At 41.6% G+C, this 113,479-nt stretch carries 133 protein-coding genes, 1 tRNA gene and 1 riboswitch (2 of these 135 only partly in view); of the genes, 24 read left to right on the top strand and 110 right to left on the bottom strand.

The features are described 5' to 3' along the window. The 12 genes from spoIIIAG to MHI08_RS11210 all read right to left on the bottom strand — a co-directional run. Positions 1-500, bottom strand: the 5' portion of a protein-coding gene (spoIIIAG, locus tag MHI08_RS11155) for a stage III sporulation protein AG (protein ID WP_024428005.1). It extends 172 nt beyond the left edge of the window; only the first 500 of its 672 coding nucleotides appear in the window; the start codon lies at positions 498-500; the stop codon falls past the left edge of the window. Further along, a complete protein-coding gene (gene spoIIIAF, locus MHI08_RS11160; protein WP_024422949.1) occupies positions 493-1,125 on the bottom strand; it encodes a stage III sporulation protein AF in 633 nt (210 codons plus the stop codon). Before spoIIIAF ends, spoIIIAG begins: the two co-directional genes overlap by 8 nt. A 14-nt stretch (positions 1,126-1,139) precedes the next feature. After that, entirely contained in the window at positions 1,140-2,333 is a 1,194-nt protein-coding gene (gene spoIIIAE / locus MHI08_RS11165) for a stage III sporulation protein AE (protein WP_024422950.1), read from the bottom strand. A gap of 19 nt (positions 2,334-2,352) precedes the next feature. Beyond that, on the bottom strand, positions 2,353-2,766 hold the full coding sequence (gene spoIIIAD, locus MHI08_RS11170) for a stage III sporulation protein AD (protein WP_087978339.1): 414 nt from the start codon (positions 2,764-2,766) through the stop codon (positions 2,353-2,355). After that, a complete protein-coding gene (spoIIIAC, locus tag MHI08_RS11175; RefSeq protein WP_003153142.1) occupies positions 2,763-2,969 on the bottom strand; it encodes a stage III sporulation protein AC in 207 nt (68 codons plus the stop codon). Before spoIIIAC ends, spoIIIAD begins: the two co-directional genes overlap by 4 nt. Before the next feature lie 19 nt (positions 2,970-2,988). Next, on the bottom strand, positions 2,989-3,504 hold the full coding sequence (gene spoIIIAB, locus MHI08_RS11180; protein ID WP_342499625.1) for a stage III sporulation protein SpoIIIAB: 516 nt from the start codon (positions 3,502-3,504) through the stop codon (positions 2,989-2,991). Beyond that, complete coding sequence (spoIIIAA, locus tag MHI08_RS11185; RefSeq protein ID WP_342499626.1) at positions 3,498-4,421, bottom strand: stage III sporulation protein AA; 924 nt, start codon at positions 4,419-4,421, stop codon at positions 3,498-3,500. The genes spoIIIAB and spoIIIAA overlap by 7 nt, the downstream gene beginning before the upstream one ends. Before the next feature lie 66 nt (positions 4,422-4,487). Beyond that, positions 4,488-4,769, bottom strand: coding sequence for a YqhV family protein (locus MHI08_RS11190; RefSeq protein ID WP_024422953.1), 282 nt, complete (start codon positions 4,767-4,769; stop codon positions 4,488-4,490). A gap of 168 nt (positions 4,770-4,937) precedes the next feature. Next, positions 4,938-5,495, bottom strand: a complete 558-nt coding sequence (efp, locus tag MHI08_RS11195; protein ID WP_024422954.1) for an elongation factor P — start codon at positions 5,493-5,495, stop codon at positions 4,938-4,940. Positions 5,496-5,520: 25 nt separating this feature from the next. After that, complete coding sequence (locus MHI08_RS11200) at positions 5,521-6,582, bottom strand: Xaa-Pro peptidase family protein (protein WP_024428001.1); 1,062 nt, start codon at positions 6,580-6,582, stop codon at positions 5,521-5,523. Continuing rightward, complete coding sequence (gene aroQ / locus MHI08_RS11205; protein WP_024422956.1) at positions 6,579-7,022, bottom strand: type II 3-dehydroquinate dehydratase; 444 nt, start codon at positions 7,020-7,022, stop codon at positions 6,579-6,581. Before aroQ ends, MHI08_RS11200 begins: the two co-directional genes overlap by 4 nt. Before the next feature lie 108 nt (positions 7,023-7,130). Continuing rightward, positions 7,131-7,658 (bottom strand): YqhR family membrane protein, encoded by a 528-nt coding sequence (locus MHI08_RS11210; protein WP_034621617.1) that lies wholly within the window; start codon positions 7,656-7,658, stop codon positions 7,131-7,133. 223 nt (positions 7,659-7,881) lie between these two features. On the opposite strand from MHI08_RS11210, the gene MHI08_RS11215 reads away from it, so the two are divergent. Further along, positions 7,882-8,838 (top strand): DUF1385 domain-containing protein, encoded by a 957-nt coding sequence (locus MHI08_RS11215; protein ID WP_087978336.1) that lies wholly within the window; start codon positions 7,882-7,884, stop codon positions 8,836-8,838. Between the two features lie 38 nt (positions 8,839-8,876). Further along, entirely contained in the window at positions 8,877-9,272 is a 396-nt protein-coding gene (locus MHI08_RS11220) for an SA1362 family protein (protein WP_327823091.1), read from the top strand. Here MHI08_RS11220 and MHI08_RS11225 read toward each other — a convergent pair. From MHI08_RS11225 to MHI08_RS11235, 3 genes are all read right to left on the bottom strand, one after another. Continuing rightward, on the bottom strand, positions 9,269-10,144 hold the full coding sequence (locus MHI08_RS11225) for a patatin-like phospholipase family protein (RefSeq protein ID WP_024422960.1): 876 nt from the start codon (positions 10,142-10,144) through the stop codon (positions 9,269-9,271). The two genes, MHI08_RS11220 and MHI08_RS11225, sit on opposite strands and share 4 nt — an antisense overlap. A 104-nt stretch (positions 10,145-10,248) precedes the next feature. After that, entirely contained in the window at positions 10,249-10,683 is a 435-nt protein-coding gene (gene mntR / locus MHI08_RS11230) for a transcriptional regulator MntR (RefSeq protein WP_024422961.1), read from the bottom strand. A gap of 85 nt (positions 10,684-10,768) precedes the next feature. Further along, positions 10,769-11,605: a biotin/lipoate A/B protein ligase family protein gene (locus MHI08_RS11235; RefSeq protein ID WP_025092982.1), complete on the bottom strand. Its 837-nt coding sequence runs from the start codon at positions 11,603-11,605 to the stop codon at positions 10,769-10,771. A gap of 219 nt (positions 11,606-11,824) precedes the next feature. Here MHI08_RS11235 and MHI08_RS11240 point away from each other — a divergent pair, with 219 nt between their 5' ends. Next, the gene (locus MHI08_RS11240) at positions 11,825-12,205 is read left to right on the top strand and encodes a rhodanese-like domain-containing protein (protein ID WP_024422963.1); all 381 of its coding nucleotides are present in this window, start codon (positions 11,825-11,827) and stop codon (positions 12,203-12,205) included. A gap of 44 nt (positions 12,206-12,249) precedes the next feature. Here MHI08_RS11240 and gcvPB read toward each other — a convergent pair whose 3' ends face one another. From gcvPB to gcvT, 3 genes are read right to left on the bottom strand one after another with little or no spacing between them, the layout of a single operon-like run. Continuing rightward, positions 12,250-13,710: an aminomethyl-transferring glycine dehydrogenase subunit GcvPB gene (gene gcvPB, locus MHI08_RS11245; RefSeq protein ID WP_034621614.1), complete on the bottom strand. Its 1,461-nt coding sequence runs from the start codon at positions 13,708-13,710 to the stop codon at positions 12,250-12,252. Further along, the gene (gene gcvPA, locus MHI08_RS11250; protein WP_034621613.1) at positions 13,703-15,049 is read right to left on the bottom strand and encodes an aminomethyl-transferring glycine dehydrogenase subunit GcvPA; all 1,347 of its coding nucleotides are present in this window, start codon (positions 15,047-15,049) and stop codon (positions 13,703-13,705) included. The genes gcvPB and gcvPA overlap by 8 nt, the downstream gene beginning before the upstream one ends. A gap of 16 nt (positions 15,050-15,065) precedes the next feature. Further along, positions 15,066-16,163, bottom strand: a complete 1,098-nt coding sequence (gene gcvT, locus MHI08_RS11255; protein ID WP_268437367.1) for a glycine cleavage system aminomethyltransferase GcvT — start codon at positions 16,161-16,163, stop codon at positions 15,066-15,068. A 201-nt stretch (positions 16,164-16,364) separates the two neighbouring features. Further along, positions 16,365-16,471: riboswitch (glycine riboswitch) on the bottom strand. 253 nt (positions 16,472-16,724) lie between these two features. Between gcvT and MHI08_RS11260 the strand changes: the two genes are divergently transcribed. From MHI08_RS11260 to sinR, 4 genes are all read left to right on the top strand, one after another. Further along, complete coding sequence (locus MHI08_RS11260) at positions 16,725-18,395, top strand: SNF2-related protein (protein ID WP_024427994.1); 1,671 nt, start codon at positions 16,725-16,727, stop codon at positions 18,393-18,395. A gap of 14 nt (positions 18,396-18,409) precedes the next feature. Next, positions 18,410-19,207 (top strand): YqhG family protein, encoded by a 798-nt coding sequence (locus tag MHI08_RS11265; protein WP_024427993.1) that lies wholly within the window; start codon positions 18,410-18,412, stop codon positions 19,205-19,207. A gap of 181 nt (positions 19,208-19,388) precedes the next feature. Next, the gene (locus MHI08_RS11270) at positions 19,389-19,553 is read left to right on the top strand and encodes an anti-repressor SinI family protein (protein WP_317221938.1); all 165 of its coding nucleotides are present in this window, start codon (positions 19,389-19,391) and stop codon (positions 19,551-19,553) included. Positions 19,554-19,586: 33 nt separating this feature from the next. After that, positions 19,587-19,922 (top strand): transcriptional regulator SinR, encoded by a 336-nt coding sequence (gene sinR, locus MHI08_RS11275; protein ID WP_024422969.1) that lies wholly within the window; start codon positions 19,587-19,589, stop codon positions 19,920-19,922. 67 nt (positions 19,923-19,989) lie between these two features. Here the strand turns inward: sinR and MHI08_RS11280 are convergent, their stop codons facing one another. From MHI08_RS11280 to tapA, 3 genes are read right to left on the bottom strand one after another with little or no spacing between them, the layout of a single operon-like run. Further along, a complete protein-coding gene (locus tag MHI08_RS11280; RefSeq protein WP_098677431.1) occupies positions 19,990-20,790 on the bottom strand; it encodes a TasA family protein in 801 nt (266 codons plus the stop codon). A gap of 54 nt (positions 20,791-20,844) precedes the next feature. After that, complete coding sequence (locus MHI08_RS11285; RefSeq protein WP_024422971.1) at positions 20,845-21,417, bottom strand: signal peptidase I; 573 nt, start codon at positions 21,415-21,417, stop codon at positions 20,845-20,847. Between the two features lie 52 nt (positions 21,418-21,469). Further along, positions 21,470-21,997, bottom strand: coding sequence for an amyloid fiber anchoring/assembly protein TapA (tapA, locus tag MHI08_RS11290; RefSeq protein ID WP_234107214.1), 528 nt, complete (start codon positions 21,995-21,997; stop codon positions 21,470-21,472). 299 nt (positions 21,998-22,296) lie between these two features. Here tapA and MHI08_RS11295 point away from each other — a divergent pair, with 299 nt between their 5' ends. Next, a complete protein-coding gene (locus MHI08_RS11295; protein WP_268415647.1) occupies positions 22,297-22,575 on the top strand; it encodes a DUF3889 domain-containing protein in 279 nt (92 codons plus the stop codon). 34 nt (positions 22,576-22,609) lie between these two features. On the opposite strand, the gene MHI08_RS11300 is transcribed toward MHI08_RS11295, so the two are convergent. The 9 genes from MHI08_RS11300 to MHI08_RS11340 form a co-directional block, all read right to left on the bottom strand. Next, complete coding sequence (locus tag MHI08_RS11300) at positions 22,610-22,804, bottom strand: YqzE family protein (protein WP_056767455.1); 195 nt, start codon at positions 22,802-22,804, stop codon at positions 22,610-22,612. A 59-nt stretch (positions 22,805-22,863) separates the two neighbouring features. Continuing rightward, the gene (gene comGG / locus MHI08_RS11305) at positions 22,864-23,247 is read right to left on the bottom strand and encodes a competence type IV pilus minor pilin ComGG (RefSeq protein WP_103131951.1); all 384 of its coding nucleotides are present in this window, start codon (positions 23,245-23,247) and stop codon (positions 22,864-22,866) included. Next, a complete protein-coding gene (gene comGF / locus MHI08_RS11310) occupies positions 23,244-23,771 on the bottom strand; it encodes a competence type IV pilus minor pilin ComGF (RefSeq protein ID WP_311164128.1) in 528 nt (175 codons plus the stop codon). Before comGF ends, comGG begins: the two co-directional genes overlap by 4 nt. After that, positions 23,683-23,997: a competence type IV pilus minor pilin ComGE gene (gene comGE / locus MHI08_RS11315; RefSeq protein WP_087978326.1), complete on the bottom strand. Its 315-nt coding sequence runs from the start codon at positions 23,995-23,997 to the stop codon at positions 23,683-23,685. Before comGE ends, comGF begins: the two co-directional genes overlap by 89 nt. Then, the gene (gene comGD / locus MHI08_RS11320; protein ID WP_342499627.1) at positions 23,981-24,427 is read right to left on the bottom strand and encodes a competence type IV pilus minor pilin ComGD; all 447 of its coding nucleotides are present in this window, start codon (positions 24,425-24,427) and stop codon (positions 23,981-23,983) included. The genes comGE and comGD overlap by 17 nt, the downstream gene beginning before the upstream one ends. Next, positions 24,420-24,713: a competence type IV pilus major pilin ComGC gene (gene comGC, locus MHI08_RS11325; protein ID WP_024422977.1), complete on the bottom strand. Its 294-nt coding sequence runs from the start codon at positions 24,711-24,713 to the stop codon at positions 24,420-24,422. Before comGC ends, comGD begins: the two co-directional genes overlap by 8 nt. A gap of 16 nt (positions 24,714-24,729) precedes the next feature. After that, positions 24,730-25,770, bottom strand: a complete 1,041-nt coding sequence (gene comGB, locus MHI08_RS11330; RefSeq protein ID WP_024422978.1) for a competence type IV pilus assembly protein ComGB — start codon at positions 25,768-25,770, stop codon at positions 24,730-24,732. Further along, the gene (gene comGA, locus MHI08_RS11335; protein ID WP_041117979.1) at positions 25,751-26,821 is read right to left on the bottom strand and encodes a competence type IV pilus ATPase ComGA; all 1,071 of its coding nucleotides are present in this window, start codon (positions 26,819-26,821) and stop codon (positions 25,751-25,753) included. Before comGA ends, comGB begins: the two co-directional genes overlap by 20 nt. A 177-nt stretch (positions 26,822-26,998) precedes the next feature. Beyond that, positions 26,999-27,874 carry an STAS domain-containing protein gene (locus MHI08_RS11340; protein WP_024422979.1) on the bottom strand — a complete coding sequence of 292 codons (876 nt, stop codon included), beginning with the start codon at positions 27,872-27,874 and terminating at the stop codon, positions 26,999-27,001. A 97-nt stretch (positions 27,875-27,971) separates the two neighbouring features. Between MHI08_RS11340 and MHI08_RS11345 the strand changes: the two genes are divergently transcribed. Continuing rightward, positions 27,972-28,042: transfer RNA gene (locus MHI08_RS11345), tRNA-Gln, on the top strand. Between the two features lie 55 nt (positions 28,043-28,097). On the opposite strand, the gene MHI08_RS11350 is transcribed toward MHI08_RS11345, so the two are convergent. After that, the gene (locus MHI08_RS11350) at positions 28,098-28,478 is read right to left on the bottom strand and encodes a Spx/MgsR family RNA polymerase-binding regulatory protein (protein WP_007501232.1); all 381 of its coding nucleotides are present in this window, start codon (positions 28,476-28,478) and stop codon (positions 28,098-28,100) included. Positions 28,479-28,690: 212 nt separating this feature from the next. On the opposite strand from MHI08_RS11350, the gene MHI08_RS11355 reads away from it, so the two are divergent. Further along, a complete protein-coding gene (locus MHI08_RS11355) occupies positions 28,691-28,933 on the top strand; it encodes a DUF2626 domain-containing protein (RefSeq protein WP_003217440.1) in 243 nt (80 codons plus the stop codon). A 47-nt stretch (positions 28,934-28,980) separates the two neighbouring features. On the opposite strand, the gene MHI08_RS11360 is transcribed toward MHI08_RS11355, so the two are convergent. After that, positions 28,981-29,619, bottom strand: a complete 639-nt coding sequence (locus tag MHI08_RS11360; protein WP_056767335.1) for an MBL fold metallo-hydrolase — start codon at positions 29,617-29,619, stop codon at positions 28,981-28,983. Positions 29,620-29,776: 157 nt separating this feature from the next. Between MHI08_RS11360 and MHI08_RS11365 the strand changes: the two genes are divergently transcribed. Continuing rightward, positions 29,777-29,950, top strand: coding sequence for a DUF2759 domain-containing protein (locus MHI08_RS11365; protein ID WP_003217333.1), 174 nt, complete (start codon positions 29,777-29,779; stop codon positions 29,948-29,950). A gap of 25 nt (positions 29,951-29,975) precedes the next feature. Here the strand turns inward: MHI08_RS11365 and MHI08_RS11370 are convergent, their stop codons facing one another. The 11 genes from MHI08_RS11370 to rpmG form a co-directional block, all read right to left on the bottom strand. Beyond that, a complete protein-coding gene (locus MHI08_RS11370; RefSeq protein WP_024427984.1) occupies positions 29,976-30,290 on the bottom strand; it encodes an MTH1187 family thiamine-binding protein in 315 nt (104 codons plus the stop codon). Between the two features lie 76 nt (positions 30,291-30,366). Next, positions 30,367-31,620 (bottom strand): MFS transporter, encoded by a 1,254-nt coding sequence (locus MHI08_RS11375; protein ID WP_056767338.1) that lies wholly within the window; start codon positions 31,618-31,620, stop codon positions 30,367-30,369. 155 nt (positions 31,621-31,775) lie between these two features. After that, positions 31,776-32,900 carry a M14 family metallocarboxypeptidase gene (locus MHI08_RS11380; RefSeq protein WP_056767341.1) on the bottom strand — a complete coding sequence of 375 codons (1,125 nt, stop codon included), beginning with the start codon at positions 32,898-32,900 and terminating at the stop codon, positions 31,776-31,778. Between the two features lie 85 nt (positions 32,901-32,985). Beyond that, positions 32,986-34,905, bottom strand: a complete 1,920-nt coding sequence (locus tag MHI08_RS11385) for an LTA synthase family protein (protein ID WP_056767345.1) — start codon at positions 34,903-34,905, stop codon at positions 32,986-32,988. 213 nt (positions 34,906-35,118) lie between these two features. Then, complete coding sequence (locus MHI08_RS11390) at positions 35,119-36,072, bottom strand: ROK family glucokinase (protein ID WP_025092968.1); 954 nt, start codon at positions 36,070-36,072, stop codon at positions 35,119-35,121. A 13-nt stretch (positions 36,073-36,085) separates the two neighbouring features. Continuing rightward, entirely contained in the window at positions 36,086-36,289 is a 204-nt protein-coding gene (locus MHI08_RS11395; protein WP_008342322.1) for a YqgQ family protein, read from the bottom strand. A 70-nt stretch (positions 36,290-36,359) separates the two neighbouring features. Next, the gene (locus tag MHI08_RS11400) at positions 36,360-37,898 is read right to left on the bottom strand and encodes a rhomboid family intramembrane serine protease (RefSeq protein ID WP_056767348.1); all 1,539 of its coding nucleotides are present in this window, start codon (positions 37,896-37,898) and stop codon (positions 36,360-36,362) included. Between the two features lie 86 nt (positions 37,899-37,984). Further along, positions 37,985-38,158 carry a hypothetical protein gene (locus tag MHI08_RS11405; protein ID WP_162176177.1) on the bottom strand — a complete coding sequence of 58 codons (174 nt, stop codon included), beginning with the start codon at positions 38,156-38,158 and terminating at the stop codon, positions 37,985-37,987. A gap of 71 nt (positions 38,159-38,229) precedes the next feature. After that, entirely contained in the window at positions 38,230-38,790 is a 561-nt protein-coding gene (locus MHI08_RS11410; protein WP_235566778.1) for a hypothetical protein, read from the bottom strand. Between the two features lie 56 nt (positions 38,791-38,846). Then, entirely contained in the window at positions 38,847-39,407 is a 561-nt protein-coding gene (locus MHI08_RS11415; protein ID WP_056767350.1) for a 5-formyltetrahydrofolate cyclo-ligase, read from the bottom strand. A gap of 48 nt (positions 39,408-39,455) precedes the next feature. Then, positions 39,456-39,605, bottom strand: a complete 150-nt coding sequence (gene rpmG / locus MHI08_RS11420; protein ID WP_008360061.1) for a 50S ribosomal protein L33 — start codon at positions 39,603-39,605, stop codon at positions 39,456-39,458. Between the two features lie 413 nt (positions 39,606-40,018). On the opposite strand from rpmG, the gene MHI08_RS11425 reads away from it, so the two are divergent. Both MHI08_RS11425 and MHI08_RS11430 read left to right on the top strand, forming a co-directional pair. Further along, positions 40,019-40,366 carry a hypothetical protein gene (locus MHI08_RS11425; protein WP_024422989.1) on the top strand — a complete coding sequence of 116 codons (348 nt, stop codon included), beginning with the start codon at positions 40,019-40,021 and terminating at the stop codon, positions 40,364-40,366. Further along, on the top strand, positions 40,363-40,863 hold the full coding sequence (locus tag MHI08_RS11430; RefSeq protein WP_024422990.1) for an endolytic transglycosylase MltG: 501 nt from the start codon (positions 40,363-40,365) through the stop codon (positions 40,861-40,863). Before MHI08_RS11425 ends, MHI08_RS11430 begins: the two co-directional genes overlap by 4 nt. Before the next feature lie 41 nt (positions 40,864-40,904). Here the strand turns inward: MHI08_RS11430 and pstB (MHI08_RS11435) are convergent, their stop codons facing one another. The 9 genes from pstB (MHI08_RS11435) to MHI08_RS11475 form a co-directional block, all read right to left on the bottom strand. After that, positions 40,905-41,687, bottom strand: coding sequence for a phosphate ABC transporter ATP-binding protein PstB (gene pstB / locus MHI08_RS11435; RefSeq protein ID WP_098677419.1), 783 nt, complete (start codon positions 41,685-41,687; stop codon positions 40,905-40,907). A gap of 15 nt (positions 41,688-41,702) precedes the next feature. Next, positions 41,703-42,506: a phosphate ABC transporter ATP-binding protein PstB gene (gene pstB, locus MHI08_RS11440; protein WP_342499628.1), complete on the bottom strand. Its 804-nt coding sequence runs from the start codon at positions 42,504-42,506 to the stop codon at positions 41,703-41,705. Positions 42,507-42,538: 32 nt separating this feature from the next. Further along, positions 42,539-43,423, bottom strand: coding sequence for a phosphate ABC transporter permease PstA (gene pstA / locus MHI08_RS11445; protein WP_342499629.1), 885 nt, complete (start codon positions 43,421-43,423; stop codon positions 42,539-42,541). Next, positions 43,423-44,349, bottom strand: a complete 927-nt coding sequence (pstC, locus tag MHI08_RS11450) for a phosphate ABC transporter permease subunit PstC (protein ID WP_024422994.1) — start codon at positions 44,347-44,349, stop codon at positions 43,423-43,425. The genes pstA and pstC overlap by 1 nt, the downstream gene beginning before the upstream one ends. Before the next feature lie 79 nt (positions 44,350-44,428). Next, positions 44,429-45,346, bottom strand: a complete 918-nt coding sequence (locus MHI08_RS11455; RefSeq protein ID WP_024422995.1) for a phosphate ABC transporter substrate-binding protein — start codon at positions 45,344-45,346, stop codon at positions 44,429-44,431. A 215-nt stretch (positions 45,347-45,561) separates the two neighbouring features. Continuing rightward, a complete protein-coding gene (locus MHI08_RS11460) occupies positions 45,562-47,697 on the bottom strand; it encodes a penicillin-binding protein 2 (RefSeq protein ID WP_024427976.1) in 2,136 nt (711 codons plus the stop codon). Between the two features lie 122 nt (positions 47,698-47,819). Next, positions 47,820-49,106 (bottom strand): MFS transporter, encoded by a 1,287-nt coding sequence (locus MHI08_RS11465; protein WP_024422996.1) that lies wholly within the window; start codon positions 49,104-49,106, stop codon positions 47,820-47,822. A gap of 121 nt (positions 49,107-49,227) precedes the next feature. Continuing rightward, positions 49,228-49,836, bottom strand: a complete 609-nt coding sequence (gene sodA / locus MHI08_RS11470; RefSeq protein WP_342499630.1) for a superoxide dismutase SodA — start codon at positions 49,834-49,836, stop codon at positions 49,228-49,230. Positions 49,837-50,017: 181 nt separating this feature from the next. Next, positions 50,018-50,503, bottom strand: a complete 486-nt coding sequence (locus tag MHI08_RS11475; RefSeq protein WP_024427974.1) for a DUF456 domain-containing protein — start codon at positions 50,501-50,503, stop codon at positions 50,018-50,020. A 145-nt stretch (positions 50,504-50,648) separates the two neighbouring features. Here MHI08_RS11475 and MHI08_RS11480 point away from each other — a divergent pair, with 145 nt between their 5' ends. Then, positions 50,649-51,407 carry a DUF1189 domain-containing protein gene (locus MHI08_RS11480; protein WP_025092961.1) on the top strand — a complete coding sequence of 253 codons (759 nt, stop codon included), beginning with the start codon at positions 50,649-50,651 and terminating at the stop codon, positions 51,405-51,407. A 70-nt stretch (positions 51,408-51,477) separates the two neighbouring features. Here MHI08_RS11480 and MHI08_RS11485 read toward each other — a convergent pair whose 3' ends face one another. Then, positions 51,478-52,023 (bottom strand): GNAT family protein, encoded by a 546-nt coding sequence (locus tag MHI08_RS11485; RefSeq protein WP_034621583.1) that lies wholly within the window; start codon positions 52,021-52,023, stop codon positions 51,478-51,480. 198 nt (positions 52,024-52,221) lie between these two features. Between MHI08_RS11485 and MHI08_RS11490 the strand changes: the two genes are divergently transcribed. Further along, positions 52,222-52,524, top strand: a complete 303-nt coding sequence (locus MHI08_RS11490) for a hypothetical protein (RefSeq protein ID WP_039180007.1) — start codon at positions 52,222-52,224, stop codon at positions 52,522-52,524. A gap of 105 nt (positions 52,525-52,629) precedes the next feature. Further along, entirely contained in the window at positions 52,630-53,745 is a 1,116-nt protein-coding gene (gene ispG, locus MHI08_RS11495; RefSeq protein ID WP_024423001.1) for a flavodoxin-dependent (E)-4-hydroxy-3-methylbut-2-enyl-diphosphate synthase, read from the top strand. A 43-nt stretch (positions 53,746-53,788) separates the two neighbouring features. Here the strand turns inward: ispG and MHI08_RS11500 are convergent, their stop codons facing one another. Next, a complete protein-coding gene (locus tag MHI08_RS11500; RefSeq protein WP_024423002.1) occupies positions 53,789-54,151 on the bottom strand; it encodes a DUF308 domain-containing protein in 363 nt (120 codons plus the stop codon). A 139-nt stretch (positions 54,152-54,290) separates the two neighbouring features. Here MHI08_RS11500 and MHI08_RS11505 point away from each other — a divergent pair, with 139 nt between their 5' ends. After that, positions 54,291-54,869, top strand: coding sequence for a hypothetical protein (locus MHI08_RS11505; RefSeq protein WP_163114812.1), 579 nt, complete (start codon positions 54,291-54,293; stop codon positions 54,867-54,869). 66 nt (positions 54,870-54,935) lie between these two features. Here MHI08_RS11505 and MHI08_RS11510 read toward each other — a convergent pair whose 3' ends face one another. The 5 genes from MHI08_RS11510 to MHI08_RS11530 form a co-directional block, all read right to left on the bottom strand. Then, positions 54,936-55,853 carry an ROK family protein gene (locus MHI08_RS11510; protein ID WP_342499631.1) on the bottom strand — a complete coding sequence of 306 codons (918 nt, stop codon included), beginning with the start codon at positions 55,851-55,853 and terminating at the stop codon, positions 54,936-54,938. Between the two features lie 119 nt (positions 55,854-55,972). Then, positions 55,973-56,401 carry a Fur family transcriptional regulator gene (locus MHI08_RS11515; RefSeq protein ID WP_003217433.1) on the bottom strand — a complete coding sequence of 143 codons (429 nt, stop codon included), beginning with the start codon at positions 56,399-56,401 and terminating at the stop codon, positions 55,973-55,975. Next, positions 56,379-57,239 carry a metal ABC transporter permease gene (locus MHI08_RS11520; RefSeq protein ID WP_024423005.1) on the bottom strand — a complete coding sequence of 287 codons (861 nt, stop codon included), beginning with the start codon at positions 57,237-57,239 and terminating at the stop codon, positions 56,379-56,381. The genes MHI08_RS11515 and MHI08_RS11520 overlap by 23 nt, the downstream gene beginning before the upstream one ends. Further along, on the bottom strand, positions 57,239-58,015 hold the full coding sequence (locus MHI08_RS11525) for a metal ABC transporter ATP-binding protein (RefSeq protein WP_024423006.1): 777 nt from the start codon (positions 58,013-58,015) through the stop codon (positions 57,239-57,241). Before MHI08_RS11525 ends, MHI08_RS11520 begins: the two co-directional genes overlap by 1 nt. 135 nt (positions 58,016-58,150) lie before the next feature. Next, positions 58,151-59,032, bottom strand: a complete 882-nt coding sequence (locus MHI08_RS11530) for a YitT family protein (protein WP_024427967.1) — start codon at positions 59,030-59,032, stop codon at positions 58,151-58,153. A gap of 140 nt (positions 59,033-59,172) precedes the next feature. Between MHI08_RS11530 and MHI08_RS11535 the strand changes: the two genes are divergently transcribed. After that, the gene (locus MHI08_RS11535; protein WP_024423008.1) at positions 59,173-59,427 is read left to right on the top strand and encodes a DUF2624 domain-containing protein; all 255 of its coding nucleotides are present in this window, start codon (positions 59,173-59,175) and stop codon (positions 59,425-59,427) included. Between the two features lie 48 nt (positions 59,428-59,475). On the opposite strand, the gene MHI08_RS11540 is transcribed toward MHI08_RS11535, so the two are convergent. Together MHI08_RS11540 and MHI08_RS11545 are read right to left on the bottom strand one after the other, a co-directional pair. Next, positions 59,476-60,369 (bottom strand): deoxyribonuclease IV, encoded by an 894-nt coding sequence (locus MHI08_RS11540; RefSeq protein ID WP_342499632.1) that lies wholly within the window; start codon positions 60,367-60,369, stop codon positions 59,476-59,478. 9 nt (positions 60,370-60,378) lie between these two features. Continuing rightward, positions 60,379-61,698, bottom strand: coding sequence for a DEAD/DEAH box helicase (locus tag MHI08_RS11545; RefSeq protein ID WP_024423009.1), 1,320 nt, complete (start codon positions 61,696-61,698; stop codon positions 60,379-60,381). Between the two features lie 155 nt (positions 61,699-61,853). Between MHI08_RS11545 and vrrA the strand changes: the two genes are divergently transcribed. Beyond that, on the top strand, positions 61,854-62,558 hold the full coding sequence (vrrA, locus tag MHI08_RS11550; protein WP_024427964.1) for a VrrA/YqfQ family protein: 705 nt from the start codon (positions 61,854-61,856) through the stop codon (positions 62,556-62,558). A 157-nt stretch (positions 62,559-62,715) separates the two neighbouring features. Beyond that, positions 62,716-63,660: a 4-hydroxy-3-methylbut-2-enyl diphosphate reductase gene (locus MHI08_RS11555; protein WP_024423011.1), complete on the top strand. Its 945-nt coding sequence runs from the start codon at positions 62,716-62,718 to the stop codon at positions 63,658-63,660. A gap of 37 nt (positions 63,661-63,697) precedes the next feature. On the opposite strand, the gene MHI08_RS11560 is transcribed toward MHI08_RS11555, so the two are convergent. The 25 genes from MHI08_RS11560 to rpsU all read right to left on the bottom strand — a co-directional run bounded on the left by MHI08_RS11560 (position 63,698) and on the right by rpsU (position 87,050). Continuing rightward, a complete protein-coding gene (locus tag MHI08_RS11560; RefSeq protein WP_125586593.1) occupies positions 63,698-64,819 on the bottom strand; it encodes a Nif3-like dinuclear metal center hexameric protein in 1,122 nt (373 codons plus the stop codon). Further along, positions 64,812-65,528 (bottom strand): tRNA (adenine(22)-N(1))-methyltransferase TrmK, encoded by a 717-nt coding sequence (locus MHI08_RS11565; RefSeq protein WP_024427962.1) that lies wholly within the window; start codon positions 65,526-65,528, stop codon positions 64,812-64,814. Before MHI08_RS11565 ends, MHI08_RS11560 begins: the two co-directional genes overlap by 8 nt. Positions 65,529-65,648: 120 nt before the next feature. Next, positions 65,649-66,008 carry a cytochrome c550 gene (gene cccA / locus MHI08_RS11570; RefSeq protein ID WP_024423014.1) on the bottom strand — a complete coding sequence of 120 codons (360 nt, stop codon included), beginning with the start codon at positions 66,006-66,008 and terminating at the stop codon, positions 65,649-65,651. 301 nt (positions 66,009-66,309) lie between these two features. Next, a complete protein-coding gene (rpoD, locus tag MHI08_RS11575; RefSeq protein ID WP_008342392.1) occupies positions 66,310-67,431 on the bottom strand; it encodes an RNA polymerase sigma factor RpoD in 1,122 nt (373 codons plus the stop codon). Between the two features lie 206 nt (positions 67,432-67,637). Next, positions 67,638-69,467, bottom strand: coding sequence for a DNA primase (dnaG, locus tag MHI08_RS11580; RefSeq protein ID WP_024423015.1), 1,830 nt, complete (start codon positions 69,465-69,467; stop codon positions 67,638-67,640). 33 nt (positions 69,468-69,500) lie between these two features. Then, positions 69,501-70,001: a YaiI/YqxD family protein gene (locus MHI08_RS11585; protein WP_024423016.1), complete on the bottom strand. Its 501-nt coding sequence runs from the start codon at positions 69,999-70,001 to the stop codon at positions 69,501-69,503. Positions 70,002-70,262: 261 nt separating this feature from the next. Continuing rightward, a complete protein-coding gene (locus tag MHI08_RS11590; protein WP_008342399.1) occupies positions 70,263-71,084 on the bottom strand; it encodes a pyruvate, water dikinase regulatory protein in 822 nt (273 codons plus the stop codon). Positions 71,085-71,109: 25 nt separating this feature from the next. After that, positions 71,110-71,748 carry a helix-turn-helix transcriptional regulator gene (locus tag MHI08_RS11595; RefSeq protein WP_024423017.1) on the bottom strand — a complete coding sequence of 213 codons (639 nt, stop codon included), beginning with the start codon at positions 71,746-71,748 and terminating at the stop codon, positions 71,110-71,112. 167 nt (positions 71,749-71,915) lie between these two features. Continuing rightward, positions 71,916-73,961, bottom strand: coding sequence for a glycine--tRNA ligase subunit beta (glyS, locus tag MHI08_RS11600; protein WP_342499633.1), 2,046 nt, complete (start codon positions 73,959-73,961; stop codon positions 71,916-71,918). Further along, a complete protein-coding gene (glyQ, locus tag MHI08_RS11605) occupies positions 73,954-74,841 on the bottom strand; it encodes a glycine--tRNA ligase subunit alpha (protein ID WP_012010611.1) in 888 nt (295 codons plus the stop codon). The genes glyS and glyQ overlap by 8 nt, the downstream gene beginning before the upstream one ends. A gap of 329 nt (positions 74,842-75,170) precedes the next feature. Further along, a complete protein-coding gene (recO, locus tag MHI08_RS11610) occupies positions 75,171-75,941 on the bottom strand; it encodes a DNA repair protein RecO (RefSeq protein ID WP_342499634.1) in 771 nt (256 codons plus the stop codon). A gap of 35 nt (positions 75,942-75,976) precedes the next feature. Then, positions 75,977-76,120 carry a YqzL family protein gene (locus tag MHI08_RS11615; RefSeq protein ID WP_003217288.1) on the bottom strand — a complete coding sequence of 48 codons (144 nt, stop codon included), beginning with the start codon at positions 76,118-76,120 and terminating at the stop codon, positions 75,977-75,979. Positions 76,121-76,268: 148 nt separating this feature from the next. Continuing rightward, positions 76,269-77,174: a GTPase Era gene (gene era, locus MHI08_RS11620; protein WP_007501305.1), complete on the bottom strand. Its 906-nt coding sequence runs from the start codon at positions 77,172-77,174 to the stop codon at positions 76,269-76,271. Then, on the bottom strand, positions 77,167-77,565 hold the full coding sequence (locus tag MHI08_RS11625) for a cytidine deaminase (protein WP_008356263.1): 399 nt from the start codon (positions 77,563-77,565) through the stop codon (positions 77,167-77,169). Before MHI08_RS11625 ends, era begins: the two co-directional genes overlap by 8 nt. A 113-nt stretch (positions 77,566-77,678) precedes the next feature. Further along, positions 77,679-78,065, bottom strand: a complete 387-nt coding sequence (locus MHI08_RS11630) for a diacylglycerol kinase family protein (RefSeq protein ID WP_024423020.1) — start codon at positions 78,063-78,065, stop codon at positions 77,679-77,681. Further along, positions 78,043-78,522 (bottom strand): rRNA maturation RNase YbeY, encoded by a 480-nt coding sequence (ybeY, locus tag MHI08_RS11635; RefSeq protein ID WP_024423021.1) that lies wholly within the window; start codon positions 78,520-78,522, stop codon positions 78,043-78,045. Before ybeY ends, MHI08_RS11630 begins: the two co-directional genes overlap by 23 nt. After that, positions 78,523-80,637, bottom strand: coding sequence for an HD family phosphohydrolase (locus MHI08_RS11640; RefSeq protein ID WP_164512169.1), 2,115 nt, complete (start codon positions 80,635-80,637; stop codon positions 78,523-78,525). Positions 80,638-80,748: 111 nt separating this feature from the next. Then, positions 80,749-81,708, bottom strand: a complete 960-nt coding sequence (locus MHI08_RS11645; RefSeq protein WP_024423023.1) for a PhoH family protein — start codon at positions 81,706-81,708, stop codon at positions 80,749-80,751. Between the two features lie 3 nt (positions 81,709-81,711). Continuing rightward, positions 81,712-82,902, bottom strand: a complete 1,191-nt coding sequence (gene yqfD / locus MHI08_RS11650) for a sporulation protein YqfD (RefSeq protein ID WP_024427959.1) — start codon at positions 82,900-82,902, stop codon at positions 81,712-81,714. Positions 82,903-82,920: 18 nt separating this feature from the next. After that, positions 82,921-83,202: a sporulation protein YqfC gene (gene yqfC / locus MHI08_RS11655; RefSeq protein ID WP_012010618.1), complete on the bottom strand. Its 282-nt coding sequence runs from the start codon at positions 83,200-83,202 to the stop codon at positions 82,921-82,923. Between the two features lie 206 nt (positions 83,203-83,408). Beyond that, positions 83,409-83,906, bottom strand: a complete 498-nt coding sequence (locus tag MHI08_RS11660; RefSeq protein WP_024427958.1) for a hypothetical protein — start codon at positions 83,904-83,906, stop codon at positions 83,409-83,411. 31 nt (positions 83,907-83,937) lie between these two features. Then, the gene (floA, locus tag MHI08_RS11665; protein WP_024423026.1) at positions 83,938-84,930 is read right to left on the bottom strand and encodes a flotillin-like protein FloA; all 993 of its coding nucleotides are present in this window, start codon (positions 84,928-84,930) and stop codon (positions 83,938-83,940) included. Positions 84,931-84,957: 27 nt separating this feature from the next. Further along, positions 84,958-86,271, bottom strand: coding sequence for a nodulation protein NfeD (locus MHI08_RS11670; protein ID WP_039180060.1), 1,314 nt, complete (start codon positions 86,269-86,271; stop codon positions 84,958-84,960). A gap of 141 nt (positions 86,272-86,412) precedes the next feature. After that, the gene (locus MHI08_RS11675) at positions 86,413-86,862 is read right to left on the bottom strand and encodes a GatB/YqeY domain-containing protein (protein ID WP_024423028.1); all 450 of its coding nucleotides are present in this window, start codon (positions 86,860-86,862) and stop codon (positions 86,413-86,415) included. Between the two features lie 14 nt (positions 86,863-86,876). After that, positions 86,877-87,050, bottom strand: a complete 174-nt coding sequence (rpsU, locus tag MHI08_RS11680) for a 30S ribosomal protein S21 (RefSeq protein WP_003152957.1) — start codon at positions 87,048-87,050, stop codon at positions 86,877-86,879. A gap of 182 nt (positions 87,051-87,232) precedes the next feature. On the opposite strand from rpsU, the gene MHI08_RS11685 reads away from it, so the two are divergent. Then, complete coding sequence (locus tag MHI08_RS11685; RefSeq protein WP_342499635.1) at positions 87,233-88,162, top strand: Na/Pi symporter; 930 nt, start codon at positions 87,233-87,235, stop codon at positions 88,160-88,162. A gap of 41 nt (positions 88,163-88,203) precedes the next feature. Here the strand turns inward: MHI08_RS11685 and mtaB are convergent, their stop codons facing one another. The 12 genes from mtaB to gpr all read right to left on the bottom strand — a co-directional run bounded on the left by mtaB (position 88,204) and on the right by gpr (position 102,180). Continuing rightward, positions 88,204-89,562 carry a tRNA (N(6)-L-threonylcarbamoyladenosine(37)-C(2))-methylthiotransferase MtaB gene (gene mtaB / locus MHI08_RS11690; RefSeq protein WP_024423030.1) on the bottom strand — a complete coding sequence of 453 codons (1,359 nt, stop codon included), beginning with the start codon at positions 89,560-89,562 and terminating at the stop codon, positions 88,204-88,206. Beyond that, positions 89,562-90,332: a 16S rRNA (uracil(1498)-N(3))-methyltransferase gene (locus MHI08_RS11695; protein WP_024427953.1), complete on the bottom strand. Its 771-nt coding sequence runs from the start codon at positions 90,330-90,332 to the stop codon at positions 89,562-89,564. The genes mtaB and MHI08_RS11695 overlap by 1 nt, the downstream gene beginning before the upstream one ends. 23 nt (positions 90,333-90,355) lie before the next feature. Then, positions 90,356-91,291 (bottom strand): 50S ribosomal protein L11 methyltransferase, encoded by a 936-nt coding sequence (gene prmA / locus MHI08_RS11700; RefSeq protein WP_024423032.1) that lies wholly within the window; start codon positions 91,289-91,291, stop codon positions 90,356-90,358. Between the two features lie 22 nt (positions 91,292-91,313). After that, complete coding sequence (gene dnaJ / locus MHI08_RS11705) at positions 91,314-92,447, bottom strand: molecular chaperone DnaJ (protein WP_024423033.1); 1,134 nt, start codon at positions 92,445-92,447, stop codon at positions 91,314-91,316. A gap of 165 nt (positions 92,448-92,612) precedes the next feature. Beyond that, positions 92,613-94,451, bottom strand: a complete 1,839-nt coding sequence (gene dnaK / locus MHI08_RS11710; protein WP_024423034.1) for a molecular chaperone DnaK — start codon at positions 94,449-94,451, stop codon at positions 92,613-92,615. Between the two features lie 24 nt (positions 94,452-94,475). After that, complete coding sequence (grpE, locus tag MHI08_RS11715) at positions 94,476-95,033, bottom strand: nucleotide exchange factor GrpE (protein ID WP_024423035.1); 558 nt, start codon at positions 95,031-95,033, stop codon at positions 94,476-94,478. Between the two features lie 63 nt (positions 95,034-95,096). Then, the gene (gene hrcA / locus MHI08_RS11720) at positions 95,097-96,128 is read right to left on the bottom strand and encodes a heat-inducible transcriptional repressor HrcA (protein WP_120208227.1); all 1,032 of its coding nucleotides are present in this window, start codon (positions 96,126-96,128) and stop codon (positions 95,097-95,099) included. Positions 96,129-96,209: 81 nt separating this feature from the next. Continuing rightward, positions 96,210-97,349, bottom strand: a complete 1,140-nt coding sequence (hemW, locus tag MHI08_RS11725) for a radical SAM family heme chaperone HemW (protein WP_024423037.1) — start codon at positions 97,347-97,349, stop codon at positions 96,210-96,212. A gap of 114 nt (positions 97,350-97,463) precedes the next feature. Then, the gene (gene lepA / locus MHI08_RS11730; RefSeq protein WP_286098642.1) at positions 97,464-99,302 is read right to left on the bottom strand and encodes a translation elongation factor 4; all 1,839 of its coding nucleotides are present in this window, start codon (positions 99,300-99,302) and stop codon (positions 97,464-97,466) included. A 141-nt stretch (positions 99,303-99,443) separates the two neighbouring features. Continuing rightward, the gene (locus MHI08_RS11735; RefSeq protein ID WP_034622832.1) at positions 99,444-99,776 is read right to left on the bottom strand and encodes a YqxA family protein; all 333 of its coding nucleotides are present in this window, start codon (positions 99,774-99,776) and stop codon (positions 99,444-99,446) included. Between the two features lie 13 nt (positions 99,777-99,789). Beyond that, positions 99,790-100,998, bottom strand: a complete 1,209-nt coding sequence (locus tag MHI08_RS11740) for a stage II sporulation protein P (RefSeq protein ID WP_025092944.1) — start codon at positions 100,996-100,998, stop codon at positions 99,790-99,792. 66 nt (positions 100,999-101,064) lie between these two features. After that, a complete protein-coding gene (gene gpr, locus MHI08_RS11745) occupies positions 101,065-102,180 on the bottom strand; it encodes a GPR endopeptidase (protein ID WP_342499636.1) in 1,116 nt (371 codons plus the stop codon). A 198-nt stretch (positions 102,181-102,378) separates the two neighbouring features. Between gpr and rpsT the strand changes: the two genes are divergently transcribed. Then, entirely contained in the window at positions 102,379-102,645 is a 267-nt protein-coding gene (gene rpsT / locus MHI08_RS11750; RefSeq protein ID WP_024423042.1) for a 30S ribosomal protein S20, read from the top strand. A 134-nt stretch (positions 102,646-102,779) separates the two neighbouring features. On the opposite strand, the gene holA is transcribed toward rpsT, so the two are convergent. Then, on the bottom strand, positions 102,780-103,799 hold the full coding sequence (gene holA, locus MHI08_RS11755; RefSeq protein ID WP_135032055.1) for a DNA polymerase III subunit delta: 1,020 nt from the start codon (positions 103,797-103,799) through the stop codon (positions 102,780-102,782). Between the two features lie 236 nt (positions 103,800-104,035). Between holA and MHI08_RS11760 the strand changes: the two genes are divergently transcribed. Beyond that, complete coding sequence (locus MHI08_RS11760) at positions 104,036-104,170, top strand: YqzM family protein (protein ID WP_012010638.1); 135 nt, start codon at positions 104,036-104,038, stop codon at positions 104,168-104,170. Positions 104,171-104,209: 39 nt separating this feature from the next. On the opposite strand, the gene MHI08_RS11765 is transcribed toward MHI08_RS11760, so the two are convergent. The 3 genes from MHI08_RS11765 to MHI08_RS11775 all read right to left on the bottom strand — a co-directional run bounded on the left by MHI08_RS11765 (position 104,210) and on the right by MHI08_RS11775 (position 107,779). After that, positions 104,210-106,537, bottom strand: coding sequence for a DNA internalization-related competence protein ComEC/Rec2 (locus MHI08_RS11765; RefSeq protein WP_342500196.1), 2,328 nt, complete (start codon positions 106,535-106,537; stop codon positions 104,210-104,212). After that, positions 106,530-107,099 (bottom strand): ComE operon protein 2, encoded by a 570-nt coding sequence (locus MHI08_RS11770; protein ID WP_024423045.1) that lies wholly within the window; start codon positions 107,097-107,099, stop codon positions 106,530-106,532. The genes MHI08_RS11765 and MHI08_RS11770 overlap by 8 nt, the downstream gene beginning before the upstream one ends. A 65-nt stretch (positions 107,100-107,164) precedes the next feature. Next, the gene (locus MHI08_RS11775; protein WP_286098645.1) at positions 107,165-107,779 is read right to left on the bottom strand and encodes a helix-hairpin-helix domain-containing protein; all 615 of its coding nucleotides are present in this window, start codon (positions 107,777-107,779) and stop codon (positions 107,165-107,167) included. Positions 107,780-107,869: 90 nt separating this feature from the next. On the opposite strand from MHI08_RS11775, the gene comER reads away from it, so the two are divergent. Beyond that, positions 107,870-108,718, top strand: a complete 849-nt coding sequence (comER, locus tag MHI08_RS11780) for a late competence protein ComER (protein ID WP_024423047.1) — start codon at positions 107,870-107,872, stop codon at positions 108,716-108,718. A 48-nt stretch (positions 108,719-108,766) separates the two neighbouring features. On the opposite strand, the gene MHI08_RS11785 is transcribed toward comER, so the two are convergent. The 8 genes in view from MHI08_RS11785 to MHI08_RS11820 are tightly spaced (at most 21 nt apart) and all read right to left on the bottom strand, a layout consistent with a single transcriptional unit that may run on beyond the window. Further along, positions 108,767-109,510, bottom strand: coding sequence for a class I SAM-dependent methyltransferase (locus MHI08_RS11785; RefSeq protein ID WP_342491979.1), 744 nt, complete (start codon positions 109,508-109,510; stop codon positions 108,767-108,769). Further along, positions 109,507-109,863 carry a ribosome silencing factor gene (rsfS, locus tag MHI08_RS11790; RefSeq protein WP_003217467.1) on the bottom strand — a complete coding sequence of 119 codons (357 nt, stop codon included), beginning with the start codon at positions 109,861-109,863 and terminating at the stop codon, positions 109,507-109,509. The genes MHI08_RS11785 and rsfS overlap by 4 nt, the downstream gene beginning before the upstream one ends. Positions 109,864-109,876: 13 nt before the next feature. After that, entirely contained in the window at positions 109,877-110,440 is a 564-nt protein-coding gene (gene yqeK / locus MHI08_RS11795; protein ID WP_024427944.1) for a bis(5'-nucleosyl)-tetraphosphatase (symmetrical) YqeK, read from the bottom strand. Further along, positions 110,430-110,999: a nicotinate-nucleotide adenylyltransferase gene (locus MHI08_RS11800; protein WP_342499637.1), complete on the bottom strand. Its 570-nt coding sequence runs from the start codon at positions 110,997-110,999 to the stop codon at positions 110,430-110,432. Before MHI08_RS11800 ends, yqeK begins: the two co-directional genes overlap by 11 nt. Positions 111,000-111,012: 13 nt before the next feature. Further along, a complete protein-coding gene (gene yhbY / locus MHI08_RS11805; protein ID WP_008342507.1) occupies positions 111,013-111,303 on the bottom strand; it encodes a ribosome assembly RNA-binding protein YhbY in 291 nt (96 codons plus the stop codon). Beyond that, the gene (aroE, locus tag MHI08_RS11810) at positions 111,297-112,139 is read right to left on the bottom strand and encodes a shikimate dehydrogenase (protein ID WP_025092937.1); all 843 of its coding nucleotides are present in this window, start codon (positions 112,137-112,139) and stop codon (positions 111,297-111,299) included. Before aroE ends, yhbY begins: the two co-directional genes overlap by 7 nt. 21 nt (positions 112,140-112,160) lie before the next feature. Then, positions 112,161-113,261: a ribosome biogenesis GTPase YqeH gene (gene yqeH / locus MHI08_RS11815; RefSeq protein ID WP_025092936.1), complete on the bottom strand. Its 1,101-nt coding sequence runs from the start codon at positions 113,259-113,261 to the stop codon at positions 112,161-112,163. A 2-nt stretch (positions 113,262-113,263) separates the two neighbouring features. Beyond that, positions 113,264-113,479 carry the final stretch of a YqeG family HAD IIIA-type phosphatase gene (locus MHI08_RS11820; protein ID WP_008356191.1) on the bottom strand. It continues 306 nt past the right edge of the window, so 216 of the gene's 522 nt are visible here — the last part of the coding sequence; its start codon lies beyond the right edge, outside the window; it ends in the stop codon at positions 113,264-113,266.

Raw genomic sequence — 113,479 nt, forward strand, 5'->3', positions numbered from 1 at the left:
GGTGTTTCTTCATTGCCATTTTTGATGATGACGACTTCTTCTTCTTTTGTTTGATCGGTGACACTTCGCACGCCGCCTTCTTTATCTGTTTCCTCGGTCGTTGTACTTTTATTGGATTTGTTTTTTTCAAACACTTTTAAAGACGTTGCATCTACATTGACTACAATGGATACATCCTCAACGCCGATGATGGTCTCTAAAATTTCTTTCAGCTGATTTTCGTATTCTTGCTCCACATCCTCAATTGAATTTTTTGGTTTACCTGAGGATGCCGGTTTGAATACCTCCTGCTCTTCTGAGGATGTTTTTTTAGAAGCAGGAACAGCAGCTTGTTGTTTGCTTGATGGCGGTGACAAGATCTGACTGACTAACATGAAAGATACGCCGATAATGAATACAAGCAGCAAGTAATGGTGCTTCGTTAATTTGGGTTTCCCTTCACCTTTTTCAGGCGGCTGGAAGAATGATTTCAGCTTTTGTTTCCAGTCCTTGTTATTCATGATCTGCTGCGTCACCTCCCTCAATGTTCAGCGCGATGTGCTCAGGACTCGTATTCCAAACATCAGCAAGTGTCTCTTTCACCCTCGTGATCTCTTTGCTAGAAGATCCAGCGCTTTCCTCCTTTTGCTTGGAGAGATCAATGTCCACCTTTGCCACCGTTTCTACAGCATCACCTGTGAGCGGGGAAAGAACTGCTTTGATGCGAAATTGATCCGCCTCCATATTCTGATCCAGATGCTCCTCATCAGCCAGCACTTCTACGTGTTTCATTACATAGCTCTCCTTCTCCAGTGGCTCCTTTGCGCTTTTTTCTAGTTGGACAGCCATTTGCTTTAAAATATATGCACGCTGAGAGGCTTGTATTTCTTTTTTTTCTAAATTCATCTGATTTTTTATTTCTTCTGACTGCGCTTCTTCCTTCCCTTTCATCAATTCTGAAAAAATTTGATCAGGATCTGCTCGAAATAAAGCAAAAATCGGATTGAGCATCACCACGATGAGCAGCAGGCTGACGACCATTTTTGCATACTTTTGCATGCTCGAATTGGGAAGCAGAAGATCAATAACAATCGCAAATAAGATAAAAAGAATAATACTTGTGATCCATTCCGTGAGAAAACTCAAAAGGTGTCCCCTCCTTACTTCATCATCATGGTCAGGTTACCCGCAGTGATGATGACGGTAATGCTTAAAAAGAACATGAGCGACACTACAGCAAGTGCGGCAAATATATACAGCACACTTTTTGAAATGACATCAAGACAGCTGATGATGGGTCCGCCCCCTAACGGCTGAAGGATGGCAGCAGCAAGCTTATAGATAAGGGCTAACGAAAGCACTTTAATCGCCGGGAAAGCGGCAATTGAAATCAAAATGGCGACCCCAACTAGTCCGACTGTATTTTTGAGTAAAACAGAGGCGCTGATCACGGTATCGGTCGCATCTGTAAACATTCTGCCTAGGACAGGGATGAAGTTTCCGGTAATGAATTTGGCTGTACGCAGAGCGATTCCATCCGTAACGGCCGCAGATGCACCCTGAACGGAAATGACGCCGAGAAAAACGGTTAAAAAAACGGCAAGCCCTCCAATTGCCACATTTCTTAACAGCTGGGCAAGCTGGGTGACCTTGTATTGTTCGGTCAGCGTACTGATAATGCTCAATATTGCAGATAAAAAGATGAGCGGGAGAACGACATACTGAATGAAAACACCGCTCGTGTTCATTAAAAATATAATAACGGGATGAAAGAATCCGGCTGAGACAAGCCCGCCTGATGAAGCAATAAGCGCTAGTAAAAGAGGAATAAGAGCAAGAATAAAACTGGTCATCGTTTGAATGGCTTCTGTAGCATAGGAAATCGCCACATGAAAGCTGTTAAGTGCAATAATAATCAGCACCATATAAACAAGAGCATATGCGACTTTGCTGACGGTGCTTTGTTCAAAGGCATTTTGTAAAAGCTGCAAAAGCGAACAAAAGATGGTGAGTAAAATCAGAGTACCTAGAAGCTTTCCGTTTGCAATGACCTCGTGAAACAGATAATGTACAAAGGCTTTCAGCCATGTTTGGGGAGACAGCTCTTTATCGCCGTCAATCATTTCCTTCACTGTGCCCTTTTGGCTTTCTGGCAAAAAGCCGCCATACTCGTCCAAAATGGTTTCCCAAAAGTCACTGATGGAATGAAGCTCAAGTGCATCAGCCTGTCCATTCGCCACTTCCTGTGCTGCTGGCTGTTCATTAGATAAAGGTTCTTTTTCTTCTGCCCCTGCATGCGGAGCAATCAGCCAAAAGAAAAGCATCAATCCCATTACAGCGGTCACCCGTTTCATTGTCATCACCTCTTTTCATTTACGTCATGGACGGGATCATTCCTAAGATCGTCTCAATGATGACTGTTAAAATCGGGACTGCCATCACCAAGATGAGAATCTTGCCGCCTAGCTCTATTTTGGATGCAATGGCGCCTTGTCCAGCATCCTTCGTCAGCTGAGCGCCAAATTCCGCAATATAGGCAATGCCAATAATCTTCAATATGGTTTCAACATACTTCATATTGACGCCGGCACTTGCTGCAATTTTTTCAATCATCGAGATAATGGCATAGATTTGATCAATTAAATAAAGAAAAATGACACATCCGGTAAAAACAACAAGCATAAAGGCGAAGGTTGGCTTTTGTTCTTTGACGATTAATGCTAAAAAAGTAGCGATTAAACCAAGTCCAACAATTTGTATGATTTCGATTTGTAAGCCCTCCCCTATCCTTGAAATAGAAATACGGCTTTAATCTTTTTAAACAAATCGTCTACAATGGTTGCCACCATAAACAAAATGTAGATAAACCCAAGCAGCGTCACCCACTGAGCGTACTCTTTCTTCCCCATTTGGTCTAAAATCGTATGGAGAAAGGCCACGACGATGCCTACTCCGGCAATTTGAAAAATGACGTTTACATCAACGCCCATGCTCTCGACTCCCTTCCTCTCACATCAATAAAAGAATCAGTAGTAATCCGCTTAAAAATCCGAGGCTTCTGACCATTTTTTCATTTTTCGCTTGGGCGATTTCAGCTTCTTTCTCCTCTGATTCCAAATGGCCTAAAGCAAGCTTGATATACTTTTGCTGAGAAGTGACATCATGCTGGCCAAGTGTTTCTCCAAAGTGCTTCAACGCCTCATATTCGCCTTTTTTCAATACGGTTTTTTTCCAAACATCTTCAAGACTTTCGTTCCATGCATGGCGTGCAGAAAAGGTCCCCACTTTCAGCTTTTCTGCAAATTGTTCAAACAGCTGATTCACAGGTGGACCTACCTGTGCTGCAATTTGCTCTGCCGCCCGTGCTAAAGGGGTTTGACCATACATAATTTCAGCTTCAAGAGACTGGAGAGCAAACCGAAGCTGCCGAATTTGTTTAGGTCTGTCGCTATATCGTTTGGCAAAATCGAATCCTCCCCAAGTCGTGGCCGCGACAATGAAAATAGCGCCAATGAGCTTTAACATACGTCCACTCCCCGCCTCCATTTCATCTCTTGGCCGTCCCCGCCGTACATCCGCCCGATCGTGCCAGGCCCATTGTTTCGATTTAATTCAACATATCGTTCAAACACACGAAGCTCCCATAACGGTTTAAAAGAAGGCCGTTTATATACATCTTCAAGTGAATATCCATGAGCTGAGACGATGATGTTGACTCCGGCATGAATCGCTTCTAAAAGTGCCTCGACATCCTCACTTTTTCCGATTTCATCGACAATCATGACCTCTGGGCTCATAGACCGAATCATCATCATCAATCCTTCAGCCTTTGGACATGCATCGAGTACATCAATCCGGTGGCCAAAATGGTGCTGCGGCACTCCTCTGATACATCCGGCGATTTCAGAACGCTCATCAATAATGCCTGTTTTTCTAGGAGGAATGGTTTTTGTGCCTGTACTAGCAAGACGTGCTATATCCCGGAGCAATGTGGTTTTCCCCGTTTGCGGGGGACCGATGATGAGTGTATTGTGCCAATGCTCTTCATATAAATAAGGAAGAAAAGGAAGCGCAATCCCGATTTTTTCTTTGGCAATGCGGATATTAAATGAAGAGATATCTCTTAACCCTTTGACAAATCCGTTTTCAACGATCACCTTTCCAGCAAGTCCTACCCGGTGTCCGCCAGTTATCGTGATATAGCCCTGTTTTAGCTCTTCCTCAAGTGTGTACATGCTGTAATTGCTCAGCCTGCCTAATAGCTGAGACGCATCTTCCCAGGTGGTGCGATAAGAAAGGAAACGTGGTTTTCCTCCCTGCATTAATTCAATAGGACGATCCGTGCGAATGCGGATTTCTTCTATTTGCGCCCATTCTGCCTCTTTCAGCAGCCTGAGTTCTTGTCCAATCGAGTGCGGGAGAATATCCAACAAACTCCGCAACGAATTCCCCTCCTTTTTTTCTTCTCTAAAATGTATGATGTGAGCCGTTAATTATGCCAAGCCGTTTCACTTATAGATCCCAACAAGAATAAACACGACACCAATGAAAATGAACACGAGCTTTGCATAGGATAGCTGCCCGGCAATTTGATAGATTCCAATCGTCATCGTGATAATAAAAATGAGCGGCCCGATGATTGCCAATATACTATTGATGACTACCGCTTTCCGTACATCATTGGTGATTAAAATAAGGATGGCTGCCGTCAGTTCAATGGCGGCGGATAAGAATCTCATGCCTGCCATTGCAGCGACTGACGGGTGTAGACCTGGGAGAAATTGTTTCATATAGAACCTCCAGCTTTTTTTACACTATATGCTTGACCAGCTGGAAGTAGTCTTGTTTTTCAAGAAGAAAGAGAGATGAATGAGAGAATAGAGAAGGCCTGCCTTGAGGAGTCATTTTTCCAATAAAAAAAGACTGTAAACACGAGGTTTACAGTCTTTTTTCGTTCATTACGCTCTTGAAACGTATGAGCCGTCAGATGTATTAATCACTAGTTTATCTCCTTGGTTCACAAAGAAAGGAACGTTGACGATTAAACCAGTTTCAGTTTTTGCAGGTTTTGAGCCGCCTGATGTTGTGTCACCTTTAATACCAGGCTCTGTTTCTACTACTTCTAGTTCTACTGTGTTTGGAAGTTCTACTCCAAGAGTTTCAGCACCGTACATCACGATTTGAACAGACATATTTTCAAGCAAATATTTCAGCTCATCTTTAATTTGTGCTTCACTTAGTTCAAGCTGCTCATAAGAACTTGTATCCATGAAGACATGCTGATCGCCATTTGCATACAAGTATTGCATTGTTTTTGTTTCGATTTGTGCTTTCGCTACTTTTTCGCCTGCGCGGAATGTTTTTTCTTGAATGGCACCTGTACGCAGGTTACGGAGTTTCGAACGAACAAACGCTGCGCCTTTCCCTGGTTTTACGTGCTGAAAATCCACTACTCGCCAAATACCGCCGTCCACTTCAATTGTCAGGCCAGTACGAAAATCGTTTACTGAAATCATTTTGTCATCCTCCTACATTTCACCATCATAATATGATAAGTTCTTTCGGTGAGTGGGTCAATCGTTTATTGCCGTCAGCTGTCAGGACAATATCATCCTCAATTCTCACGCCGCCGACATCTGGCAAGTAAATCCCCGGCTCAACTGTGACGACCATTCCCTCTTCTAAGACGACCTCTGATCGTGAGGAAAGGCCTGGCGCTTCATGTACTTCCATACCTAGCCCGTGCCCGGTTGAATGCCCGAAGTATTGACCATAGCCATACTTTTCAATGATGTCTCGTGTGATGCGATCAGCTTCTTTTCCTGTTAAGCCTGGCTTGATTCTATCCACACCAGCGTTTTCTGCTTCTAATACGATATGATAAATTTCCTTTAGCTTGTCGCTTGGTGTTCCGACAGCAATCGTTCTTGTCATATCAGAACAATAGCCTTTATAGTAAGCACCAAAATCGAGTGTCACTAAATCACCAGATTCAATCACCTTTTCACTCGCTCTTCCGTGAGGCAGGCTTGAACGAACACCTGAGGCAACTATCATATCGAATGAAGATCCTTCAGCACCTTCTTTTCTCATGAAAAATTCAAGCTCGTTCATGACAGCAATTTCCGTCAGGCCCGGCTTGATGTAAGTGAGAATATGATCAAAGGCGTGATCTGCAATCTTCGCAGCTTCCTCTAATATCTTAATCTCTTCACTAGACTTAATCAAGCGCAACTTTTCAACTGATTCAGAGACTGGAACAAGCTCTATACCGCCTGCTTTGGCTGCGTACTGCTGATATGTGGCAAATGTCATATGGTTTTGTTCGAACCCAAGGCGTTTCACTCCAAATTCCTTTGCCGTTTGAGCAGCCGTTTCCACAATGTTTCCTTTATGTTCAATGATGTCATAGCCTTTGACTTGATCCTTCGCTTGCTCTGTATAGCGGAAGTCCGTGATAAAAGCTGCCCGGTCCTTTGAAACGACAGCAAGACCGGCTGATCCGGTAAAGCTGGTCATATACTGTAAATTAAAACTGCTCGTAATGACAAGGCCATCGATCTCTAATTCACTTAATAGTGCTCTTAGTTTTTCAAGTTTCATGATACTGCTCCCCCTTCACTGACTAAATAACGAATCGCCAATTTATACCCTTCTAAGCCAAGCCCAACGATTTGTCCTTGGCATACAGGAGCAAGTACAGAATGATGGCGGAATTCCTCTCTCTTATGAACATTTGTGATATGTACTTCAATGACTGATAAAGAAATACTTGCAATGGCATCTCTCAGCGCATAGCTGTAGTGGGTAAATGCACCCGGGTTAAATACGACACCATCGTATTGATCTTCTGCTTCATGGAGCGCATCAATCAAATCCCCTTCGTGATTTGATTGAAAGAACGTTAATTGGATGTTTGCTCGTTCTGCGAACTGGAACAAATCCGTCTCTAAATCTGTCAGCGTCTTACTTCCATAAACAGCAGGCTCTCTTTTGCCAAGCCTATTTAAATTGGGTCCATTCAGTACAAGAAAATGAGGCATATGACCACTCCTTCACCCTAATTCAATCTATATCGAGATCTGTTTCTTTTTCCTTAGAAACCTTTCGTTTCCAAAAATATTTTATCATATGAATAGGCGATTTACACTTTATTCTGTCTTTTTCCCGAGTGCCCTCGCAAGCTTTTGACTCGTCAATTCATTATATTCAAACGAAATGCTGTACCCGACAAACATGCCATATAAAATATATAGGCAAAATGTCGTGACAACGGTGCTTTGCTGCAACTCTTGTACTTGCTTTACATCTGGGAAAATGGGATTAAATACGTAAAAAACGAGCAGCCATAAAAGCCCGCCATATACTAAACCCATCCAAAAGCCTTTGATCCTTTTTAAAAGCCCAAAATAAATAAAGGCGGCTCCAATCGATAAAACTCCTAACAGCACAATACTGATAAAAGTACCAAGTCCTCCCTTTTTCCATTCTCCAAGCACAAATGGCTGAAGCAGCATATTGGGACTCACCTCTGAAAAATGAAACACATGGGTCAGAAACCCGATAAAGCCCCAAAAAACACCGCCGACAAAGCCTGTAGCAGCCGCTCTTGCCACAAGTGATGTCGTTTGCACGGACTGATTTTTTTCTTCTTGGTTTTTCTTTTCATCACGTTTCATTTGTGAACACCTCCAGCAAGTAGTATGTCCAAAATGTCATGAAAAAAAAGGATTTCCATGCGTGAGTGTAAAATTTTTAAAACAGGGTATACTGGCTAAAAAGAGGTAGATAGAATTCTAGTAGATAATCGACCTGTGCGCTAGTGATTTCCCCTCATTTCCTGTACAATAAAGGTATAAGGAAATGCATGTAAATTACAGGAAACAGGCAGGTTGATGAAATATGTCCAATCAAACAAAACCTCCAGCTTATGGAGGGCAGGCAGTTGTCGAAGGTGTCATGTTCGGAGGTAAGAAGAACTATGTGACAGCGATTCGGCGAAAGGACCAGTCCATTGAGTTTTTGAAGCTTCCCCGGACCTCCAATAAACGAACCGCCTTTCTCAAGAAAATCCCCTTTGTCAGGGGTGTTGCTGCACTTGTTGAAGCAAGCGCAAACGGCAGTAAGCACTTAAACTTCTCCAGTGAGCGATATGACTTAGATCCTTCTGAAGATCATACTCTTGAAAAAGAACAAAAAAGCTCGAAATTATCCATGATCTTCGGCATTGCTGTGATCGGAGTTCTCTCTCTACTCTTTAGTAAATTTGTCTTTACCCTGGTACCTGTCTTTTTAGCAGAGCTTGTGCGTCCCATCTTTTCAGGGAATTTCGCACAAATCGCAGTGGAAACATTCTTCAAATTGGTCCTTTTATTAGGCTATATTTACTTTATTTCCATGACCCCTTTAATTAAAAGAGTATTTCAATATCATGGGGCAGAACATAAAGTCATAAACTGCTATGAACAGAACCTTGACATCACAGTGGAAAATGTCCAAAAGCAATCTCGTCTGCATTATCGATGCGGCAGCAGCTTTATTTTATTCACTGTCATTGTCGGGATGTTCGTCTATTTACTCGTACCGACAGATCCTTTATGGGTGAGAGTTCTGAACCGCTTGGCACTTATTCCGGTTGTTCTGGGCATTTCATTTGAAGTGCTTCAATTCACGAACAAACTCCGAGAAGTGCCTGTGCTTAAAGTGCTTGGCTATCCTGGCCTTTGGCTGCAATTGCTCACAACAAAAGAACCTTCTGACGATCAAGTCGAGGTAGCCATTGCAAGTTTTAATGAACTTCTTCGTTTAGAGGAAGTATCTCTGAAACAAGCGTCAGATTCTGCTCATCAAGTGATCTAACTTATAAATCCGGTAAATTCCTTCGGAGGTGGACAGTTATGAATCGCCGAGTACATCCTGCTTTTACCATTATTTTCGCTTTAGGTGTTTTGGGATTTGTGTACTTACTCACAACGAACCCAGGCAGACTTTTTACCATGCTGCTGTCTGTTGTGATCATTGGAGCGGTTTTGTTTTTCCTATTTAGATGGCTGATGAATCGAAGAACTGGAACAGAGGGCAATCTTTATCGTAAAGCAGTCAAACAATCAAAACGTCGCTACCAGCAGCCTAAACCAAAAACGAAAAGCCAGATGAAAAATCGGGTCACTCATTTGCGAAGCGTGCCGACTGACCACAAGGCTAAGCCCGTCCTTCTCAAAAAGAAAAGCCAAACACATTTGACTGTGATTGAAGGCAAGAAAAACAAAAAGAAGAATCGCGCCTTATTTTAAAATGTCCAGCTTTTTAAAAATTGCTCGGCCTTCTGTCTGCCTAGATCGACGAGCGCCTTTTTCTTTTCTGTCATGAGTTGAAAATCAGTGGCAATGACGTGTTCTACAGGAATAAAAATAATATGACGTTCGTGTTTTGTGGCGATATGTCTTTCGTCATGAGCACCACGCATCGTTTCAAAAAGAGCGCCAAACAGTTCAAACGCATTGCGGATGGAGTGTTGAGGGCGTTCTTTTTCGTTTGGCGTTAATGTGACACCGACGAACGGTCTTTTTTTCTCTTCAGCAAACAGCCAAATTGGAAAATTGCTCAGCACTCCTCCATCTACAATGGTACAAATGCCTTTTGATGACTTCAGTTTGACAGGTTCGAAAAAATACGGCAGGCTGCAGCTCATTCGAATGGCCCTCGCAACGGAAAACCGCTCTGGATTTAAGCCATATGAAGGAAGGTCGTCTGGCAGAACAAGGATTTTTCCATTCGTTAAATCGGACGCAACGATTTTCAGTGAATCTTTTTTGAGGTCTCCAAACACGGTGACCCCCTTTCGTTTTAGCACATCAGTCAGCCATTTTTCCAGCCGGTCTCCTTTATAAAGACCGAGACGCCAGTAAATGGATACCCACCTGAGCATTTTAAAGGGGATGAATTGACATCTCCTATCAAGCAATTGATGCTCATCCATTTCATCTAAAAGCGTGCGAATTTCCTGGCTTGTAAAACCTGCTGCGATGAGTGAAGCAATGATTGCTCCAGCACTTGTACCAGCAAGACGGACAAATTGAAATCCTCTCGCTTCAAGCGCTTCATAGGCACCTGCAAGCGCTGCCCCCTTAATGCCTCCACCTGAGAACACACCATCTATCTTCATCAAGGAGCCCCCTTTGATTTCACGCTAATAATAGTGTAGGAGCTTTTGCTTTCAATTAGAACTTTAATCAAAAAGGACACCCATGCTGAGGGTGTCCTTTTTGATTAAGATTCTTGATTTGTTTGTTCGTTTTTCTTTTGAATCGCTTTCAGCTGAACAGATCGCTCATCGTTTTCTTCAAAAAATTGAACGAGATCGCCGATGCGGTCAATACTGTTCCAGCTGAGATGATGTTCAATGCCTTCTACATCATCATAAATTTTCTCTTCATCTACACCAATGATTCTTAAAAATTGCTCTAGCAGTTCATGTCTGTATACGAGACGTTTTCCAATTTTTTTGCCTTTCGGGGTTAAAATTAGACCACGATACTTCTCATAAATGAGGTATTCATCTTTATCTAGCTTCTGAACCATTTTTGTTACAGAGGAGGGATGGACAGCGAGTGCTTCTGCAATATCAGAGACTCTGGCATATCCTTTATCTTCTATCAGCATATAAATTTGTTCAATGTAATCTTCCATACTAGGTGTAGTCATAAAACCCCTCCATAATGCACCTTTACTTAATAATCAACCCAATTCTACACCATCGTTCATTAAAAAACAAGGAGTGTCCTTCGGCTTAACGCTTGTAATTCCAATCATCTGAGGCATATTTCGTTTTTGCGAGATGATGGACAAACGCTAATTCTTCATCTGTCAGCTCATAAGGTTCAAGCTCAATATTTAATCCTTTTTCAAACCCTCTTTTAAACGCAGCACGCGCATCGTCTATTGTACATGTTCGGTTTGAGATTTCATTGATGGCAACCGCTTTGTTTTTAAAGCTTCGCTGCATCCGCTCTCTCACCCGGTCGTTTGGATAAAGGAACAAATCGAACAATTTGTCCTCATCAAGGTCAATTAAAATAGATCCATGCTGGAGAATGACACCTTTTTGTCTCGTCTGAGCACTGCCCGCTACCTTTCTGCCTTCTACAACAAGCTCGTACCAAGAAGGGGCATCAAAGCATACAGATGATCTTGGGTTCTTTAAGCTTTCCTTTTCTTTATCTGTTCGAGGAATGGCAAAATACGCATCGAGTCCCAGCTCTTTAAAGCCCTCTAAAATGCCTTCTGAAATAACGCGGTACGCCTCTGTCACCGTCGCTGGCATTTCTGGATGTTCCTCTGACACAATCACGCTGTAGGTCAGCTCCTGGTCATGAAGTACTCCCCGTCCTCCGGTTGGTCTGCGGACAAATCCAAGACCATATCGCTTGACGGCTTCTAGGTTGATTTCTTTTTCAACGTTCTGAAAATACCCAACAGATAATGTCGCCGGATTCCATCCATAAAAGCGGATAACAGGCGGAATGAGCTTCTCGCTATGCCAATAAAGCAAGGCTTCGTCCATTGCCATGTTAAAGGCAGGGTCTTGGTTTCCTGAATCAATGAAACACCATTTCTCTTTTTGCATATAAAATCCCTTCTCTTTTACGTAGTCAATGTTAGATGATGGTGGTGACCACCGGTTTTCTCTCTTCATCAGTCTATCAAATAGGGACGGAATTGAAAATAATTCTTACCATTTATGATGACAAGTTTCTTATGCTTTACTATAATAGTATTTGTCTAAAACGTACCATCAGACAGGCTACTGTGCTGATGCTCAAGAAGGAGTCGAGTTGTATTGTCAATATTCAACTATATCGTCCTCTCACTTTGTGGACTTTTCGTTCTTTATTCCATCGGCAGCTACATTTATCAGCAGCGCATTATGAAAACGCTGACGGAAGAAGAATTTATTAAAGGTTACCGCAAAGCCCAGCTCATTGATGTGAGAGAGCCAAATGAGTTTGAAGGCGGACATATTTTAGGGGCAAGAAATATCCCCCTTTCCCAACTAAAGCAGCGCAAAAATGAAATACGTCCTGACAAGCCTGTTTATCTCTATTGTCAAAATAATTTTAGAAGCGGAAAAGCAGCCCAAACTTTACGTAAAAACGGCTGCCGTGAGATTTATAATTTAAAAGGCGGCTTTAAAAAATGGGGCGGCCGCATTAAAACGAAGAACTAACTAAAAAGACTCTGGGAGCATGATTCCCCCTGAGTCTTTTTTCTTTATTTTCTTTCAAAAACGAGAACTGGATTCCGTGCGGCCTTTGTTTCATCCATACGTTTCACGACCGTTGTATGCGGCGCTTCCTGCACCACTTCAGGATTCTCTTCTGCTTCTTTCGCTATCTGAATCATTGCTTCGATGAATGCATCAAGTGTTTCTTTTGATTCTGTTTCAGTCGGTTCAATCATGATACATTCCTCTACATTGAGCGGGAAGTAGATCGTTGGCGGATGGTAGCCGAAATCAAGTAATCGTTTGGCAATATCCAGTGTCCGCACACCTAATTTTTTCTGACGTTTACCTGAAAGGACAAATTCATGCTTACAGTGACGATCAAACGGCAAATCATAATGAGCACTTAAGCGGCGCATCATATAGTTCGCATTTAACACGGCATTATCGGTTACAGCCTTTAAGCCGTCTGGCCCCATAGAGCGGATGTACGCATAAGCTCTGACGTTAATGCCAAAGTTGCCATAGAATGGCTTCACGCGCCCAATTGATTCTGGACGGTCATGATCAAAGTAAAAACGGCCTTCCTTCTTCACAAGCACCGGCTTTGGCAAATAAGGAATTAATTCCTTTTTAACGCCAACAGGACCTGAGCCAGGACCTCCGCCTCCGTGCGGGCCTGTAAAGGTTTTGTGAAGATTTAAGTGGACAACGTCAAATCCCATATCTCCTGGTCTTGCTCTGCTTAAAACAGCGTTCAAGTTGGCTCCATCATAATAAAGCTTACCGCCAGCTTCATGAACGATTTCAGCCATTTCTAAAATATTTTCTTCAAAGAGGCCTAGTGTATTCGGGTTTGTAAGCATTAAAGCAGCTGTTTCTTCATTAACAACGCGGCGTAAATCTTCTAAATCAACAAGCCCATTTTCGTCAGATGCGACGGTAATGGTTTCAAATCCAGCGACTGTCGCGGATGCCGGGTTCGTTCCATGAGCAGAATCAGGCACAATGACTTTTGTACGCTGATGATCTCCCCTTGCTTCATGATACGCACGGATCATCATGAGTCCCGTCCACTCGCCGTGTGCTCCTGCCGCAGGCTGTAATGTCACAGCGTCCATTCCCGTAATTTCTTCAAGATGTTCACCTAGATCGTATAGTAATTCTAATGCACCTTGCACAGTGTCTGCCTCTTGTAGCGGATGAACCTGCGAGAACCCTGCAAGGCGTGCAACCTTTTCATTAATCTTTGGATTATATTTCATCGTGCATGAGCCAAGAGGATAAAATCCGGAATCAACCCCATGATTGCGTCTTGATAATGCTGTATAATGACGCATAATATCAAGCTCAGATACTTCAGGAAGCTCAGCATCCTCATCACGGATGTACGTCTCATCAAATAAAGACGGGATCTCCTGTTCAGGTACATCTAAATCAGGCAGGCTGTACCCTATTCTTCCTTCTTTAGATAATTCAAAAATAAGCGGCTGATCTTGTTTATTCATGGCGATCCCCCAATTCCTTGATAAACGTATCAATTTCTTCTTTTGTTCTTAGCTCTGTCACGGCTACAAGCATGTGCTGCTGAAGCTCTGGGTAGTCTAGCCCCAAGTCGTAGCCGCCGATGATTCCTTTTTCAAGCAATCGTTTATTGGCTTCTTTCACAGGCTCCTGTAACTTGATCACAAATTCATTAAAATGAGCCCCTTCTACATCCGCCTGCAGTCCATATTTTTCTGCCTGCGTTTTGGCATAATGGGCTTTTTGCACGTTTTGATAGGCGATATCTTTTATGCCTGTTTTCCCTAGTGCCGTCATGGCAACAGAAGCAGCTAATGCATTTAATGCTTGGTTTGAGCAAATATTTGACGTCGCTTTATCTCTTCGAATATGCTGCTCACGCGCTTGAAGGGTCAGAACAAATCCACGAACACCATTTTCATCTTCTGTCTGCCCGACTAAACGACCTGGCACTTTTCTCATCAACTTTTTCGTCACAGCAAAATATCCGCAGTGAGGTCCGCCAAATGCAGCCGGGATGCCAAACGGCTGCGCATCACCAACGACAATATCTGCCCCGAGTTTTCCAGGCGGCGTCAATAGTCCGAGTGCGAGGGGATTGCTAGAGACAATGAATAGGCTTTTTCCTTTATGTGCAATAGGTTCAATGTCTTTTAACGGCTCGACTACACCAAAAAAGTTTGGATATTGCACGAGAACTGCTGCTGTATCATCGCAGACCGCTTTTTCCAATGCAGCTAGATCTGTCTGCCCTTTTTTCGCAGGCACTTCAATAACTTCAATGTTTTGTCCTTTGGCGTATGTTTTCAGCACCGCTCTTGATTCAGGGTGAACCGTTTCAGAAACAACCACTTTTTTCTTCTTTGTGTGTCCCGCAGCGAGCATTGCCGCTTCAGCCAGTGCCGTCCCGCCATCATACATCGAGGAGTTGGCAAGGTCCATACCAGTCAGCTCAGCAATCATTGTTTGAAATTCAAAGATCGCTTGCAATTCACCTTGCGAAATTTCCGGCTGATAAGGTGTATACGCTGTATAAAATTCAGAGCGTGAGATCACATGATCGACAATGACAGGCTGGTAATGATCATATACACCTGCACCAAGAAACGATGCATAGGAAACTGTATCCTTATTCTTTGCAGCTAGTCGGGATAATTCCCTGACAAGCGCTGTTTCAGATGCGGCTTCTTTGATGTTGTATGCTCCTTTGAATCGAACTTTCTCTGGGATATCTGAAAAAAGCTCATCAATCGACTGAACGCCGATGACATCCAGCATTTCTTTTTGATCTTGCTCTGTTTGCGGCAAATACCTGTGCTTCATCCTCTATTCCCCCTCGTTATTTGGCTCTTTTATAAAATGGTGTTGCGACGATTTTGGCTTTTAGACGTTTTTTGCGAACTTGTACTTCCACCTCTGCCCCAAGCTCCGCCACTGAGGTTTCGATCAAAGCAAGCCCGACATTTTTCTTTAATGTTGGGGATTGGGTGCCCGTTGTGACAATCCCAACCTGCTTTTCTCCTGAAAAGACTGGATAATCTGTACGCGGAATCCCTTTATCAATCATTTCAATGCCGACAAGCTTTCGCTTCAGTCCCTCTTCTTTTTGTTTTTTAAGTGCTGCTTTTCCGATAAAATCAGCTTCTTTATCCGTTTTGACAGCAAAACCAATTCCGCCTTCTAATGGAGAGATATCCTTTGTCAGCTCCTGGCCATAAAGCGGAAGTCTTGCTTCAAATCTTAAGGTGTCACGTGCACCGAGTCCGCATGGAATGAGTCCTTTCGGCTGCCCCGCTTCTAATAAAGCTGACCAAAGGTGGACCGCATCTTCTGACTGGCAGTAGATTTCAAAGCCATCTTCCCCTGTGTAGCCTGTTCTGGAAACGAGCACTTCTTTATTTGCGACCTCAGCTTTTGATAAAAATGTAAATGGCTTAAGCGATGTCACCTCTTCACCCGCCACCTCTTTGATGATGTCAGCTGCAAGAGGTCCTTGAAGCGCTAGCAAGGCGGTTTGATCAGACATATTTTTGATCAATACATCATCCTTCTCTTGGTGCTTCAAAAGCCAATCCACGTCTTTATCGATATTTGATGCATTGATGACAAGCAAATAGTGATTCTTTTCTTTTTGGTAGACGAGCAGGTCATCTACCGTTCCGCCATCTTCATAACACATGGCTGTATATAGTGCCTTACCGTCTGTCAGCTTAGACACATCATTGGTTAATAACCTTTGTAAAAATGGAAGGGCACCTTGACCTTTGACGTCCACCTCACCCATGTGAGACACATCAAAAAGCCCTGCTTTTGTTCGAACAGCTTCATGTTCTTCTTTAATGGAAGAAAATTGGACAGGTAATTCCCAGCCCCCGAAGTCAATGGTTTTTGCGCCAAACGTTTCATACGCATGAAAAAGCGGTGTTCGTTTCAACATCAATCGTTTCCCCCTTTTTTCTCACAGTGCAAATGCAAGCTGAATTTTCAGAAAAAAATCACAGCAAAAAAGGACAGAGCGCTCCCTTTTATCAAAAAGAAGTCTCTGTCCTTGCACCTGAAAGTTTACAGCACAATATCATTGTGCGTTTTCCCCTTTGGTGGTTTGCTAAAACCCTTAAGCAAACACTCTCCAGAGTTGCGTCCGGTAAGAGTACTTTTGCCTGAGAGATTCACTGAATCATTCAGCTTGCTCCTTCGGCGCCTGCCGGTGCAAAATAACCGCCAAGTCTCTCCCCATACCATCATCCGCTCATATTTTTCACATTTATTGGACATACTATCAAAATGGGTGACTTATTTTCTAGATCACTTATCAACATCCTACCATTAGAAATGGATGAAGAGCAACAGAAAAATCATTAACATTTTTAAAATAACCCTTCGATATCGTTCGCTTTTATTCATATATCTAGTCTTTTAGAGACCTCCAAAAAAATGAAGCGTTTAAAAACAGAACAATTTTATCAGATCCTACTAGAAAGAAAGGCAGGCGACCACATTGAATATTCAAACGATTTTTGATCAGGAATGGGCAAATGAATTTCAGCAGCGGCTTTCAGCAGACGGCCCTTGGGCAAACTGGGATATGTATCGTTTAGCGACGCAGGTTCAAAAAGTCACAGCCATTGATTCATTTGAGGGACTGCAAGCTCCCGCGCACCTGCCTGCATTCACACCTTTAAAGCACCAGCTCGAAGTAGCCAGAAGAGTCGTAGAAGAAATGAATGGGAAAGCCATTCTAGCAGATGAAGTGGGACTTGGAAAAACCGTAGAAGCAGGACTCATTATCAAAGAATACATGATTCGTGGACTTGCCAAAAAGATTCTCATTCTCGTCCCCGCCTCCCTTGTGTCTCAGTGGGTACAGGAGCTGCGGACGAAATTTTATATTGATGCTGTTGAACAAAAAAAGAGCTATGTATGGGAGCAGTGTGACGTTGTCGTTTCCTCTATTGACACAGCCAAAAGACAGCCGCATCGAGACACGATTTTATCGATTGCCTACGATATGGTCATTATCGATGAAGCACACAAACTGAAAAACAATAAAACGAAAAACTATGAATTTGTGAGAAACCTGAATAAGAAGTTCTGCCTGCTGCTGACAGCCACTCCTATTCAAAACCGGATTGGAGAAATATTTAATCTTGTTTCCCTTCTGAAGCCAGGCCACCTAGGAAATGAACATCAATTTAAAGATATCTTTGCCAAAAAAGACTTGCAGCTTGAAGACCATGACCGATTAAAACAGCTCGTCAATAAAGTGATGATTCGAAACCGAAGACAAGACACAGGCATCGAGTGGACAAAACGGCATGTCAAAACGATTTCCATTGATTTCTCTCCGACAGAACAAGCATTGTATGATGAAATCTGCAAGCTGAAAGAGAATCCTTCTTATACAAAGCATATGTTTTCCATTATGACCTTGGAACGAGAATGCTGTTCAAGCCGTGAAGCAGTTTATATGACGATTAAAAAAATGCAGGAAGAAGAAAAGCATATTCTCGGATCTTCTGCTATAACGCAAATCATGGAGAAAATCAATCAAGTGGAGCAAAACTCAAAGGCGCTTGAAGTGGTCAAACTCATTCAGCAGTTAAATGAGAAGGTCATTATTTTCACCGAATACCGCGCGACACAAATTTATTTACAATGGTTTCTACAGCAAAATGGCATCAGCTCCGTGCCATTTCGGGGCGGCTTTAAGCGGGGCAAAAAAGATTGGATGAAAGATTTATTCAGAGAACGGGCGCAAGTGTTAATTGCGACAGAAGCTGGCGGCGAAGGGATCAACCTTCAGTTTTGTAACCAAATCATTAACTACGACCTCCCGTGGAACCCGATGCGTTTAGAACAGAGAATTGGACGTATCCACCGCCTTGGCCAAGAGCGAGATGTCCACATTTACAATATGGCAACGAGCGGAACAGTTGAAGAGCATATTTTAAAGCTTTTATATGAAAAAATTCAGCTGTTTGAAAACGTCATAGGCGATTTAGATGATATTTTAACAAGAATTGATATTAAAGATGTCGAAACAGAATTGCATCAAATCCTCTTCCAGCATGAACCAGGCGGAGACATGAAAAAGAAATTAACCCAGTTTGCTTCTTATTTAACTGAAGCACAAACACCACTTTTAGAAAAAAGACAGCAAGGCTCATAAAGGAGAGTTGATCAATGGAGCAGCATGACATTCACACCTTTCTTCTCCGTTTTTTCAAGGCGAATCAATGCAGCATATTAGAAGAAAGTGCAGGACATATGACCGTACAGCTGACAATTGAAATGGATAAATTGATTATGAACCGTCCTTTTTATTGGCACTGGCTTGAAAAAACTGGCGGTGTACCTGAACCGCGGCAATTGACTTTGATCACAGATCAAAAAAAAGCGGGTGATACGATCAGTGGTGAATTTATCCATTTCGGCTCCCCCCGGTTATTTCAAATATTTGAGGCGGTCAAAGAGCAGGGCCGTTTTATCCGGCTTTATGAACGAGTCAGCCCGCTCACGAACAACCAGATCGCCCTGGAGCCATGGCTTGGTCTCAATGTAAAAATTTCTTACCTTGCAGACCGGAAGAAGGATAAGCTTTTATCATTAGGCCTTCATCTCATTCGCGGAGAAGTCATTGAACAATTTCAAGAGAAGCTGGAAGCTCGTGAGCTGTCGTCTCAAATTCCCGATTATTGCTTTACGATGAGCACAATGATTAAGCCAGAGAGCGGAATCAAACGGCTCTACAGCCTTATGGAGCATTATGCCCATGAGGAGCCGGACGACTGGGCAGTGCGCGCCGTTCAAAAATGGAAGGAAGACTTCGAACTTTTAAACCAATTTTATGAAGGGACTTCAGACACATCTGTAGAATATGAAATAGAAAGACAAGCACTCAAAACTTTATACGAACCAAAAATCAGTCTTACGATTGAAAATGGCGGACTTTTTTACTTACAGCAAAAAAGAGGAGGTTGACTCATGGTCCCCTCCCTTTTATGTGACATACGATTTTCGATCAGTCTAAAGCTAAGTTTGTCTGTTTGTATTGGGCGGAAACATGACGCAAGCAAACTATGAGGTCTTACCACCTATGTCTTTCCATTTCATGCGTTAAGTGCCTGAAATACATGATTCAGTATTTTAGGAGGGTATTTGTATGGAAAAGAAAACGAACAAATTAGACAGTGAATGGGTTCAATTATTACGCGAAGCTCGCAAGGCAGGACTAACAGCTGAAGAAGTCCGTCATTTCCTCAAATCAAATGAAAAGTCCTCTGAGTCTCCCCCTCTGGTAAGAAGTCATTCTATCAAACCTTTCTGAATGTGCTATAATATCGAAAGGAAGGTGATGACATTGATTGGCCAGCGTATTAAACAATACCGCAATGAAAAAGGCTACTCACTATCAGAACTGGCCGAAAAGGCTGGGGTAGCGAAGTCTTATTTAAGCTCAATAGAAAGAAACTTGCAAACAAACCCCTCCATTCAATTTCTTGAAAAAGTCTCCGCTGTTCTGGACGTCTCGGTTCATACACTTTTAAACGAAAAAGATGAAACCGAATACGATGGTCAATTAGATAGTGAATGGGAAAAACTAGTTCGAGATGCAATGACATCAGGGGTTTCGAAAAAGCAATTTCGTGAATTTTTAGATTATCAAATCTGGAGAAAAAAGCAAGAAGAGGAGTAAAGCGCACGTTTTAGCGCATACTCCTCCAATTGCTATGCAGACCTTGATATCAGCCTAAAGACTGGCTTTATTTTTTATCTTCGCTGTGTGCTTTTTCGTTTTCTTTCACGTAGCCTTTTTCATCCGTATGCTTTTTTGGATTGATCGTTAAACCATTCCACTGAGTCGCTTCGAAGGAAAGATCAATTTGAATCGCATCGCCTTGGTATTTATTTTGGATATAGTGACCAGCTTTATCCTTCGTCTGGTCATTGATAAATTCAATGATCATTTCCATTTTATCGTAATCAAACGGATTCTTTGGAATGCCGTCATACTCTGGAGCCACTGTTCCATCAACAGTTGCTACATTAATTTTCCCACTTTCATGTAAAAACTTCTCATCGACGGCATGACGAAGCTTTTCAAATGCGGTCTGATCCTGTTTTGACGTTAATTGATGCAAGTCAAGCAGGTTTGCATGGTCTAAAATAATATTTTTCGGATAACCATTTCCACCTTCGGCTCCAACCGTAAGAACACTCACCTGAAACTGGCTGAGAAATTCTTCAGCTGTATTTTTACTGCCATTCTTCGCGGAAGATCCATCTGTAAACTGGCTGTAATCAAGACTCATCAGCACTTGGTTTATCGCTAGTGATCCCTTATTATCAAAATGAAATTCTTTCTTGATCCGATCACCAGGTTTTAAGTTCGAAAGGTTGATGGCGCCGGAGTTCTCTTTAGCAGATAAATCCAGCTCTCCTGTCGAGTAGACCGCGTTTGCCTTTTCAATATCATTAAACGCCGCCCATGTTCCCCCGCCAATTAATGCAAGACCTAAAGCCCCTGATAATACACCTAAACGAATTGATTTCTTCATTGCCATGAATAAACCCCCTAATATATTGTTTTATTGAAACCTGATTAGGTTACAAACGATTTAAGCTTGTTCCTCTGAGATATGTACATCAGCCGTGTGTCTACGATGTTTTGCTGCGCCCACAAAATGAATGGTTGAATAAACGAGCAGCATGACACCTGGTATAATAAGGAGCAAAGCAGTTCCAGCTGATGTCCCTGCATACGAAAGAAGCTTTCCTGCATAAGGAATGTTCACTCCCATATACTGCGCAGTTACCTGATCCGCTTTTACCAGCGTACCGTCCTGATACATATTATTGTCACCCTTCGTCTCAAACGCTTTATTTGCACCCTTTCCCTTCACCCCAACAATTCGGTGGGTCACAAAGGACTGATCCTGCTTTGTTTGAAACGTAATAATATCTCCTTTTTTGAGCGTCTCAGGTGAGGCGACCTGTTTTACAACAATCAGTGACCCAGCTGAAAATTCTGGTTCCATCGAACCTGATAATACTTGCTTCAATTGATAACCGAAAATCTGAGGTTCTCCTCCTGTTGTTCTTGATGACAACACGACAATAATAGAGGCTATCATCACCGTGAACACCATCACATAAAGAATACTCCCAGACATTTTCATCCATTTTTTCATAACCCCTTCTCCCCTTCGCCTATCATTTTTTCACTTTAAAAGACAGCTCCATTTAGGACGCCTTTTCTTGACACTTTGAGAGCACCATCGGTTTAGACCAAAAGTACGCCTGATCAGATGCGCCAAACCCTTTAGGATAATAGATTTTAAATGCATAGCTTCCATTTGTTTTTGCTTTATCTGTCGTGACAGTCGCTGTTTCTTGCGACAACAGGGACTTTATGGAGCCCTTTTCAAGAATATGACCATCTTGTAATGGCTTCTGACCATTTCCTATTTTATGTAATTCCCACTTCCATTCAGAGTACGCAATAGGCTGTCCACTATTTTTTAGTGTCATGCTCAGCTTTTGAGGTGCGCAGACTGTTCCTTCGATCATCGTTTGATCGATAAGCTCCAATTGACTTTCATCCCATTTTTTAGGCTGACAATGCTGATCTGTCTGTTCAAAATTTTCACATGTTTTCATGACAAAGTTTTTGTGCTCAACATCGTTAAAAGAAGCATTCGTTGGTGTCATGATGGAAGACGTCAAAATCAAACAAATGGCACAAAAGAGTACAAAGAGCGACTGTTTCATTCATTCCTTCAACTCCTTGAACAACTGTTCTTTAAAAAGAACGATTATATACAATATAAGGAAATACCTATAAAACCCAAAACGTCAAATTAGTCCATTTTGTTCTTAAAGAAGAACCATTACGAGAAAATTCTCCCATTTTCTCATTTTTTCACCATATTCAATATTTTTTTGTGTGACATTTGTACTTCTTAAAACTTACATAAAAATGTAGGATTTGGTCAGGATATGAAGAGGTGAGGTGATGTTAAGTGAAATATGGAAAAATCATAATCATGCTCAGTTTACTGCTGAGTTCTATGATTCTAGAGGTCAAACCCGTTGATGCGAGAGGTTTGACTGCCTCCGCAGATCAATGGGAAACGCGGGCAGTCAAAGAAGCAAAAAAAAGATACCCGCTAACGCAAGTATTATTTAAACAAAAAGTATGGGACCGCCACCGGGATAAGGAATCTGTGAAACAGTATCATATTACGTTAAAAGACCACACAAAGGAATTTGGGGTATTCGTCACCATTTCCTATAACCCTTACTCAAACAAGGTGAATAAAGTGATTGTTGTGGAGGAATACAGCTAAAGTGGCATAAAAAAACCGCCTGCTGGGCGGCTTTTTACTTTCGTCGATGGCGCTGGCGTTCTTTAAGCATCATGGATAAGCCAAACGGCAGAACCCCAAATAAACGCTGTGAAAACGGCGGTTTCGTTTCTATTTTTTCTTGTTTGTGTTCCTTCCGTTCGTCACGTGGTGTATTCATATATTTAATGATTTCCTGCGTCATATATTTTACATAGTCATTTGTTTTCAAGCACATTCACCTCTTCTTCCTTCAAGTCTTTCCAGGAAGAGGATGATTTTATACACTGGCTAATCAGGATTTGCCCATCTCATGATTTCACCGGTCTTCCAATCCAGCATCAGTTCACGCTCATCGGATAAACCATCTTTTGTTTTCACCTTCACCAAAACAAGGACAAGTTTTTTCTTAAGATCGCATTTCATCCGCTTCAGTGTCACACGGCCTTCTTCAGTATCAATATGGGTTTTCTGTTTCGCACAAATACGTTCTACTGTGCTGGCAGCTTCACTCACACCCACCCTAAAAAGCTGCTGTTTTTTATAAAAGGAAATCGTCAGCTCTGCACTTTTCAGTTCTTTTTGAAACCCCATCGTTATCGCCCCTAGGATCAAGAGAAAAAATAAAATCGCCGCAAGTACATGCGGATAGATAAACCCTTCCTCTCTTTTCACGATTTACGAACCACTCCTTTATATGTGAAAAAAACGGCTTCATACACTTTACCAGATCCATCTGTGACTTTTAGAATCGCTCTATGCTGACTCGTTCTCACGTGAAATTGTTTCACCTTATGCAATAAAGGAAGATGCCCAGCTTGATCCGTTCGTTTTCGAAGCATCTCTTGATATGGCTCAATTGTTACCACTCGCCCTTGATCAGAAATATACTCTAACGCTTTTCCATCTTTCACTGATTTCACAGCATCGGCACGACTTAATTCCTCATCTAATTGCAGAACAGTCTGTTTCCACTCCATTTGGGAAAATCCGTTGATGTCTTCAAATGGACGAGCTTTCTCCGCTGCTGAAAAGATCAGTCCACAGCCAAAAGAAAGAAATAGAAAGAGCTGCAACTGCCACAAAGCTTGTAAAAGGGTAAAAGCTTTGTCATCGCTCCACATGCTGAAAGCATATGGTCTCTTTTTTTTGTACTTTGTATGAAACACATCCCTTCTGTTTACGCCAATTGAAAACATATGTGATCTCGCCTCTCTTCTTTTTGATGGAAGATGTTGTCCCATTTATGAACGCTTCATTCATCTGTTCATGTAAAACCTGATAAGCTTCAAGCTTGGCTCTCACTTCCTTTTTCCCCATCATGAGTTTTTCATAGGCTGGCATGAGCACTAGGGCAGCAAATAGAAAGAGATGACAGGCAAACAGTGTTTCAAACGTACTAAATCCTCTATTGTTTTTGAACATGGATTCGCCCGCTTCCTAAATAAATCGTCAGTTTATACGTTTGACTGCCAAATTCGACAATGAAAGATCCACCGCTACTTGGATGTCCGTTTGCATTAAAATAGATACCTTGCGAGAATGTAGAAGTTTTGATGCTGCCCTTTTTATGTTGATATGAAGCAATGACTTCGTTACTCTTTTGGTCTATTACCTGATAAGATACATGCGGCGGATGGATCCCAACATGTACACGTGTTTTTTTGATAAATGCAGTATATGATGCCAATTGAAGATCTTGTTTCATGATGTTTACTTGTCTTTTGGCTTCAGCGCTCTCTATTATATTTGGGATTTTCCCTCCCATGATCGACAATACAATCGATAAAACAAGTAAAATCAACAGCTGTTCAATCAGGGTAAAACCCTTCTCATGTAAAAATAATTTATTCATGCTTCACGTTGCCGTTTTGAATGACAATCGCTTTTCCATTAGGACAAGTTAACCCCTTTTTGACATAACCTTCTTTTTCTAATTCAGCTAAAGATGGCGTCTTCCCATCATGCTCCAATTCATATGCCATCACTTGTGTGCTGACCATTGATTTAAGCCCTTCACAGCCCTTTGCCTGAATAGCTTGGTGATGACGTGTGATATTCGGTATGGTAATGAGTAAAAGAATGGATATTACGAGCATGACTATTAACATTTCTAACAGGGTAAATCCTTTATCATTCATGTCTCTGTCCTCCTTCTTACACTTGCTCCATTAGTTGATACATTGGTAAAAGAATAGATAAATACACGATGAGTATAAGAAGTGCTGTTACCCCATAAATAACTGGCTGCAGCCAAGAAATCCATTTTTCAATTTTTAGCTCTGCATTCTCTAATAGAAATTGGCTGTACGTGTACATTTCTCTCGCAAGCATTCCGCTGGCTTCACCATGCTTGATAATGGCTGCAAAATGTTTTTCGAAAAAAGGAGACACGCTTACTTGATGGGCCATGCTTTCTCCTTTTCTTAACTCTTCCATCATTTGTTCACCTATTTCTTGAAGAAAAGGCAGGTAGCTTTGCTGTTTAAAAGCTTGCAAACCTTCGTACATCGATAATCCAGCTTGAAGCAGTCCGCTGAGCTGAAGAGAAAAAAGGTACGTATGCATCAGCTGCATCCCTTTATATAAAAAAGGCAGCTTACTCATCACCCTCAATTTCTCAAGGGTCGACTTTTTCCTAAAAAAAACAGCATAATATCCAATAAGACAGATACACAGACAACTAGTGATGAGAAGAAAAGCATGAAGGAATTGAAATAGTCCAAACATCCCTTGAATCAGCCAAGACATGCGGGTATCCATTGATGAGTACAAAACAGAAAATTGAGGAATGATCATTTGCTGAACGAGTACCAACACGACCAAAACCGTGAAGATGAGGAAAAGCGGGTAACGTAACATACGTTTAAACGTGTCTAACTGTTTGATTTTTTTCTCTAAAAAACGGGCGCTTTGTTCTAAAGCACGGGCTAGACTGCCATGCTTCTCAGAAAAACATAGTATAGCGATGACTTCCCGCTGAAAATGGAGTCTCTCCAGCACTACATAAAAAGGCTCGCCTTCGTGAAGCCACTGAATACCTAGTTTTAATTGCTGCCGCTGTTGTTTTGATAACTGGATATTCACCATCACTAATGCCTCAATCAATGTATATCCAGCCTGAATCAATTGAGCTAGTTTTGATAGGCATTCAGCTTGGTTCTTTTTAGACCATACTTTAGAGACTCGCTTCTTCATAAACCCAGCGATGGTAAGTGTTTTTTGATAAATAGCCGAGTGCCACTCCTTTACGAATTAATCTTTGCAGTGTTTCATATGACGAGTGAGCATATTCTCCTTTAGCCTCCTTGATACACTCACCAAGCTCTTTTCCGAACAGCAGTTCAAATACATTTGTTCGTCTGATCGGTCGATTTAATTTACAGTAAAGCTGACATCTTTCTCCGCAAAAAGGACAGGTGAGCTCGATTAATCGCTGCGCAGCAATCGCAACCATCGTTTGCTCAAGTTCATTCATCGTGACACCAAATTCAAGCATACGATAAAGGGCTCCTTTTGCATTTTTTGCATGGAGCGTACTCAATACTAAATGGCCTGTCAGCGCTGCTCTAATCGCCGTTCTGGCCGTTTCAGCATCTCTTATTTCTCCTAGCACAATCACATCTGGATCATGTCTTAAAATAGCGCGTAATCCTGCGGCATATGTGATGCCGGCTTTTTCATTTACTTGAACCTGCAGCACTTCTTCATTCCTTGTTTCGACAGGATCTTCAAGTGTAATAATATTTCGGTTGAAATTCTTTTTTGCAAACTGGATCAGTGAATAGAGGGTTGTTGTTTTCCCCGAATTGGTTGGCCCAGTAAATAAAATGAGTCCATGCGAGTGGTTTAAAAAGGATAATAATCTGGCTGAGGCTTTCGGAAATAATGATAGATGTTTAATTTTCGGAACATGATCCTGCGGTAAAATTCTAATCACTAAACTCTCATCATTCACTGTCGGCAAGGTAGACATCCGAATAAACACTTGACCGTTTCTTAGCATCACAGCTAGTGAGCCATTTTGCGGCCTCCTTTTTTCCCCGATATCCATAGAAGATAAAAACTTAAAATGTGCAATAAGCCGCTCTCCGCTTTTTTTATCAATCGTTCGCTGCTGGATTAAATCTGAATCAACACGAAATGACACCGAAGCTTCCTTTTCTTTTGGCACAATATGCACATCAGAAGCCCTCATGCGGCATGCTTCTTCTAGCAGCTCTTGTCTTAAATATTCAATCCCATACAAGTGGATCACTCCTTTCTCTGATCACATTGTAGAATGGCGGAACGTGAATGACAAAAGAGCAATTTATGATTTTCATGACTAATAAATGATGAAAACCCTCAACTCACGATGCATTACATCATTTTTTAGAAAAGAGCATATAAAAAAACCTGACTTTTACAAGTACAGGTTTTTTGGTCATGATGTGGCTTCTTGCGGCTGCTCTTCAAAGATACGAAATCCTCTTTTTTCTAACGCTTTTGCAAGGCTGTGTTCAGTATTTACTTTTGAGAAATCAATGCCGAGTTTCACTACAGTTTGAGCGATCTCTGGGCGGATGCCTGAAATAATCGTCTCAATTCCTAGCAGCTTCGCACTATCGACCACTTTAAACAGCTGATAGGCCACCATCGTATCAACAACGGGAACACCAGAAATATCAATAAATAAATGCGTTAGACGCAGTCTAGAAGCCTGTTCTAGTACGGATTCCAGAATGATTTTGGCCCGGTACGTATCGATCTCACCAATCAGTGGCAAAATCCCGATTTCTTTTGATACTGGAATAACTGGGGCACTTAGTTCTTGAATCATCTCTCTTTGTGCATTCAGCTGACTAAGTGTCACGCGGTCATATTCTTCTGATAAACGCTCAATCATGTCATCAAATGTGGCGTGAAAGTGCTGATTCCACTGACATACATCTTGCAGCGTCACTTCAAGCTCTGTTTCTTGGGTGAATGTCTCAATTCTCGAACAGAAAATGTGGCGGAAAATCTTAAACTGTCCAATGATTTCATATAACGGCACCTCGTGCACTGCTCGATCACGTGCAATATCAACAGACCACTTTTTCAAATGGTTTTCTACTTTGTCAGACAGTGTCACAAGCGTGGCTGCAATGGTTTGAATAAACGCTGTGTTCTGTTCCTTCAGCTTCTTTTCCGTTTCCTCTGAAGCATGTTTAGAATATAATGAGCCTTCTTCTGTTCTTGTTTTTAGCCATTCTTCGGTCATGACAGGGGCTTCTTTTAGGATAAATTCGTATAATTGCTTTGATTTTTCATTTTTCATTTATTTCTTTCGCTCCTTTTTCACTAAAACTCGTGACATACAACTTTTATGTATAAATGACCGCAGATGGTGAACAATAACATTACACGTTTGATATTGGGCTATAGCCAAGTGGTAAGGCAATGGACTTTGACTCCGTGATCGTTGGTTCGAACCCAGCTAGCCCAGTTCAGCACAAAAACGAAGACGGCTGAAGCTTGTTTCAGCTGATCTTCGTTTTTTATTAGGAAACCGATTGATGAATCGCTTTCTTCTTTGATATTTTCATGAGTTCTCCTGGATTATAGCCGACCACTAATTTATTCCCATCAATGATGATTGGTCTCCGGAGCAGCTTTGGTTTTTCAATGAGAAGCTGTAAGACCTCGTTTACCTTTAAGTCATTAATATTTAAATTTAAGCTTTTAAAAGCCTGACTTCGTGTGGCTAAAATTTCATCCATTCCTTCTGTTGTTAAAGAAAGAATCTTTTTTAATTCATCTAGTGTTGGCGTTTCTCTGAAAAGGTGACGCTCTTTAAAATCAATTTGATTCGCCTTTAACCAATGTTTTGTTTTGCGGCAAGACGTGCAGCTCGGGTATGAATAAAAAGTAATGTCACTCATTAGTCTTCCTCCTTAGGTCGTTAACCTTTTCTCTTATGGAGTAAGTACCCTCATGCTTTTCAGCATAAACACTTTTTCATCATTTTTTCAAAAAAATTTTTTCTACATTCAAAATAAATTGTTCACATGATGTCAAAAATGTAAATGTTTACATAACAAGTGATGATCAGCTATAATATGAATCAAAGGGGTTTTTAAGGGGAGGGAAAGAAATGAATCGCATGTTCCGCGTGCTTGGCTTTTGGACGGGTATTTTTGCTGTCATGTTCTATTTAGGACATATGAAAGATGCATCGCTGCTGTTCTTCGGTCAAACCGTTCTTTTTGTATTTTTATCCTACTTGAATTTATCCGAAAGAATGTATATTTACATTTTCGGAGCGTACTTGACGATTTTCTTTGCCGGATTTACATATTATTCGATTTTCATCATGGTTCCCGGTACCGGACATTAATTGAAAAAAGCATCTCTTTTAAAGAGATGCTTTTTTCATGCCTGCAATTAAAGAGAAAAACCATTAATAAACGGATTTTGCTCCTGCTCCGTCAGCACAGTCGTTTCCCCGCCATGTCCGCTTAAAACAAGAGTTGATTCTGGCAATGACAATAATTTTTGATGGATTGATTGTAGCAGCACTTCCTGACTGCCGCCTACTAAATCTGTTCTCCCGATGCCGCCTTCAAATAGCGTGTCACCAGAAATAACAAAGCCCTCTTCCGACGAATAGTAAGACACACTGCCTGGTGAATGGCCAGGTGTATGGAACATTTCTAATGTAAACGACCCAATTTGAAGCGTTCCTTCTGACGTAATCAATTTTTCAGCTTCTTTGACCGTAATTCCATTCCCAATCAATCGAGCTGAACCGTTTAATTCAGCGTTCGTGAGCCATTCTTTTTCATTTTCGTGTACATACAGCGGCACTCCCCACTCTTCGCGCACCTCATCTGCCGCGCCAATATGATCAAAATGAGCATGTGTCAATAAGACAGCAAGTGGTGTAAGCTGTTTTTCTTTTACATAGGAAATCAGCTTTTGCGCTTCACCGCCTGGATCAAAAATTAAGCATTCTCCCTGCTCATTTTTCCAAATATATGCGTTCGCTTGTACATAGCCTAGTGGCATTCTTCTCCAATTCATTTTCATCACCTACTTTATTCATTCTTTTTTATTATGAAGGCTATTCAATAAAAATTCAAACAATCGTCAACTGGAATCTACTCGACAAGCTTTATGAAAACGGTTAAAATGAAAAGAAAGGAAATCAAGGGGATTGATGACAAAGGGGGACTTTCACATGATGCTCGTCATTATTTTTGGTCTAGTCACGATTTTAGCTGCGCTCGGCATCTATCGCTCACTAAAAAAAGTGAACGTACTTGCCATCGCTTTTGCAGGCGCTACATTTTTGGTTTTTGGATGGTTCACTGTCATGACCATCATCTATAGCGGTTATCCAACTGCACATTAAAAAGCCTGCATTTAGCAGGCTTTTTTTATTGATTTAAATGCTTATTCACGCTTTCTAATTTGCTTGTAAGTGTTGTGGTTTGATCCCGTCTGTCATCGATGCGAATATTGGTCGCTACTCGGTGCAATCCCTTTTCAAAAGGGGCTTCATGAATACGCTGAATGACCTCAAATAAAACGGATAATTCGCCTTCAATTAACGTATTCATCGGTGTTAATTGATATTTGATTTTTCCTTCTTGTTGAAAGCCTTCTAAAATTCTTTGTACATCTGCTACGTAAGCACTGACACTTGGTGTTTCAGTGCCTATCGGAATGATGGTGACGTCTGCTATAGCCATAATTTTTCCCCTTTCCATTAAATTCTCATGTTTTCTCGTCCTCATTGTAACCTATCCTCATTCAATCATGCCATGCTTACGTTGCGTTTACGGCAGGTTTGTCTCGTTCTATTGTCAACTCCGCTCTCTCTACCTTCCCGATCTTTGTAAACAGAAGCAGGCATATACCTGAAACAGCTTCAATGATGCCGCCAGCCGCAATGACATACCCAGATCCAAACAGGGTTGCCATATAACCGCCAATGAGGGCGCCTAACGGAATCATCAAGTAGGAAATCATGTTAATGATCGCATACACTTGCGGCTGATCCTCTGCCTTCACTGACAATTGAATCATCGTATGTTCGGGTACGTTAACTGCACTAATGGCTGCTCCTAAAGCAAAAGCTGATATAAACACAAGTGGTAACAATGCGTTCATACCTGTGATAAAGAAGGCGATTCCATCAACAATCCCAGCACCTATAAACAGCAATCCATACCGATTCACTTTTATCTTTGTCAAAACAAACCCCATCAAAAATGCGCCTAGTGCGGTTGTGACTTTGATGAATGAATAGACGACCGGTCCACTATGTAAGTCTTCCGTTAAATAAATAACAGACAATGCTTCCCATGGTGCCGCAGCAAAGTTTGAGCAGACACAAAAAATCGCTAATGGAAACAAAATATGATGGCTTCTAACAAGTGAAAAACCTCGAATTAATCTTTTGCCGTAAGATAACCCTTTTTTGGCTTTATCGATGATGACTTCTGTTTGATATGAAATCATGAACACCAATAAAGCGGACAAAAGGTAAAGAGGAATGATCACAAGCATTGTATAACCTACGCCTACAAATGCAATCATGACACCACAAATCGTGACCGTCACAAGTCTTACTACATGACTTGCTGATTGGATCGTTGCATTCGCTTTTTGTATGAGGTCCTCATGAACAAGCTTTGGGATAATCGATACAGATGCCGGTTCATAAGAGCCTCCTGTCGCCGAATGCAGCAGCATACAGCCAATGATGAGGACTAATGGTGTGAAACCATAAAAGTAACTAACCACGATCACAAGGATAATCGCTCCTCGTGTTAAATCAGCAAAACACATCCAAAATTTCAATTGATGCGGCTTCATCATAGGCGTAATAAATGGTCCAACAATCGCTTGAGGAACAAAGCTGACTGCAATAAAAAAAGCTGTCCCTATGGCCCCTTTCCCTCCTAGTACTAAAAGCCACAAGATGGTGTTGAAAGATAAACTATCAGCCGTAATTTTGCACATTTTAGAAACAAATAAATAAGTAAAATTTCTTTTCCACAGGCTTTGAGCACTCAATAGTCGACATCTCCCTAAATCATATCCCTTTTTTTTACATCCATATCTTTCACAATAGCTTACTAGGAAGCCTTCGTCAATTGCTTCAACATTGTTTTTATTGACCATAAGCAATTGATTTTCTCAAAATATGAAAAAGCACCAGACAGGTGCTTTTAACACTTACACGCTTCCCACAAAAGCCGCTTTGTTTTTTCATAGATCGAATCAAATTGATCCATGGAAAGAGGATTTTTCCCTAGACCAAGCTCGACTGTATAGCCCTCACTATGAAATTGATAAATAAACCAATCGCGATAGCCTGCATAGCTGTCGAGATATTGGATCGGTTTGTAACCGCTCACTAGTTCGAATCGTTTGACCGTTTCTTTTGAGAGGGCTGGCTCATGGCCAAGAAACCCCCAATAGATCTCTTCTCCTTGTGTATGAAGGGCGATCAGCCGGTCAAATCGTTTTCGCAACGCAAGATTGGCCATCGCTTTCGCTTCTGGTTCTGTTAATGGCTCGCGCCCAGGATAATCCCGGTAGGACGGTGCCTTCGACTGATGACGATAGTACTCGATCTCCCAATAAGCAGGGAATTGATTGTTTAAATCCACCCCTCGAATATTTGCTTTCCATTCCCGGTAATCGGAATATCCCTTGTTTAGCAGTGTGAATTCTTCACGATGAAGACCTAGTGACTCCGGTCCATTACGAACCAAATCCACTCCATCTGGATTGACCATTGGCACGATGGATAAAGCGGTGGTCTGCAGGATATGAACCGCTTCATAATGTCTTGCCTGTACCGGATCTGACGCTGCTAAGCAAAGCGATTTCAACCATTTTAATAAAACAGACGTCGTGATCCATTCATTTGCATGAAATGAGGCATTGAGATGAATAGAATGTAAATGCTGAACAGGCTCTGTTCGGATCTCATAAATAGGTGTATCAAGCACTGAATGGCCAATGACGCTGATATGAAGAAAAGGAAATACGGCTTTCAAGCGGCTCAGCTCTTCTTCTAATCGAGCGCTATCATATTCAAATGTTCCATTAATCCAATCATCGGATTGCTGCAGTCTGTAAGGTGCAATAAATCTCTGCACATCACCTATCGAATCAAATACATGGACTCCTTCTGGAAGTCTATATCCCGGTAAAAGAAGGTTATCAGTGCTTGATTGATTAGATAAATGAAAAGCAGCTTTGCCAATACCAAGCTGCTTTGCCACAGCATCCCTCCCTGCTTCATCCAGCTGCCATTCAATTTTTCCAAACGACGTTGTCTTCATTTACATCCCTCCTCTCATACTATATGAGCCGTCAGACAAAAAAAGAAAACCTCTGCTTCTAAAATAGCAGAGGTTTTTTCATCTATTAGGACGCCTTTTTCAGCTCCGTTTCACCTTCTTTTTTGGATGGTGAATGGTCCGGGCTGTTTCGATCATAAAATCTAAGGAGATCTCCGTAGATGATTTGATCAGAGAATTGAAGCTCCTGCTTCGCTTTCTCTTCATAAGACTGACACACATTTTTATCATCTGCTGGCTCGCCTGTCTCTTTATTGTAGCAAACACCATCTGTAAAAATGCTGTCCTTCGTAATAAAGCTTCCATCACGGAGTACTGTAAAGTCATTCGTATCTTTTGATAAAAGGTCATGACCAAATTGAATTTGTTTACTTGTATCAATCCCTAGAAGATTGAGTACAGTTGGACGGATATCGACCTGACCGCCTACCGTATCAATTTCTTTTGGATGTTGATCCGTTACCCCTGGAATGTGTACAACAAACGGGACTTTTTGAAGCTGCACTTCTTCAAATGGCGTAATCTCTTTATTTAAGAATTGTCCCATGGCTTCGTTATGGTTTTCAGAAATTCCGTAGTGATCCCCATACAAAACAAAAATGGAGTTATCGTATAACCCAGCTTCCTTCATCTTTTTAAAGAAAAGCTTAAGGGCTTCATCTTGATAACGCACTGTAGGGAAGTACTTGTTCAGTGTTTTGCTCTTTGAATCATATTCATCAATGAGCTTATCTTCCTCATCTAAATCAAAAGGGAAATGGTTCGTTAATGTAATCAATCTCGTATAGAAAGGCTGCGGGATCGATTTCATTAATTCAGCGGACTGCTCAAAGAACGGACCATCTTTCAGTCCCCAGCCAACTGAGTTTTCTTCATTCACATCAAATGATTTAATATCAAAGAACTTATCGTAGCCAAAGCTATCGTAGATAAGGTCACGGTTCCAGAAGCTTTTGTTATTCGCATGAATAACAGAAGAGTGGTAGCCCTCATCCTTTAACAGCTCAGGTGTCGCTGTAAACTCATTACTTGGATTTGTGAAGAACACAGCCCCTCTTCCAAGTGGATAAAGAGAATTATCTACAATAAACTCTGAATCAGATGTTTTCCCTTGACCTGTTTGGTGATAAAAATTAGTAAAGTTATAGCTCTTCTTGATCAATTTGTTTAAAAACGGAGTAATTTCTTTCCCGTTTAATTTTTCATTGATCACGAAACTCTGTGTCGATTCAAGTGATATAAGAATGACATTTCGTCCTTTTGCCTGACCAAATGTCTTTTCATTACGGTCCGTTTGATTTGCGCTTACATAGTTTTCAATTTCAGTTAAGCTATTGCTGTCAGCAAGAGCTCGTTGGGCGGACTGCTTCGATTGCAATACCCCATCATAAATATGGAAGTTATATAAGCTGATATTTTTCACCAGCATCTCACGGTCAAATGAGCGAGTAAGCAGTTCTGGTCTTTCTGTTTCAGCTAAACCAAGGTTAAAGAAAAATGTAGCTACCACAAATAAGTAATATGCTGCTCGTTCTTTTCGTGAAACGGTGACATCTGTTCTAAAGGAAGGCTGTTTTTTATAGAGCCAAATTAAAATGATGATATCAACAAACATCAGTAAATCGACTGGTTCAATTAAAGAGGTAATACTGGACCCGAGGTCACCCATATTGTTTGTTTGAAATAGGACGGGGATGGTTAGAAAATCACTATAGAATCGATAAAACACAATGTTGGCTAACAAAACGAATGTTAGGATAAAGCTTGTCACGATGATATATCGATTGCGATTTTTTTCTTTGAAAAATAAACCGATACCGAAGATAAACAAGAGAAAGCTAAGCGGATTAATAAACAGGATAAACTCCTGCATGAAATTTTCAATTTTAATATTGAAGCTAGATTTATAGATAACATAGGTTTTGACCCACATCAGCAATGTCGCAATCAGTAAAAATGAAATCGCCTTTAATCTATTCTTTCGCATTGTAACCTCCTTATGCTAAGCGCGCACCCAGGCTCTAGATATACCCTAATTATTGGTGCTTCTAGAAAAATAACTAAAGTATATCTTATCCTGTATATGATGGAAAATCAATGTCTTTTTCCTCATGACAAACTTATGAATATGCTAAACATCCAATTTCATGCCTATCTATCGCTTTTTTTAATAAAAATGACATCATTATGACTTTTTTGTTCAAGACAGCCATTTGGTTTTTGCCATCCATGCACCGCCGATAACACCCGCATCGTTTCCGAGTGATGCAATTACCACTTCAACATCGTCAGCGCAAGGCGGGAAAGCATGTTGTTTCACAATGCGCTCTACTTTACTGCGAAGAAGCTCACCTGCTTTTGAAACACCGCCGCCAATTACAATTTTTGTTGGGTTTAAAGCACTAGCAAGATTCGCTAGGACAAGTCCAAGATGTGTCGTCACTTCTTCTACGACACGCATTGCAAGATCATCTCCGTTTTCTGCCGCTTCAAATACATTCTTTGCCGATAGCGAAGCGAGCTTGCCAAGTGAAGATGTATGCTGCTCGGTTTCTAATTTATCCTTTGCAATCCGGACGATGCCAGTTGCAGATGCGATCGTTTCAATACAGCCTGTTCTTCCGCAGTTACACGGTGCTCCTTGAAATGGAACGGCACAAATATGGCCAATTTCTCCGCCAGCACCTGTCTCCCCTTGAACAACTTCACCGTTGACGATGATGCCGCCGCCAACCCCTGTTCCAAGTGTGACCATCAGGATATTTTTTGCGCCATCGCCTGCACCCTTCCACATTTCACCGAGTGCAGCAATATTCGCATCATTTTCAATGACAGATGGAAGTCCCGTCTCTGCCTCTAGGTGATCTTTCAAGGGGTAGTTTGTCCAGCCCAGATTCGTTGTTTTATAGACGATGCCAGATACTTTATCTACTGGTCCAGGTGCACCCATTCCGATCCCAATAAGTGCTGATTTCGGCATACTGATCTCAACCAGTTTATGGTCAATTGATTTGGCAATATCGACTGTAATCGTCTGCCCGGATTTATCCGTAGGAATCTCCCACTTATGCTGAATTTCACCATATAGATTAATGAACGCAAGCTTAATTGTCGTACCGCCAAGATCAATACCTACAAACCAATCCCCTGTCATATGCCCTCCACCTTCACATTGTTTTTCGATTTAATTTGGCTAGCTCCATTTGAAGAATCGTCATTGCGTTTGACCATTCGGTCCGGTCAATGATGCCCGATGTATACATTTCCTTCAATTCGTCTGCCATAAATTCTAATTCTACTTCACGATCTCCGAAATACACATAATTTCCAAATCTCATGAGCAGCTGCTGTACATCATATAACGTTTTCATTGTTTCCACCATTTCTTTTCATCAACAGATAGGATAAGCGTATTCATAAATGCGCTTTCAGTCAAGTCATTCAACGTGTTTGACTATTTTCGATATATTGTTTCAGCTTTAAAAATTGATCATTTTGAGGATCTTGTTTTAACGCTTTCGCTAATAGATCCTCTGCTTTCGCTGTCTCTCCTTTTTCTACGTATAAAAGCGATAAATGATACAGTTTATTTGGATCATCTGGATCTTTTTCAAGCGACTTTTGTAAAAATTGAATAGCCTTATCAAGTTGGCCCTGCTGCGCTTCCGATAGTGCATAGATATGAAGTGCCTCAGCTGATGCATCTTTATCGTGCACATATTCCTCTAGTCGTTCACTTGCTTCGCTATACTTTTTCTCATCAAATAAACTTGCTGCCTCACTTGTTGCCGCTGCTTGCTTTTGATCGTCAGAATGAAACCCTGTATACAATCCAAAACCGCCAATAAAGAGCAAAGCAGCACTCGCAAGTAGCATTTTAACAGGCTGGATCTGTTTAGGCAGACGGACAGCTAATGCGGTGAAAAAACCGCCAACCAGGCCGCCAAGATGCCCTGCATTATCAATACCTGATACAGTGAAGCCTATTCCTAGGTTGATGAGGATAATGACAATAATATTTGTCCCCATCGTCCGAAAGAAAAGCTTTCGGTTTGAGATGGCTAAATATAACAGTGCGCCTAAGCAGCCAAAGATCGCGCCAGATGCGCCTGCTGCAATTGCCGTATTAAACACAAAGCTCGCTATAGAGCCAAAAATGCCGGAAATCAAATAGATGAGCAAAAATCTTCCCGACCCATAAATTCTCTCAACAGCCGCTCCAACGGACCAAAGAGCAAAAGTATTAAAGAGTAAGTGCGTCAAGCCAATATGTAAAAACATTGGTGTCATCAGGCGCCACCATTCACCCTCTAAAATCAGCACATTATTTTTAGCACCAAATGCTGTTAAAGTTGCGGTATTGGTACTTCCGCCTGACAGCTCAAGTAAAAGAAACATCACCACTTGGACAGCAATCAGCAAGTAGGTAAAAATGGGTCTCCCATTTTGAAACACGGCCCGTTCTCGTTCTCGCTGCTTTTCCTGATCATCAAATGCCTGAAGCACGTTCCTTTTCAGCTGCATTGCATCCTCAGCTGTATCTTCCTTCGCTTCTTCTACATCTACTGCAAGCGATGTATTCAGCCATTTTTGCAGTTCGTTTACATCGTTTTGAAGCGTGTCTGCATTGAGTAATACAGGAGTAACTGTCACCTTATTCTCTTTTTGCGGCTGACCGTTTAGGTCTTCCCAATCATCTACTGGAACATCAGTTGTAAATTGCAGCTGCAGGAGATGAAGAGATCGTTTACGCATAGCTTCTCTCAGCTGATTGATCCGATATGTTTGCTCCTCGATATCTCGAACGATCTCCTGCCTGAAATTCACATCTTTTCTATATAGACGGATAAGATCATAACCTGAGTTTCGTGGTGCTTCAAAAAATATTTCATCTTCTGGGTACGGACTTTGAATCATCTCGTATCCTTTTTGTCTAAGTTCATCAACAACTCGCCAAAATAAACTATCTATGACATTCATACATTCGCGCTCCATTTTTTACATTATTATAGCAAGAATCGTTCTTATCCGCATTTCTAAACAAAAAAATCCCGGCTTTTGCGGGATTAGAATGCTTGGCGAATAAATTTCGTCCGAAAATATGGGATTTTCATCAGCCATTTAATCAAAAAGTGCCGGACTTGATTTTGCCCTAAAACCAAATTCATGAGCCGATAACGATTTTGCACGAGAACGAATGCAAACAGTGTGAACACAATGCTCCAAATCATTTTATTCATCATATTCCCTCCTATGTTCGTATCGTGGCTTAAATAGGATTTGTTTATGCATGAACCATCGTTTTTATCGCTTAAAAGGTTCCTTTCATAAGCAGGCCTTCACAATCTAATCCCTTGTTCTTTTGATTGAATATAATAGACCTCTCCGCACTCTGATTGATCATAAGAAACGTCAAATTGAGAAGGTCGATTAAATCCTTGAAAGTATGAGGCAGCTTACAATTCCGCTCTAACTCCTCCACCTTGTGCGGGAAGTAACTGCCGTATGGATTTGGTGTATGAACATATCCAGCGTCTAAACCAGGGTCATGTTCGTGAATACAAATCCAAGTTTGGTATGGCTTTTCAAGGCTTTCAAGCTGTTTTAGCCGCCTATGATATAAAGCGATATGAGCTTTGATATGCTCTCTTCTTATTTTTAAGCTATTTTCCCCGACTCCAAAAAAAATCAAGGTGCGTATGCCAAAAATAAAACCATGAATCACGATCAAGTCACAAGTATTCACTTCCTCCCACATATTACGGAAGTATCTTTTCTTTCCACGAAATTTTTTCAAAACATATCCCTCGTCAGCTAAAATGCCTTTTAATGAAGAATGTTGATCGCTATCGTGCATGTGACTTTTGATCATAAGCAAGCACCTTCGCTCAACACAAAAAGCCCGTTCATATATATAAGCAGCGGACTTTATTTTAGATATATGGTACCTTTCTCACTGACCATGATTGAGACCGGGATGTCGTGCGTTTCAGCCGGAATATGCTTGGTTTGCTGTACTGTTAAACAAAGGGCAAGTGTTTCGCCGTGATAGTCAGCTAAGTAGCGGTCATAATAGCCGCCCCCATATCCGATACGGTAGCCTTGTCGATCGAAGCACACACCAGGCACAATGATCAAATCGATAGATTCTTTAGATGCAGCGGCCGATGTCAGAGGATCTGGCTCCAATAGCCCAAAGTAGCGGGAGATCATTTTCGTTTCTGGTGTATATTCATAAAACGTCATCTCTTTTGTTTCTGGAAAACAGGTGGGTACACATACTGTTTTCCCCTCCCGCCATGCTTTTTCAATGAGAGGCATTGTCGGTACCTCTTTTCCTCTAGACATGGTAAGTGCAACCGTATTCGCTTGTTTCCATGCTGGCAGTTGAAACAAGCGCTCATGAAGTAAAGCGGTGCTTCGCTTGAATTCTTCGGCACTCATCTGGTCCAGCTTGGCTAATGTTTGAAGGCGAAGTTCCTTTTTCACAAAGATCATCTCCCATCATAAAAAAACAGCAGGAAAATTCCCTGCTGCTTACTTTGTTTCACGATGTAAAGTTTGTTTTTTATCACGTGAGCAATACTTTTTGAATTCAACGCGATCTGGATTGTTTCGCTTATTCTTTTTAGTAATATAGTTACGCTCACCGCATTCAGTGCAAGCTAGAGTAATATTTACGCGCATGTTTTTCCCTCCAAACTAAAATCAATTCACATTCAGACCTAACTATAATACCACTTCTAGCTTAGGAATGCTAGAATGTTTTTTCACCAATTTGATTTTCAGTGCAATCCATCCGCGTTCTGATCCATATCGCACGGTCATTTCATGAAAAATAGCCTGCTCCCCTATAAAACCTCAATCTTTGTCGTACTGTATACATGAGAAGCCCTCTTTTATTTTGACAGCGAGCAAGATTTTCATACTCGTTTTTCATATAAAAAGAAAAAAGATGAAAAAAAGGTGATTTTTTCAGCAATTCCTTTTGAAACTAGCTTTTTTATGGTATAAAAAAGAAGGGTCGAAAACTGTCTGAAACAATCATGAAAGCCTTTTATGGCTTTCAGCATTAAAATATGAATAAAAGGTGATGAAACATGGAAATTGCAATTATCGGATTGCTTGTTGTCAGTATCGTACTGATCGCATTCTCATATTTTCAAAGAGAGCCGATTAAAGAAGTCGAGCAGGAACTTGAAACACTTCAACTATCTGCAATGCAAGAAATCTATAAACTGAAAAAGAAAATGAAGGTTCTTGAAGAAGAATTGCTTGAAACAAACATTGTCGTCCGCAAACATTCAGAAATTGATCCATCTATCGCAAGACAAATCATTTCAAAGCATCAAAATGGCATGTCTCCTGAGGCCATTGCGCGCGCTGAGCATGTATCTGTAGATGAGGTCAACATGATCATTAAAGACAATGAGAAGGTGCTTGTATGACGAAAAAAAGCATCCAAACGTTTGCGGCAGGTATGATTCTTGCAACTGGTGTTCTGGCGATCGTTTTTTTCCTCACTGGAAAAGATGAAGCGGCGGCTGATACAACCACAAAAGAAACGCTCGCAGCGAAAGTAACAGACACCGATGTGAAAAACTATTTAGACTCTAAAAAAGAAGTCTCTGTCAGCCGTGAAACATATCAGCAGCTTCTTGATTATAAAGAAAAAGCACTGAAAGCAAATGAAGACGGCGATTCTAAAAATGATAAAGAAACATCGGACAAGCCTAAAGGCAAATCGGTCAAATTTGTTATTAAAAACGGGATGAGCACAAGTGATGTTTCAGACATGCTTGAAAAGGACGGAATCATCAACTCGTCTAAAGATTTCAATGATTACGTGATTGACGCCGGCTACCATAAAGAAATTCGTGCAGGCAAGTTCAATTTAAAAACAGGGATGACGTTCAAACAAATCGTCAAAGCCTTAACAAAATAACAACAATACCCCCTGGCGGCGCTGACCTCCAGGGGGTTTTATTATCCAAATCGACCAGATATATAATCATTTGTTCTTTGATCATTTGGCTCTGAGAACATCACATTCGTATCATTGACCTCAACAAGCTCTCCCATTAAAAAGAAGGCTGTTCTATCTGATACCCTCGCCGCTTGCTGCATGTTATGCGTCACAATGGCAATCGTGTATTTCTCTTTTAATTTCATAATCAATTCTTCAATCTTTAATGTTGAGACAGGATCAAGCGCTGATGTTGGTTCATCCATTAGTAAAATGTTTGGGCTAGTAGCAATAGCTCTTGCGATACAAAGACGCTGCTGCTGACCGCCGGAAAGACCTAAAGCTGGTGCATTTAATCGATCTTTCACTTCATCCCAAAGGGCAACATCACGAAGCGCTTTTTCAGCGATTTCTTTCAATTGCTGCTTGCTCTTCACGCCATGAATTCTTGGTCCGTAGACGACATTATCAAAGATAGACTGAGGGAATGGGTTTCCTTTTTGAAAGACCATCCCGACGTTTTTACGCAGTTCCACTAGATCAACGCGGCCTTTTAAAATATTGTCGCCGTTATACATCATATCCCCGGTGATTTTCACACCTGGCACTGTTTTGACCATAAGATTTAAGGTCTTGATAAACGTTGACTTTCCGCAGCCTGACGGACCGATAATTGCTGTGACTTCATGCTCTTTAATGTCTAAATCAATATGCTTCAGTGCGTGATGCTGTCCGTACCAAAGGTTCATATCATTCACACGAAACACTTCTTTTTTTGCTGTTTCAGTTGCTACTGCATTCATCAAAATCCACCCGCCTTATCCAAATCGACCATTGATATAGTCTTCTGTTTTTTGCTGCGCAGGACGTGTAAAGATACGTTCAGTGGCATCATATTCTACTAGATCACCGTTCAGGAAAAAGGCCGTATGATCAGATACACGTAACGCTTGCTGCATGTTGTGTGTCACAATGACGATCGAATAATCATTTTTCAAATCTGATAATAGCTCTTCAATTTTTGCATTTGAGATTGGGTCTAGAGCAGAAGCGGGTTCATCTAACAAAAGAACGCTGGGCTTCATCGCAAGTGTACGCGCAATACAAAGGCGCTGCTGCTGACCGCCGGATAGTGACAAAGCCGAGCGGTGCAGACGATCTTTGACTTCATCCCACAGCGCTGCTTTTGTTAAGCTTTCCTCTACTGCATCATCAAGCACTGATTTTCTTTTTTCACCCGCATACTTTAACGCATGGGTAATGTTATTGTAGATCGATTTAGGAAATGGGTTTGGTTTTTGGAAAACCATGCCGATTTCTCTTCTTAAATTCACCACATTAATGCGGTCATCCAAAATATTGAGTCCTTCGTACATGATCGCCCCTTCACTTCTCGCACCTTGGATCAAGTCGTTCATGCGGTTAATGCTGCGTAAAAAGGTTGATTTCCCGCAGCCAGATGGGCCGATTAATGCGGTAATTGCGTTCTTCTCAATTTCAAATGAAATGTGATTGACCGCTCTTTTTTCACCATAATAAATGCTTAAATCCTGCACCTGTAAAATCTGTTCCGCTTGAAGTGGAGCCTTTTTTGCTGCAATCTCTTTTTTTTCTGCTAGCATTTGAACCATATCCCCTTCACACCTCTCTCACATTATTTTGACGTAAGCTTTTTATGAATAAATGAACCAAGCCATCTAGCTGCTAAGTTAAATACTAAAACTGAAAGCACAAGTACGGCTGATGCACCATTTGCAATGGACTCTGCATCTGGAATGATTCCTTGTGTATTGACGTTCCATATATGAACGGCTAATGTTTCTGCCGGTCTAAAAATATTCAGCGGTGACGTATCAGAAAATGGACTCCAGTTTGTAAAATCAAGACGCGGTGTGGTGAGACCTGCTGTGAAAAGAAGCGCTGCTGCCTCCCCAAAGACTCTTCCTGATGCTAAAATCGCACCGGTAATAATAGAAGGAATCGCACCAGGAATCAGGACTGTCTTCACTGTATGCCATTTCGTCACACCAAGCGCAAGTGATGCTTCCTTTTGATCCTTCGGTACAGAGCGAAGCGCGTCTTCTGTCACCCTGACCATCACTGGCAAGTTAAACACCGTGAGCGCAAGAGCTCCTCCGATGATCGTATAGCCCCAGCCTGTTAAATTGACAAACATGAGTAAACCAAACATACCAATGACAATAGAAGGAAGTGAAGACAACACTTCGATACATGTGCGAATAAAATCAGTGACTTTGTTTTGAGGCGCATATTCAGCCATGTACACTCCACCGCCGACACCAAGTGGTACTGTGATCAGCATTGTTATAAACAAAATGTAAAACGAGTTAAACAGCTGATCCCTAATACCGCCGCCAGAGCCAATTGCACTTGAGCGGGTTGTCAAAAAGTCAAAATTTAATTCTTTTGCACCGTTGAAGATGATATAAGAAAACAAACCAACTAGGATCGCCGTAATAATGGCGGCACATAATCCAAAAACAAACGTGGCAAAACGATCGGTCATTTTGCTATTCATTAAATCTTCCTCCTAGACGACAAGTATCTGATAATGAGTATGAACATAAACGATACAACTAGAAGGACAAGACCCATTGACCAAAGTGTATTGTTTTCAACACTTCCATACGTTGTGTGACCCATGTTTAACGTAATAATGGTTGTTAATGTACCAGCTGTATCCATAATGCTCTCTGGTAAATTACGCGTGTTTCCAATGACCATCTGAACGGCAAGGGCTTCACCAAATGCTCTTGCCATTCCAAGAACGACTGCTGTCATTAATGTTGGAAGAGCTGCCGGTACAAGCACACGTCTAATCGTTTGCCATCTTGTAGCGCCAAGTGCATAGGATCCCTCACGTAAGCTTTTTGGAAGGGAAGCCATTGCATCAGTTGCAATAGATGTAACGGTTGGCAGAATCATAATAGACAGGACAATCGTTCCTGCTAACACGCTATGCCCTGAGCCGCTTGACTTGAAATGTCCGATAAACGGCACCAATACTGTAAGACCTATGAATCCGTAAACAACGGATGGAATCCCTACAAGCAATTCAATGACTGGCTGGAGAATTTTCCGGCCCCATGCAGGTGCAATTTCTGTCATAAAGATCGCTCCTGCGATGCCTAGCGGCGCTGCAATAAGTGCCGATAGAAGCGTGACGGCGATCGATCCAAAGATAAAAGGAAATGCGCCGTACTCCGGGTTTTCTGCTGTTGGATTCCAATTGATACTGGTTAAGAACTCAATTGGGCTTACACCATTTACGATGAAAGATTGTAAACCCTTAATGCCAAGGAATATTGTGATGGCGATGGATACTGCAATCATTAAGAATGCGCAGAATTTCACCAAAATACTTCCTCTTACTTCATCCATTTGCCTATTTTTCTTCGAGCTGATCAGCCGATCGCTCGCTTCTGTATGTTCTATCTGCTTCATCTTTTTCTACACTCCTATGAATGTCATAAAAGGAAAAGTGAAATGCTCCACTTTTCCTTCATCAGCAATTCAAGACCTCTTACTTATCCGATTGTTTGCCTGTTGCGTCTCTTTCTACTTTCATATTAGAGACTGAGATGTAGCCTTGGTCTTTGACGATTTCTTTTTGTACTTCGTCACTCATAAGGTAATCTAAGAATTGTTTTGCTAGACCTTCCGGCTCACCTTTTGTATAAGAGTGCTCGTATGCCCAAATTGTATATTTACCGCTTTCTACATTGCTTTCTTCTGGTTTCACACCATCAATGCTAAGCGGTGTAATTTTGTCATCTGTTAAATAAGAGAATGCTAGGTATCCAATCGCACCTGGTGTTTCTGCAATCAGCTTTTTCACTGTGTTTGAAGAATCTTCTGTGATTCCTTCTGCAGGTGTTGCACCATCAAGTGCATATTTCACAAATGTTGCACGTGTTCCTGAAGAATCAGGTCTGTTAACAAGCGTGATTTTTTGGTCTTTCCCGCCAAGCTCTTTCCAGTTTTTGATTTTACCAGTGAAGATTTTTTTCAATTCGTCCTTTGTGATGTCTTTGACACCCACTTCAGGGTTTACAGCTGCGGCCATTCCAACAACTGCTACTTTGTGGTCTTTTAAAGCTTTTGCGTCGACTCCGTCTTTCTCTTCAGCGAATACATCTGAGTTACCAATCTGTACAGATCCTTCTGAAACTTGAGAAAGTCCTGTTCCTGAACCGCCGGCTTGTACTTGAATATCGGCTTTTGGATGTTTATCCATGAATTTTTCTGCTGCCGCAAGAACTAAAGGCTGCATCGCAGATGATCCTGAGATGGTAATGGAACCTGATGCCTCATCTTTGTTTGAAGCATTTCCTTTACTGTCTTTTGAATCTCCGCTTGAGCTGCTGTTTCCGCATGCTGTGACGAATGCTAACAATGCGATAGTAAGGAAAGTAAGCAGCCATAATTTGTTCTTTTTCATTTCAAGAATACCCCCTGAATAATTTGTCCTACGAGTAATACATTAAAGGTTCTTTATTAATTTCGTTTAAATGGAATGTTAAGGTTTTGTAAATGTCGAAGTTTTGTAGAGAAATTGCGGCGTTTTTTATGAATTTTGTCAATTTATATCGGAATTTTTGAAGAAAACGTAAAAAAAACGCCCACAAAAAGTGAGCGTTTTTACCTATGAAAGGTCTAGTTATTTGTTTCTGCTTCATTTTCAATTTTGTTTTTGTTTTTCGCCTGTGTATCATTGCTTTCCTGTTTTGATTTCAGTTCAAAGTACTTATCTAATACTTGTTCACCAATATCATTTGTAATTGGATAGCGCTGGTTGTAGTCTTGATACACCCATGGCACAACAACGGAAATAGCCACTTCTGGATTATCAGCAGGCGCATACGCAACAAGAGTTGTGTTATACGTCGGTGTACCGCGCTTGCTTTTAATTGGACCGTCATAGAATGATTGAGCGGTTCCTGTTTTGCCAGCTGGATTATACTTTTTGTTGCCAAAGTTTGAATAGGCTGTCCCTCTTGGGTTCTGCATCACAAGCTTGAAGCCTTGCTGGACACGCTTGATTTCATCACTTGTCATGTCTAGCTTATTCAATACATCCGGTTTGACGGATTCCGTCACAGCTCCAATACCGCGCTGCGGGTCTGGTTCTCTCACTTCTTTGACAAGCTGCGGACGTAAACGATACCCGCCGTTTGCAATGGTTGAAACGTATTGCGCCATTTGCAGCGGTGTAAACGTATCATACTGTCCAATCGCATAGTCAAGTAAGAGCCCCGATTGTGTAGACGTTCCTCTGTAGCCCGTTGCTTCGTTTGGCAGGTCAATACCTGTTTTGACACCAAGACCAAATTTACTGAAATTGTAGCGGAACGTATCAAATGCTTTCGGATCAATTGGGAGCGCCTGATTCTTACGATATTCGCTTTTCCCAATGGCGATTGCGGTTTTGAACATATATACGTTTGATGAACGCTCTAGTGCTGTTAAATCATTAATGAGTCCCATATTTTGATAGGATTTCTTTGGCGGCGACTGGGCGATATAGAGAGGTTCATCGTATTGGGTACTTCCAATATGAATAGCGCCTGTTTTATATCCAGTCAATACCGTTGCCCCTTTTACGGCTGATCCCATCGCATATGAGGATGTCATCGTTCCTAATGCGTAGTCATCGAATTTGTATTTTCCGTTTTTGTTTGAAATCTGCTTACCCGCAACAGAGAGAACCTCTCCATTTCTCGGGTCCATCATGACAACAAATGCGCGGTCAAGAAGCTCAGTTCCCCCTCTTTGTTTCGCACTTCTCAAGTTCTTTTCAATAATTTTTTCAACCGCTTTTTGCAGCTGAATATCAATTGTCAGCACAAGGTCTTTCCCGCTCTTACCTTCTGTTAACACTTTAGAGCTTGTGACATTGCCCTGTTTATCAGTTGTACTCTGTTCTTTTTCCTTTTGGCCCTGCAGGACATCTTCATATTGATATTCGAGATAGCTTTTTCCTACACGGTCATTTCGGCTGTAGCCGAGTGATAGATAATGCTCAAGAAGTGACTGCGGAAGACCTTCATCACTCGAAGACACACTGCCGAGCATACTGCGGAGCAGTCCTTTATACGGATAGCTGCGTGACCAGTCTGTCGTCACATCAACACCTGGAAGCTCGTCCAAATGCTCAGAGACGTAAGCAATTTCGCTTGGCTTTACATCTTCATTTTTAATAAATTGAGGCGTAAGTGCATAGCCTCCATCCATCTGCCTTTTAATGGCAAGCACTTGTAAATCTTTTTTCGTCAGTTGATTTAATTCCTTGTCTGTGATGCGTTTTAGCTGAAGCTCATATAGTTTATCATCAGAGACCTTATCGTCACCCTTTAATTCTGATTCCTTTTGAACAAGCTTTTTCGCTTCATTTGGATGCGTTAAGATCCAGAAATCTTTTTTGTCACGATCTGTGATTTTTTTCGTACTCACATGAATCATGTCCGCTAATTTTGATGCCACTTTGAGCCGCTCTTCTTGTGAAGTCGTCGAGGTTCTCGTATATGTAATGGCATTCAGCGCTTTATTGCTGACAATCGTATTGTAGTTTCGATCATAAATTTTTCCGCGCGGAGCAGATGAGCTGACATTCACATCCTCTTGTTTTTCTGCCTGCTTTTTATAATCTTCTCCATTGACAATTTGCACAAATCCGAGTCTAACGACAACACCGGTAAAAATAATAAAGGCAGCTAAAAATAATAAATTCAGCCGGATCGGAAGTGTTTTGCGCCCTTCCTTCGCGTCTTTTTTGTTTTTCTTGTTTCTCATCACATCACCTTTTCTATCAAGAAAGAAATGGCACCCCTTTTTGTGTATAAAAGGTGCCATCATCATTTTAGCGGTTTTTCTATCATTTATCTAGAAATTTGATGTTCCATAGGTAAGAAATTTTACCTTTCTCCCTTAATAAGGTTCGTTTGAGAAACTGGCTTTTGACCGTCAGCCTCTTTCATATCAGCTGTTTTTTCTTTCAAATGAATATCTTTTACAAAGTAATAAATGAGGGTGTGCCCCGCTCCGAGCACAACAAGTGATGCAGGGATTCCGAGCTCATCACCTAGTAAGGTGACAGACAGCAGGAACAAAACAATCGAACAAATACGGCCGGCATTTAAAAATAGCTCTCTGACCACAATATATTCAATTCGGGCCTTTCTGGCGTACCTTGCATGGCCAATGACATCATATGTTAAAGATACATAAGGAACAAGCAGGAGCGGATATCCTATTGCAATGGCTACCGCATACATCAGAAGTGATACATAGGACAAGTGGAAAACGATTAAAAACAAGGCGCCGTATAAAATCAGCCCGCCAAGCATGATGGCCTTCTTCCGCCACTTTTTCTTAATCAAACGGGTAGCGAAGAAATAAGCAAAAAAGGCAACACCTGAATTCACTAAACCAAACGTCCCGAGAGCAAGCTCACTGTTTGTTGCAATAAACACAAAGACACTGATTAAGAAGACAAAGACCCCTTCACGAAGCCCTTGAAAAAAGTGAGCTGTTGTAATCCTACGCCAATTCTCGTCTGCATGACGTTCTTTCCAAATTTGTTTGATCATAAATTTGCCTTTAGACTGTCTTCTTTTGAGGAAAAAGCTCATCACAACCGCTAGTGAAAACAAAAAAAGCGATAATGTGAAAATGACTGTGTAGCCTGTATCATCCGTTAACTGAGAAATGACAATCCCCGCAATGAGAGGACCGATCATGCCGGCAGTTGAGGAAAGCACCCCGAGAAATCCATTAAAGAAGTCTCTTGTTTCAGGCTCGGTGATCTCAAAGGTGAGTACGTTAAAAGCAAGCCAGTAAAAACCATAGCCGATCCCAAGGACACTTCCCAATAAAACTAGCCGTGCGGCCGCTTGTTCTCCTGCCATTAAGACAATTAAATAAAAAGCGGCTAAAAAGATGACACCGAAACGAAGGACAAACGCCCGGTCTATTTTTTTTGCGAGCCGGCCAGCGAATAAAAACGTAATGGGCTGAAGCACCACAATGGCCAAGTTATAAATCGCAAGATCCGTGAATTTCCCAGACTGTTTCCATAAGTACACATTTACAAACGTATTCGAAAGCGCAATGGCAAGTGCGTATAACCCGCCAATCGTGAGGAGGAGCAATAAGTCTTTAGTAACATCCATGTCCCCGAACATTTTCTTTAATCTGCTCATACCATTCATTCTCCTTTTCTACACAATAGTCTGTCTCATCAAAAGGCAGATATGTAAAAAAAGGAGGGAAAATATAAAAAGACCTGCTTCTCTTGAAAGCAGGTCTTTTCAAATCAAATCATTATTTTGCTTCGCTGTAAAGGCGAGCTACTTCATCCCAGTTCACAACATTCCAGAATGCTGAAATGTAATCAGGACGACGGTTTTGGTAGTTTAGGTAGTAAGCATGCTCCCAAACGTCTAGTCCTAGAATTGGCGTTTTTCCTTCAGTTAAAGGAGAATCTTGGTTTGGCGTGCTTGTGATTTCAAGTTTTCCATCGTTCACAACAAGCCATGCCCAACCAGAACCAAAGCGTCCTGCAGCTGCTGCAGCGAAATCAGATTTGAATTTTTCAAATCCACCTAGTTCTTTTTCGATCGCATCTGCAAGTTCACCAGTTGGTGCGCCGCCACCGTTTGGTGAAAGAAGCGTCCAGAATAATGAGTGGTTCGCATGTCCTCCGCCATTGTTACGTACAGCTGTACGAATGTTTTCAGGCACTGAGTTTAAGTTAGCCACTAGCTCTTCAATTGATTGATCTTCAAGAGCTGATACACCTTCGATTGCTTTGTTTAAGTTAGTTACATATGTGTTGTGGTGTTTTGTGTGGTGAATCGTCATTGTTTCCTTGTCGATATGTGGTTCTAATGCATCGTAAGCATATGGTAATTCTGGAAGTTTAAAAGCCATGGTTAAATTCCTCCTTAAAATGTATGTACTGAAATGCTTCCTCTGTAAGTCAGCAATTCACCCTACTCAAAGAGTATCAAAAGAAACAGCTTGTTTCAACGTTATTGCTCATGTTCTGAAACATTTCAGTGTTTATTTTGTATTTAGCCCTTTTGAAAAAGTTTTAAACACCCTTTTTCACTTAGCGAAGGACATAAAATAAAAAGATCCCCAGCATCAGTGCTTGAATCAATCCTTTTGCAAAAACACCTGATACAAATCCAATTAATGAGCCTAATCCAACTTTCACACTCGTCTTCAGATCTTTTTGATGAACAAGGAGCTCTGCAATGACACTCCCAAGAAATGGACCAATAATAATTCCTGCAATGGGTATCACAAAAGGACCAGCTAATAACCCAATGGTGCTTCCCCAAATAGCTGCCTTGCTGCCGCCAAAGCGCTTTACCCCAATAAGGTTTGAGACATAATCTGCCGCAAATAAGACGGCAGTAAACATGGCTTGAATGAGCCAGAACGTCAGGGTAAGCGGCTCGAAGCTAAAGAAGAAGCCATATAGAATAAATCCGAGAACCATAAAGACCACACTCGGGATAATTGGATAAACCAGTCCAACAAACGCAATGATAAATGCACAGCCAATCAGTATCCAATACAGAATGTCCAAGACCGTGCCGCCTCCTTTTTATATGCTGTATACATTATGCCTCATTCCCTCTATCTTAACCAGTGATGAAGGCCATACTTGTACTTGATGGATAGACATTGATACAATATGAGAAATAGAAAAGAATGTAGGAAGTGAATGGGTATTGAACGTATTTAATCTATTGTTAAAAGGAATTTATTCACCAAAAGATATTGCTAAAGCACGGTTTACAGGGATCGGTAAAGCGATTTTATTCATTTTTATCCTCTCAATTATCGCAGCAGTTCCTCAGGGGTATCATATGAGCCAAGAGATCTCGAATGCGATGTCAGGATTTCAGCATGTGATCAAAAAAGATTTACCCGACTTTTCAATCGAAAAAGGAAAGCTTCAAGCGGATCAAAGTGAACCAATAGAAAAAGAAGAAAACGGCATCACGATTATCTTTGATCCTGCTGAAAAAATAAAAGCAAGTGAGCTTGAATCAAAGCAAACGGCTATCGCTTTGTTAAAGGAAAAAGCAGTGATTGCCATTGATGGACAAATGACAGATATTCCATACCAGCTCCTTGGTGGAACGCTGACAAAAGATGAACTCGCCCGCGTCACAAATCAGAACCAAGCGATTATCATCCCTGTCATCTGTGTACTGCTATATCTATCAACTGCGGCTCTCATGTTTATCAGCGCAACATTCCTTGCGATGCTTGGTACATTTATTAAACGAATGCAGCAAAAAGAGCTGTCCTTCCAAATGCTTTGGAAGCTCTCCGCTTATTCACTCACATTAACAACGGTCTTTTTCGCCATTATGAGTGCATTAAACACGCCTGTTGCAAACTCATTTTTATTAAATTGGGTCATTAACTTTATCTTTTTATATCTTGTTGTGAAAGAAATTCCTGCCAAAAAAAGCAAATGATCCATCCAATGGATTTGTCTATACAATGAAAGCTCCCCCGGCTCGGAGGAGCTTTTTATGTCTATTCATGCTAGGACTCATCTGGATGGATGATCGCAAACAAATAGTGATCCTCCCACACTCCATTAATCTTTACTTTTTTACGATTTAGTCCCTCATTTTCAAAACCTGTCTTTTCAAGTACACGAATGGAACCCTTATTACTTGGCTTTACTCCAGCCTCAATACGATGGAGATTCAACTCAAAAAAGGCAAAGTCAATGATTAAACGAATGGCTTCTGTCATATATCCATTTCCGCCCTGCCTTTGATCGAGTACATACCCGAGCCAAGCTCCTTCTATCGGACCTCTTACGACAGAGCTTAATGAGATCGTCCCAATTAAAGCACCTGTTTCATTTAAGAAAATACCATGCATGTAAGATTCATCTTGTGCAATTCTTTGCCTACTCCGCTGAATTCGTTCAATTTGACGAGGTAACGTGAAGAAATCATCTTTGACCAAAGGTGTAAATTCCTGAAAATATGAGCGATTCTCAAGCTCTAATGTTAACAGTGATTCTGCATCATTTTCTGTTAGTGTTCTCACATATATATGCTGACTAACTTTCTTCATTAAATCTCCCCCTTTTTTATTTTATCATAAATCGTCATATGAGCTTGCTCTCCTATTTACACCACCGATCCAAGCAGTTTTATTACAAGTCATACTAGAACGGACTAGAGCCATCCTTTCCAGCTTTTCTCCTCTTTTTGGTTCTATCATTTCAAGACATGCATAGACTGAAGTAAACTCTTAAAAGCGGTGAGTAAAATGCGGCGAATTCTTTTTTTACTAATCAGTTTGTTTGTCCTCTTTATTATCTTTTTTGATTTGAAAAATGGAACCATCCCTGTTGAGGAAAACCCAGCTGTCCCAGCAAGTGCGCTTCAAACAGCTGAGAAAAAGACTTATAAGAATGTCACTGTTAAACAAGGTGAAACGGTCCTCTCCATCGTACATACAAGCAAGCCACTTGATGATGTCATTAAAGATTTCGAGGAGCTGAATCAAGGTGTCAAGGCGAACGAAATCAGGGCAGGCAGCACATATAAGTTTCCTGTCTATAAGAGATAAAACGTTAATTCCTTGTCATTCATACAAAGAGACTGTTACAATATGAACTGTAAAACACGACGTACACGGCAAATGATTGCTTGTACACTAAGGAGCGATTGACAAGTGAGTGAAGTCACACATCGTACTAAAACGCGTCCCGTCAAAGTGGGACCTTTAACTATAGGTGGAAATAATGAGGTTGTCATTCAAAGTATGGCAACAACCAAAACACATGATGTCGAAGCGACAGTCGCTGAAATTAAACGTTTAGAAGAGGCAGGCTGTCAAATCGTGCGTGTCGCATGTCCAGATGAGCGTGCAGCAAATGCAATTGCGGACATAAAAAAACAAATTAACATCCCGCTTGTTGTGGATATTCATTTTGACTACAAGCTTGCACTGAAAGCGATTGAAGCAGGCGCAGACAAAATCCGAATCAATCCAGGAAACATCGGAAGAAGAGAAAAAGTCGAAGCTGTTGTCAAAGCAGCAAAAGAAAAAGGCATTCCCATTCGTATTGGCGTAAACGCTGGTTCATTAGAGAAAAAAATTCTTGATAAATACGGCTATCCAACAGCAGATGGTATGGTCGAAAGTGCACTGCATCACATTAAAATTCTAGAAGACCTAGACTTTCATGACATCATCGTCAGTATGAAAGCATCTGATGTAAACCTTGCAATTGAAGCATACGAAAAAGCGGCTAAAGCCTTTGATTATCCTCTTCACCTTGGGATTACAGAATCAGGTACGTTATTTGCAGGTACAGTCAAAAGTGCAGCTGGACTAGGCGCTATTTTGAATATGGGGATCGGGAACACACTCCGTATCTCATTAAGCGCTGACCCAGTTGAGGAAGTAAAAGTAGCACGTGAATTGTTGAAATCATTTGGTCTTGCATCAAATGCAGCAACACTGATCTCCTGCCCAACTTGTGGACGAATTGAAATTGACCTCATCAGCATTGCAAATGAAGTCGAAGAATATATTTCTAAAATCAAAGCACCGATTAAAGTAGCAGTTCTCGGCTGCGCTGTTAACGGTCCAGGTGAAGCACGTGAAGCGGATATCGGAATCGCAGGTGCTAGAGGCGAAGGCTTATTGTTCCGTAAAGGTGAAATTGTTCGTAAAGTACCGGAAGAAACAATGGTCGAAGAACTGAAAAAAGAAATCGATAAAATCGCTGAAGAACATTATGCGAAAATGGAAGCTGAAAAAGAAAAACAAGCGAATGCCTAACAAAAAACGCCTGACGTCATAGTCAGGCGTTTTTCTGTTCTTGTTAAAAGAACGGGGTGATAAATATGCCTAGGATGACGGAAACAATTCCGATCCCAATTGACCACGCGCCAAGCGCATGTGCTCCTTTTCTTCTTGCAATATAACCAACGACGATTGCCGCTACCCCTAATAGCACCGGCAAGACAAATAATGAGATAATCGCAATCGCGAGTGCTGTATAGCCTATCCCTTTACTGCCTGAATCGTCACCTGCTTGGTCACGTCCTCGTCTATCTTCTCGATCTCTTGAAGCTTGATATGGCTCTGCAATTTCAGCAGCTGTTTCCTCTAAATAGCCATCATCATTACTAAAGTGTGTGTCGATTTCACGATCATTTCTTCTGAAATCCTCGTCTCTTTCCATGATCAATTCCCCCTTTTGGTTAATAGAAAGGAGCTTTTTTAGTATGAGCAAAAATGTCTGTTTCATGATTGCTAAAACTTGCTGGAATTGTGAATTGATTATGTTACACTTTAAGAGTATAAAAATGAGGAGTGTGGGCATGTTACGTTTAGGAATTGATATTGATGGTACAGTGACGGCACAGGACACCTTTGTCCCCTACTTAAATGAGTCGTTCCAATGTGCCATGACACTAGATGATATGACAGAGTATGATTTGACGAAGCTTTTAAAGATTTCTCAAGAAGAATTTTGGGGCTGGATGGATCAGTACGAGCCTCTTATTTATAAACAGGCAATGCCTGCTGAGGGTGCAAAAGAGATCCTCGACGAAATGAAGCTGCAGCACAAACTGATTTATATTACAGCAAGAAGGCAGCAGCATTCGGATATCACCTACAAGTGGTTTCAAGAACATGATGTGCACTATGATGCTATTGAGCTAGTTGGCGGTCATCATAAGCTGGAAGCCGTTCAAAAGCACAAAATTGATGTATTTTTTGAAGACCATCATGGCAATGCCACAATGATTGCAAAAGAGGCTGACATCCCGGTTATACTTTTCAACTCCCCTTATAACCAGATGCCAATTGACGACAGAATTATACGCGTAAACAACTGGCAGGAAGCATCTAAGTGGATCAAACAATACGAGCAGCGTCTGCAAACTGCTTATTAATGTAACTGAGCGAGCACCGAAGCGGAACAAACCCGAGGAATAGTCTACACGCTGAAGCCGATACATTTAATGTATCGGCTTTTTCGATGGAGCAAGCTGCCCTTCTTTCATGAGGAAATGGTACAGTGCCCCCTTCATGCCTGCCTGATTCAAGTAGTAGCAAGTTTCCAGCTTCACCTGAATGTTCTTCCACGTATGCAGTGTATGTAAATGTTTTTCAATGTTTTGTAATAAATCTGGTCTTGCACTTACGCCTCCGCCAATGAGGATTTTCTCTGGGTTAAGAACAGTCGCTACATTGTAAACGCCAATGGCTATTCGCTTGTACCATTGATCCACCAGCTTCTCAATGGCCGGATCATGCTTCGCCTTTTCAAAAATTTCTTGACCGTCTATTTGAGCACTTTGCGGAATTCCTTGCTTTTCTTTATAGCTCCGAATTAATCCAGCCGTTGAAGCGCTGCTGTTAAGAGTTGTAAACTGGCCATTTTCCGTTTCTGTCAGCATCATGCCAAATTCACCACCGCGGAAGGATGCACCGCGCACAAGCTGACCATTAGCAAAAATACCCCCGCCGACACCCGTGCCAATTGTCATACAAATAAAGCTGTCACAATCTTTTGCATGCCCGCTGTATTTTTCTGCGAGAGCTGCACAGTTCGCATCATTTTCCACTTCTACACGAATAGACGTTTTCTCTTCTAAAAGTGTTTTTACATTTTGGCCATTTAAGGCGATGATGGCGCCTGCAAATTCTGTATAACCTGATTCACTGTCCACAAAACCTGGAAGACTGATGGCGATACCGCTGACATCCTGCATCCTTTGATATTGCCTGACCACATCCGCCATGGCTTCTAAAAACGGTTCAAGCTGCCGGCAGTTCGTTTCATAGTCACCACTTGTGACAAGCTCCCCATCCTGATCCATTAATCCATGTTTTGTTCTCGTCCCGCCTACATCAAACACGACGTAATAGGCCACTTTTAACCCTCCCTTTACTTTAAAAAGTAGTACCTTGATCTCATTTTAATGAAACAGCCTCCCTTTGTAAAACGTTTTCAAAAGACAAAACAAAAAAGCCAGCTCCATGGCTGACTTTTTCATGAGTGAACTTCCTTCGGTTCGCAAGAAGGACACGTTCCATATATTTCAAATTTATGTCCACTAATATGATAATCCTCTAAATCGGCGTCGAGCTTGTCCATAGGGCAGGCATCGATCTCTTTTGTTTTCCCGCATGTAAGACAAATAAAGTGATGGTGATGATGGGAAAATGAACATTTAAAACGGAATAGTTTCTCCCCTGACAATTCTGTTGTTTCTAATATGCCAAGGTCTTCATATAGTGACAAGTTTCGATAAATCGTATCAAAGCTGAGACCCGGGTAGTCTTCACTTAGTGCCGTCAGCACATTTTTAGCGGTCAAGTATTTATCAGAATCAGAAAACAATTGAAGCATGTCTTCACGTTTGCTTGTATATTTGTAGCCTTTTTCCTTTAATAAATCAAGCGCTTCTTGTACGTTCATGTTGATTCCCCCTTCTGAATTTCCCAATACTAATACACCCGATTAAAATCAAGATAGACAGCATCACAATGGTTCCGCCTGGCGCTAAATCAAGATAATAGCTTAAAATCAATCCGGCCAATACAGACAATTCACCAAACAAGATCGAAAGGAAAATCGCCTGTTTGAATCCTTTGGCAATGCGGATACTTGCTGCAACAGGAAGCGTCATGAGCGCCGACACAAGCAGTGTACCGACGATACGCATTGATGCCGCAATGACAAGTGCAACGACTAAGATAAAAATAAAATGAATCCATTTTGCTGAAATACCAGAAGCTTTTGCATGCTCTTCATCAAAAGAAAGCAGAAACAATTCTTTATATAAAAGCACAACAACTAACACAACAACGAGTGAGATCCCTACAATAATCCAAAGATCAAGTCTTGAAACCGCACTAACACTTCCGAATAAATAACTAAACAAATCTGTATTAAAGCCATTCGCTAGTGAAATGAAGATGACGGAAATCCCAATACCACCTGATAAGATGATGGGAATGGCAAGCTCCTGATAATGCTTATACACGGAGCGCAGGCGTTCAATAAACAATGAACCTGCCACAGAAAAAGCCATTCCTAAGTAGAGCGGGCTTACCCCTGTCAAAAGGCCAAACTTTTTATCAAGAAATAAACTTGCGGCAATACCGGCAAGGGACACGTGACTGAGGGCATCTGCAATAAGCGAAAGCCTTCTTACGACAATAAATACACCAAGTAAGGGCGCAATAAAACCAATCAGTAACCCTGCGATAAACGCATTTTGCAAAAATTCATAATGAAAAAATGGAAATAGCATTATTCATGTCCCCCATGATGGTGATGGTCGTGATGAATCACTTGAATGTCATGCCCGTAAAATTGAGATAGCGCCTGATCATCCATTGAATCAAACGCTTCTGCATCCCCGTGGAAATGCAGTGTCTGATTTAAACAAGCCACATGGGTGACTTTATCAGAAACGGTGCCAACGTCGTGTGTGACGAGAATTAAAGACATTCCTTTTTCTTTGTTCAATGTTTCGAGTAGCTGATAAAAGCCTTCTACTGTCCGCTGGTCCACTCCAACCGTGGGCTCATCCAAAATGAGCAGCTTCGGCTGACTGACAAGCGCACGGGCAATAAATGCACGCTGCTGCTGGCCGCCAGAAAGCTCACCGATGTTTTGATGCTTTAAATCTTGTATGCCAACTGAGCGAATGGCATCTTCCACTTGCCATTTATCCTGTTTGCTCATTCGTTTAAACAAACCAATTTTTGCGGTCAGTCCGCTTGCGACGACCTCATATACAGAAGCAGGGAAACCTGTATTAAAGCTATTCGCCTTTTGAGAAACAAATCCAATTTGATCCCAGTCTCTAAATTTTGAGACAGGCGTGCCAAATAGCTTTAATTCACCCTGCTGTGGTTTAATGAGCCCAAGCAGGCATTTTAATAAAGTTGTTTTACCAGAACCATTCGGTCCAACAAGTGCTAGAAAGTTTCCTTCCTCTACTGTTAAATGAATGTGATCAATGACATTTCGCTGTCCATACGAGTACGAAATGTCCTTCATTTCAATAATTGGCTTTGCCATGAATCTTTCCACCTTTAATCAATATAAAAAGAATGATTACGATTTATACAACAAAAAGAAAATGGCTTTTGCCATTTTCTCTGTCCATACATACATTTCATTATATAAAAGAAAGATAAAAAAGTAAAATAAAAGCTAATGAATGGCTGTTTTGAACTTACCGCCTTTTGTTTCATGCGTATCCATAATCGTGATAAATGCTTGGTCATCAATTTCAAATACAATGGATTTCAGCTTTGTAATTTCAAGCCTTGTGACAACGGCGTAGATGACATCTTTTTCTTCATCTGTATAGCCGCCTTTTCCTCTCAGCTTTGTCGTTCCCCTGCCGAGTCGATGCAGAATCGCATCTGAAATTTCATCATAATAGTCTGAGACGATAATGACAGCTTTTGTTTCATCAAGCCCTTGAATAACAGCATCAATTGTTTTCATTGCCAAATAATATGTCATGACAGAATACATAGCCTGCTCTGGTCCGAAAACAAAGCCCGCCCAAATAAAAATGAACACATTGACGATCATGACAAACTCACCGACGGAGAAAGGAATTTTTTTCGTCAGAAGAATTCCCAAGATCTCTGTTCCATCCATTGAACCTCCATTACGGATGACAAGTCCAACACCAAATCCAAGTAATAGTCCGCCAAATACAGTGGCTAAGATCGGCTGTGTTGTAAATGCCTCCACATGATGAAGCGAAGATTCAATCACGGCTAAGCTGACAATCCCAATTACAGTGGAAATGAGAAAGGTTTTCCCAATATGCTTGTATCCTGATATCATAAATGGAATATTTAAAATGACAACAATCGTCGCGAAATTAATAAACGGGTTATCTGTAAAGAGATAATCCAAAATAAGCGAAATGCCGATGATGCCCCCATCAATAATATTGTTTGGCACTAAAAATAATTCAATGCTGACTGCTGCACATGCAGCTCCTACTAGAATCAGAAAAATTCTCAAAATAAAATGAGGCACCGATTCCTTTCTATGCTGTTTACTATTTGCCATACGTTCTCCCTTCTACACATGTTAAATTTTCAATGAACATTTTATCCACTTTACTATTTTATCATTTCACAGAATAAAATAAAATTTTTTGCACATTTTCCGTTTTCGCCCATACATTGTTACAGAGGGGAGGAATGGAATTGATTTTAATTCAAAAAATTGTCCTGCAGCGGCTCAATCAGATCACAGCAAATGATCTGTTAAGGTATGCGAAACAGTATGGCGTCAGTTTAACGTCTCATCAAGCTGCTGAGGTGGCCAAACTCATGAACGGGAAAAACATCAATATTTTTAATGACTCAGAGCGTAACCGGCTTCTTAAGCAAGTGGAAGCGATTACTTCTAAACAGACAGCACAGACTGTGAATGATTTGTTTAACCAGTTTACAAGTTAAGCAAAAAAGGGCCGCATTTAGCGGCACCTCAACATGTTGCATCCTTTTTTACTGACCCGTAATTTTATCTAGTAAGCCTTCATCAAATTGCTTTTCTTTCAGCATGGCAATTTCGAATTTGTAAGGTGGTTTTTTGTTCTTTTTATCTTCACCTACATAAGGCGTTTCTAGAATTTTCGGCACATCTTGAAGCTGCGGATGATGCACAATATAGCTCAGTGCATCGAAACCAATTTCACCAAAACCGATATTTTCATGTCGGTCTTTTCTTGCGCCTTGTACGTTTTTACTGTCATTAATATGAAGAACTTTGATTCGGTCAATACCAACAATTCGATCAAATTCTTCTAATACACCATCAAAGTCACTCAAAATCGGATAACCAGCATCGTGCGTGTGACACGTATCAAAGCAGACAGAAAGAGCTTCGTTATGTGTCACTCCGTCGATAATTTGGGCAAGCTCTTCAAAGCTTCTTCCGCACTCTGATCCTTTTCCCGCCATTGTTTCAAGTGCAATTTGAACCTCTTGACCTTTCACAATGACTTCGTTTAAACCTTCAATGATTTTTTGAATCCCTGCCTCTGCCCCTGCTCCGACATGCGCACCCGGGTGGAGAACAATTTGTCTTGCTCCCAGCGCTTCCGTACGCTCAATCTCAGAGCGAAGGAAGTCTACACCAAGCTCAAATGTCGCTGGATTCACTGTATTTCCAATATTGATAATATACGGAGCATGCACGACGATATCCGTCATGCCATGCTCTTTCATATGCGCTTGTCCAGCTTCAATATTGAGGTCTTCAATTTTTTTACGGCGCGTATTTTGCGGTGCACCTGTATAAATCATAAACGTATTCGAACCATAAGAGGCAGCTTCCTCACTCGCTGCAAGAAGCATATGTTTTCCGCTCATGGATACATGTGAACCAATCTTTAACAATGTTTCCCCCTACTTTCCATTACGCTTTGACTTTCTACGTTCCTGTCTTTTGATTTTATCCATCTCACGTGTCATTTTCTTTTTATATCCAGGTTTGACGGCTTTCGGTTTTCTCACAAGACGTTTTGCTTTTTCTTCAATTTCATTTGGGGCTTTTTTACGTCTTTGACGCTTCAAACGGTCATCTGCATCTCGCCATTCGCCATGAACAATGGTTTTGTTTTCAAACACAACGCCCATTTTCTCAATTTGAATGAGTGCATCCTCATCAGCCAGCTCATAAATGGTCATAGCAATTCCAGATGAACCCGCACGAGCTGTTCTTCCAACGCGGTGCACATAAAAATCAAGATCAGATGGAAGTTCATAGTTAATCACGTGGCTGACGCCTTTAATGTCAATCCCGCGAGCTGCAAGATCAGATGCCACAATATAAGTGAACTCCAAATCTTCAATTTGTTTCATGACTTTTTTACGTTCGCGCGGCGTCAATCCGCCATGGAGCACACCGATTTTCATTCCTTTTTCTTGTAGGAACGATGCGATTTCATCAACAGTTGTTTTTGTATTGGCAAAAATGATCCCTAAATATGGCTGTACATTCGTCACCATTTCATGGAGCAATTTTAATTTATCACGCTGTTTAGACGGAACTAAAATATGCTGAATGTTTTCAGCTGTAATCCGTCTTGGTTCAACATGCGCATACTTTGGATTGTCCATATATTTTTTCAGGAAAGGCTTTAGTTTTTCTGGGATGGTTGCAGAGAACACAAGCATTTGCAGCTGTTCTGGCATTTGTGCACCAATACGGTCCACATCTTCTAAAAATCCCATATCCAGCATTAAATCAGCTTCATCAATAACAAGAGAGGTCGCTTTATAAACATTCAGCGCCTGCTCATGAATGAGGTCAGCAATACGTCCAGGTGTACCGACAACCAAATGCGGCTGGTTTTTTAGCTTTTGAATTGATTTCTGCTTGTCCGTTCCGCCAATGTAAAGCTTAGCTTTGATCTCTTCTTCTGGAGAAGCATTCTTTAAAATCGTTTGAGCTTCTTTGAAAATTTGATTGGCTAATTCTCTTGTAGGTGCAGTAATCACCACTTGTACCTGTTCTTTGCTTGGATCAATTGAATGAATCAGCGGCAGTAAGTACGCATGAGTTTTTCCTGTTCCGGTTTGTGACTGGCCAATCACGCTTTCTCCTTTTAAAACGGCAGGGATGATTCTTTTTTGAATATCAGTCGGCTCATAAAAGCCTAGTTCATGAATAGCATCTATAATAAAAGGCTTTAATTCATATGTCGTAAATTTCGTTTCTTTCATGTTTTCACTCCTTAAGGCAATGCCTTTTTGCTCATCTCCTCATTATAGCTGATTTTCAGTAAAAAAACCATGTCCGCTTTTCCTACAGGAAACCAATTGGTGCCTCCTTGCATAACCTATGAAGAGAAAGAGAATGCAGTAAGGGAGGTACAAGTATGTTAGGGCAAAGGCCTATGGGCGATTTTCAGCCGCGCCGTCCCTCACGCCGGCACCTTGGAAATGGCGGACAGCCCGGAATATTTCAAAGAGGGCAGCAGCCTCCTATCCAACAGCCTTTTCAAGGGCAAGGCAATCCATTTCAGCAAATGATGCCTCGCTCCCCGTCTGTACAGGGAGGCGGTTTACCCGGGATGGGCGGAATTCCAGGAGGTGAGAGCCGTGCACTAGGCGGCGGAGCAGGAATTAAAGGCATGCTCTCTAAATTTCTTCCTGGCGCAGGAGGAGCTGGAGTCTCTGGAGGTGGTGCGGGATTACAAGGAATCCAGAGCTTCACAAATCCTGCGACCCTCTCAAGCATGTTAGGAAATGTTCAAAAAGTGCTCGGGATGGCGCAGCAATTTACGCCAATGATTCAGCAATACGGTCCTTTAGTGAGAAATTTGCCGGCGATGATTAAACTGTACAGCCAGCTTGGCAGTGCGGATGATGATGAAGAAAGTGCAAATGATGCTGATGCAGAATCAACGGAGACTAGCGCGGAAACAGAAGTGCACGAGGAAGAAGCACAAACTGACGAAATAGAAAAAAATAAAGAACCAGAAGACATCCTCGTCAAAAAAACAGCACCTCACACATCATCTGTTCCTGAAGCAAAACCGAAAAAAAGATCTGGCAGCTCTGTTCCAAAACTATATGTCTAGTGATCTTTTAACGGCGAAGTGTTCACTGCGTATAACAATCTTTGATATATACGCTTACTTTGGCTATAATGGAAGCAAGAGAATGATAAAAAGCCGTTTTTTACGGCTTTTTATATTGTTCTTCTCTAGCAGCACTTCCCTACAGGAGGACGAATAAATGAATGTAATTAAAATATCGCCGCGTGGCTATTGCTATGGCGTTGTGGATGCAATGGTCATTGCTAAAAATGCCGCACTTGATAAGAACTTGCCACGCCCAATTTATATATTAGGTATGATTGTGCACAACAAACATGTCACTGATGCCTTCGAGGAAGATGGTATTTACACACTGGACGGACCAAACCGCTTAGACATTTTAAAGCAGGTTGAAAGTGGAACAGTCATTTTCACAGCTCACGGCGTTTCTCCTGAGGTTCGTCAAATCGCAGAAGAAAAAGGCCTTGTCGCCATTGATGCGACCTGTCCCGATGTAACGAAAACACACGAACTCATTTCAGAGAAAACAGCCGATGGCTATGACATTATTTATATTGGGAAAAAGGGTCATCCTGAGCCAGAAGGAGCTGTCGGAGTAGCCCCTGACAAGGTACATCTTGTCGAAACAGAAGCTGACATTGAGGCACTCGATTTAACTTCAGAAAAACTGCTCATCACGAACCAAACGACGATGTCTCAATGGGATGTCCACGACCTGATGGAGCTGATTAAAGAGAAATACCCTCACGTCGAGTATCATCAAGAAATTTGCCTTGCGACACAGGTGCGTCAGGAAGCTGTATCGCAGCAAGCTGGCCAAGCCGATTTAACCATTGTTGTCGGCGATCCAAAAAGTAATAACTCTAACCGTCTCGCACAAGTGTCAATGGAGATTGCCGGAACGCAGGCTTACCGTATTGGCGACTTAAGTGAACTCAAGCTGGAATGGCTGCAGGGCGTCAAAACCGTTGCCGTTACTGCTGGTGCTTCAACACCAACGCCTATTACAAAGGAAGTCATTCGTTTCTTAGAAAACTATGAACCAGATGATGAAACAACTTGGAAGATTGAACGAACCGTCCCTCTTTCTAAAATTTTACCTCGCGTCAAAACAAAGAAATAAGAAAACGTCAGAGCGGATATGCTCTGACGTTTTTTGATTACATAAATTGAAATGGGTTTGTGTTTGATTCAGAAACAAAGAGCTGTACGTCATATTTTTTATCCGCACATAGCGATTGAAGCTTCGCCTTTACGCCCTCTTTCATAATCTTTTCAGCATAATGTCCTGGGTCCACAACGTTCAGCCCTAGCATCATGGCATCGTGCGCAACATGGAAATAAAGGTCTCCTGTCACATACACATCTGCACCCATTCTTTTCGCTTGATGGATGTATTTATTTCCGTCTCCGCCAAGCACCGCCACTTTTTTCACAACAGCGTTTTGGTCTCCTACAAAACGAGCACCATTCACATCTAGCTTCGTTTTCACAAATTGTGTGAAATCTCTCAGTGTCATTGGCTCATTTAGCTCTCCAATACGGCCAAGACCTTTTTGAATAGGAGGAAGGTCTGTCGTGTGTACACTATAGGCGACTTCTTCATAAGGATGTGCTTTGATCATTTCGCGAATCACTTGTTTTTCTATACTTGCTGGGAAAATGGTTTCAATCCGCACTTCTTTCACAAATTCTAATTGACCCGATTCACCAATAAACGGCTCAGCTTCTTCTGATGGCAAAAAGCTGCCTGTCCCTTCATTTGAAAACGCACAATGGCTGTAGTTGCCAATATGGCCGGCGCCCGCATTTCCTAAAGCTGTCCGGATGGCCTCTTCAAATTCCTCTGGGACATACAGAGCAAGCTGTTTGATTGGATCTTCGTATGTCGGCACTAACACTCTTGTTTCTTCAAGCTCTAAGGCCTCAGCAAGCAGGTCGTTGACTCCGCCATCAGCTACGTCTAAATTCGTATGTGCCACATATACCGCAATATCATGTTTGATGCATTTTTCAATGATCCGTCCAGCCGGCTGATCCGTCGCTACATGTTTTAATGGTCGAAAAATCGGCGGATGGTGAGCAATAATAAGATCCACTTTTCGCTCGATCGCCTCATCTACTACATTCTCTAATACATCCAAGGTGATCATCACATTGGTTACTTTTTTATTTAAAGTCCCAATCTGAAGACCAATTTTATCCCCTTCCATGGCGTATACCTTTGGTGAAAATTGTTCAAACAATTGGATGATTTCATGCCCGTTTACTGTTTTAGCCAACAGTCAAAACCTCCTTTAGCATCTTTATTTTCGCATTCAGCTCTTCAAGGCGTTCTTTATTTTCTTCTGTCCGCGCCGCCTGCTGAATTTGACTTTCTATCTTCTCCATATGCTGAAGCTCTTGCATCCACTTGCGCTGGAAAACGTCATTTTGCTCTTTCGCAAGAAAAGGACCAACCAGCATGCCTGCTTCAAGTGACATTCCTTTATAGGCTTTATCTTTATCGCCTTTTTCAGCGATGATGATTTCGTATATTTTGCCGTCCTCTTCTAAAATGACTTCATCTATCAATTCATACCCCTCTTGATAAAGCCATAAACGAATATGGTGGGCATGGATATTCGGCTGAAGAATGAGCCGCTCATGGCCTGCGAGCTTATGCCTTCCTTCATTTAGAATGCTTGCGATGAGTGCCCCGCCCATCCCTGCAATCGTCACTGCATTCACTTCGCCTTTTTCAATGACTTCAAGGCCATTTCCTTTTCTGACCGATATCTGTTCATCTAATTCAAGTCTATGTACTTGCTGCTGCGCCGATTGAAGCGGTCCATCGGTAATTTCACCAGCAATGGCTTTCACGGCTTTTTGATGCAGGATCGCATAGCATGGCAAATAGGCATGGTCTGAGCCGATATCAGCGAAGACTGCCTCATCTGGTAAAAAGTATGCGACTTTTTTTAATCGTTTCGATAAATTCATTTCATTCATACGTATCACTACTTTTCTTTAATGTTCATACTTGTCTATCTTATATAAATTATGGACTTTTTAAAAGTCGTTTTCAAATGAAAAAAGCTCTTCTTTTGAAAAAGAGCTTTTTGTGTAAGATTATTTAATTTTAGACACCCATTCCGCCATTTCATCGAGCTTTTCATTTGGAATCAGCCCGCCTGGCATCCCGTTGCCGCCTTCTTGAATTTTCTTCTTGATGTCAGCTACTTCAAGCTTGTCTCCAACACCTTTTAATGCAGGACCTGCGCCGCCTTCATAGTTTTCCCCGTGACAGCTTATGCAGTTCTGCTTATACAATTCTTCCGGCGTTGCATTTGCTGTCTCTTCTTGCTTTTGCTCTTTGCCCCCAGAGGCAATTTTTTCTTCATCTTTCAGCCCCTTCATTGATAAGAAAAAAGTGAGTCCAATACCTAAAATGGCAATCAATAAAAATGGTATAAGTGGATTCCGTTTCATTTCTTTCATCCTCCCCTTTGTGAAAACCCCTTTGAGACTATGCAAACAATTCTAATTCTACTTTAATTTTACAAAAAGTAAACGAATTATGATACAAAACTTTGGTCAAGTTCACAGATTAGACAAAAATGATTCTAGATGAGAAATGAAGTCTTCAGCACATTTAGATGTATTTTTTATACATCTTTTTTCTAAGAACGTTGCAAATTCATTTGTTATTCAGTAAAATATAATCAGATTGAAAAAAGCGTTTTCATTTTTGATAAGAAAGAACGGATCTCTTTCAAGATCCGTCCGGTTTCTACTCTAAGAAGTCTTTTAATCGTTTACTTCTGCTTGGGTGTCTTAATTTACGAAGAGCTTTCGCTTCAATTTGTCTGATACGCTCTCTTGTTACGCCGAACACCTTTCCAACCTCTTCTAACGTGCGAGTTCTTCCGTCGTCTAGTCCGAAACGTAGTCTTAGCACATTTTCTTCACGGTCCGTCAGCGTGTCTAATACATCTTCAAGCTGCTCTTTTAAGAGTTCGTACGCAGCGTGGTCAGATGGAGATGTCGCCTCTTGGTCTTCGATAAAATCACCAAGATGCGAGTCATCTTCTTCACCAATAGGTGTTTCTAAAGATACAGGCTCTTGCGCAATTTTAAGAATCTCTCTTACCTTTTCTGGAGTTAAATCCATGTCTTCAGCAATTTCCTCAGGCGTTGGTTCTCTGCCTAGGTCTTGCAGAAGCTGTCTTTGAACACGGATCAATTTATTAATCGTTTCCACCATATGAACCGGGATCCGGATTGTTCTCGCCTGATCGGCAATCGCACGTGTGATCGCCTGTCTAATCCACCAAGTCGCATATGTTGAGAATTTATATCCTTTGCGGTAATCAAACTTCTCAACCGCCTTCATCAGACCCATGTTTCCTTCTTGAATCAAGTCAAGGAACAGCATACCACGACCGACATAGCGTTTCGCAATGCTGACAACGAGACGAAGGTTCGCTTCCGCTAATCTTCTTTTTGATTCCTCATCGCCCTCTTCGATCTTTTGAGCATACGTAATTTCTTCTTTAGCAGATAACAAATTGACGCGTCCGATTTCTTTTAAGTACATACGAACAGGATCATTAATTTTGACACCTGGTGGTACGCTTAAATCATTCAGGTCAAATTCTTCTTCTGCTTTAGCCAGCTGCTGAACATTTGGGTCTTCTGTCTCTTCGTTTTCACTAATGAGCTCTACACCCTGTTCGCCTAAGTATTCATAGTATTCATCCATTTGGTCTGATTCAATTTCAAAGCTAGACATACGCTCTGCAATTTCTTCGTATGTTAAAACGCCCCGTTTTTTACCCGTTTCAGTGAGCTTATCTCTCACCTGTTCAAAGGTTAATTCAGTTTCGGTTTCGTGGGCTTGTTTATCAGCCATTATGGATCCCTCCTTCCAAAGCTTGCAACGAATTCTAAAGTAACTTGCGATTTACTTCCGCCCTGCTTTTCTCTCTCTATCAAACAGATGACGAAGCAAATAGGAAATAAAATAAATAATGATGAAGGCAAGATGCTTGCGGTCTTATGCTCCTCCCGTAAAGGATTCATTGCCAGCCGTAAGTCCTGTCATTAATAATAGACGTATTACTTCAGCGAACGGTTCAACTGAATAATTTCTTTTGCAAGTGTTGCCGCTTTGAAGAAATCTTTTTGCCTCTCCGCTTCTGCACGTTCTAGTTCTTTTTCCTTTATCATTGACAAATTCCGATGATTCAACACTTTTTTTACATAATCACTTAATTCAGCTTCACTTAGTTCGTCTCCGACTTGAATCATCAATATATCCGTCAACAGCTGATTCATGACATCATCTTCTATCCGGTTCATCAGGTGCTGCGGCGTTGGTTCTTTGCCTTCTTCATACAAGGCATAAATGTACGTTGCCAGCGCCCTGTGCGAATCTATATTAAATTCAATCCCGATTCTGTCAAGTACTTTGCGGATCACGTCATCGCTTTTTAACATATGAGCAAGCAGCATTCGCTCTGCATTTTCATATGCCGGCCGCAGACGCTTTCTTCTCACTTGTGTTGACAGATGTGCACGCCGTTTTTCAAGCCCGTTTTCTTCCTGCGTGCTTTTGGTTTCTTGCCGCTGCTGTTTTTCAAACAGCTCCAGTTGTTCTTTTAATGAATCAAGTGAGATCGAAAACTCCCCAGCAAGCTGTTTCATGTAAATCTCTTGCTCCAAAGAGCCGTTTAACCGGCTGATTTCTCGGAGAACCTGCTTCATATAAGTAAGACGGTCTCCTTCGTCTGATAAGTTTTTTCCTCTTCGGAAAAAATTCATCTTAAACGTCATTAATGTCACACTTGCATCTATGATGTCATTCCTAAATTTCTCGCCGCCATATTTACGAATGTAATCATCTGGATCAAGTCCATCTGGTATCATGGCAACGCGAACTTTACATCCTCTTTTTCCAAGCAAATCTGATGCTTTCATGGTCGCTTCGTATCCGGCCGTATCAGAGTCATAGCAAAGGATGATCTCTTCTACGTTCCGCCTGAGAAGCTTTACGTGCTCTTCTGTAAGAGACGTACCCATTGTTGCAACACTTTCACCGACACCTGATGTAACAGCTGAGATGACGTCTGCAAATCCTTCAAAAAGAACTGCCCGTTCGCGTTTGCGAATATGCATACGTGCGTCGTGAAAGTGATAAAGCAGCTTACTTTTATGAAAAAGCGGCGTTTCAGGACTATTCATATATTTAGGCTGCTGATCACCAAGCGATCTTCCGGAAAAAGCGATGACCGTTCCATGATGATCATGAATGGGAAACATGACACGGTCTCTAAAGCGGTCAAAAAAGCCTGTGCCGTTTTCACGTTGAATCAAAAGACCAGCCTTCTCCATCATCACAGGATCAAATCCTCGTTTTTCTAAAAACTTGGTCACGAAATCCCAAGAATCAAGAGCATACCCGATCTCAAACTTGGCAATTGTTTCATCCGTAAAGCCTCTGGACCGTAAATAATCGAGTGCGTTTTGACCTTCCTTTGTATTTACCAGCAAATGGTGGTAAAATTTCTTAAGAAGCTCATGGGCCTCAATCATTTTATGATCTGCAGTGTCCTCTTGCTGAGAGGAACTCATCTGAGCATTCGCCACCTGATCAGGCAGATCAATATGGTACTTATCAGCCACATGTGAAACGGCTTCAATAAATGAGTAGCCTTCCATTTGTCTGAGGAACGAAAACACATTGCCTCCTGCACCACAGCCAAAACAATGGAAGATTTGCTTATCTGCTGAAACAGAGAATGAAGGAGTATTTTCACCATGGAATGGACAAAGACCGAAGTAATTTCGACCTTGCTTTCTAAGCTGTACGTATTCTCCAATCACTTCGACAATGTCTGCGTTTTTTTGGATCTGCTCCAAAAGTTCATCTGGTATACGTTTGCTCATCCTAATAACACTCCGTCGTACATTATTCGCCTTTTAATTTAAAAATCCTTCATGATTCGACAGGATTTTTTGTAGTTGCGCCATAAATCGCTTCTTATCCTCTTCTAAAAGCTTTTTGGGACCTTTTCCGTATACACCTTTTCTTCGCTGTTTGCTGGAAACATGCCTGCGTTCCAAATCAAAATCAATTGTTTCGTTTGTGTACATTCGTCCTCTTTCAGACAGAACAATGACCTGTCTCGGAAGCAGTAAGGAGGCAAGACCAATATCTTGGGTGACGACAATATCATGTGCGGCAGCTGAGTTTGCAATGACTAAATCCGCTGCTTCCTTATGTGTGTCTACAAACCGCCAATCTTCAAGTGGAGATCTTTTGGTTTGAAAATGCTCATATGAAGCAATGAACGTCACTGGTACTTGAAATTGAGATGCGACAGAAAGGATTTCGTCTTTTACAGGACAAGCATCTGCATCGACATAAATCGTCCTCTCTTTTTTACGTTCATTCAGGTGACTAATTCTCCATCCCTCCACCTTATTCCTGCTTTAGAGAAGCAAAAAGACCATACTTTTCCCCTATAAAGCAATCAACAGTAAAACTCATTTTGTCGAAAAGTTATGTTCAGAATCACTTGACTTCTGCCAATATTAGTTTATTCGTTCTTGACTTAACTTAAACCTAAAATCAATCATTTTATCACAATTTTTTATTATAATACAAATGCAGCAAATATGCCATTGTTTTTGTTTACCCGTTTCCCACCATAGGAAAAACCCAGGAGGAGCATCCTGAGTTTATTCGGAACCTCTTTTGGTCAGCATTTGATGAATGACATTTGCCGTTTCCTCAACTGCTTTATTCGATACATCAACGACTTGACAGTTAATGCGGTCAACCACTTTTTCAAAATACTCTAGTTCCTCTTTAATCCGCTCAATGTTCGCATAAATAGCGCGATCATTTAAACCAAGAGATTTTAAACGCTCTTTGCGAATATGATTTAGTTTGTCTGGACTAATTTTCAAACCGATACATTTCTTCGGATCAACTGAAAATAACTCTTCTGGCGGATCAACTTCAGGTACAATTGGAACGTTCGCTACCTTCAGCCGTTTATGTGCCAAATATTGAGATAATGGTGTCTTAGACGTACGTGATACACCAATGAGTACAATATCAGCCTTTAGAATACCTCTAGGGTCTCTGCCGTCATCGTATTTCACAGCGAACTCAATGGCTTCTACCTTTTTAAAATAGTCCTCATCTAATTGACGTACACGACCCGGCTCATGTTTCGCTTCATTTCCATATGCCGTCTCCATTTTATCAATGAGCGGACCGATGATGTCATAATAAACGACACCGTTTGCTTCTGCTTCCTCGATTAAGAATTGGCGCATTTCTGGCACAACAAGAGTAAAGCAGACGATCCCATTATCTGCTTTCGCCAGTGAAATGACTTCTTTAATCGTACCAACATCCTCTACATACGGGATTCTTCTAATATTTGAATGGTCTGATGAGCCGCCATCAAATTGGCTAAGTGCCGCTTTGACCACGAGCTCTGCCGTTTCTCCAACTGAATCTGATACCACAAAAATTACGCGATTACTCATAACATCCCCTCGCAGTCTTCTGTCATTAGATTATTTCGTTCTCCGATAAGCTGACAAGTATTTTCGTCATGTTTGTTTTCGTAATTCTTCCGACCACTTCAAAACCTTTATCCGTATCTTTTATCACAGGAAGTGCATCTATTTGCTTTTCAATCAAGTGCTTCGCCACATCCATAATGAAATCTTCCTTGCGGCAAACGGTGATGTTCGGCATCCTTGTCATAATAATATGGACAGGGATAGATGGAAGCTCCTGTTTCCCTATACTTGCACGAAGGAGGTCTTTTCTTGATAACACGCCTGTTAAAATAGAGTGATCGTCCACAACGAATAATGTGCCCACATCCTCTAAAAACATCGTACAAATCGCATCATAAACCGAAACATTCTCATGTATCACCACTGGAATGGATTGAAAGTCTTTCACTTGAAGTTTTTTCAGCTTATCTGCGAGAAGCTGCGTGCCTGTTTTTCCTGTGAAAAAGTAGCCGACCCTTGGTCTTGCTTCTAAAAAGCCTGACATTGTTAAAATGGCTAAATCCGGTCTGAGGGTCGCCCTTGTTAAGTTCAGCCGATCGGCGATATGCTCTCCAGTGATCGGACCATTCTCTTTGACAATCTGTAAAATCTGCTCTTGCCGTTTATTTAACTCGATTGTACTCACCACCTTTAAATAGAGAGAGCGAAATCTTTATTTTATGTATATCATTTTCATAACTCATCATATTATAGCGCATCTTTGTCCGAATGAAACAAAAATCCACTCAAAAACCGTGAATTAAATGAGTAAAAAACGATTGCCCTTCGGAAAAGGCAACCGTTCTTAGGTATTTATTTTACAATTAAATTGTTCATATTCGCAAATGATTGAATGACTTTGGCTAGTTTGACCATTTGTGCCAAACGATTTCGCTTCAGTTTTTCATCATCCGCATGAACCATTATATGATCGAAATAATGAACAATCGGTGTTTTTAACGTATCCAGCGCCTCTAGTGCCAAGCTGTATTGTCCTGCTGCTACATGTTCCTTTACAGCTTTCTCTACTTGCTGATACGCCTCAAACAGCTTTTGCTCATGTTCATTTTCAAACAGTTCAGGCTGAATCTCTGCGTCTTCCCCTTTTTTACTGATTGAAATGACGCGACCCAATGCTTCAGCCGTTTCTTTGAAGCTTTCTTGTTTCACACTCTCTTCAAGAACAGCTGCTTTTTTGACGACTGCATATGGCTCAATATTTTCAACATCCAGCACTGCATCAACAACATCATGGCGGATATGCTCTGCTTGAAGAACATATTTTAAACGATGCGTTAAAAATTCAATCAGAGCAGCTTCATGTTCTGCCTTTACTTGAGCAAGGGCTAACAGCTCTTTAAATGAAATATTCCAATGACGGTCGAGCAGGATTTGAACGATACCGCTCGCTTGTCTTCTAAGACCATAAGGGTCTTGAGAACCCGTTGGGATCACATCAATTGAGAAGAATGAACAAATAGAATCAAGCTTATCTGCTACTGCCACAATCGCACCAATCAAAGTGGATGGCGCCTCGTCACCAGCAAAGCGCGGCATATAGTGCTCGTTGATGCTTCTTGCTACTTCTTCATGTTCACCAAGAGCTCTTGCATATTTCTCACCCATGATTCCTTGTAATTCTGGGAATTCATAGACCATTTGAGTCACAAGGTCAAACTTCGAAATACTTGCTGCTCTCGCCACACGTTTAGTGGTTTCGTCATCTGCTCCGACATGCGCCGCTAGACGGGTTGCAATGTCTGTCACTCTCTTCAGCTTGTCGCCGATTGTTCCAAGTTTCTCATGGAATACCACTTTATCAAGCTTTTTAATATTGTCTTCAATCACTAGTTTTTCGTCTTCTTTATAGAAGAATGCAGCATCTGATAAACGCGCACGAAGTACTTTTTCATTCCCTCTTGCGACATTTTCCAGCGCCTCACTGTTTCCATTTCTGACAGTAATAAAGTGCGGCAATAATTCCCCTTGCTCATTTTTCACAGGGAAGTAGCGCTGATGCTCTTTCATTGTCGTCACCAATACTTCTTCCGGCAATGCAAGAAACTCTTCTTCAAAGGAACCAGACAGCACAGTTGGATATTCTACAAGATCGTTCACTTCTTCTAAAAGTTCAGGATCAACAGGAATGACCCAGCCTTTTTCTGTAGATAGCGCATCTAGCTGTTCAGTAATGAATTGTTTTCTTTTCTCTGAGTCTGCAATCACAAATTGATCGCGCAATGTTTGTTCATAGGAAGCAGGTGTGTCAATGCTGGCTGTCGTTCCAAGGAAACGGTGTCCTCTAGTCTCACGGCCGCTTTTCACCCCAGCAATTTCAACAGGTACAATCTCTTTTCCAAATAAACAAACAATCCATTTAATCGGACGGATATAGCGTAAATCCTCGCTTCCCCATCTCATGTTCTTTGGAAAGCTTAATGAAGCAGCGATTTCACCTAACGCTGGCAGAAGGTCTTTAACTTGCTTTCCTTCTTGAAATTTTTGGACATGGACATAATCCACTCCTTTGATCTCTTTGAAATAGAGATCATCTGTTGAAGCACCTTGTCCTCTGGCAAAGCCTTCAGCTGCTTTTGTCCAATTGCCTTCAGCATCTTGGGCAATTTTTTTAGCCGGGCCTTTTGCTTCTTCTTTGATGTCTTCTTGTTTTTCTGCGACACCTTTTACAAGTACAGCAAGACGTCTTGGTGAGTTGAATAAAGCAGTCTCTTCAAATGAAATATTTTGCGTTTCAAACCATGCTTTTACTTTCTCACCCAGCTGTTTTGTACTCTCTGGCATGAAACGAGCCGGCATCTCTTCTAAGCCGATTTCAAGTAATACATCTTGTTTATTCATGAGAAGCCGCCTCCTCTTTTAGCATAGGGAATCCCAGTTTTTCGCGTTCTTCATAATAGGTTTTGGCTACTTTTCTTGCTAACTGACGCACTCTTCCGATATAGCCAGTTCGCTCAGTCACAGAAATAGCGCCCTTTGCATCGAGCAGGTTAAACGTATGAGAGCATTTGAGGACATAATCATATGCCGGGTGAACAAGCCCTTTGTCCATTTGGCTATGTGCTTCTTTCTCATAGGTTGTAAATAGCTCGAACAGCATGTCAGTATTAGATGTTTCAAATGTATAAACAGAGTGCTCGTATTCAGCCATTAAGAATAAATCTCTGACCGTAAATCCGTCTGTCCATTCAAGATCGAAGACATTTTCTTTGTCCTGGATGTAAGAAGCAAGACGTTCAATACCGTATGTGATTTCAACAGAAACGGGCTTACATTCTAAGCCGCCGACTTGTTGGAAATACGTGAACTGCGTAATTTCCATCCCATCAAGCCATACTTCCCAGCCAAGTCCTGCACAGCCAAGAGATGGATTTTCCCAGTTGTCTTCCACAAAACGAATATCATGTTTCAGCGGGTCAATGCCAAGTGCCTTCAATGATTCAAGATATAGCTCTTGAATATTGTCAGGTGATGGCTTAATAATCACTTGAAATTGGTGATGCTGATACAATCTATTTGGGTTTTCTCCATATCTGCCATCAGCCGGGCGTCTTGAAGGCTCTACATATGCTACCTTCCACGGCTCTGGGCCAATGCTTCTGAGGAACGTGTATGGACTCATCGTTCCGGCACCTTTTTCTGTGTCATACGCCTGCATTAATACGCAGCCTTCATTTGACCAATGCTTTTGCAGCGTCAAAATCATGTCTTGAATATTCAATGATCGCACCTCCATCTTTTCTAGACCAACCGCTATGTATGGCGGGTGGGATTAGAACCTTGTAAGAGAACACAAAAACTCCCGTCTCTATGCTCGCAAGGTTCTTGCAAACATAGGGACGAGAGTTTTTTCCCGCGGTTCCACCCTATTTGCTGGTGTCGTAGCACCCAGCCGCTTTGTTTTACGTTGCTCAAGAATGCCTTTCGTTACGCCTCCATCCTTAGCTCACACCGCCCTAAGGTCGCTTTTATGGATTTTACGTAAGTACTTCTTTCTGTCAATGCAACATATTTTATCTTAGATGATCTTACAAAAAGTCATGGGAGATGTCAACTTTTGTTTTCGTCACCCATTAGCTTTTTCATGGATTCCATCTGATTCATGAATTTTTTTGATTTTAAATAGAGGCCGGAATATTCGTCATAGTAGTGATCAAGCACTTGACGAATTTCTTGTTTCGTCTGCTGTTTCACATCAACCTGACCAAGCCTTGATAAATCAAAATAATGAAACAATCGGAGCAGCCTTGCAGCTGCGGGGGATAAGGGCAGTTTATATGGATCTTTCGAAAAACAATTTTGGCAAATGAAGCCGTTATCTCTTATCGAGAAATGGAACTGCCCTTCTTTTTGACCACAGTGGACACATTGATCAAGTTCAGGCTTCATCCCCATCACTGATAACATTTTGACCTCTACGATAAATAAAATAATATCAGCATCTGTGCCTTCGTTGAGATGACACAGAGATTGAAGCAGAAGCTCAAACAAATAAGGGTTTGGCTTTTTTTCTTCTGTCCCTTTATCCATCAATTCCGTCATATATGCGGCATATGCGGTCAGAAATAAGTCTTCCCGAATGGCCCGCATACTTTCAATCATTTCGCCTTGCTGGAGCGTTCCAAGTCCTGTTGATGATTGGATGAGAAAGGTGCCGTATAAAAACGGCTGGCTTATGGCTGACAGGCGGCTGTTTGATTTTTTAGCGCCTCTGGCCATCACGCCAATTTTTCCATGTTCTCTAGTGAGCAGCGTGACAATTTTGTTTGTTTCGCCATAATCTGTTGTTCTAAGGACGATTCCTTCACTTTTAATGAGCATTTGTCTACACTCCGAGCGCTGGAGGGGGTCAAGAATTATAAGATTGGAAAATCAAATCGTGCTATTTCTTCTTCAAGTACATCGGGTCTTTCCAGGTTCTCCTTTTCTAACTCTTTGAAAAGCAGATACGTGTCAACGCTTCCTGTTTGTGAAAATACGTTCCATGTAAAATTCAACATAAAAACCCCACCTTTCTTTATTAGAAGCAGCAACGCTACATCCAACATATTAATTTTATCTTGACCAGGCTACCTCCATTTCATGATAAACAATTTTTACTAATCGAACCGCACCATTGTCAGATTTGCTGACAAATGCAGCGATTTTTTAATATTCGTCTTCTCTAAATCCGAAGTCACGCAGGTGAGTGGATTTATTACGCCAGTCCTTCTGAACTTTGACCCAAAGCTCTAAATACACTTTTGAGCCTAGAAGTGCTTCAATGTCTCTGCGCGCTTTTTGTCCCACTTCTTTTAACAAGCTGCCTCGTTTACCAATGACGATCCCTTTTTGCGAATCTCGTTCTACGACAATGGTCGCCGCGACATGGATCTTGCCATTTTCATCTGGCTTAATCGATTCAATCGCAACCGCAATACTATGCGGAATCTCTTCTCTCGTTAAATGCAGCACTTTTTCACGAATTAATTCAGAAATAATAAACCGTTCTGGATGATCTGTTACTTGATCTGCCGGATAAAATTGAGGGCCCTCTGGAAGATAACCTTCAATCTGCTGAAGAAGCGTGTCGATATTGTTTCCTTCAAGAGCTGAAATGGGCACAATTTCCTTGAATGGATAACGTGTGCGGTATTCATCAATTAAAAGGAATAGTTCATCTGGATGAATTTGGTCAATTTTATTGACGACTAGGAACACCGGTGTAGATGTTTGCTTTAGTCGTTCAATGATGAATTCATCACCTTTGCCATAGCCTTCCTGTGCGTTGATCATAAACAAGATCAGGTCGACTTCCTTCAGTGTATTTTGAGCCACCCTCATCATAAAATCACCAAGCTTATGCTTAGGTTTATGAATCCCCGGTGTATCGATAAAGATCGTTTGTGATGTGTTTGTTGTCAGAACACCTTGCACTTTGTTTCGCGTCGTTTGAGGCTTATCGCTCATGATGGCGATCTTTTGTCCAATGACACGATTAAGAAAAGTTGATTTCCCTACATTTGGTCTTCCAATAATTGATACAAATCCTGATTTGAAGCTTTCGTTAGTCATTTAAATCCTCCGGTGAAAATGCGCCTGGCAATAGTTCGTTTACTGTTGTTTCGTATATATGTCCTTTTAAGTTCGTTAGAATCACTGGCATATCAGGTGCACATAGCTCTGAAATGACCTGTCTGCATGCGCCGCACGGCGAAACAGGCCGGTCTGTATCAGCCACCACTGCTAACATTTGAAAAGATGTAATGCCTTCTGAATAGGCTTTAAAAAGTGCTGTTCTTTCCGCACAATTACACATACCATATGCTGCATTTTCAATGTTGCAGCCGCCATACACTTTTCCATCATTCGACAGTAATGCTGCACCGACTTTGAATTTAGAATAGGGTACATATGCAAAATCTCTTGCTTTGATTGCTTCTGAAATCAACTCTTGTTTGTTCATTCCTAGTTCCCACTTTCAGAAGAAATGGTACCACTGTCACATTTATATTTTACATAATTCACGTGACATTTTCACGCCCATTTCTAAAAATGTTAATAAATAGTAATATTGTTCTATTGCATGATCTTCGGTAAGAAGATGATCAACCCAATCATAACCGAAATCGCGGCGTAAACGCAAACAGCGCCTGCCGCAGCGTCCTTCGCTCTCTCTGCAAGTGGGTGTCTTTCTTCTGTCATCAGATCCACTGTATGTTCAATGGCTGTATTGACAAGTTCAAGCGCAAACATCCCCCCGCAAAGAAGAAGAACGATCAGCCATTCAAATGGGTCAATGCGGAACCAAAAGCCGCAGATCACCACGATGATGGCTGCGACTGTGTGAAATCGAAAATTCCGTTCATTCAAGAAAGTTCGCCATATTCCTCTAAATGCATAGTAAAAACTCCGAAAAAAACGGGCGAGCGGCCTTCTTTTCTTACGATGATCTCGAAAGGCCATAATCATCCAAGATTTTTGTCTGTTTGGCGAACATTTCTTTTTCATCTTCCTCTGTCATATGATCGTACCCGAGCAAATGGAGGAAGCCATGAATCGTTAAGAATCCAAGCTCTCTCATAAAGGAATGTCCATATTCCTCTGCCTGCTCTTTCGTTCGATCCACACTAATGATAATGTCACCAAGTACAGGCGGGATATCATCCGCTCCTATGATTTCAATCTCCCCTTCTCCTTCTTCCTCAAGTGCAAAGGAGATTACATCCGTTGGTGCGTCTTTTCCGCGGTATTCTTTATTGATTTGATGAATCTCTTCATTCGAAACGATCGTCACTGACACTTCCGCTTGATCCTTGACCTCAAGTTCGTCTGCAGCAAACTGAAGAAGCTTTTCCACTTCTTCAAGCTGCTCTTTTGATACTTGTCCTGTTTCATCTATTAAATCGATTAACAATGTCATTTACTTCACCTTCTGCTTCGGGGCATCTGGATATTCAATCCGAGAATGGAAAATCCCCTTTAATGTTGTACAAATCGTTTGGCTGATAATATTTAATTCTTTAAATGTGAGGTCACATTCACTAAATTGCCCGTCCTGCATTTTATCTGAAATAATGCCTTTGACAAGCTTTTCAATCCGCTCTGGATTTGGATTGTGCATGGAACGAACCGCCGCTTCAACGCTGTCAGCCACAGAAATAATCGCTGCTTCTTTTGACTGCGGCTTTGGACCAGGGTAACGGAATTCTTCTTCTGTCACCTGATCATCACGCTCTTTCGCCTTATAGTAAAAGAACTTTAAAAGAGACTTCCCGTGATGCTGTTCGGCAATGTCGACAAGTTCTTCAGGAAACTTCTTTTCTCTCAGCATATCAGCGCCATCTGTCGTATGGGCAATAATAATATTTTTACTCAGCTGAGGAGAAAGCTTGTCATGCGGATTATCAATGTTCATTTGGTTTTCGATAAAGTATTGCGGTCTTTTCGTTTTCCCAATGTCATGATAATAAGCGCCGACCCTTGCTAAAAGACCATTTGCGCCGACTGCTTCACATGCGGCATCCGCTAAATTCGCCACCATGACACTATGATGATATGTACCTGGTGTCTCGGTTAAAATCTTTTTGAGCAGCGGATGATTTGGATTGGATAATTCAATCAGTTTCATTGTGGAAAGAATACCAAACATGCTCTCAAAAACAGGCATTAGCCCAATGACCAAGATAGATGATGCAAACCCTGACACAATCGCCATCATGAGGTTCACACCGATTTCAAGCCCTGATGGTGAAGAGTTTTGGATCAGTGTAATGGATAAAACCACAAGTACATTCACCAAAGCCACCAAAAGCCCGGCCTGCAATATTTTTGATCTAGCATTATGTTTTCTTAAAAATAAAATACCAGCCATCCCGCTCACAAGATAATAAGCGCAGATCACATAGTTAAAGACGCCGGTTACTCCTTGATTAAACATCATACTGCCGCAAAGAGCAAATACAAGACCGGAGAAGATCGCTAACCGCTCATTAATGAGCAGCTTGATCAGCATCGTGCCAAGTGCCACTGGCACGACATAGCCTATCGTCGTATACTTCGTTTCCTGGAAGAGGCTGAACACTTCCATGATAATTAATATAATCGTGAAAATAAGCGAGTAAAGCAGTAATGACTTATTCTTATGGACAAGCGATTTTTTCCTCGATTCAAGGGAATGAATAATCGCTGCTAAAAAAAGTCCAATTAATATGAGAAGACCACTTACAGGCTTAAATAAATTTGAGCTGTTTAACAGACCCGTCAGTTCTAATTTGCGATAAACTTCCCGGTCGATGAGCTCTCCTTCTTCAACTAAGATTTGCCCCTGCTTAATTTGCACAGGCTGAATATTGTCAGCCGCTTCCTGTCTTTTCTTTTCTGTTGCCACTGGGTCAAATACATAGTTTGGAATGATCGCAAATTCACCGATTTCTGTCGCTGCATTTAAGTATTTTGATGGAATTGAATTGTTTTTAAGCTCTGTTTTGACTTGTTTTTTCTCATCTTGTAATTTCGCTGCTGTGATTTCTTTACTCATCAGTGAATTCACCACTGTGATGATGGAATCCTTAGTAAATGAGAGATTTTCATCACTTGCCTGGAGCAGTGCTTTGATGGATTGATCCGAAACAGCCTCCTGCATATCTGTTGTGAGCTTTTCTTTGACACGCTTGACCATTTCTTGATCTGATGGCGCGTTCTCTTTATCATCAGCTGCTTTCTTCTCTTCTTTAATGGCTTCAAAGAGGGATGAGATGAGGTCTACGCGATTATCAGAATACGCTTTTTTGAGCGTATATTGATCTTCTACCTGATCTGTTGCTTCTTGTTTCTTTTCTTCTGTCGCTTCTTGATCATCAACGGTTGACGGAGAATAGATGGTCTGTTCGCTCACTGAAAATAAATCTAAGTCGAGCGATTCAGGCTTTACATGGAAGAAGAGCACCACGAATAAAATGGCTGCTAAACCAGCGTACAGCAAAACATTTAAATAACGTGAGCGCTCCATTTTCTGAGGTTCTTTTTTAGACAGCATTCTTTTGCGCTTACTGCCTTTTTGATTCTTTCTCAAGGAAAGTACCTCCTTTTTTACTTTAAACCACGATCGAAACAAAATGACCCGATGAAGACGATCGGGTCACTCAGTTCATTTTTGCTTTTCGTATGCGCCAATGATCTTCGCCACAAGCGGGTGTCTGACCACATCTGTCTGGTCTAATTCAATAAATGAGATGCCCTTGATCTCTGCAAGCATGTCCTTTGCAGCCGCAAGACCTGACTGCATGCCCTTTGGCAGATCGATCTGTGTAATATCTCCTGTAATGACCATTTTAGAGCCAAACCCAAGTCTCGTCAAAAACATTTTCATTTGGGCAGGTGTTGTATTCTGCGCTTCATCTAAAATCACAAATGCATCATCAAGCGTCCGGCCTCTCATATAGGCAAGGGGCGCTATTTCAATCACGCCGCGCTCGATTAAACGTTCCGTATGATCACTGCCAAGCACATCATGCAGGGCATCATATAGTGGTCTTAAATAAGGATCTACTTTTTCCTTTAGATCACCTGGTAAAAAGCCAAGGCTCTCTCCTGCTTCAACAGCTGGTCTTGTCAGGATAATCCGTTTTACATGTCCATTTTTCAGTGAATGGACCGCATTGACGACTGCCAAATACGTCTTCCCTGTACCAGCGGGTCCAATTCCAAAGACCAGGTCATCTTTTTTCATCGCCGCAGCATATTCCCGCTGGCCGATTGTTTTCACCCTGATCGATTTTCCTTTGGCATTTTTCGTAATTTCATCTTCATACATATTTTCAAAATAATTCAGCTTGTTTTTTTGCGCCATTTTAATGGCATAGACGACATCCCGTTCAGATATCTCAATTCCTTTACGGATGAGATGTAAAAGAGATGTGATCAAACGGCTTACTGTATCTCTTGATGCTTCCTCACCAGAAACATACACTTTTTCTCCACGCGTAATAATGGAGACGTTCAGCTCGTTTTCCATTAGTTTCAGATAAGCATCTTGATTGCCAAATAAAGCAATCGCTTCGTTTGGGCTATCCAATTTTTGTTGAATCTCAAGTAAATGTTCTGTCATTCTCTAGTCTCCCTGAACAATAGGTGTTGGTTGAACAATATCTTCTATTACTTGGTAAAGGATGATTAACTTAACTTTACCATTCCCTGTTGTCTCGTGCAAAACTTTTTCACTTTTCACCTCTCCTGTTTGACCTAGCTTCTCTTCTAATTCTTTTTTACCCATTTTAATCCCTGCTTGAACCGCTTCTTTATTTGTGTATTCTCGATTTATTTTCTCACTTTCGCGTGTAATTTCCTTTTCATAAGAGAATGGGAGCTGCATGTTTAAGAAATGAAGCGGATGAACTTCTGTTTCTGTTTTTGGCTGCTTAAAATCATCCTTTTTAAAAGAAAAGCCCCAAAATGGCAGTGAGCCTCCAAATGCGGAGAGCTTGTGCTTTGTCTTCATTTTACCCGTAAAGACGTCAAAAGATGTTCGAAGAGGGACAGAAACTTCAGAACGATACCACGTTTCACCATAGATTTTCGCTTTGGCTCCTACCGTTTTTTGCTGATCTTCGCTGCCAATGAGTCCAGAGACAAGCATCTGTCCTTTCTTTACATGTTCATCAACCGCGGCGAGCGGCTCTCCTTTTTCCACATACATTCTCGTGATGACAGCCTTTTTCTTGGCAACGATATGCTGAGGACTCGTGTATTTTTCTTTTTCAGGTTCATTTTTTTCCACAACTTTCATTTGAAAGGTTGTGCCGTTTAGTTCTACACCGACCCATGTGATGCTTGGAATATTGGTTGTCAGGGATTTTTGAATTTTTTCAGGTGTTCCCATTAGAAACTGAAAACGTCCTTTTTGCACCCCGATGTCATCTAAATGCTTTCTCATTTGATGTTCAGTTTCTGGATTGGCTCCTTTAATATCAATTTTCCATACCATGTTTGAAAGCGCCAATATCGTCACTAGAAAGCATACAATCCCAAGGGTAAATCCGATATTCTTCCTTGACCATAGGAGTAGAAATGGAAAGCCCTTTTTTTGATGAAATGAACATGTCACGTCATGATGTCTGCGTACCTTTCTGAAGGCATGTACATCTGATAAGCGAATAAATAAGCGCACGCTGTCTTGACGGCGGCTCACTTGAAACATTGTGATCCCCTGCCTCGTGCACTCATTAATGAGCCGCTCAATGCCATTTCCTTTGATCTCCACTTCCACTCTGCCAATAAAATAGGCGAACCATTTATTCTTCACGCTTCTCCCCTCCGTCAGTTAAGAATCAATATAACGGACCTCATCGATTTTCCCTTCTAATAAAATCTCTTCTGGCAAAATCGTTTTAATCACAAAATCTTTCCCTGAAATAATGCACTGTCCCTGTTTGAGCATCAGCCTTACCTCTTGATCACTGAAAAGCAAAAGCCCTTTATGGTTCTCTATGTAAATGTGGAGTCTGCCAACCATCGTAATACGGGGAAGATCCATCATCACGTCTGGAGGGATTTCAAGTGTTCTTGTCAGCCATGCTTTAAGTCGATTTTTTCTTTTTCCCATTCAATAAGAACCCCTTCCCACCTCATGTGTATGAGATCAAACTGAAAGATGGTGAGACTGATGAGAAAGCCTCTATATCATCCTATTCCTCAGGGGTTCATATCATGCTAATGAATCCCGTAAAATAGCCCTTTCAGCATTTTCTTTAAGAAAAATCGTCATCAGGCAAAAAAAGCCCCCCTTTATGAAAAAGGGGGCTTTCTTCTTTATCTTTTATATGGCCGTTTCATCGTTCTGTGCGGCTTTTTCGCGCGCGGCTCTCCAAATACTTCTCCAAGGATCATTCCTTGAACAATTGTATCTTGGTTCAGCTTCTCAATGAATTTTGGCCTCATTTCAGCAGATGCAGCCTTTGGCCTTGTCAGCTCTCTTTCAAGCGATTGGAACTCTTTGTTCAGCTCGTTTTTTCTTTCTTCCATTTCGGCAAGTGTAGCCGTATAGCGATCTTGTAAGGACTGAGAAGTTTTTTTCTTCATCCCGCCATGATCATGCACATCGCCGAAATCGTCCAGCTGATCGGTCACGACTGGATCTGGACTTGTTTGCTTTGTTTGCTTTTGGGGCACCTGCTTACGCTGAGGAGCGGGCTTCTTTTGCTGATTCTGCTCTTCGTTCTCCTCTTGTTTGCCGATCTTCCCAAAGACGGCAGAGATGATACCGATGATAATCGCAATTAGTAGCGGATTTTCAAATAGAATGTCCAATGGGCTCCCTCCTTAAAGCGTGAGAGGATGCTTATTTGTTTTCATTATCAGATGGACCTTTTGTCATTTTGCCAAATGAATCTCTCATATCCGTATCAGCATCGATATTCTTAATGTTCATGTAGTCCATGACACCAATATTGCCTTCACGTAATGCTTCAGCCATTGCAAGTGGTACTTCAGCCTCTGCTTCAACGACTTTCGCGCGCATTTCTTCAACTTTCGCACGCATCTCTTGTTCTTGTGCAACAGCCATTGCGCGGCGTTCTTCTGCTTTCGCCTGTGCAATGTTTTTGTCTGCTTCTGCTTGGTCTGTTTGCAGAATTGCCCCGATGTTCTTACCGATATCAACATCTGCGATATCAATCGAGAGAATTTCAAATGCAGTACCTGAATCTAATCCTTTCCCAAGAACCGTTTGAGAAATCATATCAGGATTCTCAAGAACCTTTTTATGATTATCTGATGAACCGATTGTAGAGACAATCCCTTCACCTACACGGGCAATAATTGTTTCTTCCCCTGCACCACCGACAAGTCGGTCGATGTTTGCACGAACTGTAATACGTGCTTTTGCTTTGACCTCAATCCCGTCCATCGCAACACCAGAGATAAATGGTGTTTCAATGACTTTAGGATTTACACTCATTTGAACTGCTTCAAGTACGTCACGGCCTGCTAGGTCGATGGCTGCACAGCGGGCAAAGTTCAATTCGATATTCGCGCGTTGAGCTGCAATTAATGCGTTCACAACTCTGTCCACGTTACCACCTGCAAGATAGTGGCTCTCCAGCTGGTTAATCGTCACATCAAGACCTGCTTTATGTGCTTTGATGAGCGGGTTGACCACTCGGTTTGGAATCACTCGGCGCAGTCTCATTCCGACAAGTGTAAAAATGCTCACTTTTACGCCAGCCGCTAGGGCAGAAATCCACAGCATCACCGGTACAAAGGTGAAAAAGATCGATAGAACAATCAAACCTGCTGCGATAATCACAAATAATAGTAAAGTAGATGGATCCATTTTATTCCTCCTCTAAAATCAGTATATCTATACTTTCCTCACGACAATGCGTGAGCCTTCCGCTTTCACAATTTTTACTTGTTCATCTTTATCGATAAATGCACCTTCTGACACAACATCAATGCGCTCATCTCCGAGTACGATCGTACCAGATGGACGAAGTGCAGTGGCTGTCACTGCGATTTGCCCAACAAGATCTTCTCTTGTTTCATTTGAGACATAACCGCTTTCCTTATTGGTTGAATCGGTTAAAATGAACTTTTTAAAGAATTTCATACGTTTCCCCAACACCTTTGTCAATAAAATAACTGCTATGATTGAAACAGCAGTGGCAATCAAGATGGAAATCGCCATTTCTGTAAAGCTTCCAGCTGCTAAAAATAAGCTGACAACGACACAGATCAGTCCAATGACACCTACGATTCCCCCTGGCAAAAACAATTCCAAAATGATGAGTGCAATCCCTGCTAAAAACAGGAACAACGTCTCATATCCTGCAAAACCTGCCACGAGATGACCATAAAAGAATAGAAGAAGCGCTGTCACTCCCATGGTGCCCGGGACCCCAAAGCCAGGAGAATAGAGCTCAACAACTAACCCTAAACTTGCAATGGATAAAAGGATTGGAATGACAATTGGGTGCGTAAGAAAACGCGCAACCTTTTCAGCAAAGCTCACTTCATCGTATTGAACAGAAGCATCTTTTAATTTCAGCTTCTGAAGCAAGTCATCCATATTTTTTGCTTCTCCTTCTGCATAACCGAATTTAAGCGCCCGGTCTGTGTTGAAGGTGAGCAATTCTCCTTTTGGTGCACCGGCTTCTTTTGCGTCTATATCTATATCCGCCATGGCAAGAGCATACTTTGGATCACGCCCCTGCTTTTCGGCAGCATCACTCATTTCAGCAAGCCATAGAGATTCAGATTTTTGATCGGCAGCATTGCCTTCTCCATCGATGATCGCAGCAGCCCCCATCTTTCCATTCGGGGTCATATAAATTTGATCGGCATTTAGCGCGATGAAGGCCCCGGCTGAAAGCGCTCTATGATTGACAAACGCTGTCACTGGGATATCGGAAGCACGAATCGTATCTGCGATCTCAAGCGCTGCATCGACTGCACCACCCGGTGTATTGATGTCGAGAATAATATGCTTCGCCCGCTCCGACTTTGCCTGCTCAAACGATCGTTCAATGAATTTAGAAAGTCCTTTTTCTACTGTATCTTCAATTGGGATAACATGAACTTTCTGATCTGCTGATTTCGCGGTCAATTGAACCCCTAATAACAAGCATATTATAAAACAACTGAAGAGAGCAATAGAAATTTTTATTTTTTTCATCTATTTGGTGATCCCTCCTCTCTTTCTTCCATTTTACCGTTCCTTTACATACGTTACAAATGTATCATAGGTTTCATTTTTATATGACAGAATCACGAGGGCATAAAAAAAGTACCCTTCTAACAATAGAAGGATACTTTTTTATTGAGACAGCTGCTCGCTGACAAGTCTGTTAATGACAGCTCCATCAGCTTTACCTTTTACTTTTGGCATAATAGCGCTCATGACTTTACCCATATCAGCCTTCGAGGAAGCACCTGTTTCAGTAATCGTTTCTTTCACGATCGTTTGCAGTTCTTCTTCAGAAAGCTGTTCAGGTAAATAAACGTCTAATATGTCAATCTCTTTTTGAACTTTATCTACTAAATCTAAGCGATTAGCTTTCGAAAATTCATGGAGGGAGTCTTTACGTTGCTTAATCTCGCGGGAAAGGACGGTTAGTTCCTCATCGCCGGTCAAACTGTCTTTCTTAAGCTTAATTGCTTCATTTTGCAGCGAAGCCTTTACCATACGAATGACAACAAGCTTGTCTTTCTCACGGTTTTTCATCATAAGCTTCATATCAGAATTTAATTGCTCAAGAAGACTCATAAAATCCACCCTCTTTAGAATTTACGTTTTCTAGCAGCTTCAGACTTTTTCTTGCGCTTTACGCTAGGCTTTTCATAAAATTCACGCTTTCTTGCTTCTTGCAATGTTCCAGTTTTGGATACACTGCGTTTAAAGCGACGAAGAGCATCTTCAAGCGATTCGTTTTTTCTAACGACCGTTTTTGACATTCTCTTTCCCTCCCTCCGAATACACCAATCGACTGCATTAAAAAAAGATATACATGCAAAACATGTACCTAGACATTATAATATAAGCCTAGTGTGAGGTCAACTAAGTGATTTGGAAATATATTTTCGTCATGAGCAGGTAGACAAGTCCATATATTCATTGGTAAGAGGAGGACTTTTCTATGATGGCGATCATTTATTTTTGTGCACTTATTTTCATTTTTTTATGGTCAATGGGCTTGCTGAGAAAAGGATTAATGGCGCTTGCTTCGTCTCGTATTGAGAAATCACTTCTTCTCTTTACAGATCACCCGGTCAAAGCATTCTTGGTCAGCATTGTGTTTACAGGGGTTCTACAAAGCAGTTCGGCGTTTATGGTTATCGTCATTGGCTTTGTCAGTACTGGCATTCTCTCTTTTAAAAAATCGATCCCAATGATTCTTGGAACCAATATCGGCTCCACGTTTACGACAGAATTTATCGCCATTAAAATGGACGTGTTCATGTGGGTTTTGCTCATAGCCGGTCTTGTATTTATCCTTTTTGGCAGGACATCTTTTAGACATGCAGGAAAAAGTTTATTTGGGCTCGGGATGATCTTTTTTTGCATACAAGGCTTTTCAAAAATTGCAGGGATGATGACAAGCCAGCCTGAGACATTGCGTTTTCTTGAAATGATGCAGCATTCAGACTGGACAGCGCTGCTTTCGGGTACCATTTTCACAGCAATAGTTCATTCGAGCTCAGTCTGTATCGGTATTTTAATGGGATTTATGAATGAGGGAACTGTGGCACTTCAGGAAGGTATCAGCTTTGTGTTGGGGTCCAATATTGGGACATGTATTACGGCTGTGATGGCTGCGATATCCGGCGGCTACGCAGCACGTCAAACGGCTTATGCACACGTCGTGTTTAATGTGCTTGGGGTTCTTTTATGCCTGCCGTTTCTCGCCCTGATCACAGAGGTTGTCGCCCTTCTCGCAAGCTCTCCTGCCCAGCAGATTGCGCATTTCAGCCTGCTGTTTAATGTGGCAAGCTCTCTCCTCTTCTTTCCGTTCATTCGCCCTTTTCACAGATTGATCTTGTGTCTCATGCCGAATCAGTCAAAATAAAAGAAACCGGCTTGCCCTTTTGGCTGCCGGTTTTTTATCTATTATGAGGTCATTCTCACTTTGTCTGGCTGCACATCATCGCTGATGCGAACGAATTGTCCTTCGTTATAAGGATAGCCCGCTTTCGTAATTTTCACTTTGACCAGACGGCCGATCATGTCCTCTGTCCCTTCAAAAACAACTTTCATGTAGTTATCTGTATAACCAACATAAAGATTGTGGTTTCCTTCTTGTTCTTTGAAGGATTCTTCCGGAATAATTTCTAGCACATCACCTTCGTATGCTGATGCATACTCTTTCGCAAGCTGGTCAGAAAGAGCGATCAAACGGTGGACACGTTCGTTTTTCACATTTTCATCCACTTGATCTTCCATTCTTGCAGCCGGGGTACCTGTACGTTTGCTGTAAGGGAATACGTGCAGCTCAGAGAATTGATGGTCTTTGACAAAATTGTACGTTTCCAAGAACTCTTCTTCTGTTTCCCCAGGGAATCCAACGATTACATCAGAGGTGACAGCAAGTCCTGGCAATGCTTTTTTCAGCTTTGTTAAACGCTCTGCAAAGAATTCCATCGTATATTTACGGCGCATTCTTTTCAGCACAGTATTTGAGCCTGATTGAAGCGGGATGTGTAAGTGTCTGACAATTTTATCTGACTGATCAAGCACTTCAATCACTTCATCTGTAATTTGACTTGCTTCAATAGATGAAATACGGATTCGTTTCAAGCCAATAACACGTTCATCTAATTCTCTCAGAAGCTTTGCAAAGTTATAATCCTTTAAGTCTTCTCCGTATCCGCCTGTGTGAATACCTGTAAGCACAATTTCTTTATAGCCCGCATCAACAAGCTGCTGCGCTTGATTGATGACCTCTTCTGGATCACGAGAACGAAGAAGGCCGCGCGCCCAAGGAATAATGCAGAATGTACAGAAATTGTTACAGCCTTCTTGGATTTTTAATGAAGCGCGCGTTCTGTCTGTGAAGGCAGGAACATCAAGTTCTTCAAACACACGTGCTTTCATGATATTGCCAACCCCGTTGATCGGCTGTCTTTCTCTGCGGTATTCTTCAATATAGCCTAGTAATTTATGTCGGTCCTGTGTTCCAACCACAATATCAACACCAGGAATCGCCATGATTTCTGCTGGTGATGTTTGCGCATAGCAGCCTGTTACACAAATGACACCATCCGGGTTATGGCGAATGGCTCTTCTAATGACTTGGCGGCTTTTCTTATCGCCTGTATTCGTGACCGTACATGTATTAATGACATATACGTCTGCTTTTGATTCATACTCTTTTCTTTCATAGCCAGCTTCTTTAAACAGCTGCCAGATCGCCTCTGTTTCATAGTGGTTGACCTTACAGCCAAGTGTATGGAACGCTACTGTTCCCATCATGATTCACCTCTTAATAACTCTGTTTGATAAGATATAGCAGAAAGCGCATATAAAGGAGCAGTTTCTGTTCTTAAAATGCGTGGTCCAAGCCCGCAAATGACTGCACCAAGCGTTTCAAGCTCTTCAATCTCCTTTTCTGCCAAACCGCCTTCAGGGCCAAAAACCACTAGCAAGGTTTGTCCGCCTTTCATCTGTTGAAGCACAGTTTGAAAGCGGCTTTGCTCTCCTTCTTTCGATGATTCTTCGTATGCAACGACACATTTATCGAATTCACCAGCTAATTGCGTCAGCTCTTTAAACGTTGATACTGAATAAACACGTGGAATGATATTCCGGTAGGACTGCTCGGCTGCTTCTTTCGCGATTTTCTCCCAGCGCTCTCGTTTTTTATGTGACTTTTTTTGGTCAAGCTTTGTAATAGAACGAGCCGCTTGAAACGGAATAAAAGCACTTGCGCCAAGCTCTGTGCCTTTTTGGATAATGAGCTCAAGCTTATCTCCTTTTGGAAGACCGCTTGCAATCGTCACCCTAATCGGAAGTTCTCTGTCCTGATTTGTCCAGCTTTCAAGGTGGCAAATCACTTCTTCCTTTGTTATTGTATCAATTTTACTGAGCGCTTCAAAGCCGTCTGTCGTTAAACAAAGGATTTCCTGCCCTGCTTTCATCCGCATGACATTGGAAAGATGATGTACATCTTCACCTTTTATAACGATGGCTCCCTTTAACGTCACTTCTTCTTTCGTGAGGTCGATAAAATATCGTTGCATACGTGTCCTGACACCTACTCGCTTTATTTTTTCGCTATAATGCTGACCCAATCTTCCATTGACAGCACTTCAACAATATCAAAACCTGCTTCTTCTAATGCTGTTTTGACTTGTAATTTCTTTTGTCCAATGATGCCTGATGTAATGAAATAGCCATCTTTCTTTAATAGGTCATAGGCTTGATCTGTAAAGCGCAAAATCACTTCTGCCAGAATGTTGGCGACAATCACATCACGCTCACCTGAAATTCCATCAAGCAAATTGTTTTGTTTGACCGTCACTTGGTCACTTACACCATTTAGTTCGATGTTTTGCTTCGCACTTTCTACCGCAACGGTGTCGAGATCAAAGGCTTGAATGTCCTTTGCACCAAGCATTGCTGCTGCCACACTTAAAATTCCAGAGCCTGTTCCAACATCAATCACCGTATCGTTTTCCTTCACGTAGCGCTCAAGCGCCTGAATGCAAAGGACGGTTGTTGGATGCGTACCTGTTCCAAATGCCATTCCAGGATCCATTTCAATAATCAGTTCATCAGAATGAACCGGTGTATATTCTTCCCACGTTGGAACGATGGTGAATTTTTCAGAGATTTTCACAGGATGATAGTATTTCTTCCAGGCGGTGGCCCATTCTTCTTCATTTACTTCACAAATTGACAGTGTATTGCGTCCAAGGTCAATATCGTATAGAAGAAGATTGTTGATGGCTTCTTTGATCTCATCTACCGTTTCCATCAAAAAGCTGTTCATTGGAAGATAGGCTTTCACAATGACACCTTCATCCGGATAGTCATTCGGATCGAGCTGGTAGATCTCACCGTATACATTTTCACGTTCCTTGACTAAATCAAGCGGGTCCTCAATCACGACACCACTTGCACCTGCTTCATGCAAAATATTGGTGATCGGTTCCACCGCTTCATTTGTTGTATGGACGCTAATTTCTGACCACTTCAATACTACCAACTCCTTATCCGTCTTACTCGCCTTTAAATGCGCGTTTTACCTTATCGAAAAAGCTCATTTCTTGTTCGTCTGGTTTATTTCCGCTCACTTCAGCAAATTTTCTAATGATATCTTTTTGATTGTCTGTTAAATTTGTCGGTGTGACAACACGTACAACGATATGCTGATCGCCTTGGCCGTAGCCGCGTACATTTTTCACACCTTTTCCTTTGAGTCTAAACTTCGTGCCAGTTTGAGTGCCAGCAGGAACTTTTAATTTTACTTTTCCGTGTAATGTCGGCACTTCAATTTCGTCACCTAATGCAGCTTGGGCAAAGGTGAGCGGCATCTCGCAGTAAATGTCATCTCCATCACGTTCGAAGAATTCATGCGCACGCACATGGAACACAACAAATAGATCGCCTGGAGGTCCGCCATTTACACCTGGTTCACCTTGGCCAGACACTCTGAGCTGCTGGCCATCATCAACACCTGCAGGAATCGTCACGTTAATTTTCTTACGCTTACGCACTTTGCCAGAGCCGCCGCATGTTGAACATTTATGATCAATTTGTTTCCCTGTTCCGCTGCAGTAGTTACATACTCTGCGGTTGACCACTTTACCAAACGGAGTGGATTGCTCAACATTTAATTGGCCAGAGCCGCCGCAATGTGAACAGGTTTTTGCCTGCGTACCAGGCTTTGCACCTGATCCATGACATGTTTCACAAGTTTCTTCACGAGGGATTTCAATGGTTGCTTCTTTTCCAAATGCCGCTTCTTCAAACGAAAGCGTCATTGTATATTGCAGGTCCGCTCCTTGGCGCGGTGCATTTGGATCTCTTCTTCTGGCTCCGCCGCCAAAAATACTAGAGAAGATGTCATCAAAGCCGCCGAAGCCGCCAAAGTCTCCTCCTCCGCCAAAACCGCCGCCGCCAAAGCCTTGGTTCGGATCGGTATGACCGAACTGGTCATAATGCGAACGTTTTTGATCATCAGAAAGGGTTTCATAGGCTTCTTTTACTTCTTTGAATTTCTCATCTGAGCCAGCTTCTTTATTAATATCAGGGTGATACTTTTTTGAAAGCTTGCGGTATGCCTTTTTGATTTCGTCCTTTGAGGCGCTCTTACTTACGCCAAGCACTTCATAGTAATCACGCTTACTCATCTCTTCACACTCCCGATTTTCTCACATAAATACGATTGTATCATTTTGATTTAACCTTTTTCAATTCCTTTCATCGTTGAAAAGAAAAAAAGTCAAAGCCAAGAGATCCTGACTTTGACTTTCTGACGAGTACGTTTCAGCAGTCTTTTTCAAAAGTAAAGGTGATTATTTTTTCTCTTGATCGTCGTTTACTTCTTCGTATTCTGCATCCACTACATTGTCATCTGCTTTTTGAGCACCTTCAGCGCCTTCTTGCTGAGCTTGTGCTTGTTTTGCAGCTTCTTCATAGAGCTTTGTCGTTAATTCTTGAACGATTGTTTGCAGCTCATCTTTTTTCGCTTTGATGTCTTCAAACTCGCCTTTTTCGATCGCAGCTTTTAGCGCATCTTTCGCGTCATTTGCTTTTTTCACTTGCTCTTCATCGATTTTGCCTTCTAGATCTTTTAATGTTTTTTCAGTTGTAAACACTAATTGATCTGCTTCGTTGCGCACTTCGATTTCTTCTTTTTTCTTCGCATCTGCTTCAGCATTTTCTTCTGCTTCTTTTACCATTTTTTCGATCTCATCATCAGAAAGACCTGAAGAAGATTTGATTGTGATGTTTTGCTCTTTGCCTGTACCCATATCTTTCGCACGTACGTTGACAATACCGTTTTTATCGATATCAAAAGATACTTCGATTTGCGGTACACCGCGTGGTGCTGGCGGGATATCAGTCAATTGGAAGCGGCCTAATGTTTTGTTATCTGCAGCCATTGGGCGCTCACCTTGCAGGACATGGATATCTACAGCTGTTTGGTTGTCAGCAGCTGTTGAGAATACTTGAGATTTACTTGTTGGAATTGTTGTATTGCGTTCAATCAGCTTCGTGAATACGCCGCCCATTGTTTCAATTCCTAAAGAAAGTGGTGTTACGTCAAGAAGAACAACGTCTTTGACATCCCCTGTGATCACTCCACCTTGGATCGCTGCACCAAGTGCAACTACTTCATCAGGGTTTACACCTTTATGAGGCTCTTTGCCTGTTTCTTTTTTGATTGCTTCTTGTACTGCAGGAATACGAGTTGATCCACCAACAAGGATGACTTTATCAATCTCGCTAGCAGATAAACCAGCATCTTTCAGTGCTTGACGTACAGGTGTCATTGTACGCTCTACAAGATCTGCAGAAAGCTCTTCGAATTTAGCACGTGTTAACGTTAATTCAAGGTGAAGAGGTCCTGCTTCTCCAGCTGTGATAAATGGCAGTGAGATTTGTGTAGAAGATACACCAGAAAGATCTTTTTTCGCTTTTTCAGCAGCATCTTTTAAACGCTGAAGCGCCATTTTATCTTTAGAAAGGTCAATGCCATTTTCTTTTTTGAATTCAGCCACTAGGTGATCAATAATGACTTGGTCAAAATCGTCTCCACCAAGACGGTTGTCCCCAGCAGTTGAGCGCACTTCAAAGACGCCGTCTCCAAGCTCAAGGATCGATACGTCAAATGTACCGCCGCCAAGGTCGTATACAAGAATCGTTTGATCTTCTTCTGTTTTATCTAAACCATACGCAAGTGCAGCTGCTGTTGGTTCGTTGATGATACGTTCTACTTCAAGACCAGCAATTTTACCAGCATCTTTCGTTGCTTGACGTTCTGCATCGTTGAAGTAAGCAGGAACTGTGATAACAGCTTTTGTTACTTCTTCGCCAAGATAGCCTTCAGCATAAGATTTAAGGTGCTGAAGAATAATCGCAGAAATTTCCTGCGGTGTATAGTTCTTGCCTTCAACTTCTACTTTATAATCAGTACCCATATGTCTTTTAACAGACATGATCGTGTTCGGGTTTGTAATTGATTGACGTTTTGCTACTTCACCTACTTGGCGCTCTCCGTTTTTAAAAGCGACAACAGATGGTGTTGTACGTGCTCCTTCAGCGTTAGCAATGACTTTTGGCTCGCCGCCTTCAAGTACTGCAACACATGAGTTTGTTGTTCCTAAGTCAATCCCAATGATTTTACTCATATTCGATGACCTCCCATTATGTAGTTATTGATTTACTTTTACCATTGATGGACGAATAACTCGGTCTTTGAGTTTATAGCCCTTTTGCAATTCTTCTACAACGATATTTGAATCGTAGTTTTCATCTTCAACTTGCATGACGGCTTGATGAAGGTTTGGATCGAACTCTTTGCCGACAGCTTCAATTGGTTCAACGCCTTCATTTTTCAACGCTTCTACCAGCTGGCGGTAAACCATTTGCATTCCTTCTAACAAACTTTTCGTCTGCTCATTGTCTGGATCAATTCCAAGCGCTCTTTCAAAGTTATCAAGAGCTGGGAGAAGATCACTGACAACATGCTGAGAACGATATTTTTGCACGGTCTCCACTTCAGTTCGAGCACGGCGTTTATAGTTTTCAAAATCTGCTTGAACACGCAGAATTTTGTTTTCTTTTTCATCTAGAAGCTGCTGCAATTCATCGATTTTTTCTTGGAAGGCAGACTGTTCATCATTTGTTACTTCCTCAGTATCTGCTTGAACTGCTTCTTCTTGTGCTTCAACCTCTGCTTCTTGCTCAGGTGTCTGTTTTTCTTCTGACATTGTGTTCACCTCCCTCAAAAGATTCAAAAATACGAAGGGGCTGTGCCCCTATCTTTTATCACCCTACTCATCATACAAATTGGAAAGTGCGTTTGACAAGTCTTTTGATACATGATGCAAGAGACTGACAACCCTGCCATAATCCATACGGGTTGGACCAATGACGGCAATGGAGCCGAGTGATTTTTGATCAATCGCATAAGTAGCTGTGATTAAGCTGCAGTTCTCCATCGCTTCCAAATTGTTTTCTGAACCGATTTTAATGGTGATTCCTTGCTGATTTGGATGAAACAGCTGCATGACATCATTCTTTTGCTCAATAAGCATCATGAGTGAACGGATGCGGTCAATGTCATGAAACTCCGGCTGATTCAACATATTAATCTTCCCGCCAAAGAAAAGTTTTGATTCATTTTGAGTCGATGTAAATGTATTGCCGAGCGCATCTAAAATATGATCATAATCTTTTAAATGCGTACGAAGAAGCATCACAACTTCTTTATACATTCTGTCCTTCAGCTGATCCATCGGGACTCCGGCTAGGCGGCTGTTTAAAATATTCATCAGCTTCTCAATATCGGAGACATCGAGATGCTCAGAGAAGGTAATGGTTTTGTTTTCAACATGTCCGCTGTCTGTAATCATAATCGCCACTGCTTTGTTTGGCTGAACAGGGACAAGCTGAATTTGCTTTAATCGATTTTCACTTAGCTTTGGACCAAGCACAATCGATGTATAGTTTGTGAGATCTGATAAGATTTCCGCCGATTTTTGAACTGTCTTTTCCAGCTCAAAAATTTTCTCCTGAAAGGCCGACTGGATGAGCACAAGCTCTTTAGACGACAGTTTTCGCGGAGAGAGCAAATGATCTACATAATAACGATATCCTTTTTCGGAAGGAATTCTTCCTGATGAAGAATGGGTCTTTTCAATAAAACCAAGTTCCTCCAAATCAGCCATTTCGTTTCTAATCGTCGCAGAGCTGAATGTAATGTCTTCTTTTTTAGAAAGAGTCCTTGATCCAACTGGCTGCGCCGAACGAATAAAGTCATTAATGATGACTTGCAGAATCAAAAGCTGACGATTTGTTAACATCATCATCACCCCTGTTAGCACTCTCTTTCAACGAGTGCTAATTGTATAAACAAAATTACCAAACTCAAATTAAAATGTCAATTATAACTCACCGAGAAACGCTTGAAATACTTCATTGCCTAACAATTTTCCTTTTCTTGTTAAACGTATCCCCTTGTCATCTTTTACAATGAGGCCTTTTTCTTCTAAATCTTCAAGAACAGTGGAAAAAAGTGCTTCTGGTGCAGCACCATATTTTGCTTGGAAATCAGCGCTTTTCACCCCTTCGATTTTTCGAAGACCTAAAAACATTTCTTCTTCTATTTGCTCTGCTTTTGTGACCTGGTGTGTTTCCTTATACGGGAACCCTGTTTGGTCAATCAGCTCCAAATAATGTTTCACCGGCCCTGCGTTCACATTTCGGATGCCATCTACATACCCGTGTGCGCCTGCACCAAAACCGAAGTAATCTTCATTGCTCCAATAGGTCAGGTTATGCTGGCTTTCAAAGCCAGGTTTGGCGTAATTGCTAATTTCGTACTGCTTTAATCCATGGCGCTCCATTTCATCCATCACAAGCTCATACATTTCAGCCTCACGTTCTTGCGGCGGTAAATGAAGTTTTCCTTTTTGCATTAAGTTGTAAAAAACGGTTTTCGGCTCGACGATGAGTGAGTAAACCGAATAATGCTCTGCCCCCAGTGAGAAAGCTGTCTCAAGTGAATTCATCACATGATGCTTTTCTTGATGCGGCAAGCCAAACATGAGATCGAGGCTAATATTATCAAATCCAACCGCTCTAGCTCGCTCAAAGGATGTAAGGACATCCTTCTTTTGATGAACTCGTCCAATTTTCTTGAGCAAATCGTCTTCAAAAGTTTGAACGCCAAAGCTCAGCCGATTCACGCCGGCTGCTTTAAGCACATGCAGTTTCTCAAGCGATAATTCATCTGGGTTTGCTTCTACTGCAAATTCAATCAGATTTTTTGTCGGCTTTAATACGCTGTGAATGCTGTTCATGAGCTTGTCTAGCTGACTGACAGTCAGTGATGTCGGGGTTCCCCCGCCAATAAAAATTGTCTTTAGTTCCTGCTCGCCTTTTTGCTCGATCGTGTGCTGCATCTCTTTCTCAAGAGCCGCTAAGTATTCGTCGACTGGCTGCGTTTTGATGAAAAATTTATTGAAATCACAATAGTGGCAAATATGCTCACAAAATGGAATGTGAATGTATGCTGCTTTCATTAGATGACACCTTCTTTACAGGTAAAGAGCCGCAGTTTATCGCTGCGGCGTCTTTGTTTGTTATCGACTATAAACGTCAAGGCAGACATTGTAAAGCAGGTAGCCTTGAGGGTGTTATTTTTTTGGTGTGCTGTCGTCCATCTTCAGCACGGCCATAAATGCTTCTTGCGGGACTTCAACAGAGCCCACTTGCTTCATGCGCTTTTTCCCTTCTTTTTGCTTCTCAAGAAGCTTTCTTTTCCGGGAAATGTCTCCACCATAACATTTAGCAAGTACGTTTTTACGCATCGCTTTAATGGTGGAACGAGCAACGATTTTTTGACCGATCGCTGCTTGAACCGGCACTTCAAAGTGCTGGCGTGGAATCAATTCTTTTAGCTTTTCTACGATGATCTTGCCTCGTTCATATGCATAATCGCGGTGAACAATAAAGGAAAGGGCATCGATTTTTTCGCCATTCAGCATGATATCCATCTTCACCAGCGTCGAAGGACGGTAGCCAATCAGCTCATAATCAAAGGACGCATAGCCTTTTGTGTTGGACTTTAGCTGATCAAAGAATTCGTATACGATCTCTGCCAAAGGAATTTCGTACACAATACTCACGCGGTTCGCATCAAGATACTGCATATCAATGAAATTCCCGCGTTTTCCTTGGCAAAGCTCCATCACAGAGCCTACATAGTCATTCGGCACCATCATTGTTGCTTTTACATACGGTTCTTCAATTCGCTCAATCTTTTGCGGATCAGGCAGATTGGATGGGTTATCTACGACGATTTTTTCTCCATCTGTCATATATACATCATAAATAACACTTGGTGCTGTCGTAATCAGATCAATTTTAAATTCACGTTCAATCCGTTCTTGGATGATTTCCATATGAAGCATTCCAAGGAACCCGCAGCGGAAACCGAAGCCAAGTGCTTGGGATGTCTCTGCCTCATATTGAAGTGAAGAATCATTTAACTCAAGCTTTTCTAACGCTTCACGTAAGTCGTTGTATTTCGCTGTATCAATTGGATAAAGTCCGCAGTACACCATTGGGTTTAGCTTTCTGTATCCTGGCAGTGCTTCTTTCGCAGGGTTTTCTGCAAGTGTGATCGTATCCCCTACACGTGTATCACCGACATTTTTAATCGCAGCTGTTAAGTAGCCGACATCTCCAACGGTGAGTTCGTCTGTTGGCATGGCTTTTGGTGTAAATACGCCGACTTCAAGTACTTCAAATTCTTTACCCGTCGCCATCATTTTAATTTTCTGACCAGGTCTGACGGTTCCTTCAACAATTCGTATGTACGCAATAACGCCGCGATACGCATCGTAAAGAGAATCAAAAATAAGAGCTTGAAGTGGTGCTTCTGGATCTCCAGCGGGAGCTGGCACCTTTTCAACGATTTGTTCTAAAATATCCTCGATTCCAATACCCGCCTTAGCAGAGGTGAGAACAGCTTCAGACGCATCCAACCCGATGACATCTTCAATTTCTTCTCTTACACGCTCAGGCTCTGCACTTGGCAGATCGATTTTATTGATAATCGGAAGAATTTCTAAGTTGTTATCAAGAGCTAAATAAACGTTCGCAAGTGTCTGTGCTTCAATTCCTTGTGCTGCATCTACTACAAGAATCGCACCCTCACAGGCAGCTAGGCTTCGAGATACCTCATAGGTGAAGTCGACATGCCCTGGTGTATCAATCAGGTGCATGATATATTCTTCTCCATCCTTCGCCTTATACTTCAGCTGGACAGAGTTTAATTTAATCGTTATGCCGCGTTCACGCTCTAAATCCATGGAATCAAGCAATTGTTCTTTCATTTCCCGTTGAGTAATCGCCGCTGTTTTTTCCAAAATACGGTCCGCCAATGTGGATTTCCCATGGTCAATATGGGCGATAATGGAGAAATTTCGAATTCTTGATTGCCGCTCTAATCGTTTTTCTTTATCTGTCACAATCTATCACTCCTACTATAAAACGCGGGTTGCGCTAGGTTAGATTATATCAATAGGGCTGTAAAGATTCAATCGAAATCAAGAAAAGCCGCTTATCGGTCAGCGGCTTTGATCAAAAGGGTGATATCTCATGAAATTCGTTTATTTCCCATTCACCCAATCATAAAGAGAACGGGCTGCATGTGTCATGCCATCAGACAGGGCTTTTCCTGCCTTGGAAAAGGCATTAAAGCCCTCTATTTCCTCCAGCTGTTTTTGTTTTTCGGCAAGATCCTTTTCTGTAACAGCCGTTCCTAAGATAGAAGCTTCCTTCTCTTCATTGTCGTTTATTTGAATGGAGAAAGCTCCTTTTAATTGCGGATCATGGTAGCCCTTCATTTGCAGCATGCCATTATTCGCTTGCTGCATTCCTAAAAAGACACCAAACAGCAAGACCAATCCTAAAATAATGGTTTTTCCAATAAATGAGCCCATCCCCGTCACCACCTTAAGAGCGTTTTTTCTCATCCTTTGCTTTGCCGTCCACCTTTTCCGCGTCCCAGAAAATGTCGCTGAATACATCAGCTGCCGCATTGGATGCATTTCTTAATTCTTCCATATTATTATCTACTCCACCAAATTCTAAAAGAAGGGCTTTGTCGGATAAATCTTGATTATAGATTCCATTATCGCCAATTTCTCCTTTGGCAAACACACCGACACTAAGACCTTTATATTTTTTCTCCATCAAATGGTGGAACTCTGTCGCAAGCTTTAAGTTTTTCTCATAGCTTTGATTCTTCTTCCCAACAACAAACGCAATTCTCGCATATTTCTTCCCTTTGATTTCGACAGTCGTATCTTTCTTTCTTCTTGAGTCCCGGTGAATATCAATTAAATAATCGAGGTCATCATTTTTCGCTAAGGCTTCTTTCACGACCAATCTTGATTCATTATAAGACTGCGGATATTTTAATCCTTTTTTCACCAGTCTTTTTTCAATTTCCGTTTTGTCGACTGTATTGCCGATTCCTTGCTGATCAAGCGCCTTTCCAAACATGTCGCCGACAAGGGTGACATTCACTTTTGAGTGCCGTGCATTATTTGGATTCGTTTCTCCTTTTAAAAATGGTAAATATGATTCCGTATTATGTGTGTGGTAAATGTACACAGCTTTTCGTTTTCCTGTTGACCGGTCCGGTTCTTTGGCAGGCTTTTTCGGCGTATCATCATCGAGCTTGTCCAGCTCAGCCAAATTTGCTTCTTTTTCATCTTGGATCACTTCACTAGGCGGCGGCGATTCCATTGGCATATTGGTATAGTCTGTTCCTTCACCCGCTAAGATGATTTTTGTATCAAAATGTTCAAAGCCTGGGAGCTCTCTTCCTAGGAAACTGCGCGGATCTTCTAAATTAATACTGGTTGCAAGCTTCAGTGACAGCCCAGAGAAATGAAATCCTTTTTGATCTTCTGGAACTGCTGAGGCGAAATATTGGTTTTCCATGCCCATTAATGTGGCAAAAAATGCGCCAGAGAGCTCATCTGCTACACCATATAACGAGGCTTGCGGCCTCAGCTCGGGTTTTAAAGAGGTCAAAGCCCCTGACATCACAAACACCACAACAAGAGAGGCAATAAATAAGAAGATGCTTTTTACTACTTTCGTTCCATTAATCGCAACGACCAACTGTCGAGGACGGCGGGGTCTTTTTTTCATGATTTACTCCCTCCAGCACGCTTTCTAGTAATTACACTATGAGCGAGCTAGAGAAAGTAGAACCGATTAATGATTATATGAACCCATATTATCTTGAGTGATTTTTTGATGAAGCGCTGTGTTTAATCCGTTGGCAAGTACGTTTGCCATATCATCAATGAATGTATCGACTTCCTTAGGCGTGACCATTAAATTTTGCCCCAGGGGCGCAAGCACTTCGTGGATCAGCTGCCTTTTTTCTTCTTCAGGAAGGGTTCCTACGATGCCTAAGAATGACTGACGCGTTTCTTCATCTGGCAAGTCTTCTTCGTTAAGTACTTTTTTCTTCCCGAATGTCAAACCAGCCGGCACAAGAGAGCGGGATGGTCTATCATCTTTTAGTTCTCTACCAAAATGCTTTAAGACATAATCAATTGTGTCACTAGCAATCGTTACTGCATCCACCACTGTCGGAACGCCAATCGCAATCACTGGAATGCCCAATGTTTCTTTGCTTAATTCTTTTCGCTTATTCCCTACACCAGAGCCGGGATGGATACCTGTATCAGAAATTTGAATGGTTGTATTCACTCGGTCTACTGCTCGAGCAGCAAGGGCATCGACCGCAATGACAAAATCAGGCTTAGACCGCTCGATCACGCCTTGGATAATGTCACTTGTTTCAATACCGGTCAGTCCCATCACCCCTGGAGACAAAGAGGAAACCGGGCGATAGCCTTCCTGAACATTTTCCGGCTGTAATTCAAAGAGATGGCGGGTTACAAGCAGGTTTTCAACTGTGAGAGGACCTAGTGCATCTGGCGTAACATTCCAGTTTCCCAGCCCTACTACAAGGCAGCTTGCATCAGCCTGAATGCCTCGGTCTTTTAAAAACTGAGCAAAATGATGGGCAAAGACTTCAACGACTTTTTCTTGCATCTCAGAGTCTTTCTCCCGAATGCCTTGTGCCTCAAACGTCAAGTATGTCCCTGCCTTTTTGCCGGTCAGCTCCTCCCCTTCTTTCGTGATTTCCACAGTACGTATGCGGATGCCTTGCTCTTCTTTTTCCTTTTCGACAATCCCTTGGATCCCGTCCTTTTTGACGACTTTCGGATCGTTCTCTTGTTCTAGTATCTCTTTTGTTTCAACAGCGAGGTCTGTCCGGATTTGATAAACGCTTAAATCGAGTTTCTGTTTCTCCATAAAAAGACTCCTTCCACCAAGTAATTAACAGTAGTCTTTCCATCTCTTGAAAGAAACATTCGAGCACGTCATCAATGAAAAATACTTTACATTTATATTGCATTCTAAAGGTGTGTTTGATAGAATACAATTTGTTCTATTGTGAAGATTTAACCTTAAGACAATTGTGTTTAGGTTGTATCTTAGGAGGTGAAACACATGCCAAATATTAAATCAGCGATCAAACGTACAAAAACGAATAACGAACGCCGTGCACATAACGTAACAATCAAGTCTGCGATGCGTACTGCGATTAAACAAGTTGAAGTTTCTGTAGCTAACAACGATGCTGAGCAAGCAAAAGCTGCTCTTGCTTCTGCTGCAAAACGCATTGACAAAGCCGTTAAAACTGGTCTTGTACACAAAAACGCAGCTGCGCGTTACAAATCAAGACTTGCTAAACAAGTAAACGGACTTTCTGCATAATGCTTGCAACGCCTCAGTGATGAGGCACCTGTTTAACTGTACGTCCGTCCTGACCGGCCGAGCCTTAAGGACAGACTGGCAATTATACATCTAAACAAAAACGACCCTCTTTTTAGAAGGTCGTTTTTTTATATTCAAGCGCCTAACAAACGAAGCAGGAACAATTCTAACAGCAGCTGCTTGTCCTTTTTACCCGTTTTCATTTCGTAATCAATCGTTGAAAGCTCTTTGACGATCTGCTTGAGCTCTTCTTCTGAAAACAGTCTTGCCTGATCCATCGCAAGTTTGACCCGGAATGGATGGACTTTTAGATTTGAAGCAATTTGTTTTTGTCCATAGCCTTGCTGAGCGAAGTACTTCGTCTGCAAAATCAATCGAAATTGAGTTGAAATAAGTGCTAATATTTTAATGGGTTCCTCATTTTGCTTCAGCAGATCATAAAACATCTGCATGGCCTCAGAACGGCGTCTGTTTACAATTTGATTAATCAGCTCGAAAATATTTTGCTCTAAGCTTCTTGCAACGAGCTGATTGACATCCGCTAACTCAATTTCCTCCCGCTCTCCAATATATGTACTTAGCTTCCGAACCTCTTGGAATAGAGAGGAGAGACTCCCGCCGCATAGCACCACAAGCTGCTCAGCCGCTTTAGATGTAATCGTCTTTCCTTCTGTCTTCACCAGTGTGATGGTGAAATCAGTTGTTTCTTTTGGGTTTAACTCTTTCGCCTCAACAACAGCAGCTTTCTTTTTTAGCAATTTGGTGATTTTTTTACGCTCATCCAGCTTTTCATATGGTGCCAATAACACGAGAATGGTATAGGGCGCTGGCTTTTCTAAATAAGCTTCTAATACAGAAAGCTCATGCTCAATCTTTTCCTTTTTCTTTTCAGCTGTAAGAAAATAAGGATTCTTGATCACGACGAGACGTCTTTCTCCCATAAACGGAAATGTTTCTGCATCCGTTACAGCCTGTTCAAGCGGTACTTCTTCCATATCGAAGACGGAGTAATTAAAATCCTTCGTTTCTTCGTCTACTACAGCTTGTCTCAATTTAGCAGCGGTTTCTTGCAGTAAATATGTTTCTTTCCCATATAAGCAATAAACGGGATGGATATCCCCTCGTTTTAAATTGTTCCATACATCAAAGACCATCAATTGAATCCCTCTCTTTCACTTCCTCCTCTATCCTAAAGTGTGTGAAGACATTAGTAAAGAGGAAGCTGAAAGTGCCGCCTCCTCATTTATAGTAAACGTCCGGCGCAAGCTCCCGGGTCAGCCTGCTGTCAGACGATATTCATAAAATGATCATAAAATGGAAAACGGTTACTTTACCTTCTAGCAATTCCAAATGAGTTCAAGTATACTAAAATTAGCCAGGAGGGATGAAAATGAATGAATTTGAAAAAAATGTTCAAAGCAAGCGGAATGATGTGACCGACTCAGCCGTTGGTTTTATCGTCACATTCGGATTTTTCGCCTCAATGTTTATTTTGGCAACCATTATACACCTCGTTGGATCTTAACTTCATGAAGGTTACATGACTGCCGTTTTGGCAGTTTTTTTATTGAGTTTGTAAGATATCATATGGAGGGTGTGTGTAAAACGTTCCTTCCTCATCGAGAAATTCATACGTCACGCTCCCGTCGGTATCTGTACGATACACCTTCATTTGCTGGTCCTTTAATTTCTTCAAAACTTCCTGATGTGGGTGCTGATAACGATTGCGTTCACCTGCTGAAATGAGTGCATGTGAGGGCTTGAGATGCTGAAGCCATTCTTCGCTTGTTGACCCTTTACTCCCGTGATGTCCAACCTTTAAGATATCTGCCTGCAGATCAGGATAGGCTTCTATAATGTCTCGCTCCCCTTCTTGTTCAAGATCTCCAGTGAGCATAAACCGCTTCCCGCCTAGAGTAAATGTCAAAACGAGTGAATCATTATTCTTAGTTGTTACCCGATCACGCGATGGATGAAGGACCTTAAATATTTGCTCTCCAATTTGAAGCTGATCTCCTCTCTCTAATTCATCAATCATGATCCCTTGATCAGCTGCTTCTTTTAACAGCTCCGCATCCTCCGGACTCCGTGCAAAGCCTTTTGGAATAGCCAGCCGCTTTACTTTATTTCGTTTGATTAAACGAGCTGCTTCTCCCATATGGTCTTGATCCGCATGTGTAAGAATAAGAACATCAAGTTTTGCTATACCTTTAGAATGCAGAAATGGGATCAGCGTTTGATCACCGATCGAAGACACTTTACGCCTTTTTTTCCACGATTCTTCTTCAAAAGAAAGTCTGCCTCCTGTATCCACAAGCAAGTGCCCCTTTCGATAGGGCAGCTGAATAAACAAACTATCCCCCTGTCCTACATCCAGCATCGTCACTTCCCCTTTTTCGAAAAAATTCGGGGTGAAATAGTGTGCACTCAAGACACCATTAAGAAAAAGGATCGGCAGTGCATAGGATTTCACAGAAGTTTTGCACTCCATCACAAATAACAGAACAATTAACGCGCTCACCTCAAGAAGAATATGCCACCAAGCAGACTTCATAAAAATCAAGTTGAATTCATCAAAAACAGCCATATAGGCTGATAATTGATGACTAAGCTGAATCACCGAATCAAGCAGCTGAAACAATGTTTGTCCAAGCGGAAGATAAATGGTAGTGAGAATAAAAAAGAGTAAGGATAGCGGCATAACGACCGTCGTATATAAAGGAACAAATATCATGTTCAAAGGTACGCTCAGTAAAGAGAATTGGTGAAAATGATATAAAAGAACAGGAAGTGAAGCAAGCTGTGCAATAAAGGAAATCAGGAATAATTGCATGACTGAACTTTTTGCTTTTGATAAAATCCTAGTCGATAACAAAATAAAAGACGTGACCGCGAATGAAAGCTGAAATCCGATATCAAATAAATAAAGAGGATGAATTGCTAGTAAGAGTAAAAACGTTGCACTTAATACTACAGCAGAAGGCTGTTTCATTTCTTTTGGCAAACTAGTCATCACTAAATAGATTCCTGCCATGAGGCAAGCTCTTAAAACAGATGGTGCAGCACCTGTCAAACAAGCATAAATAGGAAGAAAGCATAATAGAAGAATACGTGCTGTCTCTCTTGTCACGCCCGCACGAAGGAGACACCAAAATAAACATGCAAGAAGCGTTTGTACATGCAATCCTGAGATCGCTAGTAAATGAATAATCCCAAGCATTTGATAATCTCTTAATGTGTCAGGGTCTATCAACTCACGATCGCCAAAAATAAGTGCCTGTACAATGCCAACAGAGTGTTTAGGCACATGATCTTCTAAAAATTTCAACCCCTTTTGCCTTATCACTTGAAGATAATAGGAAGAACTGTCTTTTTTTGTACAGTTTTTGATCGACTGTGGCAGAAAAATGGCGTCAATGCCTTTTGATTTTAAAAATTGATCGTATTGAAACCCGTTAGGAATGGTTGCGTGCTTTGCTGGACGAACATCACCTGTCATGTGACAGCTCATACCAGGTTCTACCTCTTTTAATGCCTCCTTTTCACGCTCTGTTTGAATTGTATAAAAAGTGGCTAGTTGTTCATGGTCTGTTGAAACAGTCGCTGAAAAACGATTGCCATCTGTTTTCGGAATACTTTCAATCACAACGGAACCAGATAGGAATTTTTCTAGTACGGGTTGATCCGTTTCAAGAGACTCATGAATCATAAAAATGAGTATATAGACAGCACCGCATAGGCTGACCATTAAAAAGAGCTGAGGCATTTTTTTCAGTAGGCTGAGAAGTAATATGATGAGAAGAAAGAGAAGGAAATACATATGAAGATGATATGCAGCCAGAGCAATTCCAACAGCTGCTGAAATTGCCCCAAACGGCAAATATTTAAACATAGGAAGTAAATAATTGATTTGCCTTCTCATGCATATCGCGAATTTCTGTTTCGCTAAGTCCTGATTCACTCAGCTTCCCAATTAAATCTGCAACAAAGGCCAATTTTTCTTGATTTTTTAAGTCGATGATCATTTCATCTAATTCAACTTGCTCTGTTTGAACACCCGCCTGCTCGAATAAATCAATCGCATATGGATGATTTTTATAATCCTTTGCATAGTACACTGTTCGTATGCCCGCTTGAATGATGGCTTTACAGCACTGTAAACAAGGAAAATGTGTGACATATATTTCAGCATCAGCTGTAGGTGCACCAAATTTGGCACATTGTAAAATAGCATTCATTTCCGCATGGATGGTGCGAACACAGTGATGATCAATGACATAGCACCCTACATCCGCACAATGAACATCACCGGCAATGGAGCCATTATACCCCCCTGCAATGATGCGCTTGTCCCTTACGATGGTCGCCCCAACAGCTAACCGCTCACAGGTGCTTCGTAAAGCAAGCAAATGGCTTTGTGCCATAAAATATTGATTCCATGAAATTCTTTCCACGAGCTGATCCCTCCAGAATGATGGTTGATATTAAGTGTACATGCCTTTCTTCTCTACCGTCAATTCTACTTCACGGTCAATTGACTTTTCAGCCGTTCAATCGTCTTTTCCCCAAAACCTGAAATGTTCCGCAAGTCTTCAATTTGTTGAAATTCTCCGTGTTCCTCTCTATACGTAATGATAGCTTCGGCTTTAGCTGGTCCTATGCCGTTAATGGTTTGCAATTCGGCTGCATCGGCCTGATTGACATTCACACCTTCACTCTTTTCAACGCCCGCTGATGCTGTTTGCGTTTCTCTTTCCGCTTCTCCCTGCTTCCGAACATAAATCATCATACTATCCTCTAATTTAGCTGCTTGGTTGATTTCAATCGAGTCTGCTTTGCTGGTAAAGCCTCCTGCCCTTTGAATCGCTTCCTCTACCCGAGCATCAGATTGAAACGTATAAACACCTGGCTTCCTTACAGCTCCTTTGACCTCTACAAAAATCGTCGATGGCTCTTTTTCTGTTTCTTGTTTGTCTTCTAATATGACTTGTATGTCTTTATTTTCCTTCAATACACTTGGCTCTCTGCTGCCCTCTCCTTTTCCAGTGAAAAAGAAGAAACTGAAGATGATCACGACTATGAGACCAGCGGCGATATAAAGACTGTATTTTTTTAATGAAATGAGTCGTTTCACTTACTCACGCTTCTTTCAATCATATTTTTCTACTGCTCAACATACTGTTTAGAAGATAACAGATCCTATGCGTCTAAGGAGGGAGAACGTTTGAATATAGGGTTAATCGGTACAGGAAACATGGGTACCATACTTACTGAGGCATTTATTGAATCAAAGGCAGTCAATCCCTCATCGATTACCATTACAAACCGAACCATTGAAAAAGCGTTCAATATAAAAAAGAACCATCCAGAGCTTGAAGTAACGAAACAGCTTTCAGGGGCTGTCACGAATAAAGATTTCATTTTTGTTTGTGTCAAACCACTTGATATTTATCCACTTTTAAAAGAGCTGAGCCCTCTTTTAACGGAGCAGCAAACCATTGTCATCATTACAAGTCCGGTTCATCCTGAACAGCTTCAGGATATCGTTCCTTGTCAAACAGCCAGGCTGATCCCAAGCATTACAAACCGCGCTTTATCAGGCGCATCACTTTTAACTTTTGGTTCATCATGCAATGCCGCGACGAAAACTGCGTTAAGACAGTTAGCTTCGTGCATTTCAACACCTATCGAGATCCATCATTCAATTACTAGAGCGGCTTCCGATATTGTCAGCTGCGGACCTGCTTTTATCAGTTTTCTCGTTCAGAAAATGATTGAAGCAGCCGTAGAAGAAACGGATATTTCCAAAGAAGAAGCCACCACCTTATCAGAGGATATGCTTGTTGGTCTTGGCCGTTTGATTGAAAAAAGAGTCTATACCCTTCCGACACTGCAAGACAAAGTATGTGTGAAAGGCGGCGTCACTGGTGAAGGCATTAAAGCACTTGAAGCAGGTGTGCAAGATATGTTTCACCGTCTCTTTCAAAATACCCATGAAAAATTCGATGAAGATCTAGAAGCGGTTGCGCATCAATATCCGCCAAGTGTGTTCACTGATGATCGCAGAAATTAATCATCTTTGCAACAAACGAAAAAAGGGTTTTAAAAAACCATCGTTCTATTAAACGATGGTTTTTGGTTTCTTAGCTGAGATGAAATATCTTTCGGCAAATTCACCGGGGGCTTCATTTGTAAAATCAGCAGTCACTTCTATTTGTTCAAAGCCAGCGGACTCAAGGAACGCTGCATATGTTTCAAATGGAAATGTGCGCTGTTCATGTGTCTCATCATAACGCTGATACATGTCTCCGTCTTTTACAAAAAAGCTTAAATCATGTATGACCGAATACATGTCATCCCCTTTATCACTCTGCCAAATATAGCTGATCTCTTCATCTTGATCTGCATAAGTCGAACCTGGGAATACCTCTTCCATTTTATAAGGCGTATGAACATCAAAAAGTAAAACCCCACCTGCCTCTAAAAGCTGAAACATGTTTTTAAAGGTTTTTTTGACGTCATTTTCGTTTTTTAAGTAATTCAAGGAATCACAGCAAATAACGGCTGCTTGGAAGGCTTGCTCAAAGCCCGTAACCTCTCTCATATCTTGATGTAAAAATTGAATCGACTGATTTTTCGCCTGCGCTTTTTGCTGCGCAAAGGCCAGCATTTCTTCACTGAGGTCAATTCCTGTGACCTTGTGGCCCTTTTCAGCTAACCGAAGAGAAATCTCTCCAGTTCCACAGCCTACATCGAGGATGGCAGCATTCGGCTTCATATACTGCTGGATCCACTGAACCCATTCATCATAAGGTGCATGTGTCATGAGCTCGTCATACACACCTGCAAACCCTTGATAAATCATGAGTTAATGCCAAGTGAAAGCGTTTCTCTCGGCGCATCTCCCCATAGCTTTTCTAGATTGTAGTATCCTCTTTCTTCTTTGTGGAACACATGGGCAATGACATCACCTAGGTCAATCAATACCCATCTTGCTTCATCAAAGCCTTCCATCTTCTTCACTTCGATTCCGCTTTCCTCTGCAAGATGTTTTACTTCTCTTGCAATGGCTTGCACTTGTTTATCAGAATTCCCGTGACAAATGAGAAAATAATCCGCAACAAGTGAGATTCCTTGCATATTAAGGGCAATAATATCCTCAGCCCGTTTATCATCGCATGCTCCTGCTGCGACGTTTAAAATTGATGATGAATCCATCCAAAATTCCTCCTTAGTTGTTCTTATGCACAAGCGAATTGTAAGTAGCAAGCGTATCTGGAAAGACTGGCTGATTCTTTTTCATTAGAAAACTGATGGTGTTTTTTAATGATTGGATCAGTGCACGATCTAGATCATTTTCTGCTAATTCCCTTACTTCTTCGACACCAGGGAAATGACGTCCTGGTTCAATATAATCTGCGACATAAATGACTTTTTCAAGTAAGGTCATGTCTGGTCTGCCGGAAGTATGAAATTCAATAGCTGTTAACACATCTTGATCGTCAATTCCAGCTTCTGTTTTGACCAAATAGGCACCAACCGGGGCGTGCCAAAGCTCGGGCGAATATTCAAGCAATAAAGGGTTCATCTGTTCTTTTTGGATAATCCCCTTCATTTCTTCTTTTGGTCTAAATTTCGCATAATCATGAAAAATAGCGGCGATCTCTGCTTTTTTCACATCTGCACCGAACCGTTCCGCTAATGAAATGGCTGTCTCCATGACCCCGAGTGTATGTGTATATCTATGCTCTGTTAACTGCTCTTTGACACAGTTCAATGCTTCTTCACGATTCATATAAATGATGCTCCTTTATATAACGCTCAACAGCTTTCGGAATCAAATAATCGACAGGGTTCCCCTGCTCTATTCGCTGCCTAATCAATGTCGATGATACATCAAAAGCTGGAACATCTGCAAATAAAAGAGGATATGCCGTACTTCCAACGTAACCCGGCCTTTTCATCCCAATAAAGGTGATCATTTGAAGCAAATCATTGATCCGATGCCATTTTGGCAAATACTCGACCATGTCCGCTCCTATCATAAAAAAGAACTGATCTTCTGGATGACGCTTCTTTAACAGATCGACTGTATCTACCGTATAAGACGGACCCTCCCGCTCCATTTCAATGAGCTCGAGCCGAAAATATGGATTTGATTGAATCGCTGACTCCACCATTTTTATGCGGTGATGACTATCTGCTCGTTTCCGTCCAGTTTTATGAGGAGGCATATGGTTTGGGATAAACCAAATTTCATCAAGCCCCACTTGAATCCGCACCTCACTTGCCATCAGCAAATGCCCGTTATGGGGAGGATCAAACGTACCGCCGAACAACCCTATTTTTTTCATATCGCATCCACCTTTACGGCAGCTTAATTTGTTTATTTTCCTTAGATTCTTTGTAAAGGACAATCACATTTCCGATCGTTTGAACGAGCTCAGCCTTTGCACCTTTTACAAGTGCTTTCGCAACTTCCGTTTTGTCCTCGTCACAATTTTGCAATACGCTGACCTTTAACAGTTCTCTTGCTTCAAGCGCCTCGGAAATTTGCTTGACCATATTGTCATTTACCCCGCCTTTTCCAACTTGAAAAATAGGTGATAAATGATGTGCTTGTGCACGTAAAAAACGTTTTTGCTTACCTTTTAACATGGTGTTCCTCCTAATTTCTCTATGACAATTGACTTCATTTTTCCGGCGTCAGGTGTAATGCCTGTCCACAGTTCAAAGGCTCTTACTGCTTGTCCGACAAACATGCCAACCCCATCCACTGTTTTCAAGCCTAAACCTGCTGCTTCCCTAAGCAGTTTTGTTTCTATTGGATTATACACAATATCACAAACGACCGCTGTTTTTTTTGCGTTCGCTAAAGAAATCGGGGTTTCTTCAACATTCGGATACATGCCGATCGAGGTCGTATGGATGATGACATCATATTCCCCAAGCCGCTCTTCTGCTGCATTTAATGTGATTGCTTGAGATGTGATTTTTCCCTCTGCAGTTTCAATTAAAGCTTCAGCTTTTTCAATGGTGCGGTTCGTAATATCAAAGCTCTTCGGTGCATACTGAGCAATTGTCGTATAAATCGCTCTTGCGGCTCCGCCAGCACCAATCAAGAGAAATGACAGCTCTGATAACGGCTGATCCAAGGCTTCAAGCAATGAATGAAGAAAGCCTTCTCCATCTGTATTGTACCCAACGAGCTGATCCCCTTCGAGCCGCACCGTATTGACGGCACCGAGGCGTTCAGCTGTCACATCAATTTTGTCAAGGTACTTCATGATTTCTACCTTGTGAGGAACAGTGACGTTAATGCCGCTGATTCCTAACGCCTTCATGCCGCTAATCGCATCTTTCAGGTCATCATTTTCTACTTGAAAGCCATGATAATGTCCATCAATTCCAGCGTCCTTTAGTGCTGCATTATGAATATCCGGAGACATTGAGTGGCCAACAGGGTTACCGATTACTCCGTATAAAGGTTTCAAGGTCTCTCCCCCTTTGAACATTTAAATTAACGAACGTCTCATAAACACATGAACGCCTTTTGGCGCATAAACTTTGATTTGCTTGCCCGCATCATTTGCAGTAACCCAGCCTAAACCTGAAAAGACGATGTCCATTTTTGGCTGATCAATGGTAAAGGTATGCGGAACGAGCGGCGGGAAATCTTCCATTCCCTCTTTTGATGGCGGTGACAGCAGTTCCCCTGCATGTTTTTCATATAAATCATCTGCGTTCTCCAGCTTTGTCCGGTGAATGTTCAGCTCATTTGGCATATAGCAGACAAATGATGTTCTGCCGCCTTTTACGTAATCAAATCGAGCCAGTCCGCCAAAATAAAGCGTTTGTGCTTCATTTAATTGGAAAGTTCTCGGTTTCAATTCTTTTTTCGGCGTTAAAATCTTTAAGTCATTTTTGCTGACATAGTGCGCCATTTGATGGCGGTTGATGATGCCCGGCGTATCGAATAAAGCAGACCCGTCATCAAGCGGGATTTCAATCGCATCAAGTGTAGTACCTGGATATTGGGATGTAGTAATGACGTTCTCTTCGCCAGATACTTCTTTGATGATTCGATTGATAAATGTTGATTTTCCAACATTCGTACAGCCGACGACATAGACATTTCTTCCCTCTCGGTAATGATCGATCGCTTCCATCACCTCAGGCACACCCTGGCCTCTGCTTGCACTGATCAAGAAAACATCGATAGGGTTTAATCCGTTTTCCTTTGCTTCCCGTTTCATCCAATGAATCAGACGATCTTTTTTCACGGATTTCGGTAAAATATCCACTTTGTTGCCGACAAGTAAAATCGGATTACCGCCGACAATACGGTTCAGCCCATTGATCCAGCTTCCGTTAAAGTCAAAAATATCAACGACCTTCACAATGAGAGAATCTGTCTCTCCAATGCTGTGCAATATATTTAAAAAGTCGTCTTCTGTTAAAGAAACATCTTGAATCTCATTGTAGTTCTTTAACCTAAAACAGCGCTGACAGATCACATCTTCTTTCAATAGAGATGCTGCCGGCGCATATCCTAATTGATCTTTATCTTCCGTCTGAATGGCTACACCGCAGCCAATACAAACAACCTTTTCCATTATTACTCTTCCTCCCACTGAATGTGGCCCTTACGCTTTAAGGCTCCTAAAATTCTGCGTTCAATCTGCCTGTTAAACTTTGTGAAAAATCCGTCCGAGGCAGCAACAGGAACGACCAAAATCGTATGGAAGCCATGACGATTCCCGCCAAGAACATCTGTCATGAGCTGATCCCCAATGACAACCACATCTTCTTTTTTCAACTGCATATCAGCGAC

It is taken from the genome of Bacillus sp. FSL M7-0791 (assembly GCF_038627085.1).
Taxonomy (GTDB): Bacteria; Bacillota; Bacilli; order Bacillales; family Bacillaceae; genus Bacillus; species Bacillus safensis.

Excerpts from the sequence above, each read along its gene's own strand:
- spoIIIAE (WP_024422950.1), bottom strand. The coding sequence starts at position 2,333 with ATGAAACGGGTGACCGCTGTAATGGGATTGATGCTTTTCTTTTGGCTG.
- spoIIIAC (WP_003153142.1), bottom strand. The coding sequence starts at position 2,969 with ATGGGCGTTGATGTAAACGTCATTTTTCAAATTGCCGGAGTAGGCATC.
- spoIIIAB (WP_342499625.1), bottom strand. The coding sequence starts at position 3,504 with ATGTTAAAGCTCATTGGCGCTATTTTCATTGTCGCGGCCACGACTTGG.
- MHI08_RS11190 (WP_024422953.1), bottom strand. The coding sequence starts at position 4,769 with ATGAAACAATTTCTCCCAGGTCTACACCCGTCAGTCGCTGCAATGGCA.
- efp (WP_024422954.1), bottom strand. The coding sequence starts at position 5,495 with ATGATTTCAGTAAACGATTTTCGTACTGGCCTGACAATTGAAGTGGAC.
- MHI08_RS11200 (WP_024428001.1), bottom strand. The coding sequence starts at position 6,582 with ATGAAACTTGAAAAACTAAGAGCACTATTAAGTGAATTAGAGATCGAT.
- aroQ (WP_024422956.1), bottom strand. The coding sequence starts at position 7,022 with ATGCCTCATTTTCTTGTACTGAATGGACCCAATTTAAATAGGCTTGGC.
- MHI08_RS11210 (WP_034621617.1), bottom strand. The coding sequence starts at position 7,658 with ATGAAACGTGATGAAAAGAAAAACCAAGAAGAAAAAAATCAGTCCGTG.
- MHI08_RS11215 (WP_087978336.1), top strand. The coding sequence starts at position 7,882 with ATGTCCAATCAAACAAAACCTCCAGCTTATGGAGGGCAGGCAGTTGTC.
- MHI08_RS11220 (WP_327823091.1), top strand. The coding sequence starts at position 8,877 with ATGAATCGCCGAGTACATCCTGCTTTTACCATTATTTTCGCTTTAGGT.
- MHI08_RS11225 (WP_024422960.1), bottom strand. The coding sequence starts at position 10,144 with ATGAAGATAGATGGTGTGTTCTCAGGTGGAGGCATTAAGGGGGCAGCG.
- mntR (WP_024422961.1), bottom strand. The coding sequence starts at position 10,683 with ATGACTACACCTAGTATGGAAGATTACATTGAACAAATTTATATGCTG.
- MHI08_RS11235 (WP_025092982.1), bottom strand. The coding sequence starts at position 11,605 with ATGCAAAAAGAGAAATGGTGTTTCATTGATTCAGGAAACCAAGACCCT.
- gcvPB (WP_034621614.1), bottom strand. The coding sequence starts at position 13,710 with ATGAATAAACAAGATCAGCCGCTTATTTTTGAATTATCTAAAGAAGGA.
- gcvPA (WP_034621613.1), bottom strand. The coding sequence starts at position 15,049 with ATGAAGCACAGGTATTTGCCGCAAACAGAGCAAGATCAAAAAGAAATG.
- gcvT (WP_268437367.1), bottom strand. The coding sequence starts at position 16,163 with ATGTTGAAACGAACACCGCTTTTTCATGCGTATGAAACGTTTGGCGCA.
- MHI08_RS11265 (WP_024427993.1), top strand. The coding sequence starts at position 18,410 with ATGGAGCAGCATGACATTCACACCTTTCTTCTCCGTTTTTTCAAGGCG.
- MHI08_RS11270 (WP_317221938.1), top strand. The coding sequence starts at position 19,389 with ATGGAAAAGAAAACGAACAAATTAGACAGTGAATGGGTTCAATTATTA.
- MHI08_RS11280 (WP_098677431.1), bottom strand. The coding sequence starts at position 20,790 with ATGGCAATGAAGAAATCAATTCGTTTAGGTGTATTATCAGGGGCTTTA.
- MHI08_RS11285 (WP_024422971.1), bottom strand. The coding sequence starts at position 21,417 with ATGAAAAAATGGATGAAAATGTCTGGGAGTATTCTTTATGTGATGGTG.
- tapA (WP_234107214.1), bottom strand. The coding sequence starts at position 21,997 with ATGAAACAGTCGCTCTTTGTACTCTTTTGTGCCATTTGTTTGATTTTG.
- MHI08_RS11295 (WP_268415647.1), top strand. The coding sequence starts at position 22,297 with ATGATTCTAGAGGTCAAACCCGTTGATGCGAGAGGTTTGACTGCCTCC.
- comGF (WP_311164128.1), bottom strand. The coding sequence starts at position 23,771 with ATGTTTTCAATTGGCGTAAACAGAAGGGATGTGTTTCATACAAAGTAC.
- comGE (WP_087978326.1), bottom strand. The coding sequence starts at position 23,997 with ATGTTCAAAAACAATAGAGGATTTAGTACGTTTGAAACACTGTTTGCC.
- comGD (WP_342499627.1), bottom strand. The coding sequence starts at position 24,427 with ATGAATAAATTATTTTTACATGAGAAGGGTTTTACCCTGATTGAACAG.
- comGC (WP_024422977.1), bottom strand. The coding sequence starts at position 24,713 with ATGAATGATAAAGGATTTACCCTGTTAGAAATGTTAATAGTCATGCTC.
- comGB (WP_024422978.1), bottom strand. The coding sequence starts at position 25,770 with ATGAAGAAGCGAGTCTCTAAAGTATGGTCTAAAAAGAACCAAGCTGAA.
- MHI08_RS11340 (WP_024422979.1), bottom strand. The coding sequence starts at position 27,874 with ATGAAAAATGAAAAATCAAAGCAATTATACGAATTTATCCTAAAAGAA.
- MHI08_RS11350 (WP_007501232.1), bottom strand. The coding sequence starts at position 28,478 with ATGAGTGACATTACTTTTTATTCATACCCGAGCTGCACGTCTTGCCGC.
- MHI08_RS11355 (WP_003217440.1), top strand. The coding sequence starts at position 28,691 with ATGAATCGCATGTTCCGCGTGCTTGGCTTTTGGACGGGTATTTTTGCT.
- MHI08_RS11360 (WP_056767335.1), bottom strand. The coding sequence starts at position 29,619 with ATGAATTGGAGAAGAATGCCACTAGGCTATGTACAAGCGAACGCATAT.
- MHI08_RS11365 (WP_003217333.1), top strand. The coding sequence starts at position 29,777 with ATGATGCTCGTCATTATTTTTGGTCTAGTCACGATTTTAGCTGCGCTC.
- MHI08_RS11370 (WP_024427984.1), bottom strand. The coding sequence starts at position 30,290 with ATGGCTATAGCAGACGTCACCATCATTCCGATAGGCACTGAAACACCA.
- MHI08_RS11380 (WP_056767341.1), bottom strand. The coding sequence starts at position 32,900 with ATGAAGACAACGTCGTTTGGAAAAATTGAATGGCAGCTGGATGAAGCA.
- MHI08_RS11385 (WP_056767345.1), bottom strand. The coding sequence starts at position 34,905 with ATGCGAAAGAATAGATTAAAGGCGATTTCATTTTTACTGATTGCGACA.
- MHI08_RS11390 (WP_025092968.1), bottom strand. The coding sequence starts at position 36,072 with ATGACAGGGGATTGGTTTGTAGGTATTGATCTTGGCGGTACGACAATT.
- MHI08_RS11395 (WP_008342322.1), bottom strand. The coding sequence starts at position 36,289 with ATGAAAACGTTATATGATGTACAGCAGCTGCTCATGAGATTTGGAAAT.
- MHI08_RS11400 (WP_056767348.1), bottom strand. The coding sequence starts at position 37,898 with ATGAATGTCATAGATAGTTTATTTTGGCGAGTTGTTGATGAACTTAGA.
- MHI08_RS11405 (WP_162176177.1), bottom strand. The coding sequence starts at position 38,158 with ATGAATAAAATGATTTGGAGCATTGTGTTCACACTGTTTGCATTCGTT.
- MHI08_RS11410 (WP_235566778.1), bottom strand. The coding sequence starts at position 38,790 with ATGATCAAAAGTCACATGCACGATAGCGATCAACATTCTTCATTAAAA.
- rpmG (WP_008360061.1), bottom strand. The coding sequence starts at position 39,605 with ATGCGCGTAAATATTACTCTAGCTTGCACTGAATGCGGTGAGCGTAAC.
- MHI08_RS11425 (WP_024422989.1), top strand. The coding sequence starts at position 40,019 with ATGGAAATTGCAATTATCGGATTGCTTGTTGTCAGTATCGTACTGATC.
- MHI08_RS11430 (WP_024422990.1), top strand. The coding sequence starts at position 40,363 with ATGACGAAAAAAAGCATCCAAACGTTTGCGGCAGGTATGATTCTTGCA.
- pstB (WP_098677419.1), bottom strand. The coding sequence starts at position 41,687 with ATGAATGCAGTAGCAACTGAAACAGCAAAAAAAGAAGTGTTTCGTGTG.
- pstB (WP_342499628.1), bottom strand. The coding sequence starts at position 42,506 with ATGCTAGCAGAAAAAAAAGAGATTGCAGCAAAAAAGGCTCCACTTCAA.
- pstA (WP_342499629.1), bottom strand. The coding sequence starts at position 43,423 with ATGAATAGCAAAATGACCGATCGTTTTGCCACGTTTGTTTTTGGATTA.
- pstC (WP_024422994.1), bottom strand. The coding sequence starts at position 44,349 with ATGAAGCAGATAGAACATACAGAAGCGAGCGATCGGCTGATCAGCTCG.
- MHI08_RS11455 (WP_024422995.1), bottom strand. The coding sequence starts at position 45,346 with ATGAAAAAGAACAAATTATGGCTGCTTACTTTCCTTACTATCGCATTG.
- MHI08_RS11460 (WP_024427976.1), bottom strand. The coding sequence starts at position 47,697 with ATGAGAAACAAGAAAAACAAAAAAGACGCGAAGGAAGGGCGCAAAACA.
- MHI08_RS11465 (WP_024422996.1), bottom strand. The coding sequence starts at position 49,106 with ATGAGCAGATTAAAGAAAATGTTCGGGGACATGGATGTTACTAAAGAC.
- sodA (WP_342499630.1), bottom strand. The coding sequence starts at position 49,836 with ATGGCTTTTAAACTTCCAGAATTACCATATGCTTACGATGCATTAGAA.
- MHI08_RS11485 (WP_034621583.1), bottom strand. The coding sequence starts at position 52,023 with ATGAAGAAAGTTAGTCAGCATATATATGTGAGAACACTAACAGAAAAT.
- MHI08_RS11490 (WP_039180007.1), top strand. The coding sequence starts at position 52,222 with ATGCGGCGAATTCTTTTTTTACTAATCAGTTTGTTTGTCCTCTTTATT.
- MHI08_RS11500 (WP_024423002.1), bottom strand. The coding sequence starts at position 54,151 with ATGGAAAGAGACGAGGATTTCAGAAGAAATGATCGTGAAATCGACACA.
- MHI08_RS11505 (WP_163114812.1), top strand. The coding sequence starts at position 54,291 with ATGTTACGTTTAGGAATTGATATTGATGGTACAGTGACGGCACAGGAC.
- MHI08_RS11515 (WP_003217433.1), bottom strand. The coding sequence starts at position 56,401 with ATGAACGTACAAGAAGCGCTTGATTTATTAAAGGAAAAAGGCTACAAA.
- MHI08_RS11520 (WP_024423005.1), bottom strand. The coding sequence starts at position 57,239 with ATGCTATTTCCATTTTTTCATTATGAATTTTTGCAAAATGCGTTTATC.
- MHI08_RS11525 (WP_024423006.1), bottom strand. The coding sequence starts at position 58,015 with ATGGCAAAGCCAATTATTGAAATGAAGGACATTTCGTACTCGTATGGA.
- MHI08_RS11530 (WP_024427967.1), bottom strand. The coding sequence starts at position 59,032 with ATGGCAAATAGTAAACAGCATAGAAAGGAATCGGTGCCTCATTTTATT.
- MHI08_RS11545 (WP_024423009.1), bottom strand. The coding sequence starts at position 61,698 with ATGAAAGAAACGAAATTTACGACATATGAATTAAAGCCTTTTATTATA.
- vrrA (WP_024427964.1), top strand. The coding sequence starts at position 61,854 with ATGTTAGGGCAAAGGCCTATGGGCGATTTTCAGCCGCGCCGTCCCTCA.
- MHI08_RS11555 (WP_024423011.1), top strand. The coding sequence starts at position 62,716 with ATGAATGTAATTAAAATATCGCCGCGTGGCTATTGCTATGGCGTTGTG.
- MHI08_RS11565 (WP_024427962.1), bottom strand. The coding sequence starts at position 65,528 with ATGAATGAAATGAATTTATCGAAACGATTAAAAAAAGTCGCATACTTT.
- cccA (WP_024423014.1), bottom strand. The coding sequence starts at position 66,008 with ATGAAACGGAATCCACTTATACCATTTTTATTGATTGCCATTTTAGGT.
- rpoD (WP_008342392.1), bottom strand. The coding sequence starts at position 67,431 with ATGGCTGATAAACAAGCCCACGAAACCGAAACTGAATTAACCTTTGAA.
- dnaG (WP_024423015.1), bottom strand. The coding sequence starts at position 69,467 with ATGAGCAAACGTATACCAGATGAACTTTTGGAGCAGATCCAAAAAAAC.
- MHI08_RS11590 (WP_008342399.1), bottom strand. The coding sequence starts at position 71,084 with ATGAGTAATCGCGTAATTTTTGTGGTATCAGATTCAGTTGGAGAAACG.
- glyS (WP_342499633.1), bottom strand. The coding sequence starts at position 73,961 with ATGAATAAACAAGATGTATTACTTGAAATCGGCTTAGAAGAGATGCCG.
- recO (WP_342499634.1), bottom strand. The coding sequence starts at position 75,941 with ATGCTCATTAAAAGTGAAGGAATCGTCCTTAGAACAACAGATTATGGC.
- MHI08_RS11615 (WP_003217288.1), bottom strand. The coding sequence starts at position 76,120 with ATGTTGAATTTTACATGGAACGTATTTTCACAAACAGGAAGCGTTGAC.
- era (WP_007501305.1), bottom strand. The coding sequence starts at position 77,174 with ATGACTAACGAAAGCTTCAAATCAGGATTTGTATCAATTATTGGAAGA.
- MHI08_RS11625 (WP_008356263.1), bottom strand. The coding sequence starts at position 77,565 with ATGAACAAACAAGAGTTGATTTCAGAAGCAATCAAAGCAAGAGATTTT.
- MHI08_RS11630 (WP_024423020.1), bottom strand. The coding sequence starts at position 78,065 with ATGGCCTTTCGAGATCATCGTAAGAAAAGAAGGCCGCTCGCCCGTTTT.
- ybeY (WP_024423021.1), bottom strand. The coding sequence starts at position 78,522 with ATGACATTGTTAATCGATTTAATAGATGAAACAGGACAAGTATCAAAA.
- MHI08_RS11640 (WP_164512169.1), bottom strand. The coding sequence starts at position 80,637 with ATGCTGTCTAAAAAAGAACCTCAGAAAATGGAGCGCTCACGTTATTTA.
- MHI08_RS11645 (WP_024423023.1), bottom strand. The coding sequence starts at position 81,708 with ATGACAGAACATTTACTTGAGATTCAACAAAAATTGGATAGCCCAAAC.
- yqfC (WP_012010618.1), bottom strand. The coding sequence starts at position 83,202 with ATGGGAAAAAGAAAAAATCGACTTAAAGCATGGCTGACAAGAACACTT.
- floA (WP_024423026.1), bottom strand. The coding sequence starts at position 84,930 with ATGGATCCATCTACTTTACTATTATTTGTGATTATCGCAGCAGGTTTG.
- MHI08_RS11670 (WP_039180060.1), bottom strand. The coding sequence starts at position 86,271 with ATGAAAAAAATAAAAATTTCTATTGCTCTCTTCAGTTGTTTTATAATA.
- MHI08_RS11675 (WP_024423028.1), bottom strand. The coding sequence starts at position 86,862 with ATGAGTCTTCTTGAGCAATTAAATTCTGATATGAAGCTTATGATGAAA.
- rpsU (WP_003152957.1), bottom strand. The coding sequence starts at position 87,050 with ATGTCAAAAACGGTCGTTAGAAAAAACGAATCGCTTGAAGATGCTCTT.
- MHI08_RS11685 (WP_342499635.1), top strand. The coding sequence starts at position 87,233 with ATGATGGCGATCATTTATTTTTGTGCACTTATTTTCATTTTTTTATGG.
- mtaB (WP_024423030.1), bottom strand. The coding sequence starts at position 89,562 with ATGGGAACAGTAGCGTTCCATACACTTGGCTGTAAGGTCAACCACTAT.
- MHI08_RS11695 (WP_024427953.1), bottom strand. The coding sequence starts at position 90,332 with ATGCAACGATATTTTATCGACCTCACGAAAGAAGAAGTGACGTTAAAG.
- dnaJ (WP_024423033.1), bottom strand. The coding sequence starts at position 92,447 with ATGAGTAAGCGTGATTACTATGAAGTGCTTGGCGTAAGTAAGAGCGCC.
- dnaK (WP_024423034.1), bottom strand. The coding sequence starts at position 94,451 with ATGAGTAAAATCATTGGGATTGACTTAGGAACAACAAACTCATGTGTT.
- grpE (WP_024423035.1), bottom strand. The coding sequence starts at position 95,033 with ATGTCAGAAGAAAAACAGACACCTGAGCAAGAAGCAGAGGTTGAAGCA.
- hrcA (WP_120208227.1), bottom strand. The coding sequence starts at position 96,128 with ATGTTAACAAATCGTCAGCTTTTGATTCTGCAAGTCATCATTAATGAC.
- hemW (WP_024423037.1), bottom strand. The coding sequence starts at position 97,349 with ATGAAAGCAGCATACATTCACATTCCATTTTGTGAGCATATTTGCCAC.
- MHI08_RS11735 (WP_034622832.1), bottom strand. The coding sequence starts at position 99,776 with ATGGGCTCATTTATTGGAAAAACCATTATTTTAGGATTGGTCTTGCTG.
- MHI08_RS11740 (WP_025092944.1), bottom strand. The coding sequence starts at position 100,998 with ATGAAAAAAAGACCCCGCCGTCCTCGACAGTTGGTCGTTGCGATTAAT.
- gpr (WP_342499636.1), bottom strand. The coding sequence starts at position 102,180 with ATGGAGAAACAGAAACTCGATTTAAGCGTTTATCAAATCCGGACAGAC.
- rpsT (WP_024423042.1), top strand. The coding sequence starts at position 102,379 with ATGCCAAATATTAAATCAGCGATCAAACGTACAAAAACGAATAACGAA.
- holA (WP_135032055.1), bottom strand. The coding sequence starts at position 103,799 with ATGGTCTTTGATGTATGGAACAATTTAAAACGAGGGGATATCCATCCC.
- MHI08_RS11760 (WP_012010638.1), top strand. The coding sequence starts at position 104,036 with ATGAATGAATTTGAAAAAAATGTTCAAAGCAAGCGGAATGATGTGACC.
- MHI08_RS11765 (WP_342500196.1), bottom strand. The coding sequence starts at position 106,537 with ATGTTTAAATATTTGCCGTTTGGGGCAATTTCAGCAGCTGTTGGAATT.
- MHI08_RS11785 (WP_342491979.1), bottom strand. The coding sequence starts at position 109,510 with ATGATTTATCAAGGGTTTGCAGGTGTGTATGACGAGCTCATGACACAT.
- rsfS (WP_003217467.1), bottom strand. The coding sequence starts at position 109,863 with ATGGATTCATCATCAATTTTAAACGTCGCAGCAGGAGCATGCGATGAT.
- yqeK (WP_024427944.1), bottom strand. The coding sequence starts at position 110,440 with ATGAATCGTGAAGAAGCATTGAACTGTGTCAAAGAGCAGTTAACAGAG.
- MHI08_RS11800 (WP_342499637.1), bottom strand. The coding sequence starts at position 110,999 with ATGAAAAAAATAGGGTTGTTCGGCGGTACGTTTGATCCTCCCCATAAC.
- yhbY (WP_008342507.1), bottom strand. The coding sequence starts at position 111,303 with ATGTTAAAAGGTAAGCAAAAACGTTTTTTACGTGCACAAGCACATCAT.
- yqeH (WP_025092936.1), bottom strand. The coding sequence starts at position 113,261 with ATGGAAAAGGTTGTTTGTATTGGCTGCGGTGTAGCCATTCAGACGGAA.